This window comes from Streptomyces sp. NPDC002870, from assembly GCF_042888505.1.
GTDB lineage: Bacteria > Actinomycetota > Actinomycetes > Streptomycetales > Streptomycetaceae > Streptomyces.
On the sequence record NZ_JBIAPW010000014.1, the window covers coordinates 1 to 88973 of the forward strand.

Annotated in this window: 82 protein-coding genes, 1 tRNA gene and 1 pseudogene; 27 read left to right on the forward strand and 57 right to left on the reverse strand. The window is 69.3% G+C overall.

Going from position 1 to position 88973, the window contains the following annotated elements:
- Positions 1-173: 173 nt before the first annotated feature.
- From ACFYWY_RS18915 to ACFYWY_RS18940, 6 genes are all read right to left on the reverse strand, one after another.
- On the reverse strand, positions 174-1058 hold the full coding sequence (locus ACFYWY_RS18915; RefSeq protein ID WP_389187503.1) for a prohibitin family protein: 885 nt from the start codon (positions 1056-1058) through the stop codon (positions 174-176).
- 146 nt (positions 1059-1204) lie between these two features.
- The gene (locus ACFYWY_RS18920; RefSeq protein WP_389187506.1) at positions 1205-2035 is read right to left on the reverse strand and encodes an MBL fold metallo-hydrolase; all 831 of its coding nucleotides are present in this window, start codon (positions 2033-2035) and stop codon (positions 1205-1207) included.
- Between the two features lie 40 nt (positions 2036-2075).
- A complete protein-coding gene (locus tag ACFYWY_RS18925; RefSeq protein ID WP_389187509.1) occupies positions 2076-3044 on the reverse strand; it encodes an NUDIX hydrolase in 969 nt (322 codons plus the stop codon).
- Between the two features lie 70 nt (positions 3045-3114).
- A complete protein-coding gene (locus ACFYWY_RS18930) occupies positions 3115-6054 on the reverse strand; it encodes a PQQ-dependent sugar dehydrogenase (RefSeq protein WP_389187512.1) in 2940 nt (979 codons plus the stop codon).
- 366 nt (positions 6055-6420) lie between these two features.
- Positions 6421-6891 (reverse strand): RidA family protein, encoded by a 471-nt coding sequence (locus tag ACFYWY_RS18935; protein WP_389187515.1) that lies wholly within the window; start codon positions 6889-6891, stop codon positions 6421-6423.
- Between the two features lie 91 nt (positions 6892-6982).
- Entirely contained in the window at positions 6983-7144 is a 162-nt protein-coding gene (locus tag ACFYWY_RS18940; RefSeq protein WP_307661985.1) for a DUF4177 domain-containing protein, read from the reverse strand.
- Between the two features lie 96 nt (positions 7145-7240).
- On the opposite strand from ACFYWY_RS18940, the gene ACFYWY_RS18945 reads away from it, so the two are divergent.
- Both ACFYWY_RS18945 and ACFYWY_RS18950 read left to right on the forward strand, forming a co-directional pair.
- Complete coding sequence (locus tag ACFYWY_RS18945) at positions 7241-8200, forward strand: ArsA family ATPase (protein ID WP_389187519.1); 960 nt, start codon at positions 7241-7243, stop codon at positions 8198-8200.
- The gene (locus tag ACFYWY_RS18950; RefSeq protein WP_389187522.1) at positions 8197-9519 is read left to right on the forward strand and encodes an ArsA family ATPase; all 1323 of its coding nucleotides are present in this window, start codon (positions 8197-8199) and stop codon (positions 9517-9519) included. The genes ACFYWY_RS18945 and ACFYWY_RS18950 overlap by 4 nt, the downstream gene beginning before the upstream one ends.
- A 14-nt stretch (positions 9520-9533) precedes the next feature.
- Here ACFYWY_RS18950 and ACFYWY_RS18955 read toward each other — a convergent pair whose 3' ends face one another.
- The gene (locus ACFYWY_RS18955) at positions 9534-9878 is read right to left on the reverse strand and encodes a WhiB family transcriptional regulator (RefSeq protein ID WP_177149633.1); all 345 of its coding nucleotides are present in this window, start codon (positions 9876-9878) and stop codon (positions 9534-9536) included.
- A 394-nt stretch (positions 9879-10272) separates the two neighbouring features.
- Here ACFYWY_RS18955 and ACFYWY_RS18960 point away from each other — a divergent pair, with 394 nt between their 5' ends.
- The gene (locus ACFYWY_RS18960) at positions 10273-12510 is read left to right on the forward strand and encodes a transglycosylase domain-containing protein (RefSeq protein ID WP_389187525.1); all 2238 of its coding nucleotides are present in this window, start codon (positions 10273-10275) and stop codon (positions 12508-12510) included.
- Between the two features lie 122 nt (positions 12511-12632).
- On the opposite strand, the gene ACFYWY_RS18965 is transcribed toward ACFYWY_RS18960, so the two are convergent.
- Complete coding sequence (locus tag ACFYWY_RS18965; protein WP_389187528.1) at positions 12633-13097, reverse strand: GatB/YqeY domain-containing protein; 465 nt, start codon at positions 13095-13097, stop codon at positions 12633-12635.
- 22 nt (positions 13098-13119) lie between these two features.
- On the opposite strand from ACFYWY_RS18965, the gene ACFYWY_RS18970 reads away from it, so the two are divergent.
- Complete coding sequence (locus ACFYWY_RS18970) at positions 13120-14622, forward strand: recombinase family protein (protein WP_389187532.1); 1503 nt, start codon at positions 13120-13122, stop codon at positions 14620-14622.
- Positions 14623-14818: 196 nt separating this feature from the next.
- On the opposite strand, the gene ACFYWY_RS18975 is transcribed toward ACFYWY_RS18970, so the two are convergent.
- The 4 genes from ACFYWY_RS18975 to ACFYWY_RS18990 all read right to left on the reverse strand — a co-directional run bounded on the left by ACFYWY_RS18975 (position 14819) and on the right by ACFYWY_RS18990 (position 18368).
- Positions 14819-16240 carry a replication initiator gene (locus tag ACFYWY_RS18975; protein ID WP_389187535.1) on the reverse strand — a complete coding sequence of 474 codons (1422 nt, stop codon included), beginning with the start codon at positions 16238-16240 and terminating at the stop codon, positions 14819-14821.
- A 270-nt stretch (positions 16241-16510) separates the two neighbouring features.
- On the reverse strand, positions 16511-16705 hold the full coding sequence (locus ACFYWY_RS18980) for a hypothetical protein (protein WP_389187538.1): 195 nt from the start codon (positions 16703-16705) through the stop codon (positions 16511-16513).
- Positions 16705-18006 carry an FtsK/SpoIIIE domain-containing protein gene (locus ACFYWY_RS18985; protein WP_389188012.1) on the reverse strand — a complete coding sequence of 434 codons (1302 nt, stop codon included), beginning with the start codon at positions 18004-18006 and terminating at the stop codon, positions 16705-16707. Before ACFYWY_RS18985 ends, ACFYWY_RS18980 begins: the two co-directional genes overlap by 1 nt.
- Positions 18006-18368, reverse strand: coding sequence for a hypothetical protein (locus ACFYWY_RS18990; RefSeq protein WP_389187541.1), 363 nt, complete (start codon positions 18366-18368; stop codon positions 18006-18008). Before ACFYWY_RS18990 ends, ACFYWY_RS18985 begins: the two co-directional genes overlap by 1 nt.
- 184 nt (positions 18369-18552) lie before the next feature.
- Between ACFYWY_RS18990 and ACFYWY_RS18995 the strand changes: the two genes are divergently transcribed.
- Positions 18553-19329 carry a GntR family transcriptional regulator gene (locus ACFYWY_RS18995; RefSeq protein WP_389187544.1) on the forward strand — a complete coding sequence of 259 codons (777 nt, stop codon included), beginning with the start codon at positions 18553-18555 and terminating at the stop codon, positions 19327-19329.
- A 371-nt stretch (positions 19330-19700) separates the two neighbouring features.
- Here the strand turns inward: ACFYWY_RS18995 and ACFYWY_RS19000 are convergent, their stop codons facing one another.
- The 5 genes from ACFYWY_RS19000 to ACFYWY_RS19020 form a co-directional block, all read right to left on the reverse strand.
- Entirely contained in the window at positions 19701-20696 is a 996-nt protein-coding gene (locus ACFYWY_RS19000; protein WP_389187547.1) for a hypothetical protein, read from the reverse strand.
- 2076 nt (positions 20697-22772) lie between these two features.
- Entirely contained in the window at positions 22773-23195 is a 423-nt protein-coding gene (locus ACFYWY_RS19005) for a hypothetical protein (protein WP_389187550.1), read from the reverse strand.
- Positions 23196-23696: 501 nt separating this feature from the next.
- A complete protein-coding gene (locus ACFYWY_RS19010; protein WP_389187553.1) occupies positions 23697-23984 on the reverse strand; it encodes a hypothetical protein in 288 nt (95 codons plus the stop codon).
- 283 nt (positions 23985-24267) lie between these two features.
- Positions 24268-24570, reverse strand: coding sequence for a hypothetical protein (locus ACFYWY_RS19015; protein ID WP_389187555.1), 303 nt, complete (start codon positions 24568-24570; stop codon positions 24268-24270).
- A complete protein-coding gene (locus ACFYWY_RS19020) occupies positions 24570-25001 on the reverse strand; it encodes an ATP-binding protein (protein ID WP_389187558.1) in 432 nt (143 codons plus the stop codon). The genes ACFYWY_RS19015 and ACFYWY_RS19020 overlap by 1 nt, the downstream gene beginning before the upstream one ends.
- Before the next feature lie 122 nt (positions 25002-25123).
- Here ACFYWY_RS19020 and ACFYWY_RS19025 point away from each other — a divergent pair, with 122 nt between their 5' ends.
- Positions 25124-26506, forward strand: a complete 1383-nt coding sequence (locus ACFYWY_RS19025) for an XRE family transcriptional regulator (RefSeq protein ID WP_389187561.1) — start codon at positions 25124-25126, stop codon at positions 26504-26506.
- Here the strand turns inward: ACFYWY_RS19025 and cutA are convergent, their stop codons facing one another.
- Positions 26507-26827, reverse strand: a complete 321-nt coding sequence (cutA, locus tag ACFYWY_RS19030) for a divalent-cation tolerance protein CutA (protein ID WP_389187564.1) — start codon at positions 26825-26827, stop codon at positions 26507-26509.
- Between the two features lie 297 nt (positions 26828-27124).
- On the opposite strand from cutA, the gene mptB reads away from it, so the two are divergent.
- From mptB to ACFYWY_RS19050, 4 genes are all read left to right on the forward strand, one after another.
- Entirely contained in the window at positions 27125-28573 is a 1449-nt protein-coding gene (mptB, locus tag ACFYWY_RS19035; RefSeq protein ID WP_389187567.1) for a polyprenol phosphomannose-dependent alpha 1,6 mannosyltransferase MptB, read from the forward strand.
- A gap of 212 nt (positions 28574-28785) precedes the next feature.
- Complete coding sequence (locus tag ACFYWY_RS19040; RefSeq protein ID WP_389187570.1) at positions 28786-30108, forward strand: glycosyltransferase 87 family protein; 1323 nt, start codon at positions 28786-28788, stop codon at positions 30106-30108.
- Positions 30003-30929, forward strand: coding sequence for a metallophosphoesterase (locus ACFYWY_RS19045; protein ID WP_389187573.1), 927 nt, complete (start codon positions 30003-30005; stop codon positions 30927-30929). The genes ACFYWY_RS19040 and ACFYWY_RS19045 overlap by 106 nt, the downstream gene beginning before the upstream one ends.
- Before the next feature lie 134 nt (positions 30930-31063).
- Positions 31064-31137, forward strand: a tRNA-Pro gene (locus tag ACFYWY_RS19050).
- A gap of 239 nt (positions 31138-31376) precedes the next feature.
- Here the strand turns inward: ACFYWY_RS19050 and ACFYWY_RS19055 are convergent.
- Together ACFYWY_RS19055 and ACFYWY_RS19060 are read right to left on the reverse strand one after the other, a co-directional pair.
- Positions 31377-32537: a glycoside hydrolase family 64 protein gene (locus ACFYWY_RS19055; protein WP_389188015.1), complete on the reverse strand. Its 1161-nt coding sequence runs from the start codon at positions 32535-32537 to the stop codon at positions 31377-31379.
- A gap of 103 nt (positions 32538-32640) precedes the next feature.
- Positions 32641-33588: a glycoside hydrolase family 16 protein gene (locus tag ACFYWY_RS19060; protein ID WP_389187576.1), complete on the reverse strand. Its 948-nt coding sequence runs from the start codon at positions 33586-33588 to the stop codon at positions 32641-32643.
- A 467-nt stretch (positions 33589-34055) separates the two neighbouring features.
- Between ACFYWY_RS19060 and ACFYWY_RS19065 the strand changes: the two genes are divergently transcribed.
- Positions 34056-34334, forward strand: coding sequence for a DUF6355 family natural product biosynthesis protein (locus ACFYWY_RS19065; RefSeq protein ID WP_389187579.1), 279 nt, complete (start codon positions 34056-34058; stop codon positions 34332-34334).
- Positions 34335-34458: 124 nt separating this feature from the next.
- On the opposite strand, the gene sigJ is transcribed toward ACFYWY_RS19065, so the two are convergent.
- A complete protein-coding gene (gene sigJ, locus ACFYWY_RS19070) occupies positions 34459-35343 on the reverse strand; it encodes an RNA polymerase sigma factor SigJ (protein WP_389187582.1) in 885 nt (294 codons plus the stop codon).
- A 229-nt stretch (positions 35344-35572) separates the two neighbouring features.
- Here sigJ and ACFYWY_RS19075 point away from each other — a divergent pair, with 229 nt between their 5' ends.
- Positions 35573-36148: a TerD family protein gene (locus ACFYWY_RS19075; RefSeq protein ID WP_307662034.1), complete on the forward strand. Its 576-nt coding sequence runs from the start codon at positions 35573-35575 to the stop codon at positions 36146-36148.
- 210 nt (positions 36149-36358) lie between these two features.
- The gene (locus tag ACFYWY_RS19080; RefSeq protein ID WP_389187587.1) at positions 36359-37111 is read left to right on the forward strand and encodes a 4'-phosphopantetheinyl transferase family protein; all 753 of its coding nucleotides are present in this window, start codon (positions 36359-36361) and stop codon (positions 37109-37111) included.
- 56 nt (positions 37112-37167) lie between these two features.
- Here the strand turns inward: ACFYWY_RS19080 and ACFYWY_RS19085 are convergent, their stop codons facing one another.
- On the reverse strand, positions 37168-37542 hold the full coding sequence (locus tag ACFYWY_RS19085; protein WP_389187590.1) for a nuclear transport factor 2 family protein: 375 nt from the start codon (positions 37540-37542) through the stop codon (positions 37168-37170).
- Between the two features lie 97 nt (positions 37543-37639).
- A complete protein-coding gene (locus ACFYWY_RS19090) occupies positions 37640-38467 on the reverse strand; it encodes a class I SAM-dependent methyltransferase (RefSeq protein WP_389187593.1) in 828 nt (275 codons plus the stop codon).
- Positions 38468-38537: 70 nt separating this feature from the next.
- Between ACFYWY_RS19090 and ACFYWY_RS19095 the strand changes: the two genes are divergently transcribed.
- Positions 38538-40409, forward strand: coding sequence for a prolyl oligopeptidase family serine peptidase (locus ACFYWY_RS19095; protein ID WP_389187596.1), 1872 nt, complete (start codon positions 38538-38540; stop codon positions 40407-40409).
- A 347-nt stretch (positions 40410-40756) separates the two neighbouring features.
- Positions 40757-41512 carry an SURF1 family protein gene (locus tag ACFYWY_RS19100; RefSeq protein ID WP_389187599.1) on the forward strand — a complete coding sequence of 252 codons (756 nt, stop codon included), beginning with the start codon at positions 40757-40759 and terminating at the stop codon, positions 41510-41512.
- 238 nt (positions 41513-41750) lie between these two features.
- Here the strand turns inward: ACFYWY_RS19100 and ACFYWY_RS19105 are convergent.
- The 10 genes and pseudogenes from ACFYWY_RS19105 to ACFYWY_RS19150 form a co-directional block, all read right to left on the reverse strand.
- Positions 41751-42734, reverse strand: a pseudogene (locus tag ACFYWY_RS19105) (hypothetical protein); the annotation flags it as partial.
- A 182-nt stretch (positions 42735-42916) separates the two neighbouring features.
- A complete protein-coding gene (locus ACFYWY_RS19110) occupies positions 42917-43492 on the reverse strand; it encodes a SigE family RNA polymerase sigma factor (RefSeq protein ID WP_389188018.1) in 576 nt (191 codons plus the stop codon).
- A gap of 338 nt (positions 43493-43830) precedes the next feature.
- Positions 43831-44934 (reverse strand): aspartate-semialdehyde dehydrogenase, encoded by a 1104-nt coding sequence (locus tag ACFYWY_RS19115; RefSeq protein ID WP_389187602.1) that lies wholly within the window; start codon positions 44932-44934, stop codon positions 43831-43833.
- Positions 44931-46202 carry an aspartate kinase gene (locus ACFYWY_RS19120; protein ID WP_389187604.1) on the reverse strand — a complete coding sequence of 424 codons (1272 nt, stop codon included), beginning with the start codon at positions 46200-46202 and terminating at the stop codon, positions 44931-44933. Before ACFYWY_RS19120 ends, ACFYWY_RS19115 begins: the two co-directional genes overlap by 4 nt.
- A gap of 323 nt (positions 46203-46525) precedes the next feature.
- Complete coding sequence (locus tag ACFYWY_RS19125; RefSeq protein WP_389187607.1) at positions 46526-48736, reverse strand: ABC transporter permease; 2211 nt, start codon at positions 48734-48736, stop codon at positions 46526-46528.
- Entirely contained in the window at positions 48733-49398 is a 666-nt protein-coding gene (locus ACFYWY_RS19130; RefSeq protein ID WP_389187610.1) for an ABC transporter ATP-binding protein, read from the reverse strand. The genes ACFYWY_RS19125 and ACFYWY_RS19130 overlap by 4 nt, the downstream gene beginning before the upstream one ends.
- A gap of 112 nt (positions 49399-49510) precedes the next feature.
- A complete protein-coding gene (locus tag ACFYWY_RS19135) occupies positions 49511-49858 on the reverse strand; it encodes a hypothetical protein (RefSeq protein WP_389187613.1) in 348 nt (115 codons plus the stop codon).
- A 157-nt stretch (positions 49859-50015) separates the two neighbouring features.
- Positions 50016-50675 (reverse strand): DUF5063 domain-containing protein, encoded by a 660-nt coding sequence (locus ACFYWY_RS19140; protein ID WP_389187616.1) that lies wholly within the window; start codon positions 50673-50675, stop codon positions 50016-50018.
- Positions 50668-51267 carry a recombination mediator RecR gene (gene recR / locus ACFYWY_RS19145; RefSeq protein ID WP_389187619.1) on the reverse strand — a complete coding sequence of 200 codons (600 nt, stop codon included), beginning with the start codon at positions 51265-51267 and terminating at the stop codon, positions 50668-50670. The genes ACFYWY_RS19140 and recR overlap by 8 nt, the downstream gene beginning before the upstream one ends.
- A gap of 54 nt (positions 51268-51321) precedes the next feature.
- Positions 51322-51657 carry a YbaB/EbfC family nucleoid-associated protein gene (locus ACFYWY_RS19150; RefSeq protein ID WP_389188022.1) on the reverse strand — a complete coding sequence of 112 codons (336 nt, stop codon included), beginning with the start codon at positions 51655-51657 and terminating at the stop codon, positions 51322-51324.
- 273 nt (positions 51658-51930) lie between these two features.
- Between ACFYWY_RS19150 and ACFYWY_RS19155 the strand changes: the two genes are divergently transcribed.
- Positions 51931-52683 (forward strand): SLATT domain-containing protein, encoded by a 753-nt coding sequence (locus tag ACFYWY_RS19155; RefSeq protein ID WP_389187623.1) that lies wholly within the window; start codon positions 51931-51933, stop codon positions 52681-52683.
- Between the two features lie 129 nt (positions 52684-52812).
- Here ACFYWY_RS19155 and ACFYWY_RS19160 read toward each other — a convergent pair whose 3' ends face one another.
- The 4 genes from ACFYWY_RS19160 to ACFYWY_RS19175 form a co-directional block, all read right to left on the reverse strand.
- The gene (locus ACFYWY_RS19160) at positions 52813-53817 is read right to left on the reverse strand and encodes a class I SAM-dependent methyltransferase (protein ID WP_389187626.1); all 1005 of its coding nucleotides are present in this window, start codon (positions 53815-53817) and stop codon (positions 52813-52815) included.
- A gap of 128 nt (positions 53818-53945) precedes the next feature.
- Entirely contained in the window at positions 53946-54596 is a 651-nt protein-coding gene (locus ACFYWY_RS19165; RefSeq protein WP_215097229.1) for a hypothetical protein, read from the reverse strand.
- A gap of 90 nt (positions 54597-54686) precedes the next feature.
- Entirely contained in the window at positions 54687-57113 is a 2427-nt protein-coding gene (locus tag ACFYWY_RS19170; protein WP_389187629.1) for a dolichyl-phosphate beta-glucosyltransferase, read from the reverse strand.
- On the reverse strand, positions 57110-57799 hold the full coding sequence (locus tag ACFYWY_RS19175; protein WP_389187632.1) for a GntR family transcriptional regulator: 690 nt from the start codon (positions 57797-57799) through the stop codon (positions 57110-57112). The genes ACFYWY_RS19170 and ACFYWY_RS19175 overlap by 4 nt, the downstream gene beginning before the upstream one ends.
- Positions 57800-57954: 155 nt before the next feature.
- Between ACFYWY_RS19175 and ACFYWY_RS19180 the strand changes: the two genes are divergently transcribed.
- The gene (locus ACFYWY_RS19180; protein WP_389187634.1) at positions 57955-58401 is read left to right on the forward strand and encodes a hypothetical protein; all 447 of its coding nucleotides are present in this window, start codon (positions 57955-57957) and stop codon (positions 58399-58401) included.
- On the opposite strand, the gene ACFYWY_RS19185 is transcribed toward ACFYWY_RS19180, so the two are convergent.
- On the reverse strand, positions 58381-59448 hold the full coding sequence (locus ACFYWY_RS19185; RefSeq protein ID WP_389187637.1) for a GlxA family transcriptional regulator: 1068 nt from the start codon (positions 59446-59448) through the stop codon (positions 58381-58383). The genes ACFYWY_RS19180 and ACFYWY_RS19185 overlap by 21 nt on opposite strands.
- Before the next feature lie 104 nt (positions 59449-59552).
- Here ACFYWY_RS19185 and ACFYWY_RS19190 point away from each other — a divergent pair, with 104 nt between their 5' ends.
- On the forward strand, positions 59553-60488 hold the full coding sequence (locus ACFYWY_RS19190; RefSeq protein ID WP_389187640.1) for an NADP-dependent oxidoreductase: 936 nt from the start codon (positions 59553-59555) through the stop codon (positions 60486-60488).
- A 74-nt stretch (positions 60489-60562) separates the two neighbouring features.
- Here the strand turns inward: ACFYWY_RS19190 and ACFYWY_RS19195 are convergent, their stop codons facing one another.
- Positions 60563-61918 (reverse strand): aspartate aminotransferase family protein, encoded by a 1356-nt coding sequence (locus tag ACFYWY_RS19195; protein WP_389187643.1) that lies wholly within the window; start codon positions 61916-61918, stop codon positions 60563-60565.
- 200 nt (positions 61919-62118) lie between these two features.
- Here ACFYWY_RS19195 and ACFYWY_RS19200 point away from each other — a divergent pair, with 200 nt between their 5' ends.
- The gene (locus tag ACFYWY_RS19200) at positions 62119-62715 is read left to right on the forward strand and encodes a type 1 glutamine amidotransferase family protein (RefSeq protein ID WP_389187646.1); all 597 of its coding nucleotides are present in this window, start codon (positions 62119-62121) and stop codon (positions 62713-62715) included.
- A 44-nt stretch (positions 62716-62759) separates the two neighbouring features.
- Positions 62760-63233: a MarR family winged helix-turn-helix transcriptional regulator gene (locus tag ACFYWY_RS19205; RefSeq protein ID WP_389188025.1), complete on the forward strand. Its 474-nt coding sequence runs from the start codon at positions 62760-62762 to the stop codon at positions 63231-63233.
- On the opposite strand, the gene ACFYWY_RS19210 is transcribed toward ACFYWY_RS19205, so the two are convergent.
- Positions 63193-63687, reverse strand: a complete 495-nt coding sequence (locus ACFYWY_RS19210; RefSeq protein ID WP_389187649.1) for a VOC family protein — start codon at positions 63685-63687, stop codon at positions 63193-63195. The two genes, ACFYWY_RS19205 and ACFYWY_RS19210, sit on opposite strands and share 41 nt — an antisense overlap.
- A gap of 145 nt (positions 63688-63832) precedes the next feature.
- Here ACFYWY_RS19210 and ACFYWY_RS19215 point away from each other — a divergent pair, with 145 nt between their 5' ends.
- The gene (locus ACFYWY_RS19215; RefSeq protein WP_389187651.1) at positions 63833-65503 is read left to right on the forward strand and encodes a serine/threonine-protein kinase; all 1671 of its coding nucleotides are present in this window, start codon (positions 63833-63835) and stop codon (positions 65501-65503) included.
- 4 nt (positions 65504-65507) lie between these two features.
- Here the strand turns inward: ACFYWY_RS19215 and ACFYWY_RS19220 are convergent, their stop codons facing one another.
- Together ACFYWY_RS19220 and ACFYWY_RS19225 are read right to left on the reverse strand one after the other, a co-directional pair.
- Complete coding sequence (locus tag ACFYWY_RS19220; protein ID WP_389187654.1) at positions 65508-66830, reverse strand: S1 family peptidase; 1323 nt, start codon at positions 66828-66830, stop codon at positions 65508-65510.
- Positions 66831-66928: 98 nt separating this feature from the next.
- Positions 66929-67264, reverse strand: coding sequence for a hypothetical protein (locus tag ACFYWY_RS19225; protein WP_389187657.1), 336 nt, complete (start codon positions 67262-67264; stop codon positions 66929-66931).
- A gap of 228 nt (positions 67265-67492) precedes the next feature.
- Between ACFYWY_RS19225 and ACFYWY_RS19230 the strand changes: the two genes are divergently transcribed.
- The 3 genes from ACFYWY_RS19230 to ACFYWY_RS19240 are packed head-to-tail and all read left to right on the forward strand — an operon-like array spanning position 67493 to position 69956.
- A complete protein-coding gene (locus ACFYWY_RS19230; protein WP_389187659.1) occupies positions 67493-68329 on the forward strand; it encodes a Scr1 family TA system antitoxin-like transcriptional regulator in 837 nt (278 codons plus the stop codon).
- Complete coding sequence (locus tag ACFYWY_RS19235; RefSeq protein ID WP_389187662.1) at positions 68326-68562, forward strand: DUF397 domain-containing protein; 237 nt, start codon at positions 68326-68328, stop codon at positions 68560-68562. The genes ACFYWY_RS19230 and ACFYWY_RS19235 overlap by 4 nt, the downstream gene beginning before the upstream one ends.
- A gap of 20 nt (positions 68563-68582) precedes the next feature.
- On the forward strand, positions 68583-69956 hold the full coding sequence (locus ACFYWY_RS19240) for a cytochrome P450 (RefSeq protein ID WP_389187664.1): 1374 nt from the start codon (positions 68583-68585) through the stop codon (positions 69954-69956).
- A 55-nt stretch (positions 69957-70011) separates the two neighbouring features.
- Here the strand turns inward: ACFYWY_RS19240 and ACFYWY_RS19245 are convergent, their stop codons facing one another.
- Positions 70012-70413 (reverse strand): hypothetical protein, encoded by a 402-nt coding sequence (locus ACFYWY_RS19245; RefSeq protein WP_389187667.1) that lies wholly within the window; start codon positions 70411-70413, stop codon positions 70012-70014.
- The gene (locus tag ACFYWY_RS19250; RefSeq protein WP_389187670.1) at positions 70410-70673 is read right to left on the reverse strand and encodes a hypothetical protein; all 264 of its coding nucleotides are present in this window, start codon (positions 70671-70673) and stop codon (positions 70410-70412) included. The genes ACFYWY_RS19245 and ACFYWY_RS19250 overlap by 4 nt, the downstream gene beginning before the upstream one ends.
- Before the next feature lie 361 nt (positions 70674-71034).
- Between ACFYWY_RS19250 and ACFYWY_RS19255 the strand changes: the two genes are divergently transcribed.
- Entirely contained in the window at positions 71035-72561 is a 1527-nt protein-coding gene (locus ACFYWY_RS19255) for a substrate-binding domain-containing protein (protein ID WP_389187673.1), read from the forward strand.
- A 73-nt stretch (positions 72562-72634) separates the two neighbouring features.
- On the opposite strand, the gene ACFYWY_RS19260 is transcribed toward ACFYWY_RS19255, so the two are convergent.
- Entirely contained in the window at positions 72635-73579 is a 945-nt protein-coding gene (locus ACFYWY_RS19260) for a LysR substrate-binding domain-containing protein (protein WP_389187676.1), read from the reverse strand.
- 90 nt (positions 73580-73669) lie between these two features.
- Between ACFYWY_RS19260 and ACFYWY_RS19265 the strand changes: the two genes are divergently transcribed.
- Positions 73670-74503: an oxidoreductase gene (locus ACFYWY_RS19265; RefSeq protein WP_389187678.1), complete on the forward strand. Its 834-nt coding sequence runs from the start codon at positions 73670-73672 to the stop codon at positions 74501-74503.
- Between the two features lie 52 nt (positions 74504-74555).
- Here ACFYWY_RS19265 and ACFYWY_RS19270 read toward each other — a convergent pair whose 3' ends face one another.
- The gene (locus ACFYWY_RS19270) at positions 74556-75839 is read right to left on the reverse strand and encodes an adenylosuccinate synthase (protein ID WP_389187681.1); all 1284 of its coding nucleotides are present in this window, start codon (positions 75837-75839) and stop codon (positions 74556-74558) included.
- 153 nt (positions 75840-75992) lie between these two features.
- On the opposite strand from ACFYWY_RS19270, the gene ACFYWY_RS19275 reads away from it, so the two are divergent.
- Complete coding sequence (locus tag ACFYWY_RS19275) at positions 75993-76811, forward strand: diacylglycerol kinase (protein ID WP_389187684.1); 819 nt, start codon at positions 75993-75995, stop codon at positions 76809-76811.
- Between the two features lie 64 nt (positions 76812-76875).
- On the opposite strand, the gene ACFYWY_RS19280 is transcribed toward ACFYWY_RS19275, so the two are convergent.
- From ACFYWY_RS19280 to fbaA, 11 genes are all read right to left on the reverse strand, one after another.
- Positions 76876-78081, reverse strand: a complete 1206-nt coding sequence (locus ACFYWY_RS19280; RefSeq protein WP_389187686.1) for a cytochrome P450 — start codon at positions 78079-78081, stop codon at positions 76876-76878.
- A gap of 167 nt (positions 78082-78248) precedes the next feature.
- Complete coding sequence (locus ACFYWY_RS19285) at positions 78249-78908, reverse strand: response regulator (RefSeq protein ID WP_389187689.1); 660 nt, start codon at positions 78906-78908, stop codon at positions 78249-78251.
- Positions 78905-80278, reverse strand: a complete 1374-nt coding sequence (locus ACFYWY_RS19290) for a sensor histidine kinase (RefSeq protein WP_389187692.1) — start codon at positions 80276-80278, stop codon at positions 78905-78907. Before ACFYWY_RS19290 ends, ACFYWY_RS19285 begins: the two co-directional genes overlap by 4 nt.
- A gap of 122 nt (positions 80279-80400) precedes the next feature.
- The gene (locus tag ACFYWY_RS19295) at positions 80401-81246 is read right to left on the reverse strand and encodes an NAD(P)H-binding protein (protein ID WP_389187695.1); all 846 of its coding nucleotides are present in this window, start codon (positions 81244-81246) and stop codon (positions 80401-80403) included.
- 51 nt (positions 81247-81297) lie between these two features.
- Positions 81298-82167 (reverse strand): alpha/beta hydrolase family protein, encoded by an 870-nt coding sequence (locus ACFYWY_RS19300; protein WP_389187698.1) that lies wholly within the window; start codon positions 82165-82167, stop codon positions 81298-81300.
- A 177-nt stretch (positions 82168-82344) separates the two neighbouring features.
- On the reverse strand, positions 82345-83538 hold the full coding sequence (kynU, locus tag ACFYWY_RS19305) for a kynureninase (RefSeq protein ID WP_389187700.1): 1194 nt from the start codon (positions 83536-83538) through the stop codon (positions 82345-82347).
- Complete coding sequence (locus ACFYWY_RS19310; RefSeq protein ID WP_389187703.1) at positions 83531-84352, reverse strand: tryptophan 2,3-dioxygenase family protein; 822 nt, start codon at positions 84350-84352, stop codon at positions 83531-83533. The genes kynU and ACFYWY_RS19310 overlap by 8 nt, the downstream gene beginning before the upstream one ends.
- A 100-nt stretch (positions 84353-84452) precedes the next feature.
- A complete protein-coding gene (locus ACFYWY_RS19315) occupies positions 84453-85376 on the reverse strand; it encodes a DUF3152 domain-containing protein (RefSeq protein ID WP_389187706.1) in 924 nt (307 codons plus the stop codon).
- 150 nt (positions 85377-85526) lie between these two features.
- Positions 85527-85940, reverse strand: a complete 414-nt coding sequence (locus tag ACFYWY_RS19320; RefSeq protein ID WP_389187709.1) for a DUF3151 domain-containing protein — start codon at positions 85938-85940, stop codon at positions 85527-85529.
- Between the two features lie 148 nt (positions 85941-86088).
- Positions 86089-87549, reverse strand: a complete 1461-nt coding sequence (locus ACFYWY_RS19325) for an MFS transporter (protein WP_389187712.1) — start codon at positions 87547-87549, stop codon at positions 86089-86091.
- Positions 87550-87705: 156 nt separating this feature from the next.
- Positions 87706-88728 (reverse strand): class II fructose-bisphosphate aldolase, encoded by a 1023-nt coding sequence (gene fbaA, locus ACFYWY_RS19330; RefSeq protein ID WP_389187715.1) that lies wholly within the window; start codon positions 88726-88728, stop codon positions 87706-87708.
- Between the last annotated feature and the right edge of the window lie 245 nt (positions 88729-88973).

The following is an 88973-nucleotide window of genomic DNA, read 5'->3' on the forward strand; positions in this document are numbered from 1 at the left end:
ACGCTCGGCTGGGAGACCCCAGCCGAGCGCCTGCACAAACTGCTCGCGGCCTGATCAAACCGACCACGTGTTGCGACAATCCCTAGAAACCGCCCGACCGGGGCGACCCTTTCGCGTGCGTACAGGCACGTACGCAGTACGTCAGTCCTTCGAGCCGTCAGTTCTTCAAGCCGTCAGTTCTTCGAGCCGTCGACGATCAGCGGGTTCCCGCTGCCGCCGCCGCACGGCACCGCGTACACCGGGTGCTTCGCCGCGGCCTCCTTGAAGGCGTCGATGCACTGGTTGGTGAGCACCTTGTCGGTGAGCGACTCGTTGAGGATCTTGTTGGCCTTGGCGATGCCCTCGGCCTCGATCCTGCGGCGCTCGGCCTCGGCCTTCGCGGTGCGCGCCGCCTCCGTTGCCCGCTCCGTCGCCTGCTGCTGCTGGATCTTGCGGTCGATCTGGTCCTGCAGCCGGTCGGACGGCTTCACATTGCGCAGGTTGACGGTGGTGACGTCGATGCCGCGCGGGGCCAGCCGCTCCTTGATCAGGTCGGCTATCTCGGTGTTGATCTTCTCGCGGGCCGAGGTGTAGCCCTCTTCGCTGGTGTGGCGGGCGAAGACGTTACGGATGATCTCGCGGCTGTCCGGGAAGACCAGCCGCTGCTGGATTGCGCCTTCGCTGCCGGCGAGCTTGTAGAGCTCGATGGCCTTGGCCGGGGTCACCGCCCACTTCACGGTGAGCTCCACGTACATCACGCCGCCCTGCGAGGAGCGCACCTCGACCACGTCCTTGTCGGAGAGGTTGAGGTCCACCGGGCGGGTGGAGAACGTGGTGACGGTCGTGAACGGTGAGGTGAGGTTCACCCCGGGGTTCATGGGCGCGCCGACCTTGCCGAAGGTGACCGGGACGCCGACCTCGTAGGCGCTGACGATGTGCACACAGCTGGAGATCCCGGCAAACAGGCCGGCGATCAGCGCGCCGAGGGCGCCGAGCTTGAGGCCCCGGCGCTCGCTGCCGCGAGCGGCGAAAAACATCACGGCTGCGGCGATGACGAGCAGGATGAACAGGACAAACACGTGGTTCCCCCCAGGAACGGATGCCAGAAGTAAGCGGAGCGTAAAACATTGGGCAAGCCATCCGACGCTGGGGACCCGGCGGCGGTTTCAAATCACGGCCCGGCGGTTTCAGATCAGGCGCGGCGGTCAGATCAGGCGCGGCGATTTCAGATCAGGCCGTGCTCGCGCAGGTACTCCAGCTGCGCCCGCACCGACAGCTCGGCCGCAGGCCACAGCGACCTGTCCACGTCCGAGTACACATGGGCCACCACGTCCGCCGGCGTGACATGACCCGCCTCGACCGCGGTCTCCACCTGGGCGAGCCGACTGGCCCGGTGCGCCAGATAGAACTCGACCGCGCCCTGTGCGTCGTCGAGTACGGGCCCGTGGCCCGGCAGCACCGTGCACACCCCGTCGTCGACGGTCAGCGAGCGCAGTCTGCGCAGCGAGTCGAGGTAGTCGCCGAGCCGCCCGTCCGGGTGCGCGACCATCGTCGTGCCGCGCCCCAGGATCGTGTCGCCGGTCAGCACCGCCCGGTCGGCAGGGAGATGGAAGCAGAGCGAGTCGGCAGTGTGGCCGGGGGTGGGGACCACGCGCATCTCCAGCCCGCCGACACGGATCGCCTCACCAGCCGCGAGCCCCTCGTCGCCCAGCCGCAGCGCCGGATCGAGGGCGCGGACCGGCGTACGCGTCAGCTCGGCGAAACGCCCGGCGCCCTCGGCGTGGTCGGAGTGTCCGTGGGTGAGAAGGGTCAGGGCGACCCGCTTGCCCGCCTTCTCGGCGGTGGCGATGACGGCCTGGAGGTGTATGTCGTCGAGGGGCCCGGGGTCGATGACGACGGCGAGCTCGGAATCCGGCTCGGAGACGATCCAGGTGTTGGTGCCGTCGAGGGTCATCGCGGAGGCGTTGGGCGCGAGGACGTTGACGGCGCGTGGGGTGGCGGGCCCGGAGAGCACGCCACCACGGGGCTGCCCGGGCAGGGCTCCGGCGTCGGTCATCGCACACCTCCGAGGTGGCGGCGGGGCGCGGCGGCTTGCGTCATCGCTCGCCCTCCGCCGTGATGCCGCCCGTCGTACCTGTCGCGCCCGTCGTACCTGTCGCGCCCGCCGAGCCTGTCGCGTCCGCCGAGCCTGTCGCGCCCGTCGCCGTCGCCCCCGTCGGCACGTGCTTGGTGAATTCGTCGTGGCCCGGCCAGCTCAGCACCAGCTCCTCGCCCTCCAGCCGCGCCTTCGCCAGTACGGGAGTGAGATCCTGCTCCCCCGCCGCCGCCAGCGCCTGGGCCGCCGTTCCGTACGGCTGCAGCGCCCTCAGCGTCGAGACCGTCGGCGGCATCATCAGCAGATCGCCCTTGTCGTAGCCGGCCGCCGCGTCCGCCGGGCGGATCCAGACCGTGCGGTCCGCCTCCGTCGAGGCGTTCCGCGTCCGCTGTCCCTCCGGCAGCGCGGCCACGAAGAACCACGTGTCGTAGCGGCGCGGCTCGAACTCCGGGGTGATCCAGCGCGCCCACGCGCCCAGCAGGTCCGATCGCAGCACCAGGCCGCGCCGGTCCAGGAAGTCCGCGAAGGAGAGGTCCCGGTCGACCAGCGCCTTGCGGTCGGCCTCCCAGTCGTCGCCCGTCGTGTCGCCGACGACCGTGCCGGGCGTGAGGCCCGCGAGCAGGACGCCCGCTTCCTCGTACGTCTCCCTGACCGCAGCGCACACAATGGCCTGGGCCTCGGCCGGAGCGGTTCCCAGCAGGGCCGCCCAGTCGTCCAGTGAGGGGCCCGCCCACCGCACCAGATGGTCGTCGTCGCGCGGGTCGACGCCGCCGCCCGGATATGCGTACGCGCCTCCGGCGAAAGCCATGGAGGCGCGTCGGCGCAGCATGTGGACGGCCGGGCCCTCCGGCGTGTCGCGCAGCAGCATCACGGTCGCGGCCCGCTTCGGCGGCACGGCGGTGAGCTCACCGCTCGCGAGTGCGCGAATCCGGTCCGGCCACTCCGGTGGGTACCACTGACCATTGGACATGGACGGATGCTATGCGCATCTGTCGGGATGTTCGAGGGGCGGCCGGGTACGCCGCCCCTCGAACCGTCCGTCACGTACCGGCGTTGGAGTTGCCGCGCAGCTTCACGTTCGCGGTGCTCGCGTTCTTGATCGCCGTTTCGATCTGGGCCATGGACGAGCCCGAGGTGAGCCCCGGCACGGTCGCCGCGTTCACTGCGTACAGCGTGAAGGTGTACGGGTGCGTGGAGCCGCCCGGGCAGGGTCCGAAGAACTTCTGCGAGTTGGCCCCGCTGCCCATGGCCTTCTGTTTCGCGCCGTCCTGGCCCGGGACGTTGAAGCCCGACCCGAGACCCTCCGGCAGGGAGAGGTTCGCCGCCGGGATGTCCCAGATCGCCCAGTGCAGCTTGTTGCCGCCGCTCGCGACGTCGGCGAAGACGACCGCATAGCTCCTCGCCCCGGCACTTCCCGCGCCCCAGGCCAGCGGCGGCGACGGATCCTGACCCGCCGTGCCGTCACCGGCGCAGGTGTACCTGGCCGGGATGGTGGCGTTGTCGTTGAAGGCGCTGCTGGTCAGCTTGAAGTCGCCGGGCTGCGGATTGCCGCCCGAGTAGACGATGTCGATCAAGAGGATCCGGTCGTTGCCGTTCGTGCCGTCCTTGTCGGTCGACGTGGTGAGCCAGATGTCGCCGTCGTGGTCGACCTCGACCGTGCGCAGCCGGTCGTACGTCCCCTGGAAGTACGTCTTCTGCTCGACCAGGTTGCTGCTGGAGTCGATGCGCAGCCGGTAGACGCGCTCGCCCCTCGTCGTCGCGACGAAGACATGGTCGTTGATGATCGTCAGGCCGCTGGGTGAGGCCGAGGCGGTCGACCAGGTCTTCTTCGGCGCGATGTAGCCGGAGCAGTCACCGGCCGTGCCCTCGCAGTTGGGCCAGCCGTAGTTGCCGCCCTTCTGGATGAGGTTGACCTCGTCCATGTTGCTGTTGCCGAACTCCGCCTGCCACAGCCTGCCCTTGGAGTCGAAGTCGAGCCCCTGCGGGTTGCGGTGACCGAGCGACCAGACAGCGTTGCCGAACGGGTTGTCCGACGGGATGGAGCCGTCCTGGTTGATGCGGAGGATCTTGCCGTTGAGGGAGTTCTTGTCCTGCGCCTGGCTGCTGCTCTGGGCGTCACCCATGGATGCGTACAGCTTGCCGTCGGGGCCGAAGCGCAGCCGCCCGCCATTGTGGAAGCGGCTCTTCTCCATGCCGTCGAGCAGGACCGTGTACCCGCTCAGAGCGTTGTTCTCCAGTTTCATCCGCGCGAGGCGGTTGCCGTCCGAGGAGGTGTGCAGGAAGTACAGATAGTGGTCGGTGTTGAAGTTCGGGCTGATCTCGATGCCCATCAGGCCGCCCTCGCCGCCCGTGGTCTGGGAGTTGGGCACCTTGCCGAGGAGGGTCTTCTGGCCCGCCTTGGTGAGCTTGTAGACGTTGAAGGTGTTCCGCTCGGTGTAGACGCCGGTGCCGTCGGGCAGGAAGCCGAGTCCCCAGCCGACGTCCACGCCGCTCGCGAGGGTCGAGACATTGCCGGGGTCCGGGACACCGCCCGGCTGGCTGCCGCCGGTGGTGACAGTGATCTCCGGGCTGAAGTCGGACTTGTTGCCCTTCAGATCGAAGGCCCTGATCTTGAACTTGTACGCGGTGCCGGCCTTCAGGCCCGCGATGGTCGTCGAGGTGGAATCGGCTGTTCCGGCGGCCGCGCCGTCGCGGTGGATCTCGTAACCGGTGACCTTCACATTGTCCGTGGAGGCGTTCCAGGCGAGGTCGACACTGGTCGCGGTCTTGCCGGTGGAGCGCAGGCTGCCCGGTACGCTCGGCGGCTCGTTGTCCGGCGGGGCGGGCAGCGTGGCGATGGTGACGGCGTTGCTCGCGGCCGAGACATTGGCCGCCGCGTCACGGGCGAAGACGGTCCAGTCGTACGAGGTCTCCGGGCTCAGGTTGTCCACCGTCGCTGCGAGCGTGTTCCCGTCGACCTGCTTCATCAGCTGGCCGTGCTGGTAGATGTCGTAGCCGGTGACCTTGACGTTGTCGGTGGACGCGTCCCAGGCCAGCGAAACGGTGGACGCCGTCGGCTCCTTGTCCTTGCGCAGGTTCCCGGGCGGCGTCGGCTTCTCGGTGTCGGCCGGGCCGCTCGCCGTCACCGTGAGTTTGTCCAGGTTCGGGCCGTCGCCCGCTGCCGTGGTGGCGCGGATCTTGTTGGCGCCCGCCTTGAGGGTCGCGTTGGCGGTCGCCGTCTTCCAGGTGGTCCAGGCACCGGTGCCGGGGAAGGCGAGATCGTCGGCGACCGAAGTGCCGTTCACGGTGATGTCCAGCGGGCGGTTGGCGGTGGTGCCGTTGGCGTAGCGGAAGTCCAGCTTGGCGGCCGCGGCCTGCGCGGAGTCGACGCTGAACTCCACATACGCACCCGTCACGGCCTGGAAGTTGACGAAGCCGCTGCCGGAGTGGCCGGCGTGGTTGGACTCGACGGCGCCCTGGGAGACCGTCCCGGACTCGGCCTCGTAGTCCGTGCCTGCCTGGCCGTCGGCGGGTGTGACGTCGATGAAGTCGAGGTTGGGGCCGCCCTCGGCGGCCGTGGCGGTGGCCCGGACGGTGTTGGCGCCGGCCTTGAGCGTGACCGTGGTGGTGACCGAGGACCAGGTGGTCCAGGCGCCTGTGGGCTGGAATGCCACGTTTCCGGCGGCGGCTCCGTTGACGGCGATGTCCAGCGGGCGGTTCCCCGTGGTGCCGTTGGCGAAGCCGAGCGCCAGGGTGGCGCTGCCCGCCGCCGGGGCGTTGACGGTGAACTCCACATAGCCGCCGGCGACATTGGTGTAGTTGACGAAACCGGTGCCGGAGAAGCCGGTGTGGTTGGACTCGGCGGCGCCCTGCGAGATGGTCGCCGCTTCGGCTTCGTAGCGGACGGGTGCGGCCTCGACGGCGCCTGCCTTTGCGGAGGCCTTCGAGGATGCTTTTGCGGGGGCGGCGGGCTGGGCGTTGCTCAGGGTCGGTAAGGCCACGGATAACGCTGCGGTGGCCGCAGCCACGAGAACGCCGATCGCTCTGGGCGACCGACGGGGGATTGATGCCACGGATCCCTCCCACTTTCGTTGGGGGACGAGGGAGATGGAGACGTACGGCGTTCAGGCATTCTGGATTCGTTCTGGCGTTCAGATGGTTAGGAAACGTTCCTAACCATGGACAGATCACACCAGCCGACGCGTCCACGTCAAGAGAGATGCAGGGGATTGCCGCAGACGAAAAAGCCCCGCGCCCGCCGGAGAATCGGCAGGCACGGGGCCATCTGCAGGCTGACCGGCGGTTCAGTCCGGGTTCAGCCCTGGGGTTCAGTCCCGAGGCTCAGCCCTGGGGTTCAGTACCCAGCTTCAGTCCTGGACGAGCTCCACCTGGATCTCGATCTCGATCGGAGAGTCCAGCGGCAGCACCGCGACGCCCACCGCACTGCGCGCGTGCACACCCTTGTCGCCGAACACCGCACCCAGCAGCTCGCTCGCGCCGTTGATCACGGCGGGTTGGCCGGTGAAGTCCGCGGCAGAGGCGACGAAGCCGACGACCTTCACGACCCGCGCGACCCGGTCGAGATCGCCGACGACCGACTTCACGGCGGCCAGCGCGTTCAGCGCACAGGTGCGGGCGAGCTCCTTGGCCTCCTCCGGGGTGACCTCACCGCCCACCTTGCCGGTGACCGGAAGCTTGCCCTCCACCATCGGGAGCTGGCCCGCGGTGTAGACGTACACACCCGAGATCACAGCCGGCTGGTACGCGGCCAGCGGCGGCACGACCTCCGGCAGCGTCAGCCCGAGCTCGGCGAGCTTCGCGTCGACAACGCCGCTCATGCCCCTACCCTTTCGATCGCGTCTCCGCCCACGCGGCGCAGAGATACAGGCATCGTGTTCGACGGCGGCCCGGCAGCCGCGCGCGCGTCGCTCACGGGGTCTTCTCCCGCTTCAAGTACGCCACGAGCTGCTCGGGGTTGTTCGGCCCGGGGACGACCTGGACGAGCTCCCAGCCGTCCTCGCCCCAGGTGTCCAGAATCTGCTTGGTCGCGTGCACGAGAAGGGGCACGGTCGCGTATTCCCACTTGGTCATGGATCCGACTGTAGCCGCACCGAAGGGCAGCCTCGTGACGCAGCCCGCAGGCAGCCTCGTGCGTAGGCGGCGGCCCGACTGGTTAGGCTCGAATACGTGAGCAGGTTCCAGGTCGTCAGCGGCAAGGGCGGTACCGGTAAAACGACGGTCGCCGCCGCCCTCGCGCTCGCCCTCGCAACCGAGGGGAAGCGGACTCTCCTCGTCGAGGTCGAGGGCAGACAGGGCATCGCGCAGCTCTTCGAGACAGAGGCGCTTCCGTACGAGGAGCGGAAAATCGCCGTCTCGTCCGGCGGCGGCGAGGTGTTCGCGCTGGCCATCGACGCCGAGCGCGCGCTCCTCGACTATCTCCAGATGTTCTACAAGCTGGGCAGTGCCGGCCGTGCCCTCAAGAAGCTCGGCGCGATCGACTTCGCGACGACCGTCGCGCCCGGCGTCCGCGACGTGCTGCTGACCGGCAAGGCCTGCGAAGCCGTACGCCGCAAGACCAAGCAGGGGACATTCGCGTACGACTACGTGGTGATGGACGCGCCGCCCACCGGCCGCATCACCCGCTTCCTGAACGTGAACGACGAGGTGGCGGGCCTGGCCAAGTTCGGCCCGATACACAATCAGGCCCAGGCCGTGATGCGCGTCCTCAAGTCCCCCCAGACGGCCGTCCATCTGGTGACGCTGCTCGAGGAGATGCCGGTCCAGGAGACCGCGGACGGCGTCGCCGAGCTGCGCGCCGCCGACCTTCCCGTCGGCAAGGTGATCGTGAACATGGTGCGTCCGCACATCCTCGACGAGGGGGCGGTGCGCAGTGCGGCGAGCGACCGGCGCGACATCGCCAAGGCGCTCACGACGGCGGGCGTCAGCGGCTCGGCGAAGCTCGTCACACCGCTCCTGGAGCAGGCCGCCGACCACGCCCAGCGTGTCGAGCTGGAGCGCGAGCAGCGCGCGGCACTGTCCGGACTCGACCTGCCTGCGTACGAACTCCCCCTGATGAGCGAGGGAGTCGACCTGGCCGGGCTCTACCAACTGGCGAAGGAACTGCGAAAGCAAGGGACCGGCACATGACCCTGGACGCGTCGGCCGCTCTCGAGGTCGATCCGCTGATCGACGACCCCGCCACCCGCATCATCGTGTGCTGCGGCGCGGGCGGCGTCGGCAAGACGACAACCGCCGCGGCTCTCGGCGTACGGGCGGCTGAACGCGGACGCAAGGTCGTCGTCCTCACCATCGACCCGGCCCGCAGGCTCGCCCAGTCCATGGGCATCGACTCCCTCGACAACACCCCGCGCCGGGTCAAGGGCATCGAGGGCGACGGCGAACTGCACGCCATGATGCTCGACATGAAGCGGACCTTCGACGAGATCGTCGAGGCGCACGCGGACGGCGAGCGGGCCCGCGCGATACTGGAGAACCCCTTCTACCAGTCCCTGTCGGCCGGTTTCGCGGGCACGCAGGAGTACATGGCGATGGAGAAGCTGGGCCAGCTGCGCGCCCGCGACGAGTGGGACCTGATCGTCGTCGACACCCCGCCGTCGCGCTCCGCGCTGGACTTCCTGGACGCGCCCAAGCGCCTGGGGTCGTTCCTCGACGGGAAGTTCATCAAGCTGCTGATGGCCCCGGCGAAGATGGGCGGCCGGGCGGGGATGAAGTTTCTCAATGTCGGCATGTCGATGATGACCGGCACCCTCGGCAAGCTGCTCGGCGGTCAACTCCTGCGCGACGTACAGACCTTCGTGGCCGCGATGGACACCATGTTCGGCGGCTTCCGCACCCGGGCCGACGCCACCTACCGGCTGCTGCAGGCACCCGGCACGGCGTTCCTGGTGGTCGCGGCGCCGGAGCGGGACGCGCTGCGGGAGGCGGCGTACTTCGTGGAACGGCTGGCGGCGGAGGAGATGCCGCTGGCCGGCCTGGTCCTCAACCGGGTCCATGGCAGCGGCGCCACCCGGCTGTCGGCCGAGCGGGCGCTTGCCGCCGCGGAAAATCTTGACGAAGGCGGCATTGTGGATCAGAGGCCCGGGAAGGCTGGTGTGCGTGACGCCACGGCCGCCTCTCCCGAATCCCCGTCCGTGACCCACACCGAGGCCGTGGCTCGCACCGAGGCCGTGGCTCGCACCGAGGCCGTGGATCAGACATCCGTGGATCACACCGCCATGGATCCCACCACAGAACAGCTGACGGCGGGTCTGCTGCGCCTGCACGCCGAACGGATGCAGGTGCTCGCGCGTGAACAGCGAACGCGCGACCGCTTCACCGCGCTCCACCCCGAAGTGGCGGTGGCCCAAGTGCCCGCGCTGCCCGGCGACGTACACGACCTCGCCGGCCTGCGGGCCATCGGTGATCGACTCGCGACCGGTGGTCAGACCCCGGCCGGAGCTGCGTAGAACAACAGCAGGGGCTAGCCCACCGCTGCGTACGTCTCGTATGTCTCGTCGTCGTCGAGGCCCACGGGCAGGATGCCCGCGCTGCGCTCGTACTCCGTGCGCGCGGTCTCAAGCAGTCTGCGCCACGAGGTGACCGTGGGACGCCTGCGCAGCAGTGCGCGCCGCTCCCGCTCAGTCATACCCCCCCACACGCCGAACTCGACGCGGTTGTCGAGCGCATCGGCAAGGCACTCGGTCCGCACCGGGCAACCGGTGCACACCGCCTTTGCCCTGTTCTGCGCTGCCCCTTGTACGAACAGTTCATCCGGATCGGTAGTGCGGCAGGCTGCCTGCGCACTCCAGTCGGTTACCCAGCCCATGCCGGCGCCGTCCTCTCCCGAATCGAGGCTCCCCCACGGCGGCAGCGGCATATTCACCGCTGCCAGTTGAGGACGTTACGGAAGGTGGGCACAGCGCAACACCCCCTTCGGGCCCAATCTTGAATGGCCCGAACGGACTATGCGTACGCGGCAGATCACCCAGGGGAGTGAGCTGGGGGCATACACGACTATCCCGACAAAGCGGGGCAATTCAGTTGGGTCACAACGGACGTCGAACGACGCATGAGGCGGATTCGGACAAGGGTCCGCCAGATTCAGGTACAGCGGGAGTGGTGGGGGGCCTTGATGCGAAACCGCACAGCTGTGACAGTTGAGAGCAGCTTAGGCCAAGGCCTATACGCGTGTCCGGCGAATGAGAACGTAGGCTGCCCTCATGCCAAAGAAGCGCTCGGGCGGAGGTCTGACAGGGACCCAGCAGGCCGCCAAGTTCCTCGGTGTCAGTGTGCTCTCCGGAGCGGTGCTGGCAGGCATCGCCCTGCCCGCCGCCGGTGCGCTGGGACTCGCGGCCAAGGGAACGGTCGAGGGATTCGACGAGATCCCCGCCAACCTCAAGACGCCCCCGCTGAGCCAGCGCACCACCATCCTGGACTCGAAGGGCGGCCAGATCGCCACGGTCTACTCCCGCGACCGCACGGTGGTGCCGCTCAAGGACGTCTCCCCGTACATGCAGAAGGCGATCGTCGCGATCGAGGACTCGCGCTTCTACGAGCACGGCGCGATCGACCTCAAGGGCGTCCTGCGCGCGCTGAACCGCAACGCCCAGACGGGCGGCGTCTCCCAGGGCGCCTCCACCCTCACCCAGCAGTATGTGAAGAACGTCTTCGTCGAGGAAGCCGGCGACAACCCGGACAAGGTCGCCCAGGCCATCCAGCAGACGCTCGGCCGCAAGATCCAGGAACTCAAGTTCGCGATCCAGGTCGAGGAAGAGCTGGGCAAGAAGAAGATCCTCGAGAACTACCTCAACATCACCTTCTTCGGGCAGCAGGCGTACGGCATCGAGGCGGCGTCCCAGCGCTACTTCTCCAAGTCGGCCAAGGACCTGAAGCTGGAGGAGGCGGCGATGCTCGCGGGCATCGTCCAGTCCCCCAGCCGCTACGACCCGGTCAATGACACCCAGGAAGCCACCAAGCGTCGCAACATCGTGCTGCAGCGAATGGCCGAGGTCCGCGACATCACGCAGGAGGAAGCCGACCGGGCGATGGCGACCCCGATCGGGCTGAAGGTCAGCAAGCCGAAGAACGGCTGCATCACGGCGGTCAACGGCGCGGGCTTCTTCTGCGACTACGTACGCGAGGTGTTCCTCTCCGACCCGGTCTTCGGGAAGACCCAGGAGGCCCGGGCCAAGGTCTGGAACCGGGGCGGTCTCACGATCAAGACGACGCTGGACCCGCAGGCACAGCGGTCGGCGCAGAAGTCGATCAGCAAGCACGTCTACCAGACGGACAATGTCGCCACCGCCATAACGATGGTCCAGCCCGGCACCGGCAAGATCCTGGCGATGGGCCAGTCCAGGCCGTACGGCTTCGGCAAGACCGAGACCCAGATAAACTATTCGGTCAACCAGGGCATGGGCGGCTCGAACTACGGCTTCCCGGTCGGCTCGACCTTCAAGCCGTTCGTCGCGTCGGCAGCCCTGGAACAGGGCAAGCCGCCGACGCAGGTGTATCCGGCGCCGTACCAGATGCCGTATCCGTCGTCGATCGGGACCTGCAGCGGAAAGCCGTGGGTCAACATCGGCGACAAGCAGCGCCTGGAGAACGAGAACAAGGCCGAGGTGGGTCCGTACGCTCTCAAGGAAGCGATGGAGAAGTCGGTCAACACCTACTTCGTGCAGATGATCGCCGAAATCGGTCTGTGCCCGGTCATGGAGATGACCCAGAAGCTCGGCGTGGTGCAGGGCAACGGCAAGAAGCTCCCCGAGGAGCCCTCCCCCCTGACCCTGGGCTCCACCGGCATCTCGCCACTGACCATGGCCAACGCGTACGCGACCTTCGCCAACCGCGGAATGTACTGCACCCCGACCGCCATCGAGTCCATCAGTACGGCCGACGGCAAGAGCCTCGAGGTGCCGGCTTCCACCTGCGGCAAGGCCATGAGCGATCGGACGGCCGACACCATCAACACGCTGCTGCGTGGAGTGATCGACTCCGGTACGGGCCAGCAGGCCGGTCTCCAGAGCCGTGACAACGCGGGCAAGACCGGTACGACGGACGGCCGGAGGAACGCCTGGTTCGTCGGCTACACCCCGAACCTGTCCGGGGCCGTCTGGGTCGGCAGCCCCAGCCAGCAGGTGAAGATGGAGAACATCACCATCGGCGGTCAGTACCACGCCAAGGTGTTCGGCGGTCAGGTCCCCGGACCGATCTGGAAGGACGCGATGACCGGTGCCCTGGACGGGCAGCCCGCTCCCGCGTTCAACAGCGTCGTGATCCCGGACCCGCCGAAGAAGGACGACAAGGGAAAGCCTGGCAGCAAGCCCGGCGACAACCGCGGCCAGACCAACGGCGGGCAGCAGCCGTGGCCCGGGATCTCGATCCCGCCGGACCTGATCGGCGGCGGGAACAACCGCGGCCAGGGGAACGGCGGCGGGAGCGGCGGCAACTGGCCGTAGGGCGGTTGCCGCGCGAAGGATCACGCGCGGACCACGAGAGAACCACGAGAGGGCCACGATGAGGGGGACCCGGCCGGTGGCCGGGTCCCCCTCATCTCGTAACTTCTGTCTCGCAACCTCCGTCAGCCGGCGAGGAGCTGCTTCACCACGGCGGCCACCCGACCGCCCTCGGCGCGCCCCGCCACCTTCGGGTTCACGATCTTCATGACGGCGCCCATGGCGCGCGGCCCCTCGGCGCCCGCGGCCTTCGCCTCCTCGACGGCCTGCGCGACGATCGCGCCGAGCTCGTCGTCGGTCAGCTGCTGCGGCAGGTACGCGTCGAGCAGCGCGCCCTCCGCCTGCTCCCGCTCGGCCTGCTCGGGACGGCCGCCCTGGGCGAAGGCCTCCGCGGCCTCGCGGCGCTTCTTCGCCTCCTTGGCGATCACCTTCTGCACCTCGTCGTCGGAGAGCTCGCGGGCCGTCTTGCCCGAGACCTCTTCCTTGGTGATCGCGGCGAGGGTCAACCGGAGCGTGGAGGAGCGCAGTTCGTCGCGCGCCCTGATCGCCGCGGTGAGGTCTTCATGCAGCTTGGACTTGAGCGTAGTCATAACTTCTTCATAGCCTTTTCTCATGGACCCGGTCAACGAGGATTCGCAGGTCAACAATGACTCGGAACGGCTCCGCAGGCTCGCCCGAATAGCCGGGGCACAGCGGGACAAGCGCAGTCGTACCGACTGGACAGGGGAACCGGCGGCGATCTACTGCCGGATATCGCACGTCAACGACGACGATCAAACCGGTGTCGACCGACAAGAGCGTATCTGCCGTGACATCGCGCAGCGTCTCGGTGTGACGGTCGATCAGCACATGGTCTTCGTGGACAACAACCGATCGGCGTGGCAGCGCAACCGGCAGCGGAAGGGGTGGGATGCCCTACTCGATGCCGCACGGTCCGGAGGCATCCGGCACATCCTGACTTACCACCCGGACCGGCTGATGAGGCAGCCGCGCGATCTTGAGGAGCTTCTCCAGATCGCGGACGACAACAGCATCAACCTGCACGGTCAGGCGAACCAACGGGATCTTGCCGACCCCGACGACCGGTTCTTTCTGCGCATCGAGGTGGCGCACGCTTGCAGGTCCAGCGACGACACCTCCCGACGACTCAAAGACGCACTGATCGACCGCGCCCAGGACGGCAAGCCGCACACCGGCAAGCGGCGATACGGCTACGACAAGAGCGGCACGGCCATCATTCCCGCAGAGGCCGAGATCGTGCGCGAGATTTTCTCGCGGTACCTCGACGGGGAGACGACCACAGGCATCGCTGTGGACCTCAACCAGCGAGGCGAGTCGACTGCCCTTGGCGGGGAGTGGAACACCTGGAACGTGCGGGCGATCTTGGACAGCCGCCATGTAGCGGGTATCCGCGTCTTTCGAGGTGAGGAGCTGGGTCAGGGGGAATGGCCGGCGATCATCCCTCGGGGCACATGGGACGAGGTGCAGGAGCGTCGGAGCTACCGCACCGCAGCGAACGCGGGCAAGTACGCCCCCAAGCATCCGTACATCCTCCGCGGGCTGGTGGTCTGCAAGGGGTGCGGGAACCGCATGGGCGGAAGCGGCGGCAAGTACATGTGCAACCGCGCTGCTCGTTCCGACTCACTGCGGTGCTACCGAACTGCCAGTAGCGCACCGCTGGAGAAGTTCGTGACCGACGCCGCGATCGACCTGCTGGAGCACCTTGACGTGACCGGCCAGGAAGAAGGCGCCGCACTTTCACCCGCGGATCAGGCAGCGATCGTCGCCGACCGGGAAGAGCTGGCCGAGCTCAAGGACATGTGGAACAGCCGCGAGCTGAAGACCCAGGAATACCGCGCCATGAAGAAGACGGTCGAGGAGCGCATCGCGAAAATCGAGCGCAAGCTGGTCGTCCGCCCGGCGGTCGAGGTTCTTCGGGGGCTGGTCGGGCCGAACGCCGAGAAGGGGTGGGCGGAGCTGGTGAAGGCCAAGGAGTACGACCGTATGAATGCCGTTCTGCGGTTCCTGTTCAACGCGGTGATCATCGCCGAGCCGAGCACGAAGGGGCGCTACTTCGACTTCGGTCGGGTGGAAATAGATCCGAACCCGCTCTGACGGTCTGTGAGGGGATGGACGATGGGGCCCGCGGTCAGGCGGGCCCCATAGTGCTATCTGGTCTGCTCGTCGCCGGGAGGTCTGAGTAAATGAGCCAGCCTGCGGGCGTTTTCCGGGCTGATCGTTCTCGGGAAGCGGGAGCAGACGCGTTCCAGATGTCGTGCTCGCTCCGCCGCTCTGTCACGTCGCTGTGCGCTCAGTTCCCCCGCCTCCTGCGCCGCTCCGCCTTGTGCTCTGCGGATGCGATCTCCCGGTTTCGGGCGAGGTCTTCGGCGATTCCGGCGGCGATGAGAGCCGCGCCGGGCGTGTGGCCGGAGCCGATGTAGCGCCAGTGCGCGTCGGTGGCCGTGCCGGGGTCGTGGGGCACATCGATGCCGACGGCGGTCCGCTCGTGCTCGGCGCGTTCGGCGCGCAGGCTGGCGTACGTGGTCGAGTAGGCGCGGGATTTGGTGAGGATGTGGCCCCGGAAGCCGAGGGCGTGAGCCCAGGCTCGAAGGCGCAGGGACTCGAACTCCTGGAGGCCGCCAAGACGCCAGCACGCGCGCATGAGAGATCGCACGTGCGAGGAGACGACCGCGGTCTCTATGTCGCCCGCGGAGGTCAATCGGTAGTCGGTGCCGGCGGCTGTGTCGGCCGCTCCCTTGGTGACGTACTTGGCTACATAGGCGGCGACCGCGGCATCTTCGGGTCCTTCCACGTCGCCGGAGGCACGCAGCGGCCGGGCGTCGAGTTGAACGCCCCACCGCAGGGCACGTTCCCCGATCGCCGGACTGTGGGAGCTGTGGACGGTGACAGCCTCCGCGGCAGCTCGCACGGCATCTGTGAGGGCGCCAACGGTTGCCCACGGCGGAGGCGGGTCGTTGGGACCGCTCGGGCCATCCAGGCGCACGACTGCGTGCACGTGGATGGCCGCCCGCCTTTGGTACTCGGCGACCTTGGCGAAGGACAGCCGGGCGTGCTCAGGGAATCGCGTCTGTACCAGCCCGGCGGACGAGGCCAGGACGCGGCGGACACCACGGGTGAACCGCGCCCATAGCTCCCCGGTATGGGCATGCCACAGGACGTGGCCCGCGTAGTCGTAGCAGTCGCGGCAGAGCGGCTGGCCGACGAGGGGATCTGCGGCCGTGTGACGGCCAGGGCAGCGAGTAGCGCGGCCGTGCTCGCAGCGCGCAGCCTCCCGACGCGGACGGCAGCGTTCTGTCTCGGCGGTGACGCGGTGCACTGGCCCGAAGCCGGGGGCAGTAAGCGTGATGAAGAGCCGGGGATGCTGCCGTACATCGGCCGGGACAGCCTTGCCACCTACGAGGCCGGCCCGCACCAAGTGGAAGGTGTCCCCCGCGTGGAGGCGGGAGCAGGGCGCACACACGGTGGCGCGCCGGTTGCGGCAGCGGACGAGCAGTCGTTCGCCAGGCTCTGCACTCGTGCCGTAGTGGTGCAAGATCTCGCCGCTGTACGTGTCCCGGACGGTCGTTGCGCCCGTGAGGTGGATGGGGTGAGCACAGCCGCCGGTCGCGGTGATCTGCTCCAACCAGCGGGCGAACTGGGAATCTTGCGCAAGGCGGATGACGTCTCGGTCGACTTCGGTGAGCTGACGCAGACGCGCCGCGCGGTCGAGCACGGCGCGCCTGTCAGCCGAGGTGATCTCGGCGGTGATGGTGGGGACCTCCCTTGTTGAGCCGCCGAGGCGGCACGGACGGATGCTGGGTGGGCTGTGTCCATGTCGATCTCTCCTGTCGGTCGGTGTCTTGGCTGTTCAGTTCAGGTCAGCGGATGGTTCCGGTGCCCCGGCAGCAGCGGCAGCGCCGCCGGTGTCCGGTCCGGGTTCTGCGGTAGCGCTCGCCCTTGCAGACAGGGCAGCGCACACGACGCATCGGCATAGGGCTCCCTGTCAGGTGCGGGTGAATCCGGAGAAGACCCAGGTCACGAGCGCATCCACGGTGAAGATCACCGGGGTCTGGCCGAGGTAGAGCCCAAACAGGCCGATCATGACCGCTTCCCACGCCTTCACGTCACGGGAGCGGACCAGGAGGACCGCGATGATCCCGAAGACCAGCGCGAAGGGAATCGCTGCTTCCTCAGCCATCAGCTCTCACCTCCGTTCAGCACTTCCAGGGAGCGGCTCAGGACCGACAGTTCGGGAGTCCGGTCCTTGTAGGCAGTGGCGGCCTTCTTGGCCTCTGCTGTGGTCGTGAGGTGAGAGCGGGCCCGCCCCCAGCCACCGTCGATGCCCGTGCAGACGGCCACACCACGCTCCTCAGTCGTGATCGACTGCGCCACGTCAACGGCGTCCGGGTTGAGGTCCCCCAGCGTCATCTCTGCCGTGCCCGCGTCGTTGACCCGGTGGCAGATCCGTCCAGCCAGTTGAGCCCGCAGAGCGGTGACCCCGGGGCCGAGATCAGAACCCACCCGCTGCCCGGCCACCACGAGATGGATGCCGAGTGCCGCGCCGAGTTGGGCCAGGCGCAGCAGGTAGGTGGAGCACTGTTCTGCTTCCGCCTTGCTCTGACGAGAGGCGTCCGCCAGATACAGCTCAGCAATCTCGTCGACGATCACGACCACAGGCACCGGTCGCTCGCCCTCGGACAGGTCCCAGATGGACCGGGCACCAGCCGCGCGGCAGACAGCCATCCGTGCCTGTGTCTCGACCACCAGCGCGCCCAGGATGGCCACCGCTTCAGTTCGACTGGTCGCCAGCGCGGACAGCCGACTGCCGAACAGCCCGAGTTCCATGCCCCCCTTGCAGTCGACGCCCACCAACGCCACGGGCTGCGGGGCGAGCTGGGTCACCAGCCGGGCGAGGAGAGTGGACTTGCCCGAGCGAGTCGCGCCAGTGATCAGCCAGTGCGGAACCTCGCGCAGGTTCATCACCCAGGCCCCGCCGGACTCCAGCGCTCCCAGCAGCGCGCAGAGCAGTTCAGCCGGCGCGGAGACAAGGCCAGGCCGCTCCAGCGGGTCCCGGGCGGTGGCAGTGATCAGCACGGTTCCTCGCTCGGGCGAGGTCACGCGCACCTCGTGGACACGCCAGGCGTGAAGCAGGGCGTCGGCCGCAGCGATGAACGGCCCCGGAGTCTGCCCCGGACGTAACCGCACCACCAGACTCAGGCCGGTGGGTGTGGCGCGGGGAAAGGAGATGCGAGGGGTGATCGGTCGCAGCGGCTCACCGCGCACCTCCAGGTCCCCGAAGACCCGACGTGCGGGCTTGCGTGCGACCGTGAGGCCATTGATCTCAGCAACCCTGCGCCAGGTGAAAAGCACGCGCACCGCAGTGGCCGGGTAGCCGGTGAGGTACCAGAACCACACCGGGTGCCGTTGTTTGAGCGCCGACCCGGCGACCAGCAGCCACGCCAGTGCGGCGAGTGCGAACGCGAGCAGGATGGGTCCCATCACACGCCACCCGCCTTACCGGCAGCGGCAGTTCCCGTCGCTCCTGCCGCCGGCACTGGCGTGATGGCAGCAGCGCGGAAGCTGATCCCGTGCCTGTCGCCCATCGCCCAGGCGAACGCCTCAAGTCCGGTTACGCGTACTTCCGTCCCCTCGGTGACGCCCTTCGGTTCGCTGGACACCGAGATTTCGATCACCGATACCCGGCGCCCTTCCTGCCGGACCATGACGGCCACGGTGTAGATCGTGTTGCCGTCACGGTCCTTCTTCACCTCCTTTGTCTCGAAGTTGCTGACCTTCGCCTCCGGGCCGACAGCGCACCGCAGTACGCCGAGCCGGGACGTGTCCACAGGTATGGACTGCATGGGTAGTTGGCCTCCTTGGCCACTCAGACGCCAGGGGTTTGACTGACGTCACTCGTACTGACGAGTGACAACCATGCATTGACTTGACGGCAGAACACAAGCACTTATGCTGACGAGTGACGTAACACGACGGGCGTCATCCGCCCGCAGCGACCCCGCGTCCACGAGCGGAAGGCCCACAGACATGGCAGGCATCGAGCGCCCCGGACCGCTGTACCAGCAGGTCGCCGCCGCCATCAGGCAAGGCATCGCGGACGGGGACTTCCCGCCGGGCGCTCCGCTCCCCTCGGAGTCTCAGCTGATTGAGCGCTACGAGGTCAGCCGCCCAACCGTGCGCAATGCCATCGCGGCGCTACGGTCCGAAGGGCTCATCGAAGTGCGGCACGGGAAAGGGAGTTTCGTGAAGGGCGCGCCGACGCCGCCGCTCACGATCGACCGGTCAATCACTCGCACCGGCAAGACCTACGCCCCCGATGCCACCCCGTGGGAACAGGCACAGGAACCGACCGTCTACCGGACCACGACCACCGACACCACTGGCCCGCTACTCGAACTCAGCGAAGGGGAAGCGCTCTTCGGCGTCGACCGTGTGCTGGTCCACCAGGTCACCCAGACCCGGGCCCTCCACCGCGTGCTGATCCCGTTCGCCACCGCAGAGAACGTGCCTGCCCTCGCCGAGGCCCCGGACACCGCGTTGGAGGATATCTACGCCGCCCTCGCGACCGCCGGCCACAAGCTCACCTGGTCCGAGACCGTACGCGCGCGCATGCCCCAGGCTGACGAGCGCAGCGCCCTGGAGCTCCCCGACGCCACTCCGGTCATTCACACGACGCGCATTACTCACGGCACCGACAACCAGCCCCTGCTCCTCGAAGAGTTGCGCACCAGCGGCAGTCAGGCCCAACTCTCCTACCGCATCACGGCCGACAGCCCCCGCACGCTCCGCGCCGTCCGCAGCTAACAGCCCCGGATCGGTCCAAACCTTCTGCACTTACTCAAGGCGGCTCGCTCCGCTCGCCGCGCGCTCCCCGGCTCACCGCCGGGGACGCCGCTCCTGTCTCCGCCCCGCTCCGTCCCCGGCTCCGCCGGTCGCGCGACTAGAGCGAGCCAACTTGGCTGAGGAGGAGAGGCCGGCTGTGGCTGGGGGTCGGCTCCACGGCTCTAGCCACCTCCCCGGTTCGGGTCCCGTGTCGAGCAAGACCAGGGGGCCACTCGGTCACATTGCGGGCAGGGGTGAAGCCTGCCCGAGTAGCTGGCAAGCGTACGGCCCCCTGATCATGCCCGACCCCAAACCGGGCAGGACACCGGCCAAACCCGCTCCGCCGACCGCGGTTACGTGGATGCGACGAGAGCCCCCGGGAACCGAGGAATCGATCGGTAAACCGCAAACGGGATCATGGAGAGTCCCGGATACTTAGGCATGTCCAGAAAGCCTAGACCGCCTACATGGCGGAGTGTGGCATTGATGTAGCTCGAGAATGCTCCACGAGATACAACGCCATTCCGGTCCACGAAATCCGGGTCCGGCAGCGTTGTGTCCTGCGAGCCATAGTGGCCCACGCTGCCCACCAAGGTCCACTCCTGGACGTCCGTGCCGTACCGCGCGAATAGGATATCCGCCTCGGTGTCTAGATATTGCCGCCCCTCTTGGAGGCGACAGCTAATCAGAGGGTCGGCGGACTCCACGGGGGAGAGGTTCATATGCAGGCCCGGGGTGTACATTCCGCGCGCAACCCGGACCATGGCTCGCATCGAGAAACCATCAAGCGTTCCGCCCTCGTCATCCGACATGACGAAGTCGGGGATCATGTCCTCAAGCTGAGGCTGCAGCGGAGTCGCGTCGCTACCGCGAGGTCGGGGCGACTGTTGCTTCTTCTTCCCCGGGGGAACCACACGCTGTGCGGGAGGGCCGCTAATGCCTTGCAGCCCAAGGTTGGCGGCAGCGAACCCCGCGAAGACGGAAGCCATGTAGCGGGAGTCGAAGAGCGATCCTGGTGCTGAAATTCTGACCAGAGATCCGGGAGGCGTGGTGCGCCTCAGTTCGCCACTATTCCATTGAGTGATATCTGCGGCCTCTTCAGAGATGTCTTTGAGCAGGGATTCTGACTCTAGTGCCGCTTCAAGCATGGGGAAGGTCGAATCCCCCATGGATTTATGTGTGGATCTTTCATTTCCCGTACCTTGGAAATGCTGCGCAAGGGTTCTCGGACCAACGGTACTCCTCTTCTCCGTTCGATCTGTCTCGTGTTCCTCCTCGGCTACGCCTCCATCAAGCTGCGCGAGCATCGCCCGAACTTTGTCAGTGTCCACATACAGGAACTCGCGCAAGATCATAATTCTCCCTCTCTCTCCTTGGTGAGAGTAAAGTCCGAGCGGCGTCACGGACGGTTCTTTCCGGGAAATGAGGGCAGCGGAGTGGTGTTAATGGTATAAAGGTGATCTTTGCTTGAAAGTGTTGGCTGCGGTGAGCGGGGTTCGTGACTTCAGGTGAAGGGTTGGCACCTAGAAGGCCGCCTGAAACACCGCGTGGCTGACATCCACGGCTGACTGTGAGGATGTCGGTGGTGCCGCCTTGGGGGCCTGACTCTCCGTCTGACCGACGCCGTCCGGCTGTCCTGTTGATGATCTGTCGGCCGTCCTGGGCGGTGCCGCCCCGTGCGCGGCCGGTCGGGCGTCTGTGACCTCATAGGAGCCCGGCCAAAGGTCCCATCACAGTCTTGTCCTGCCGCCCGACCGGCGCGCGCCGTCCCTCACGCGTCGCACGGAAGGACAGCAGCAACAGCATTGAGCGGCTGTAGGCGGCACCGTTGCCCATGGCGCGTCCAGGTGCAACGGCGGCCCGGGCGAACTTACAAGGCAGGTGTCGGCGACGTCGCCGTGCCAGATCCGTGCGAGATCGAGTGGTCAGCCACGGTCAATTGGGGTGTGAGGCGGTGCAGGCAAGCGCCGACAGGTCAGCGCTGTTGTCCGCCTGTTGACCAGCCAAGACCGGCCTGTGATCGGCGCCAGGCTTACAAAGCAGCCATCAACTATGGTCGTTCATCGCGTCCAAGCACTCCAGCACAGAAGTGCCAGGGCTACCAACAGCAACGCGACAGTGAGGCACAAAGCGTAGTACCTCCGACGCAAACGCTCCTGGCTGCGCTTATATAGGAAAATTCGGGTGTCAAGAATTTGGAGGCGGGCGTGCTCGCCTTCGGTGGCCATGTACTCGCGCAACCGCATAGGGTCCAGAGACGATTTTGTCGGTAGGTGCAGAGCTCCCACTGCTGCTGCGGCCGCAGCAGTGGCTGCGAAAACCAGGGCCCACTTCTCCAAATCCGTGGGCTGTTCCTTCTGACGAACGATGAGAGCAGCAATTACCCCCGCAAAGCCGATAAGGGTACCACTTCTTGCGCTAAGACTCTCAGCCAATTCTTGCTGTCTATCGGCATCTCGGTGGAATTCTTCAGCGACGGCTGGCAGTGAAGGGAACTGGGGGCCTCGCTTACGAAGCTTGGACAGCCACTTAATCATGGAGAAATTGTGCGGCATCCCAAGCCGCTCTGCCTTGAGGTCATATGCGTGTCGTAGTCGGCCAAGCCTATCTACGCTGCCAGGCCACATCGACGATCAGCGTGACGTCACCCGGCCCCGTTCGGCGGGTGGACCGAACGAACGCTCGGGATCGACTTCGTCGCCAGCCCTCAGAACCATCCCGCCGGTAGTTCGCATCGAAGGGAGCAGGTCGGCAGGCACGTGACTCGGCCATCATGGGCGCGAGCGCCAGAAGCGCAACCGTTCACGAACGACCTTCTCCAAGAAGGGCGTCATACGGATCACGTTCCATCCGGGCGGGGCCGTGCGTGGGTCGTCCGAGGATGCACACGGGTGTCGAACAACGACCAATAACGACAGGAGCCCATCGAACTAGTTCCAGAACTGGCGGGCGGTGAACCAGGGTCAATACAGGTCACAGCGCAGCGGCCGGTAGCCAGTCCGTAGACCAGTGGTTCTGCAGCTCAACGCTGGAACCGTGCATCAGCGATCAGTGATTCCCAGGCTGAGTGGCCAGCAGGCAGCCTGCTGCCCTAGACAGGTGCGGAAGCCTGTCCCTTGTTTGCTGCGCCAACTCCGGTCCCGTGACCTGTGATGCGCTGCACTATGCGAGGCTCGGCCGACACCGATCATGGGCGGCAGAATTACTGGTCAGCTTTTTTGCTTCGCCATTTAGCGATGGCAGTGGCTGCTCCTGCCACAGCAGCCCCCGCAGCCAAAGTGATACCGCCCGCACTCAGACCAATAGACGTGACCACTGACGCAATAGATGCGACACCCGTTGCGCCAGCTCCTACAATGGCACCGATGTCCTTCGACCGCTCATGCGAGCCACCAGGCGCTACATCAGGCCCCGCCTCACCGTTCTCATGATCCATTGACGTTCGCCCCTGCTGCCGCGGATGAGAGAAGGATACCCATGCCGATGAGATTCAACACTGCGACATGCTTCCAACTCTTGATCTTCCCATTCCCGTCGTAACAGATCTGACGAACGAACACCGGAATTACGCTGTAGCCAAGGAATAGGACTGCAAAACCAATGCCGACTTGGATCGTGGCAGTAGGTTTCTCATTATGACTGGCGGTCAAGACAAGGACAACCAGTGCAATCGACGCGGTTACTACCCAATCGATCCACCAGACTGCGTCTTCAATCTTGAATGCGTGTCTTTTTCGGCCTGACGGCCTACTTGGATCGGGTGGCGGCTCACGCGAAACAAATTTGAGCCAAGCCTGCAGAATCACGACCGCTAGCGCAAGGCTCAACGCGCCGACGAGCACCTTCAAGCCATCTCCCGGATAGGAACAATGGTGCGATTACCGCCCTCATGGGCCTACATCGGGCAGGATAACGACTCAGCATCCCAGAGGAAGCCCGAACCTGAAATCCGGCGCCAAGTAAGCTGCCAGCCTAGGAAGTTGCGAACTCGACCTACTCCCTGCTTGCCACCACGGCGTAGGCCACGCCTTAGTCCTACCGAACGAAGGATGGCGCGTGCCACAGCCGTGCCAGGTGCAAGGGTCCGCCTCGGTCAATCAGGGGAGCAAGCGGGCGGAGCCGTGATCGCCGCGCCAGGCCGAGCTCAGTCAGGCGCGTTCATCGTCGTTCACTAAGGAGCGGCGCTGAGCTTCCATCGAGCGCTCGCACCGCCGTGAACCCTGATGACCGGCCCCGGACAGGTCGCGTAGCGACACCAACAGACCTGGAAAGCGTGCGCGCCGGCATGGCGCGCCCCGTTGATACAGCCATCGAGACTCCACTGGCCTTTAGGAGAAATCACTGCTGGCTCAACTCGCCTTGCCAAGCCGAGCAACAGCACGCACCAGTGCCGCCACGTCGTGAGCTGCTGCCGCCGACAGCACCAGCCGCACCATCCCGGCCCCGTCCACGTTCGTCCCGGCCCGCCATTTGAGTCCCGCCGTGTCGAACCCCGCGCTCTCCAACGCCGCCGCCAACTCTGCGCCGACATCCGCCGCATCACGCCAGCCGGCCACGTAGTCGACCCCACGCACCCACATCACGTCGTCAGGATCGAACGGCTCGCCCTCGAAATCCGCGTCCTCTGGGTCGTGCATCCGCTTGCAGTCCCTTCCCCGTCGCTGGCTCAACTCCGACCATGAAAGGGCTCATCGATCATGGACACGACGATGCCCCCGGTACCATCGGCACCGGGGTTGCATCTGCGCCCCAACCCGGACCGCCCCCGAATGCTTCCAGGCCAAGGGGGCGGTCCGGCCTGCATCCGGCCTACGTAGACCAGACGCTAAAAGGCTGACGAGTAGGGATCACTGATCACCGCCAACGGCACATAGACCGCGATCCAGAAGACGACGATTCCGAAGGCGCATAATCGCTGCCTCATGAGTCCGCACCACCACTTCGCGCGTTGACCAGAGCGGCACGGTAGAACGCGGTCGTGATTCCGCGGAAGCCTGTGTGCCCGAGAGCGCCCGCGTGCCGCAAGCACCAAAGCTCGGGCTCGTCCTTTGTTTCCGCCGCGTCGGAGGACTCGCCGCATGTCGTGCATTCGGCCTCGTAGACAGGGCCGCTGCCTTGCTTGTCCGTGCTCAACGTCCAGTCGGCGAACCGCATCACCGGGCGAGTTCTCGCCGACTGGCTCTCCAACGCGCCAGCGTCCACAGGCTTCTGGGTGCCGTCCATCAACGGTCTCCCTCCTGAGGCGGGACGGTCATCAGAGCCCATACGGCCTTGCCGACTCCCCCGCGTTCGCTTACGCCCCACCGGTCCGCTAGCACGCCGACCAGAACGAGCCCTCGGCCGCATTCCGAGTCACCGGCAACGACATGCTTGTGAGGCCACTCATCAGCGGCGTCGTGCACCTCGATGCGGAGGTCCTCGCCAGCCAGTTGAAAGCGGGTTTCGATCTCACGTCCCGGCGAAACGTGCGCATGCCGGACCGCGTTCGTCACCAGTTCCGAGAGCACGACCAGAGCCGTGTCCTCAATCTCTGCCAGGCCCCAGGCTGCGAGCGCCTTGCGCAGCTCGACGCGGGCCAGGCCGACACACCGCGGATGGCGAGCCCATCGGCACACCATCTCCGGGCCGTTCAGCGCATCCTGTCGCTCCTGCATGCCTCAGAGGATGGGCGTCTCAACGCCTCTTCGATTCCCGGCGATAGGGGTACCCATGATGGGTAAACTCCGCGCGGAGAATCACTGATATTCCTTGTGCCCAGGCAGATTCGGGGAAGCGCGTGTCAGGAGCCCTCTCACCAACGGCGTTACCGGCCCATGTTCTTGGCCGCACCGATGTGCAGGCCGCGCTGAAGCGGCACGACTTCGGGCAGGTCTTCAAGCTGGCCCGGCAATGGGGCGGGATCAGCTTCCTGAAAATCGCCGACGCGTGCGACATCAAGCCGGAACGAGTGGGGAAGCTGGCGCGAGGCGACGGCGCGATCACCACCTACGAGAAGATCGCGTACATCGCGGACGCCCTGGGCATCCCCGGACACATGATTGGGATGGCACCGCGCCCATGGGAGCAGGCATCAACGCCCGCACCCGCAAGCCGCCCGGAGCTGATCTCTCCCCTCGCGACTGTCGCCCCAAGAATTGCGGATGTTCCGGAGACCGATGATCTGGGAACCGTCGATCTCGAAGGAGACGAAGTGCAGCGCAGGAGGTTCCTCGCAGCGTCCCTAGGCATCGCCACCAGTGCGGCCATGACGCCAGGAGCCACAGCCGGCCGCCGCATCGGGCAGCGGCAGGTGCAGCACCTACAGCGGCGCACTATCCGTCTCCGCAGCCTCGATGACGTACTCGGCGGAGCCGACACCCGGCACATCTACCGCGCCGAGCTCGGCACCACGATGAACCTGTTGCGCAACGCCTCGTACACGGAGACCACCGGCCGACAGCTCCTCAGTCTGGTGGCCGAGCAGGCGCAGCAGGCAGGCTGGGCAGCGTTCGACGCGGGCCGTCAGACCGAGGCATCAGCCCTCTACGAGAAGGCCTTTCAGGCAGCGACAGAAGCCCGAGACGCGGCGCTGGCAGGCAACTCTCTCGCGTTCCTCGCATACCAGCAGGTCAGCACCGGAACGTCTGGAGTGGCAACCGCTGCCGCATCCTGCGAGACAGCCAGCGCGGACGCACCCCCGACTGTCCGGGCCCTTCTCTTTGAGCGTCGCGCTTGGGCCCATGCCAAAGCGGGCCAGGCCAAGGAGACCGAGCAGGCGCTCGGCCAGGCCGAAGAGGCGTTGACAGGCAACGGCAGCGACCGTCCTGGGCCCGACTGGTCGTCGTGGGTCGACACCCGCGAACTCCAGATCATGAAGGGCCGCTGCTGGACCGAGCTGCACCGGCCGCTCCGAGCTGTTCCCGCTCTCGAAGCAGCTCTGGCCGACTTCTCCGATGCCCACGCCCGCGACAAGTCGCTGTACCTCACCTGGCTGGCACACGCGTACCTGGACGCCGGTGAAGTCGAGCAGTCAGCAACAGTGATCACCAAGGCCATGGATCTCTCCACCGGAATCGGCTCCGTCCGGCCCCAACAGCGCGCGAACGAGTTCCTGCTCAGGCTTCAGCCGCACCGGACGATCGCGCCCGTCGCCGAACTCCTGGACCGCGCGGCCATGTGATCACTCGGCAACGCTACGGGCGATCCAGTCCAGGCCGGCCGCAGAGCCCGCCACGATGGGCACCGCGTTGATCTCGGGGTTCTTCCACGGGTGGTGCTCCAGCAGGTGCGCTTCAAGTTCGGGGTACCGAGCCGCCGTTGTCTTGAAGATCACCTGCCACTCCTCGCCCTCTCCGAACTCGCCCAGGTGCCAGAACACCGAGGTGACAGGGCCGACCACCTGTGCACCCGCAGCCAGACGTGTCTCTGTCGCACCCTTGGCCAGTGCCACCGCTGCCTCACGGCTCTCCGTCGCTGTGTACACCTGCACGCACTCAGTCATGAGCGAGAGCCTAGGGCGGACCACGACCCGCCAACCAGGGGCCGCAATGCGTGCAGCTCAGAGCCACCGCGTGACAGCAGCCCGACCAAAGAGGCTATGAAGAAGGCTTGACTGTGGTCATGGGCCAAGTGTGTCAGGTGCCGCGACGTCCCTGCCCGCGCATTTTCCTGGCGGCGCCGTGGAAGGGCGCGCCGTATGTGGCCGTCCGTACGTTCGTAATATGGCCGACATACGGCAGCCGCTCGATGGCGATGCCTGCGTCGCCTTTAGGACACCGCCCGTTGACAGTCTGCCCAGATGCCAGCCGTCCCCGTCCCCCTCGACACCCGCCGCTGCCAGCTGCTGGGGCTTCTGGGCTCTGCCACGCTCGCCGCGGGTGGCGTGACCGCGGGCGCGGTACCCGTACGGGATGTGCTCGCCCCCGAGTCCGGCCGGGCCGCGATCGGCCTGGTCGCCGCGTACTTCGGACTCGTACTGCTGGTCGCTGCCTGGGCGCTGCTCGGTCGAAGGGTGCGCGGTCCCGAGCCGCCGGGCCGTCGCACTCTGCTGCTCACACTCGGGCTGTGGGCCGCGCCCTTGCTGCTGGCGCCGCCGCTTTTCAGCCGAGACGTGTACAGCTATCTCGCGCAGGGCGCGATGGTCGACGCGCAGATCGATGTGTACGCGAACGGGCCCTCCCGGCTCGGCGGGCCGCTGAACGCCGAGGTGGCGCCGCTGTGGCAGCACACCCCGACTCCGTACGGACCGCTGTTCCTCGCTTTCGCGTCCGCTATAGCCGACTTCTCCCGTACCGAGGTGTTCACCGGGGTCCTCGGCATGCGGCTGGTAGCGCTGCTCGGGGTCGCCGTGATGGTCCTCTGTCTGCCCACGCTGGCCCGGCACTGCGGCGCTGACCCCGCCACCGCGCTCTGGCTCGGGGCGCTCAACCCGCTGGTGCTGCTGCATCTCGTCGGTGGGGCGCACAATGACGCGATCATGCTCGGGCTGCTGGGCGCGGGGCTGGTGGCGGCGCTGGGCCGGTGGCCGATCCTGGCCGTCGTACTGGTCACCCTCGCCGCGCTGGTGAAGGCCCCGGCCGCGCTGGGGCTACTGGCCATCGCCCTGCTCTGGGGCCGCCATCTCGCGGGCCGTACCCCTCCTTTGAAGGCCCCGCGCCTGAAGGCCGCGCTGGCCGTGCTCGGAGTCTGCGCAGCGACGACGGCGGCGACAACGGCCGTTGCGGGCACGGGATACGGGTGGATAGCCGCCCTCGACACCCCGGTCTCGCCGCAGAACTGGTCGATCACCTCGTCACTCGGCCGGATGACGGGCGCGCTGCTGGAGAGCGCGGGCAGCGGCCTGGCTCAATTCGCCGCCCCTGCCTGGCACTTGGCGGGGCTGGCCGCCACCACCGTAGCCATACTGATCGCCTGGCGGCGTCATCTGCTGCGCCCGGTGTACGCACTCGGGCTGAGCCTGACCGCGGTGGCCGTCCTGGGACCCGCGATACGGCCCTGGTACGTGCTGTGGGGCCTGTTCCTGATCGCCGCAGCCGGGCCCGACAGGCCGGTGCGCCGAGCGGTCGCCGTGGCGAGCGCCGTACTGGCCCTGGCCGTGCTGCCCAATGGCTTCGCACCGGAGGGGCCGCAGGTGGCGCTGGCGACCTTCGGCGGGATCCTCGCGGTGCTCGCGCTGTGGTGCATGCACCGTCTCGCGGGACGGGCCTCGTCCCGCGCCGGGTCCGGACCGCTGGGGACCGCCGCATGAACCGGCCGGTCTCGCACGAACCAGCGAGCACCACGTGAATCGGCGAGCGCCGCGTGAACCAGCGAGCGCCACGTGAACCGGGAAGCGCCGCATGAATCGGGGAGCGCCGCATGAATCGGGGAGCGCCGCATGAATCGGGGAGCGCCGCATGAATCGGGGAGCGCCGCATGAAAGAGAGTCCGCATGAAGGGGTGCCCCGCATGAGGGGGAGCATGACCTTGCCGACGAGCACGCACGGACGGCTGCTCCTGGTCACGGGGCTCGCGGCTGCCGTCGGGCTCTTCCTGGCGACGGTCCCGCTCCACCGGGACTGGTTCGACCTCGGCGTCTACTACGGAACCGTCGACAGCTGGAAGCACGGCGGGAGCATCTACGAGTATCTGGTGCCCGGGACGCACTACGGCTTCACCTATCCGCCGTTCGCAGCCCTGTGCATGCTGCCGATGACCCTGGTCGACTGGCCGAGCGCCGTCGCGATCAGCACGCTGCTCAATCTCGCGGCGGCGGGCGCCATCCTGTACTGGACGGTCGGCGCCGCCGTCCGCCGGCAGGGCTGGTCCCGGTGGTTCGCCTTCGCCGTTGCGGGCTGTCTGTTCGTCCTGCTGGAGCCGGTCCGCGACACGTTCAGCTTCGGCCAGGTCAATCTGCTGCTGCTGGCGCTCGTACTCACCGACGCGTGGCTGCTGTCCACGGGCCGCGAGCGGTTCGCGGGCCTGGGAATCGGCCTCGCCGCCGCGATCAAGCTCACCCCCGCCATCTTCATCGGCTATCTGCTGGTCACCCGGCGCTGGCGTGCCGCCGCCACGGCCTCGGGCGTCGCGGTCACCGCGACGCTGCTGGCCCTGTGGGCCGCCCCCGAAGCGTCCCGCGTGTACTGGACCGAGGCGATGTGGGACACGGACCGCGTCGGTTCGCTCGCGTACGTCTCCAACCAGTCCTGGCAGGGAGTCCTGGCCCGGCTCTCGGAACCGGGCGCCCCCAGCCGCCTGGTGTGGGCGGTCGGCGTGATCGTGCTCCTGTGCGTCTGGGCGTGGCGCGCACGCCGCGCGGTCGCCGCGGGCGACGAGATGGCGGGCTTCGCCCTGACCGGCCTCACTGCCTGTCTCATCAGCCCGGTCACCTGGGTGCACCATCTGGTCTGGCTGTTCCCGGCTCTCGCCGTACTCATGGACGCCGGCCTGCGCCACGGGAAGGACGACCCGAGGCGACGGCGGCTGCTGACGTGGGCCGTAGCGATCTACCTGATTCTGTGCAGCAGCGTCGTATGGCTGTGGAGCTGGGACGCCACGGGTGTCGACGGCTTCCTCGGCAGCAATACGTACGTCTGGATCTCGCTCGGCCTGCTGCTCGCGCTCCCCCTGCGGGAAGGTGTGCCCGCGGCGGCCGCCCACCCCCTCCCCCGGCCTGCGGGGTCTGCAACGATGGGCGCATGCGCGCACGCTACGGAGTACCACTGGGAATCACGGCAGTCGGCGCGGCCGGCCTCGCCTACGCCGCCGGCTTCGAGGCCCGCTCCTTCCGCCTCCGACGGCTGACGGTTCCGGTGCTGCCGCAGGGGATGCGGCCGCTGCGCGTACTCCAGGTCTCCGACATCCACATGGTCAGCGGCCAGCGCAAGAAGCGCGCCTGGATCCAGTCGCTCGCGGGCCTGCGCCCCGACTTCGTGGTCAACACCGGCGACAACCTGTCCGACCCGGAGGCCGTTCCGGAGGTCCTGGACGCGCTCGGCCCGCTGCTCGGATACCCCGGCGTGTACGTCTTCGGCTCCAACGACTACTACGGCCCCCAGCTCCGTAATCCTGCCCGCTATCTCTTCGAGAAGGCCCAGGGCCAGCACGGCCTGAACGGCAACGCCCCGGCCGTCGGCGTGGTCCACAACCCGTGGGAGGGGCTGCGCGACGCCTTCGACGCGGCGGGCTGGGTGGGCCTCAACAACACCCGCGGCCACCTGAAGCTGGACGGCTACGAACTCGCCTTCACCGGCCTGGACGACCCCCACATCAAGCGCGACCGCTACGACCTCGTCGCGGGCGGCCCGGAAGCGGGCGCCGACCTGTCACTGGCCGTCGTACACGCGCCGTATCTGCGCACGCTCGACGCCTTCACTGCGGACGGCTACCCGCTGATCCTGGCGGGCCACACCCACGGCGGGCAGCTGTGCCTCCCCTTCTACGGGGCGCTGGTCACCAACTGCGACCTGGACACGGCCCGCGCGAAGGGCCTGTCCACCCACCGGTCCGGCGAGAACGTCTCATACCTCCACGTCTCGGCGGGCTGCGGCACGAACCGCTACACCCCGGTGCGGTTCGCGTGCCCGCCGGAGGCGACGCTGCTGACGCTGACGGCGCGGGACTGAGATGCGGGGCCGAGACGGGGACGGGGCACCGAAGTGGGCACCGGATGGGGCCCTGGCGGGGGCGCGAAAACCGGATTTCGCCTGCGGGCGCGGGTGGGCTAAAGTAATCGATGTCGCCGCGACGTCGGTGACATCGGGGTGTAGCGCAGCTTGGCAGCGCGCTTCGTTCGGGACGAAGAGGTCGTGGGTTCAAATCCCGCCACCCCGACAGAGAAAACACCAGGTCAGGCACCTACTGAAAAGAGTAGGCGCCTGGCCTGTTTCGCGTGCGGGGCCGCGCTGGGAGACATCTGGGAGAAGATCTTGGAATTTCTCCCAACAGGCCGCGGCACGGCCGTGGAGTTCGTCTGCACGCCGACGGCCGCGGACTTCGAGGAGGTGCTCCGCGCCGGGCACCCGCTGTGCCGTGTGGCCCACCGTCACCCAGCTGGACCGTCAGCCGCGTGATCAGCTGAACGGGTCGAGCGTGATGTACGCCTGCTGCGGGTTACCGTCGTGCACCAGCGACTCATGGGCGCCGACATCGTCGAAGGCGAAGGCGTACGCCTTGCCGTCCACCATCTGCGCGTGGATCTTCCGCGCGAAATGGTTGGTCACCACGTCCTTGTAGAAGCCCGCTGAACTCGCGTCCGGCTGGTTGGGGTTGCTCAGAAGCGTGGAGCGGTTGTAGCCCGCGCACAGCGTGCGGGAGATCGGGCCGCGCACCTGGTCGTTCGGGGCGTCGAGCAGCTTGTAGCAACCGAAGATGCTGTCCGAGTCCGGCTTCTGGAAGGAGGTGACGACCGCCCCGGAGCTGTTGGTGAAGTTCATGGTGTTGCCGGAGACCCTGCCGTAGTACTTGACGTTCGGCTGGTCGGCGAACGGAGTGACCGTCAGCGTCGAGGTTGAGTACTTGCTCCACACACGGTTCACGTAGTCGTTCATGACGCTCGCGGGCAGAGCGCCCGACGCGATCCCGTGGCCGGGCGCCAGCGCGCGCAGCACTGTGCCGTCGGAGCGGGTCTGGATCAGATCGGCCCAGCCGCCCGGCTGGCCCCGGAGCGCGTTGAAGAAGCCGTTGTACCCGCCCGGCTTAAGACGCCCTGTGCTCTTGGTGGTTCCGTCGGGGCGTTTGACGCCAACGGCGTAGGGAGCCGAGAACATATCGACCTGTGTGCTGTTGATCCACAGGCCGGAGTCATTGAGTGTGTACTCGGACCAGTTGAACAGGATGTTCCTGTTCGGGTCGCTGGGATTTTGGACCGCGGGCTGTACGAGGCCACCCGTCGTCAGCTTGAAGATAAGCTTTTGTCCGTACGAGAAGTAGATCCGGCCCGAGAACTTCGGTATCCGGATGGTCTTCGACTGGCCCCTTGCCGGGCCGGCGATCGAGGCGTCGGGCGCCGGGGTGGGCGGATTGCCCCCGGCAGGCCAGGGGTGGAAGGTGCCGTTCGCGTCGGCCCAGCCCTGCTGACCCGTCGAGAGCCGGGTCCCGATGTTGTAGACGTAAATCTGTTCACTGCGGCCGGAGTTGTTCGTGAAGGTGAGCGGGATGGTCGCGGGGACAGCGGCTTCGGTGGTTTCTTCGGCCTCGGAGGCTCCGGCGGGTGCCGTGGGGCCCACCGTCATCAGTCCCGCGGCGCCCAGCATCGCCGCGATGAGCGGCACCAGCAGCTTTCGTCTCAGCTTGACGGGCACGTGGCGCTCCTTGTTCAGAGGGATAGGGGCACGATCACCGGGGCAGGGTCGTGGAGTCGATGTACGCGTTGACCGCGGCCTGCGGCTGGTCGCGTGCGGGTCCGTCCAGCGGATCCCAGGTGTTGGTGTGCCAGACGTTCTGCATGAAAGCGGACGGCTTGCCGGGGATACGGGAGGCCGGGCCCCGGTAGTCCCACAGGATGTTCTTGGTGCCGTCGTTGTTGTACGTCCAGAACGTCACTGAACCGGGCTGCCAGTCGAACATGTAGGTGTGGAACTGCGTCGCGGAGTTGAATCCGGCGATCGGTTTGACGCTCGCGGGGCTGTTCTCGCCGGGCTGCGGGCTCTGGCAGGACCCACCGAGCGTGGTGACGTAACAGTTGTACAGAACCGTTCCCGTACGCATGTCAATGGCGCGGGAGATCTTCCTTACCGCGCCGGTGCTGTCGCTGTAGTCGGTCCACAGGGTGAGCCAGATGACATGCGGCTGGGCGCAGAGCACCTCGACGTCGATCTCGTCGTTGTCGGGAAGTCCGTTGCCATTGGCGTCGGAATGGTCGGACGCATAGGTGAAGGTGCCGGTGACGACGCCCAGGCGCCCTTGTCCGGAGCAGTCGGCGGTGCGAAGACGCGAGCCGTAGGTGCCATAGCGATACGTCTTGTCGTCGCTGGTGATCTCCACCCCGTTGCCGGGACCGACGCCGGGGCGGGCGGCCAGCTGCATCCGCAGGGCCTTGCTGTCGTTGGCACCGGACATCGTGACCACGCCGACGGTGCCGCCGGACGCGGAAGTTTTCGAGAAGTAGGGGGAGTTGCCCGTCCAGTTCTCGACGCGTGGCGCGGCGGAAGCGGGGGTGATCGCGAGCATTAACGCCGCGGCGGCCGCGGCGACCACCCCGAGTCGGCGCGAACGCAGCCGGGTTTGACGGGCGAGCCGGCAGTTGTTGGGGGACGCGTGGGGTGGCTGGGGATAACGGTCCATGACCTCTGCCTCGTGGGGGGCGTGGATGCTGACGAAGTCGTGAGAGCGCTCTCAGAATGAGAGGACACGGGCAACCTGTCAATGGTCCAGACAAAGCCGCAGCCTGACGCGTCCGCGCCGCACAGTGCCGGGCGGGGGGGGGCGGATGAGACCGGATAAGTCTTCCCCATAAGTCTTCCCCGCCGGTCCGGTCCGCGCCGCTGACCGCCGCCGTGACACAAGGGCACGCGCTTGCCCGAGCATCTTCGAGCGGGGTCGTGCGTGCTGGCCGAGCAGGGCACTTGGTCGTTCTCGCCCCTGCCCAGACGAGGGTTTGTCGCAGTTCAGGTGCATTCGAACCCGATCTGGTGAAGTCCTTCATTCGTACGAGCTAGATCAACTACTACCGAGAGTGAGAACTGGAACGCTCTACGTGTGCACAACTCATCCTGTGCTCGGGCATCGCGCCCTCAAGAAGGAGTTGACCCATGAGCGTTCGCCGTTCCCTGCCGGCCGTCCTCGGTGCCGTGACCCTCATCCTCGGACTGTCCACAGCCGCCGCGCCGTCAGCGGCCGCCGACCCCTGCGGCTTCTACTCGACCTCCAGTGACGCGTACTACAACCACTGCACGAGCGACGGCTCGCGCGTGGTCATCGAAGTGGAGGTATGGGGCCCCAACTACGAGCGATGCGTGGGCCCTGGCATCACCTGGCTGGGATCGGCTGACACGATCGACGGCGCATGGTACGTCGGGCGCACTTGCTGACCACTGGTTACAGGCGTCCCAACTGGCTATTTCGGTCACAGACGGCTGCAACACTCTCCTGTTGTCGCAGCCGTCTGTGAAGCCTGGGTGTCCCAGGTGTCCAGCTGCCGGGTCCGCCCGCCCGTCAGTCGTCGAGGAACGCCAGGTCGAGTCGGCGCAGGCGTTCGGGGTCGGCGAGGATGTCGATTTCTACGATCCTTCCGTCCGTGACCGTGAAAGCCATGACCGCCAGCGGTTTTCCGTCGGGAGCCGTGACGAGACCCGCGGCGCCGTTCACCAGGGCCGGCTTCGCGAAACGGGCGAACTTGGAGAAGAGCAGGGCCTGCGAGGCCACCGCCTGCGCACCGCGCACCCGCTTGGACACGCCCAGCGGCACAGTGCCGTAGTCCGCGCGGAGCAGGACGTCCGGGTCGAGGACGGCGACCAGGGCGTCGAAGTCGCCGCCGCGCGAAGCAGCGAGGAAGGCGTCGACGACCTCGCGCTGGCGGGAGAGGTCGGCCTCGGGGACCGTGGCCGATCCCTGGACCCGGCGGCGGGCACGGCTCGCGAGTTGCCTGGCCGCCGTCGGGGTCCGGCCCACGATCGCGGCGATGTCGTCGAAGGGCACGGCGAACATGTCGTGGAGTACGAAGGCGAGCCGTTCGGCTGGGGCGAGCGTGTCGAGTACGACGAGCAGTGCGAGGCCGACCGAGTCCGCCAGCAGCGCTTCCTGCTCGGGCTCGATCCCGTCGGCGCGGCTCACGACAGGGTCGGGCACGTACACGTCAAGGGGATCCTCGCGCCGTGACCTGCGGGAACGGAGCATGTCCAGGCACACCCGCCCGACGACCGTCGTCAACCATGCGCTCAGGTTGTTCACGTCGCTGGTGTCGGAACGGCTCAGCCGCAGCCACGCCTCCTGGACGGCGTCGTCCGCCTCGCTCAGCGAGCCGAGCATCCGGTACGCCACCGCCCGGAGGTCGGCGCGGTTGGCCTCGAATCGCTCCGCCAGCCAGTCGTTCTCGTCCATCGGCCACGATCTCCTCGTTTTGGTCCGTCATAAGCAATGACGAACGAAGCCGAGCCGATGTGACGAGAAGACGCAATGAGGTGCTGATGAGACGAGAAGGAGCAGGTGGGGAGGGTGAGGGCGGCATACGAGGGATCGCGGGAACCAGGGCTTGCGGCCGCTCGTTGCCCCCATGGGCAAAGGAATCGTCAAGAGGCGCGGCCCGCGCCGGATTGCGCAGGGGATTTCCATGGGTGTCAGCCTTTCCAAGGGCGGCAATGTCTCGCTCACCAAGGAGGCCCCGGGCCTGACCGCGGTCGTGGTGGGCCTGGGCTGGGATGTACGGAGCACCACCGGGACCGACTTCGACCTCGACGCCAGCGCCCTGCTGGTCGACGCCAACGGCAAGGTCGTGTCCGACCAGCACTTCGTGTTCTTCAACAACCTCAAGAGCCCGGACGGCTCCGTCGAGCACACCGGTGACAACCTCACGGGTGAGGGCGAGGGCGACGACGAGCAGATCAAGGTCAACCTCGCCGGCGTGCTGCCCGAGGTCGACAAGATCGTGTTCCCGGTCTCGATCCACGAGGGCGAGAGCCGTCAGCAGTCCTTCGGCCAGGTGCGCAACGCGTTCATCCGCGTGATCAACCAGGCCGGCGGCGCCGAGCTCGCGCGCTACGACCTGAGCGAGGACGCCTCGACCGAGACCGCGATGGTCTTCGGCGAGCTCTACCGCAACGGCGCGGAGTGGAAGTTCCGCGCGGTCGGCCAGGGTTACGCCTCGGGGCTGCGCGGCATCGCGCAGGACTTCGGCGTCAACATCTGATCCGCCGATAGCCGTTCCGTCCGGCTCGTACGCGCTCGTGCGGCTCGTACGCGCTCGTCCGGCTGTTCAAGGGTCTGATCCTCGGCGAGGGTCAGACCCTTGGCGCGCCTCAGGGCCGCTCGGGGTCCGTTTCAGCGGGCGTACCGCGCCTGGGGTGCCCGGGTCCGCATTCTCCTCCATAGCTGAGCGCGATCACCGATCATGGACAGCATGCCGACCGACACACCCACCGACCGCACACCGCATGACGACGGCGAGACACCCCGCGACCGCGAGGCGCCCACCGACCGTGACACCGCGGCGGCCCTGCCGGGCGTGGAGCTGCTCTGGTCGGGGCGGGTCGCCGACCACGCCGCGGACGCCGCGGCCCACCGGCACCTTCTCGACGCGGAGGAGTCCGCGCGGCTGGACGCTTTCCTCCGGGACGCCGACCGAGACGCCTACGCTGTGGCGCATGTGGCGCTGCGCCGGCTGCTCGGCGAGCGGCTCGGGCAGGCCCCGGAAGCGGTCACGCTGTCGCGCGAACCCTGCGCCCACTGCGGCGGCCCGCACGGGCGGCCCGTCGTACCCGGCAACGCCGTGCACTTCTCGCTGTCGCACACCAGCGGCCTGGTGATGATCGCCCTGGCCGGGGCACCGGTCGGCGTCGACGTCGAGCGTGTCCCCGACCCCGACACGGTCGCCGACGTCGCGTCCCAGCTGCACCCGCGGGAGCGTACGGAACTGGCGGCGCTGCCGGCGGCACAGCTGCCCGCCGCGTTCTCCCGCTGCTGGACCCGTAAGGAAGCCCTGTTGAAGGCGACCGGCGTCGGGCTGAACGAGGATCTGTCGCTCACCTATGTGGGGGCCGGGTCCCAACCGGCCGCGAACGACGACTGGTTGCTGGCCGACCTGCCCACGGACCCCGGCTACACGGCAGCCATCGCCGTACACATCACCGGGGCCGGCGCGGCGTTTTCGTAGGCCGCGACTGTGGACCTCAGGAGTGGCACCGCGGTGATCCGGCTGCCGTCGGCCTCTCAGTAGCGCGCGACCAAGTGCTCGCGGCCGGGGGGTGGTTCGTACGCCTCGGGCCAGAAGTCCGTGATCGCAGTGATCCGGCCCTCCTCGTCGCCGGTGAAGAAGGTGATCGCATACATCTCCTCCAGCCCCACGACGACGTGCACCCAGGTCACGACCTGGTCGCCGTCGGCGACGATGCGCTGGACGCGTATGTGCCAGTCGCCCGGGTACTCCCGGTTGAACTGGACGTACTTCTCCTTGCCGTGAATCCGCTCGCGGGTCTGCGGCAGGTCGTAGAGCACGTCCTCGCCGAGCGTGGACGCGAACGCGGCCCAGTCGCGTGCCTCCGCAGCCGACCAGTAGCTCTCAACTGTCTTGCGCAGTTCGGTCATACGGGAAGTGTGCACGGTGGCACTGACAATCGGCCCTGCGCCGGCACTGATCAGGCCTTTCGATGCTCAGGCTCTTCGATCTCAGGCCCCTCGGCGCTCAAGCCTTCGAGACGCGCAGCGAGTACATCAGCGGGATCCGCGGGCGGTCGGCCGGGAAGCGGTAGTAGCCGTCGTCGTGGCGCATGAGCGTGCCGAAGCGTCCGAAAAGCGAGATGTCGTGCTCGTGCAGGAAGTCCAGGCGCAGGCCCGCGGCGATCAGCGCGGAGACGACCTCGCCGATCGGGTGCTGCCATTCGACGCTGCGGTTGTGGACGGTCGCCGCGTCGAAGTCGGCGTACGTGCCCGGCGTCTGGTCGATCCAGGCGTCGCGTGCGAAGTAGTCGTTGACGATCCGCGAGCCGGTCGCATCGTCCAGGACGTCGGTGAGCGGATGGAACTCGGCGAGATAGAGGAAACCGCCGGGCGCGACGAGGGACGCGGCGGTCTCGGCCCAGCGGGTTATGTCCGGCAGCCAGTTCAGCGCGCCGACGCCGGTGTAGGCGATGTCGTACGAGGAGTCGGGGACGGCTTCGGCGGCGTCGCAGACGTCGGCGGCGACGAACGCGGCGCGGTCCGGGCCGAGTCCGAGCTCCGCGGCCAGACCGCGGGCCGTCTCGACGGCCGGCTCCGAGAAGTCCAGGCCCACGACGTGCGCGGCGCCGCGACGGGCCCAGCACAGGGTGTCCAGGCCGATGTGGCACTGGAGGTGGAGGAGCGTACGGCCGGTGACGTCACCGACCTCGGCGACCTCGAAATCACGCAGGACGTCCTTGCCCGAACGGAAGGCGTCCAGGTCGTAGTAGTCGCTCGCCACATGTATCGGAACGCGTTCGTCCCAGCGGGAGCGGTTGGCCTCGCGCCAGTCCCCGGGGGTCGGAGAGTACATGCAGACGAAGTTATCCACAGGCTGAGGACGGCGCGAACGGATTGTCGGGGGCCCGGCGCAGAATGGGGTCATGACTGAGATCACTGACTCCACGCCGGAGCTGCCCGGCACGACCGAGCTGCCCGGCATGGCTGACTGGGAGAAGCGCTTCCGTGCGCCACGCGTCTCCCTGCCCGACTGGGCGGAGGACGCGCCGCACCGCTCGCTCTTCGTGTCGAATGCCACGGGGACGTATGAGCTGTATGCCTGGGACCGGGCGACCGGCGAGCAGCGGCAGGTGACGGACCGGCCGAACGGCACGACAGACGGGGTGCTCTCCCCCGACGGCTCGTCGATCTGGTGGTTCTCGGACAGCGACGGGGACGAGTTCGGGGTGTGGATGCGGCAGCCCTTCGGCGGCGGGGAGGACGAGCCCGCGGCGCCGGGGCTCGAGCCTTCGTACCCGGCGGGGCTGGCGATCGGCCGGGACGGCACCTCGGTGGTCGGCCGGTCGACCGACGAGGGCGGCACGACGATCCATGTCGTACGGACCGGTGCGGAGCCGGTCGAGATATACCGGCACCGGCAATCGGCCGGGGTCGGCGACCTGTCGCGCGACGGGACGCTGATCGCGATCGAGCACACCGAGCACGGGGACGCGATGCACTCGGCGCTCCGGGTGTTGCGCATTGGGGGCACCTCCCACGCCGAAGGCGGTGGGGGAGGCTCCCCGGTGGCCGAGCTGGACGACACGAAGGGGGGCACGGAGGAACTCGGTCTGGAGGTTCTCGGCTTCGCTCCGGTGGACGGCGACACCCGGCTGCTGATCGGGCATCAGCGGCGCGGTCGCTGGGAGCCGATGATCTGGGACGTTGCGTCGGGCGAGGAGACCGATCTCGCGATCGACCTGCCGGGCGATGTGAACGCCGAGTGGTATCCGGACGGCACCGGGCTGCTGGTCGCGCACAGCTTCGAGGCGCGGGGCGAGCTGTGGCGGTACGACCTGGCGACGCGTGCGCTGGTGCGGATACAGACGCCGGCCGGTTCAGTCTCGGGCGCGACGGCCCGGCCGGACGGGGAGGTGGAGTACCTGTGGTCCTCGGCCGCGCTGCCGCCGCAGGTGCGCTCGACCGCGGGCGGGGTGGTGCTCGATCCGCCCGGGATGAAGGCGCCGGAGTCGGTGCCGGTGGAGGACGCCTGGGTGGAGGGACCGGGGGGTCGTATTCATGCGCTGGTGCAGAGGCCTGCGGGTGCGACGGGTCCGCTGCCGACCGTCTTCGAGATCCACGGCGGCCCCACCTGGCACGACAGCGACGCCTTCGCGGCTGGGCCGGCAGCCTGGATCGACCACGGGTACGCGGTGGTGCGGGTCAACTACCGCGGTTCGACGGGGTACGGACGGGAGTGGACGGACGCGCTCAAGCACCGGGTCGGGCTGATCGAGCTGGAGGACGTCGCGGCGGTCCGGGAGTGGGCGGTGGACTCCGGGCTCGCGGACCCGGAGAAGCTGATCCTGGCGGGTGGCTCCTGGGGCGGCTATCTGACGCTCCTCGGCCTCGGCACCCAGCCGGAGGCGTGGGCGCTGGGGCTGGCGGCGGTTCCGGTCGCCGACTACGTCACGGCGTACCACGACGAGATGGAAGCCCTGAAAGCGATGGACCGCACGCTGCTGGGCGGCACCCCGGAGGAGGTGCCTGACCGGTTCGAGGCCTCGTCGCCGCTGACGTATGTGGACGCGGTGCGGGCGCCGGTCTACATCTCTGCGGGGGTCAACGACCCGCGCTGCCCGATCCGCCAGGTCGAGAACTATGTGGACCGGCTGGCGGCGCGCGGCACGGTGCACGAGGTGTACCGGTACGACGCGGGGCACGGCTCGCTGGTGGTGGAGGAGCGGATCAAGCAGGTGCGGCTGGAGATCGCCTTCGCGGCGGAGCACCTGGGGCAGGGGGCGGACCTGGGCTAGGGATACAGCGCGGAGGAGCCGGCGCCGGGGCGGGGGCGCGCCCGGGACGGGGGCGGTGCCGGGCGGGGACGCGGAGGTGCCGGGACGTAGAGGTGGCGGGACGGAGACGTGGCGCCGGGACCTGGGAGGGCGCCAGGGCCGGGTGGACGCGCCGGGACTGGAGGGGCACCGGGCAGGGACGCGAAGGCTGGGACGGGAGGTGGAAGCCGGGACCGGGAGGTGGTGCCGGGACCAACAGTGCCGGGACGGTGGTGTCGGGACCTGGCCGGGACGGTGCTGCCGGGACCGGCGGGGTCGGGCAGGGGGGTGGGCCGAGAGGCTGCGGGCACATTCCGTACCGTGGGGGTGTGTACCGGTTCCTGCTGACGCCCCGCTGGTGGGGGATCAATATCTTCGTCGTGCTGGCGATCCCCTTCTGCGTCTTCATGGGCTCCTGGCAGCTCGGCAAGTTCGAGGACCGCGTCGACACGCACGAGGAGGCCAAGCAGCAGCCGGCGCCGGGTGAGCAGAAGGCCGCGCCCCTCGACGCGCTGCTGCCCGTCGACAAGGAGACGTCGGGGCGGCAGGCGATGGCCACCGGGCGGTACGGGAAGCAATTCCTCGCCCCGGACCGGGAGTTGGACGGCGAGCGCGGCTCGTATGTGCTGACGCTGCTCAAGACCGACGGCGGCCGGACCCTCCCGGTGGTCCGCGGCTGGCTGCCCAAGGGCGAGTCGGTCCCGGCCGCGCCGGTCGGCCAGGTCACCGTGACCGGGGCGCTGCAGGCCTCCGAGACCCCGGGCACGGACGGGGTGCACACGGCGGGCGGGCTGCCGGGCGGGCAGCTGGGGATGATCAGCGCGGCCTCGCTGGTGAACCTGGTGCCGGACGATGTGTACGACGCGTGGGTCACGCTGGCCGATGCGGACAGCGGGCTGAAGGCTGTGCCCGCAGCCGCGCCCGAGGGCAGTGGGCTGGACCTCAAGGCGTTCCAGAACCTGGGTTACACCGGGGAGTGGTTCGTCTTCGCCGGCTTCGTGCTGTTCATGTGGTTCCGGCTGATGCGACGCGAGGCGGAGGCGGCGCGGGACCGGCAGCTGGGCTTGGAGCCCGAGCCGGTGTAGTTGGACTCGCCCCGGCGTCCCAAGCTCAGCCCGGTGCCATCTCGCCCGGCCCAGCGCCGTCCGGCGCCATCCCGCCCGGCCCAGCGCCGGCCCAGGGGCTCGCCCGGGCCCGGCGCCCCAATCCCAGCCCGGCCCAGCGTCGGCCCGGCGGCTCGCCCGGCCCAGCGCCAGCCCCGGCACCAAGCCCGGCCAAGGCCCCACACCCACACCCACACCCGCGGCCCCCGCGCCGCGTCCCTCACTCTGCGTTCAGGACACCCGTGCGGTAGATCGTGCCCGAGCACGCGTTGGGGATCGTCGTCTCCGCGCTCGGCGCGCCCGGCTCAGCCGTGTGGGTCACCGTGACGCTGCCGTCCGCCGTGCCGCCGTCCTCGCTGCCGAGCTGGGTCTGGTTGTTCTCCGCGGCCGTGCCCGTGCCGGCGCTCGCGCCCGACGAGCCGCCGTCCGAGGGGGTCGGGTCGGGTGAGGCGCCGGTGGTCGGACAGCCGTCCGCCGGGACCCAGGCGAACCTCACCTCGTACGCCGTGTCGGGCTTCAACGTCAGCGTGGCCGCCTCCTGGGAGGGGTCGGGCAGGCCGGTCGCCGCGTCGCCCGCGGTGTGATCGAGCACACTGATCTTGGCGGAGTCGGCCGCGCCCAGCGCCTGGAAACCGACCGCGCCGTCGCCGCTGACCGCGCAGTCGGTCTCGGAGACATTGGCAATGCGGAAGGTGCCGTACACCTTGCCGTCGGCGTCGGGCTTGGCTGCCTGCGCCGAGGTGACGCCGAGCTGGCCGGCGGCGCAGGGCGAGGTCACTGCCACGGTGCCCCGCGGGTTGACCACGCCGCCTGTCGTGCCGTCCGTGGCGCCGGAGGGCTTCTCCCCCGGCGTCTGGGTCGCGCCGCCCTGGTTCTGCCGGCTGCCCTGGCTGCCGGCGGAGAATTCGTCGGAGCCCGACTCGCCGCCCGCGTCACCCGTCTCGGACCCGGTGCCGCCCTGCGCCTGTTCGCCGTGTCCGGCGTTGACGGGGCGGGCGTCGTCGCCGCCGCTGGAGTTCGCCACATGGACGAAGGCGGGGACCGCGGTGCCCATCAGCAGCGCCGCGGCAGCCATGCCTACGAGCGCCTGCCTCTTACGGGCGCGCCTTGCGGGGACCGCCCTTCGCAGATGGTCGAGGGCGCCGTCGGAAGGCTTGAGGTCCTCCACGGCACCTTGCAGCATCCGGCGCAAGGCCACTTCGTCCCCGCCAAGCCCCTCACCGGGCACCTGCCCGAGGCCGCTCAGCTCATCTTCCGGCCCGTTGTTCACAATTCCGTTCCCAGTCCGGTCGTCAAACGGCCCGTCCGGCCCATACCGCTCAAACCTGTCCAACCTGCGCAATCCGTGCATTCCGTGCAACCTGTGCCACTTCCGACCGTGCCCGCTCATGCCGTGGCCTCCATTGCGACGCGCAGCGCCGCGATGCCCCGAGAGCCGTACGCCTTCACCGAGCCCAGGGAAATGCCCAGCGTCTCGGCGACCTGGGCCTCTGTCATATCGGCGAAGTACCGCAGCACCAGCACCTCGCGCTGGCGGCGCTGCAGTCCGCGCATGGCCTTGATCAGCGCGTCCCGCTCCAGTTGGTCGTACGCCCCCTCCTCCGCGCTCGCCATGTCCGGCATCGGCTTGGAGAGGAGCTTCAGCCCCAGGATGCGGCGGCGCAGCGCGGACCTCGACAGATTGACCACGGTCTGGCGCAGATACGCCAGGGTCTTCTCCGGGTCCCGTACGCGGTTGCGCGCGGAGTGGACGCGTATGAACGCCTCCTGGACGACGTCCTCGCAGGAGGCCGTGTCGTCCAGCAGGAGGGCCGCAAGACCGAGCAGCGACCGGTAGTGGGCTCTGTAGGTCTCAGTGAGGTGATCGACGGTGGTGCCCGCAGCCATCGTTTCGTCAGCGCCCTCGCGCTGGGACGGTATGCGGGTGGTGCGGGACGTGGGCATCGGAGCGATCACCGGCATGCCGCCGGGCGGGCGGGGCCTGCGGAGCGGGCGCACCGATGCGCCGCGAACCGGGACCACCCCTGTGATGTCGAGAACCTCTGCCACGCCTGTTGGACACGCTTCCCCCCGTCAGGGTTGTACGCGTACGCCACCGTTTTTGACGGTGATCCATATACCCTCATGCGTACCCGCTCTTCCCCAATGCCCCATTTTCGCGGCACCGCGATGGGGCGACCGCAAAGACGCTTCCCGCCCAACTACCGGTTGCAGTAAGGGGGAAGCGAATCTTCGAACATCCTTGCACCCCAGTTCAAGCGGTACGGACCTTCGACTTGCTCACAGGGCGTTCACAGATCCTACAAAGCCCTCCGGTTCCCCGGTCGCAGAATAGCCTCGGCGCCCGACCCCGGCCCGATTTCGGCCGCGACCGCCTCCGCGATCTGGGCGGAGTTCAGCGCCGCCCCCTTGCGGAGATTGTCGCCGCATACGAACAGGTCCAGCGCACAGGGGTCGTCCGGCGACCGCCGCACCCGCCCCACCCACGTCGGATCCGTCCCCACCACGTCCGCGGGCGTGGGAAAGTCGCCCGCCGCCGGGTTGTCGTAGAGCACCACCCCGGGCGAGGTCGCCAGGATCTCGTGCGCCCGCTCCACCGTGACCTCGCCCTCGAAGCGCGCGTGCACCGCGAGGGAGTGTGTGGTGATCACCGGTACGCGTACGAACGTCGCCGCCACCCGCAGCCCCGGCAGACCCAGGATCTTGCGCGTCTCTGCCCGCAGCCCCAGCTCCTCCGAAGACCAGCCGCCGTCCTCCAACACGCCGGACCAGGGCACCACATTGAGTGCCAGCGGCGCGTGGAAGGGCCCGAGATCGTCACCCACGGCACGGCGTACGTCTCCGGGCCCGGCGCCAAGTTCCGTACCGGCGACCAGCGACAGCTGCGCCCGCAGCGCGGCGACGGCGTCCCGCCCGGCGCCGCTGACGGCCTGGTAGGAGGAGACGACCAGTTCGCGCAGTCCGAACTCGGCGTGCAGCGCCCCCACCGCCGGAATCATCGCCAGCGTCGTGCAGTGCGGACTCGCCACGATCCCGCGCGGACGGGCCCGTACGGCATGGGGATTGGCCTCGGGGACGACCAGCGGCACATCCGGGTCCATCCGGAAAGCGGCCGAATTGTCCACGACGACCGCGCCCTTGGCCGCGGCGATCGGAGCCCACTTCGCGGACACCTCGTCCGGTACGAGGAAGATCGCGACGTCGACGCCCGTCAGGGCCTCTTCGCTCAGCGCCACGACCTCGCTCTCCTCGCCGCGCACGGCCAGCTTGCGGCCGGCCGAGCGCGGCGAGGCGAGGAGTCGTATGTCGCCCCAGATGTCCGCGTGCTGCGAAAGGATCTGGAGCATCACCGCTCCGACGGCTCCGGTCGCTCCGACGACCGCGAGCGCCGGCTTACGGATCATCGCCCGGTGCCCCCGTAGACGACCGCCTCGTCGGAGTCGCTGTCCAGGCCGAAGGCGGTGTGCACGGCGCGGACCGCCTCGTTGACGTCGTCGGCGCGGGTGACCACCGAGATGCGGATCTCCGAGGTGGAGATCAGCTCGATGTTCACGCCCGCGTCGGAGAGCGCCTCGAAGAAGGAAGCGGTGACGCCGGGGTTGGTCTTCATGCCCGCGCCGACGAGCGAGATCTTGCCGATCTGGTCGTCATAGCGCAGCGACTCGAAGCCGATCGCGGTCTTCGCCTTCTCCAGGGCGTCGATGGCCTTGCGGCCGTCGGTCTTGGGGAGGGTGAAGGAGATGTCGGTCAGGGCGGTGGTGGCCGCCGAGACGTTCTGCACGACCATGTCGATGTTGATCTCGGCGTCCGCGATCGTGCGGAAGATGGCCGCGGCCTCGCCCGGCTTGTCCGGCACCCCGACGACCGTGACCTTCGCCTCGGAGACGTCGTGGGCGACTCCGGAGATGATCGCGTGCTCCATCTGCTGGTCCCCTTGCGGCTCGTTGCTGACCCAGGTGCCGCGCAGCCCGGAGAAGGACGAGCGGACGTGGATCGGAATGTTGTATCGGCGTGCGTACTCGACGCAGCGGTGCAGCAGCACCTTGGAGCCGGAGGCGGCGAGCTCCAGCATGTCCTCGAAGGCGATCCAGTCGATCTTCTTCGCCTTCTTCACGACCCGGGGGTCGGCGGTGAAGACGCCGTCGACGTCGGTGTAGATCTCACAGACCTCCGCGTCCAGCGCGGCGGCAAGGGCGACCGCGGTGGTGTCGGAGCCGCCGCGGCCGAGGGTGGTGATGTCCTTCTTGTCCTGGGACACACCCTGGAAGCCTGCGACGATGGCGATGTTGCCCTCGTCGAGCGCCGTACGGATCCGGCCCGGCGTCACATCAATGATGCGCGCTTTGTTGTGGACCGAGTCGGTGATGACGCCTGCCTGGCTGCCGGTGAACGACTGGGCCTCGTGGCCCAGGTTTTTGATCGCCATCGCCAGCAGGGCCATGGAGATCCGCTCTCCCGCGGTCAGCAGCATGTCGAATTCGCGTCCGGCAGGGATCGGGGATACCTGCTCGGCGAGATCGATCAGCTCGTCCGTCGTGTCGCCCATCGCGGATACCACGACGACCACCTGGTGGCCGTTCTTCTTGGCATCGACGATTCTCTTGGCGACGCGCTTGATGCCTTCGGCATCGGCAACGGAGGAGCCTCCGTACTTCTGCACGACAAGGCCCACGTGCGCTCCTCGCTCGGTTCTTTCGGCAGTAGTCATTACTGCGGTCGGCTCAGTCTAACGAGCGGCCGCACTCCGGCCCGGTGCTATCACATCGTGAGATGTCCCGCTCACTCTGTGATCACCGGGTGAGGGGCACGGCCGCTCGGTGGACATGCCTGCCCCGGTGGATGCGGGGTACGCCGAGTGTGGGGCGGGTCACAGGGCCCGAGCGGGTGTCCGTCGGCGGTGACCGCTCGGTCCGGCCATCCGTCGGCGGTGACGGCTCGGTCCGGCTCTCCGCCGGCCGTGACCGCACAGTCCGGCCACCCGCCGGCCGTGACCGCTCAGTCCGCCTTCGGGCGCCACGACGCACTCTGCCGGACAGCCGCCAGCGAACCCCAGACCCACACCACCAGCGCCAGCACTCCGGCTCCCGCCGTGGCCGCGTACAGGATGGACCAGGACAGCTCGAAACTGAGGCTGTCGGCGGCGCTGGTCAACGGAGTGGCCAGCCAGACATGTGTGCCCAGGCCGACCACGCCGGCCAGTGCCAGCGGCAGCAGCAGCGTGAAGGCCGCCACACTGAAGAAGATCGTTCGGCGTCCGGTGAGGACGCTGAGCGCGGACATACGGCGGGCGAAGCGCAGGAACTCGGCGAGGTTTCCGACGGCGATCGACGCCGCGATCACCAATACGCCCGCCGCTCCGAAGAACAGCACCCACCTGCTCTGCAGGGCAAGGAGGTTGGCCCCGCTCAGCCAGCTGCTGCCGATCGCCCCGACGGCCGGTGAGGTACCGAGGTGGGCATTGGCGATCGTTTTGACGCCAGGTACGGAGAGCTGCTTCCCGCCCGCTCCGACCAGCAGCAGTGTCCGGCCGGACGGGTCCTTCGGCAGCCCTTCGTCGATGCGCGCCGTGAGGCCGTTTCCGGCGCCCATCGGGGTGTGCCAGTAGCCGAGCTCACTCACCCGCGGGTCCAGGTGCGCGGGAGAGAGCGCCGCGCTCTTGGGCGAGCAGGGGAGCCCCAGTTCGGTCAGGCCCCGGCACGAGCCCACGATCTCGGCGGTGCCCTTGCTGTGGTCGACCGCCAGCCACAGTGCGTTCGCGTCGGCGGGAAGCGCGCGGAGGAACGCCTCGGTCCTGGCCCGGTCCTCGGGCGTTTCCACGACCACGACGCTGCTGCCGATACGGGCCTGCGTGGCGCGGGCCTCTGCGGCCGGTCCGCTGTTGCGGCTCTGCCACAGCTGGACCTGGCCGATCAGGACGAAGGCGATGATGACGCCGGAGGTCAGCCGGGCCGTGGTGCCGGGCCAGGCCGCTGTCCAGCGGCCCGCGACCAGGGCGCCCGAGCGGCCGTACCTATGTCCGGCGGCGGCGATCCCCCGCCCGGCGGCCGCGCACAGCAGGGCCAGGAGTGAGGGGATCGTGGCGACGGTTCCGAGGACGCCGACGGCGTAGACGAGCAGTCGGAGACCACCTCCGGGCGCGAGTTCGGGGCCGCGGACCGCGAGCAGCAGCATGAGCGGGCAGAGGTAGGGCCACCAGCGGGGCAGCCGTGAGGAGGAAAGCCTCGGACGCGTCGACCTGCCGCGCTTCTGCTGGGCGGGATGCATCAGCACGACTACGAGGAGTACGAGCAGGAACGCCGGGACCGCCGAGCCGACGACGGCCCAGGACCAGCGGCGGACATCGGCCGCGGACAGCTCGTACGCCACACCGGGCAGGGTGATGTCGCTCAGCAGCGCGGGAACGGTCAGCAGCGCACCCAGCAACGCGCCGCAGGCGGCGGGCAGCAGAGCCTCACCGACGTTCAGCGCGCTGCGCACCCGCCATCCCCCGCCGAGCACACCCAGCAGGGCGGTCCGCTGGTCGCGGGCGTCCGAGCCGGCGCGGGCCGCTGCGACCGCCAGCGCGCCCACCGGCAGGATCAGCATGAAGAGCATCAGGACCAGCAGCATGTAAGGCGGCTTGACCGCCAGCATGTCGCCCAGCGCCGCCGGACTCGCGGCCCCGTAGCCGGAGATCGGGTTCATCGCCGCACGGTCCAGCACAGCGGCCGACGGTCGTACGTACGCCAGTCGCTCCCCCGGCGTCGCCAGCCCGGACTCGTCGATGGACCCGACGGCCTTGCCGTAACGGCCGGCTATGCCCTCACGGGCGCCCGCTTCGAGGAGGGCGTCGGACAGCACGGCCTCACCGGGCGCGGGCCAGCGGGAGAGACCGGGCGGCAGGGGCGCGTCGTCCGTCAGCGGCTCGATGTGGACGACGGAGAACTGACGGTTCTCGACATCGTCGAACTTGTCCGACCAAAGGGCGCGCGCATCGGGGCCCTTGGCCGATTCGGTGAACTGCGGGGAACGGGCCGCGGCGCGGGCGTCGCGGCCGTCGTAGGTGGCGAGTACCGCCGCCACCGCCGACAGTGCGAGCGTCATCGCCAGCGCTGCGCAGCCGAGCGCCACATTGCGGACCCGGCTTGCGGTCCCCGAGCGTCCGGCGGCCCATCCGATGCGGATCAACTGCCACCACAGCGAGTGGCCTTCGGAGCGCGCGCTCACAGCAGCTTCCCGTCCGACAGCGCGAGGGTGCGGTCCGCCCGTCCGGCCACCTCCGCGTCATGGGTGACCACGAGCAGCGCGCAGTCCCACCGACTCGGCACGCTGAAGAGCAGATCGGCCACGCTGTCGCGGTTCGCCGCGTCCAGCGCGCCGGTGGGCTCGTCCGCGAGAAGCAGTCTGGGTTTGTTCACCAACGCCCTGGCTACAGCCGTACGCTGACGTTCACCGCCGGACAGGGTCGCGGTGGCCGCGTTCGACTCGGGCACTCCCAGCTCGCGGAGCAGACCGGCGGCCTCCTCATAGGCGGTACGCCGACCGGCTCCGGAGAGCAGCGCGGCGAGCGCCACATTCTCCACCGGCGTCAACTCCGGGAGCAGTTCGCCGAATTGGAACACCACGCCGATGTGCGAGCGCCGGTGCTCGGCGAGCTGCCGCCTGCTCAGCGCGGAGAGCTCCGCCCCCGCGACCCTGACGCTGCCGGCATCGGGCTTCAACAGCCCCAGCGCGCAGGAGATGAGCGTGCTCTTCCCGCTTCCGCTGGGTCCCATGACGGACACCGACTCCCCTGCGTTCAGGCGCAGTTCGAGACCGGACATGAGAGTACGGCCGCCGATCGAGTAGTCCAGGGCTGTCATCTCGAGCGCGGTGGGGTGATCAGTCATGTTCGTCCTCGCCATGGTTACTCACTGGGAAAGGGGTGTGGGACCACCGCCGCGGACAGTGGTCCCACACCTAAGACGTGCTACGCGCTGAGAACGCTAAGAACGCTGAGAACTACGAGCGCCACGAGTCGCAGCTGTCCGACTCCCAGTCGAGGGAGAGGCAGGCCTGGATCTTCTTGACCGCCGAACCGGTCGGGCTGTACGCCTTCGTGCCGTTGCCGCTCTTGTTGTGCAGCGTCTTCATGTCGCTCGAGCTGGACGAACGGAAGTAGTTCACGTAGACGGAGTCTCCGTCCGCCTTGGTGTCCTGGACCGCGACCTGAGTGTTCGAGCCGTGGCTCCACGCGTGGGCGCCGGTGGCGTACGAGTCGAGGTCCTTCGCCATGGCCGGCGAGCTGCCGAGCACTGCGGCGGCGCCGATGAGAATCGCGGCGGTCCTGATGGCAATCTTGCGCTGCATGCGCAAATCCCTTCCCCTGTTTGAACCCCGGTGCCGAATACGGCACAGGGCATGGGTAAGGGTGGCGCCCCCCTCGCCCGAACGGAGAGAGAGTGGTCACGCACTCCCCGTTGCTGTTGATCTTAGACTCAAGATCGTTTTCGGGCAAGTGTTCTCGTCAGGTGACCGTACGCAGGCCCAGCGGGCCCGCGATCTCCTCCGACATGACCTTTCCGGCCTCCTCCGCCAGCGCGTCCTCGGCCAGATCCTCGTCCGTGTCCAGGCCGTCCAGCTCCTCCAGCGGCTGGTCCAGGCGGACATGGGAGACCAGCGACTGCAGGGCGCGCAGCGTCGCGGAGGCGGTCGGGCCCCAGTTGGAGAAGTACGAGAACTGCCACCACCACAGCGCCTCGCTGGTGCGGCCCGCGCGGTAGTGGGCCAGACCGTGGCGCAGGTCGGTGACGATGTCCGCGAGGTTGTCGGAGATCCGGGAGGCGACCGGGGCCTTGCGCGGCTCGTACGGGTCGAAGACCTCGGAGAAGACGTCGACCGGGTCGAGCAGCACGGCGAAGCGCTCGCGCAGGTCGTCGACGTCCACGTCGGGGCCGGTGTCCGGTTCGTACCGCTCGTCCGGAATGATGTCCTCGTGCGCGCCCAGTCGGCCGCCCGTCAGCAGGAGTTGGGAGACCTCCAGCAGCAGGAAGGGCACCGCGCTGTCCGGCTCGTCGCCCTTCGCGACTTCCGTGGTCGCGACGATGAAGGACTCGATCGAGTCGGCGATCTGGACCGCGAAACTGTCCGGGTCCTGATCGACGGCGTGCAGGTTGGCGTCAGACATCGAGAAGTCGTCTCCCCTCGAAGGCACGCCCCAGCGTGACCTCGTCGGCGTATTCCAAGTCTCCCCCCACGGGCAGACCGCTGGCCAGTCTTGTGACCTTCAGGCCCATCGGCTTGATCATGCGCGCCAGGTACGTGGCGGTGGCTTCGCCCTCGAGATTGGGATCCGTGGCGATGATCAGCTCCGTGATCGTGCCGTCCGCGAGGCGGGCCAGCAGCTCACGGATCCGTAGGTCGTCGGGGCCGACGCCCTCGATGGGGCTGATGGCCCCGCCGAGTACGTGGTAGCGGCCCCGGAACTCCCGGGTCCGCTCGATCGCCACGACATCCTTGGGCTCCTCCACCACGCAGATGACCGACTGGTCGCGGCGCGGGTCACGGCAGATGTTGCACAGCTCCTGCTGCGCGACGTTGCCGCACACCGCGCAGAAGCGGACCTTGTCCTTCACCTCGAGGAGGGCGTGAGCGAGGCGGCGGACGTCGGTCGGCTCGGCCTGAAGGATGTGGAAGGCGATCCGCTGCGCGCTCTTGGGACCGACGCCGGGCAGCCTGCCCAATTCGTCGATGAGGTCCTGGACCACGCCTTCGTACAACGGAATGCCTTCCTGTTCTCTGCTGATACGTACGGTAGTTGGTACGCCTCGACCCTAGAAGGGCAGGCCCGGCATGCCGCCCAGGCCCTGCGCGAGCGGGCCGAGCTTCTGCTGCTGCAACTGCTGTGCGTTCTCGTTCGCGGCCTGGACGGCGGCGACGACGAGGTCGGCGAGGGTCTCGGTGTCCTCGGGGTCGACGGCCTTGGGGTCGATGACGAGGGCCCGCAGATCGCCGGAGCCGGTGACGACGGCCTTCACCAGGCCGCCGCCGGCCTGGCCCTCGACCTCGGTCTGCGCAAGTTCTTCCTGGGCACGCGCGAGATCCTGCTGCATCTTCTGGGCCTGCTGGAGGAGCTCCTGCATATTGGGCTGGCCACCACCGGGAATCACGGTCACTCCTGGCATTTCGACGACGAATGTTCGGTAAGCCGAGCCTACGTGCTTGCCGGGCACCATGCCCCACCCTGCGGGGACCAACTCTTTCGAGTGAGTGGGCCGGGAAACCTCTACCTGATCAAGACCCTCATGTGGGCGGAAATACCGGGATTTCCGGCGCGCAGCCCACCATTCGGCGGTAGGAAGAACGTTGCGCACCAGGACGCACGCGCGCACCGTACGTCACGCAGTGTCACGTCAGTCGTCACGTCGTAGAGGAGTGCACCGGTGAGCCAGCCGGAGAGGCAGCCCGGGGGGCCGGCCCGGGAGGAACGTGGCGAAGCGCCGCGCGGTGACCTGGCCGGGAGGCCGTTTCCGCTCGGCGACTGGGGTGAGCCGGCGGAGCGCCTCTACGAGCTGTACAGGTGGGTCGAACAGGACGCGCTGCGTACGGCGCGCTGGTATCTCGCGGACCGCGTGTGGAAACGGCGTACGGCACGGGTTCTGCGGCTCGGCACGGCCCTGGGGGTGATCGCCGGGGCGGCGCTCCCACTGCTCGACCTGGCGGGCGTGCTGGAGGGGGCAATGGGGTGGGGGTATCTGTCGCTACTGCTGGGGGCGGCGTGCCTGGCCTGCGATCGGTACTTCGGGCTCACATCGGGCTGGATAAGGGACGTCGCGACGGCGCAGGCGGTGCAGCGCAGACTGCTGGCGCTGCAGTTCGACTGGGCGTCGGAGAGCGTACGGGAGGTGCTGGGCCCGACGGAGGGCACGGCGAGCGAGGCGGCGGAGCGGTGTCTGGGGGTACTGCGGCGGTTCTCGGAGGACGTCGCGGAGCTGGTGCGATCGGAGACGTCGGACTGGATCGGGGAGTTCCGGTCGGGTCAGGCACCGCTGGTGACGCAGCCGACGAGGATGGGGATCGGCGGCGCGGGGGGCGCGGGGCGGGCGGACGGGACGGCTGGGCCGGGGCGGATGCCGTTGCCGCCGGGGACGCGGCCGAACATGCCGAGGCAGCGGCCACCGGAGGCGCCGCGCTGAGGGTGGCCGGGGTGATTGCTCCCGCGCCCCGGACGCCCTTCTGGGGGGAATGTCCTCAATCGCCGGACGGGCTGAAACTCAGCCCGTCCGGCGCGAGCCGTGGGGTCCGGGGCGGAGCCCCGGGGCTGGTCAGGCGCTTCGGCGGGACCTGAGCGCTCGGGTCACGATCGGCGGGAGCAGGTCCTTCGCCAGGCGGCGGGCGCGGGAAGGCCGCGGGCGAGCCGCCGCAGCGGGCGCCGGGGCGGGGGCCGGGGCGGGCCGCACGGTCGCCGACGCTGTCCCCACGCGCGGCTCCGCCTCCGGCTCCGACTCGTGGCGGGACTTCGGGTGCGCCGGAGACTCCGCCTTGTTGCCCTTGATGCGGATCAGCGGGAGGCCAGCCACCTCCTCCACCCCGTGCCACATGTCCGTACGCGTCTCCAGCCAGGTCAGCAGCGCCTCGCGCACCGGCTCCGGGTCGCCCCACGTGCCGTACAGCTTCGTGCCCGTGATCACGATCGGCTTCAGGCCCGTCGTGGCCACCGCGCCCCACACCGCCGCCGAGACGCCCGGGCAGTGCTCCGCGCGGAAGTCGTCGAAGGACACGATGCCCTCCGGCTGCAGCAGTGCCTTCGCCGCCTCGATGTCGCCGTGCACATGCTCGTACAGATGCGACGCGTCGACATGTACGAAGCGGCAGCTCCCCGCGCGGACCCGGGAGGTGATCACGGAGGTGGGGGCCTGCACCAGCGTGGGCAGCTCGTCGTGGAACGACAGATAGTTCGCCTCGAACGCGCGCCGCGTCAGCGTCGAGTACGACCGGTCCATCTCCGCGCTGTTGGGGTCGTCCGGCGCCTCGGAGTCCCACAGGTCGCAGACCGTGAACTCCTCACCGTCCCGCAGATACTGCCCCGTGAAGATCGCGCTCTTGCCCAGGTACGCGCCGAGCTCCAGCAGGTCCCCCCGGCCGTCCGGGTCCGTGTCCCGCTGATAACTCAGGAACCAATCGAAGAGCAGCTGGTCAGCGGGCCAGAACCAGCCCTTCACGTCCGCGAAACGCGCCGGCCTGGGAAGCGCTTCGTCCGCGGTCTCGTCCGCGCTTTCCCCCGCGATCGTCGCCGCGGGGGACTGTGCCGAGGTACTCGTCTGTGACATGCACCGGTCCTACCGGACCGAGGTGTCACGCAGTTTAAGACCGCGCGTTCAGCAGATGTGAGCCGGATGTGCGTCGGATGTGCCTCGAATGTGCGGTGGCTTTGCGGTGGCTTTGCGGCGCCCGTGCGTCAGCTGAAAATGATCATTGAGCCCTGGCCGAGGCTTCGCGTCGCGGCCGCATGCAGTCCCAGCCACACATGCCGTTCCCGCGCGAACGGACTCTCGTCGTACGGAATCGGCCCCGCCGGCTCCTCCAGCGAAGTCGGCCGGTCAGGCGGCTGCGGCGCCTCCGGTGGGTTCGCCGGGTCGATGCCGATGGACGGCGCGACGTACTCCAGCTCCCGCAGCAGCCCCTGCGTGGAGCCCAACGGACCGCCGCCCGCCAGAAGTTCGTCGTTGAACAGCGGCGAGGTGAAGTCCACCGGGACATACGCCCCGGCGTGGTCGTAGTGCCACACGAGATGCGACTGCTGCGCCGTCGACTCGAACATCTCCAGCAACTGCTCGTAGTCGCCGCCCAGTTCGTCCACCGGCGTCACCGCGAGCCCGCACAACTGCAGCAGATACGCGCGCCGCAGGAAGTGCAGCGCGTCGTAGTCGAAGCCCGCGACCGGGGCCACATCGCCCGACAGGCCCGGCATATAGGCGAAGACGGGAACGGTCGGCAGACCCGCGTCGGTGAGGGCCTTGTCGTAGGACGCGATCTCTTCGGCGAAGGGGTTGTCGGGGCTGTGGCACAGCACATCGACGAGGGGGACCAACCACAGGTCACAGGCCAAGGGAAGGCTCGCTCTCCAAGGGGTACGAACGCTTTCGTGCGATGGTCGGGACAGCGTAGTGCCCCAGGTAGTTTCAGCGAAGGGTGCCGGTCAGCCGCGCATGCGCTCCGCCCCCACATCCCATACCCACACGCCGCCCACACGCTTCCCCGGCTGCCCGAGGAGTTTCTCCACGGTCGCATACAGCGCCGCGTCGTTGTACTGCGGCGCCAGCACCACCACGCCCGCTCGCCACGCCGCCAGGTCGCCGTGCGCCTGCGCCTGCCAGTTGGGGCCGATCACCGGGACCCGCCCGCTGCCCCGCACATCGTTGAAGAGGTTGGAGGTGTGCCGGGGCGTCGCGCCGTAGATGCCCATGCGCTCAGGGCCCCACGGCCCGTTGAAGTAGCCTCCGGCGACCGGGAAGCCGAGCCCGGTGGCCGACTGCCAGTACAGGACCTCCGCGTTGCCGGGGGACGGCAGAGGCACCGTGACCACCGATTCGCCCTCGGAGAGATATGCGCTGTACATCCCCTCCGTGACGAACGCCGGGATCTCCGCCCGCTCCCGCACCGGATACGGCGTCGGCAGCACAGGTACCAGCGCCGCGACCACCGCCGCCAGACCCACCGCCCGGATCACCCGCTCCCGGGTGGCCAGCAGCTTGTCGGCCGCCAGCGCGATCAGAATGCCCAGCACCGGCGCGCAGATCATGGCCACCCGCGACTCGATGACCGATTCGAACAGCGGCTGGTGGGCCAGCGCCCGCCACGGGCCGGTGAGCACGATGTCGGTGTACGGGATGCGGAACTTCGGGCCGAGCGACAGCAGCGCCGCCACCGCCCCCGTAAAGGCGAGCGCCTTGACCAGCGCGAGCCGCCACAGCCGCACCACGATCGCCGCCGCCAGCGCGACCAGCGGCCAGCCGTAGAAGGCGTTCTGCTCGGTGCGGTTGAACGCGAGCGGGTCCGCGCCCTCGTCCGATCCCATCAGCGAGCGGCCCGCGAACTCCAGGAAGGCGAGCGGGCTGTTGCCCATGTTGTCGCCGTGCAGCACGCTCGTATAGCTCTGCGGGCCGAAGAACTGCCAGCCCAACGGGAAGGCGACCAGCGGCAGACAGACGCCCGCGGCGACGCCGAGCCCGCGCAGCAGCGGCCGCCAGGCCGTCCGCGCCACATCGCGGCGCGCGAGCGCGTACGAGAACGCGAAGAGCAGCATGCCCATCGACGCGAGCAGCAGCGCCTCCTCGCCGAGGAAGATCTGATACGTCGCGAACAGGCCGAGGAGCACTCCGTCGCGCACGACATTGCGCCCCTCACACAGCCGCAGCGCCCGGTCGACGATCACCGGGATCATGAACAGCACAAGGAAGTTGGGGTGCGCGTTGCCGTGCGAGATCATCGGCGGCGCGAAGGCGGCGAAGGCGCCGCCGAGCGCGGCCGCCCACCGGTTCGCCGTCAGCCGCCGGGCGATCAGCCAGTACCAGGCCGTCGCCGTCGCCGTCAGTCCCAGCGTGAGCACCAGCGCCCAGGTGACGGTCGGGCCGAGCAGCAGAGTGACGGGCGTGAGCGGGACGGAGAGCCCGAGCATGACGGTGTTCGCCATCAGGTTCACGCCGTCGGGATACCCCTGCAAGGTCGTGAACAGGGGGTTTCGCAGATGCGCGACATTGTCGGCGGTGACCGCGAAGAACCACTCCCACTGGTTCTGGTCCGAGCCCGCGTCGGCGAGATAGCCGCGGTCCAGGTCCGCCCACAGCCCCTTGTAGAGCAGTACGGAAGCGAGCAGGAACAGGCCGGTGACGGCGAGGTCGACGGGGCGTACGGCACGCGCCCGCAGCCTGACGAGTTCCAGCAGCACCCTGCCGTAGTCCAGCGGCCGGACCTTGGAGCCCGCCTGGTGCGACCAGCGCACCGGGACCTCCGTGACCGGCCAGCCCGCACGCCGGAAGAACCGCAGTATCTCGACGTCGATCCCCCACCCGTCGAGCCGCGAGTCGGCGAAGGCCGCCCGCGCCTTCTCGCCGTCGAAGAGCTTGAAGCCGCACTGGGTGTCGTGGATGCCGGGCACCGCGACGGCGCGTATGAGGCGGTTGCCCATCCGGCCCAGCCATTCGCGCGAACGCCGCTGGTGCACCTCGATACGGGAGTCGGGGTGCGCGCGCGAGCCGATCGCCGCCGCGCTGTCCTCCGCCGCGAGCTGCTTGTCGAGGAGGTCGAGCTCCTCGATGGGCGTCGCGAGGTCTGCGTCGGTGATCAGGACGCGCCGGCCGTACGAGGCGAGCACGCCCCGCCGCAGGGCGCTGCCCTTGCCGTGGTTGCCGCCGCCGGAGAGGACATGGATGCGCGGCTCCTCGGCCGCGAACTCCTTGGCGATCTCGGCGGTGCCGTCGGTGGAGCCGTCGTCGACGACGATCAGCTCCCATTCGCCCCAGCGCCCCGGTTCCCCGCGCAGATGCGCGCAGATGGCGTCGAGGGTGGGACCCAGCCGGTCTTCCTCGTTGTACGCCGGGACGACGACGCTCAGGTCCACGCTCACCGCTCCAGTCGATCCGCCCAGGCAAGCCCATGATCATGATACGAGTCGATGACCGCGCGCGCCTTTTCTGCGTCGCCGAGCGCGACGGCGTCCACCAGGTCCTCGTGGCCGCGCCACAGCCAGTCCCGCAGCTCGGCGTCGGCGCGCAGATAGGGCACGGCGAACACCCAGGCCTGGACCCGCAGCCGGTGCATGAAGTCGGATATGTAGCGGTTGGCGACAACCTCGCCGATCTCGCGCCAGAAGCGCAGATCGTAGCCGATGAGAATGTCGAGGTCCCCGCAGCGGGCCGCGCGGGCGGCCTCCTCGGCCCGGCGGCGTACGGACACGAGTGCCTTGCCGTGGAGGCCGGGGCCGCGCTTGGAACCGGGCTTGGAGATGTGGCGGAAGACACCGTCCACGATCAGGGAGCGGGCCTGGATCATGCCGCGGTAGTCCTCGACCGAGAACTGGTGCACCTTGAAGCCCCGGTGCTCGTCGGAGTCGAGCAGCCCCTGGGCGGAGAGGTCGACGAGGGCTTCCCGGACGGGCGTCGCGGAAACGCCGTACTGCTCGGCGATCTGCTTGACGGTGAATTCCTGTCCGGGCTGCAGACGCCCGGCCAGAACCTCGTCACGCAGCGCGTCCGCGATCTGTCGCCGCAGGGTGTTGCGGGTGACAGCGGTACTGCTGTCTGTACCGCGCATCGTGGCCTTCTCCTTCGCCGGGGGTCCCGGACACGATAGGCCAGAGGTTACGAACCGGGTGCGGGGCATACGGATTGGACGGCGCGGTCGCGGCCCGGGCCCCGGGCCCGGCGACGGCCGCGGCGACCTCGTCCGCGGGCGCTACTGTGACGGGCATGGCTCATGTCTTCGAGCCGGCCACCGGCGACGGCGAGGACGTACGCGGCCGCGACCGGGTCGCGGAGGTGCGGACCGCGTTCGACGGCCTGCTCCAGATCCGCCGCGTCACCGGCACCGCCCCCGCCGCCTGGGAGCTCAACCAGATGGTGCGCGCGGTCGCGCTGACCCTGGAGGCCGCGGGCATCCCGCCTTCCGCCACGGACGCCTCGGGCGCCCGGACGGCGACGGGCTACCGCGTACGCGCCGCGGACAGCCCGCGCATGGTCTGCGTGGACTGGCTGGGTCCACCGGGCAGCGGTGCGCCCCAGGAGGAGGAGACGAAGCTCACTGAGTGCGCCACCAGGCTGACGGGCCTGGGCTGGGAGGCACTGCTGTACCGCGGCCCCCGCCACCGCCGCTTCCTGGAGGTGGAACCGGCGGCATCAAGCCCGCCCGGCCGCTGAGGACAGAGTCGCGGACGAAGCTGCCGACGAAGCGGACAAAGTTGAGGACGAAAAGTCCGCCGGACGCCCCCGGCCATCCGTGCTGGGCGAAGCCTGCGCTCGGAATGTCTGGCGGTACGCCATCGGCGACACCCCGGTCGTCGCCGCCATGTGCTGCCGCAGCGACGCCGCCGTCCCGAACCCCGCCTCCCCCGCCACCCGGTCCACCGGCCAGTCCGTCGTCTCCAGCAGCCTGCGCGCATGCTCGACGCGCTGCTGCGCCAGCCACTGCCCCGGCGTCATCCCCACCTCGTCCCGGAACCGCCGCGAGAACGTCCGCACGCTCATCCGCGCATGCGCGGCCAACTCCCCGAGCGTGAGCGGCCGTCCGAGCTCCCCGAGCGCCCAGGCGCGGGTCGCCGCCGTGGTCGCCGCCGACGGCTCCGGCACCGGGCGTTCGATGAACTGCGCCTGGCCGCCCTCCCGCCACGGCGGTACGACACACAGCCGCGCCACCCGGTTGGCGACCTCGCTGCCGTGGTCGCGGCGTACGAGATGCAGGCACAGGTCGACCCCGGCGGCGACGCCCGCCGCGGTGAGCACATCGCCGTCGTCGACGAACAGCACGCCCGGATCGACCTTGACCTGCGGAAACACCCGCTGGAAGCGCGCGGCCTCGTTCCAGTGCGTGGTGGCTGGGCGGCCGTCGAGGAACCCGGCGGCGGCGAGGACGTACGAGGCGGTGCAGATCGAGACCGTCCGGGTGCCCGGCCGCAGCCGGGCGAACGCCTCGGCGAGCGGTTCGGGCAGCCAGTCCCGCTGCTCGTCAGGGCCACAGGCGAAGGGCGGGATCACCAGGGTGTCCGCGGTCGCCAGCACGTCGGCCGCGTGGGCGACGGTGACGGAGAAGTCGGCGCTGGTGCGGACCGGGCCGCCGTCGAGGCTGCAGGTGATCACCTCGTAGAGCCGCTCGCCGTCCGCTCCCTCCGCGGTGTCGAAGATCCGGACGGGGATGGTCATTTCGAAGGGATAGACGCCGTCGAGCGCGAGTACAACGACACGATGCATGGCCAGATCCTTGCACACCATGGCCATCTGGCCACTCGAAGGGCGTGGCCGTCTCCCACAGGGTTGTCCGTACACACCGACGGACAACCCAAGGAGCTGGGACTATGCGCGCCATCGGCCAGGACACCCTCGGCGGACCCGAAGTCCTCAGAATCGTCGAGACCGACAGACCCGAGCCCGAGCCCGCCGAGGTTCTCGTCCGGGTGCACGCGGCCGGCGTCAACCCGACCGACTGGTGGCACCGTGCGACGGGCGGCCTGCTGGGCGACGGGCGGCCGGTCCCCCTCGGCTGGGACGTCTCCGGCGTGGTGGAAGAGGTCGGCCTGGGCGTGACGATGTACCGGCCCGGCGACGAGGTCTTCGGCATGCCGCGGCTGCCCCAACCGGCAGGCGCGTACGCGGAGTTCATGACCTCGCCCGCGCGTCATCTGGCCCGCAAGCCCGCCGGGATCTCCCACGTGGAGGCCGCCGCGCTCCCCGTCGCCGCGCTCACCGCCTGGCAGTGCCTGGTGGACACCGCCGACGTACGCCCCGGCCAGCGGGTCCTGGTCCACGCGGCGGCGGGCGGTGTCGGCCATCTCGCCGTCCAGGTGGCCAAGGCCCGCGGCGCGTACGTCATCGGCACGGCGCGCTCGCCCAAGCACGACTTCGTGCGCGGCCTCGGCGCGGACGAGGTCATCGACTACACGCAGACCGACTTCGTCACGGCCGCCCGGGACGTCGACGTCGTGCTCGACACCATCGGCGGCGACTACGGCCCGCGTTCGCTGCGGACGCTGCGCCCGGGCGGCATCGTCGTCTCGCTCGCCTCCCCGGCGGAGGCGCAACTGGCGGCCGTGGCCGAACAGCAGGGCCTGCGCGCCGGGTTCACCATTGTGGAGCCCGACAACGGCGGCCTGAAGGAGATCGCGGCGCTGATCGAGGCGCGGAAGCTACGCGTCCATGTCGACACGGTGCTGCCGCTGGAACAGGCGGGGAAGGCGCACGAGATCGGCGAGGCGGGCCGTACGACCGGCAAGATCGTCCTCACGGTGGCGTAGCTGTTCCCACCCCGCCCTCCCCTACGCCCTGCGGGCGTGGGGGGGGGAGCGTCCAGGGCGGAGCCCCGGGCTGCCTACGCCGTGTGCTCGTCCGCCGCCGACAGCGCCGCGTCCAGCGCCGCCAGGCCCTCCTTCGCCTCCGCCTCGGTGACGTTGCAGGGCGGGACCGCGTGCGTACGGTTCATGTTGACGAAGGGCCACAGGCCGTTCTTCTTGCACGCGGCGGCGAACGCGGCCATCGGCGCGTTTGCCTCGCCCGTCGCGTTGTACGGCACCAGCGGCTCGCGCGTCTCCCGGTCCTTGACCAGGTCCAGCGCCCAGAACACGCCCGTGCCGCGTACCTCGCCCACGCTCGGGTGCCGCTCGGCGAGCTCCCGCAGCCCCGGGCCGAGGACCGTCTCACCGATGTGGGCCGCGTGCTCGACGACCTTCTCCTCAGCCATCACGTTGATCGTGGCGACGGCGGCGGCGCAGGCGAGGGGGTGGCCGGAGTAGGTGAGTCCGCCCGGGTAGGGGCGGGTGTCGAAGGTCGCGGCGATCTTCTGACTGATCGCGACGCCGCCGAGGGGCACGTAACCGGAGTTGACGCCCTTGGCGAAGGTCAGCAGGTCGGGGACGACGCCGAAGTGCTCGGCGGCGAACCACTTGCCGGTGCGCCCGAAGCCCGCCATGACCTCGTCGAGTACGAAGACGATCCCGTAGCGGTCGCAGATCTCGCGTACGCCCGCGAGGTAGCCGGGCGGCGGGGTCATGATCCCGGCGGTCCCGGGAATCGTCTCCAGGATGATCGCGGCGATGGTCGCCGGACCCTCGAAGGCGATCGTGTCCTCCAGGTGCTGGAGCGCGCGGGCGCACTCCTCGGCCTCGGTCGTCGCGTAGAACGGCGAGCGGTAGAGGAACGGCCCCCAGAAGTGCACGACGCCGGAGGTGCCGTTGTCGGAGGCCCAGCGGCGCGGGTCGCCGGTGACGTTGACCGCGGTGGCGGTGCCGCCGTGGTACGAGCGGTAGGTGCTCAGGACCTTCGGACGGCCCGTGTGCAGGCGGGCCATCCGGATGGCGTGCTCGATGGCCTCGGCGCCGCCGTTGGTGAAGAAGATCTTGTCGAGGTCGCCGGGGGTGCGCTCTGCGATGAGGCGTGCGGCCTCGGAACGCGCCTCGACGGCGAACGCGGGCGCGAAGGTGGTGAGCTTGCCGGCCTGCTCCTGGATCGCGGCGACGACCTTGGGGTGCTGGTAGCCGATGTTGGTGTAGACGAGGCCGCTGGTGAAGTCGAGGTAGCGGTTCCCGTCGTAGTCCCAGAAGTACGAGCCCTCGGCACCGGCGACGGCGAGCGGGTCGATCAGGCCCTGGGCGGACCAGGAATGAAACACATGCGCGCGGTCTGCGGCCTTCACGGCAGCGCCGGCCTGGGGGTCGGGATGAGGGGTCATGGGCCTCAGCGTAGAGACACGCCGGTGGGGTGGGACATGGCCACGGTGTATGGCCTGAGCCACGTTCCTGGGCACTGTGTCGCCCTCGCGGCGGCCGAGACCTCCCGAGACCGCCCGGGCGCGGGGACCGGGCGTCCGGAAGATGGTTGACAGCATCCTGTCGAGATGACAGACTACTGTCATCCAACCGGGAGGCCACCATGAACCGCACCGTTCATCTCGCCGTCTACAACACCTACGCCGACTGGGAGACCGGCCACACCACCGCGCACCTCACCCAGAACGGCTTCGCCGTCAAGACCGTCGGCCCCACCACCGAGCCCGTCACCACCATGGGCGGCGTCCGCATCCAGCCCGACCTCGCGCTCACCGACCTCCGCCCCGAGGACAGCGCCCTCCTCATCCTCACCGGCGCGCACCTCTGGGACAGCGGCGACGACCTCGCCCCCTTCGCCGGCAAGGCGCGCGAGTTCCTCGACGCCGGGGTGCCCGTCGCCGCCATCTGCGGGGCCACCGCAGGGCTTGCCCGCGAGGGGCTGCTCGACGAACGCGAGCACACCAGCGCCGTCTCCTTCTACCTCGACGCCACCGGCTACAAGGGCGCAGGGCACTACCGCGACGCGGACGCCGTCACCGACGGCGACCTGATCACCGCCGGCCCCACCGAGCCCGTCGCCTTCGCCCGCGAGGTCTTCGCGCGGCTGGGTGTGTACGAGGGCGAGAAGCTGGACGCCTGGTACCGGCTCTTCCACGACTCGGACCCCACCGCCTTCGAGATCCTCAACTCGGACTCATGAGCGGCGAAGTGAGCCACGAAGTGGGCCGCGCGAGGAGCCGCGAAGTGGGCCGCGAACACCAGGACCTGCTCAGCCGCACAGCCCTCGGCGTCTTCCGGCTGAACGGCCAGTTCCTCGCCGTCTCCGACGAGTTGGCCAGACCGGCCGGGCTGACCGCCGCCTGGTGGCAGGTCCTCGGCGCCGTACTGCGCGAGCCCCAGCCCGTCGCCGGGATCGCCCGCGAGATGGGCATCACCCGCCAGAGCGTCCAGCGCATCGCCGATCTCCTCGTCGAGCGGGGCCTCGCCGCGTACGAACCCAACCCCGCCCACCGCCGCGCCAAGCTGCTGCGCCCCACCGACGAAGGCCGCGCCGCGATCGCGAAGATCGACCCCGGTCACGCGGACCTGGCGGCCCGCCTCGCCGAAGCCCTCGGCGAAGACCGGTTCGCCGAGACGGCAAAAGCCCTGGAGCGGCTGTCCAAGGCCCTCGACAGCATCAGCGGCCAGGAGCCCCCGGAAAGAAGTCCGCGCTCGTGACGTAGTCCATCGCTTTGCTGAACACCGGGTCCCCGAGGCGCCGTTCCATCTCCTCCTCGCTCACATCCTCGATGTGCGTCTGGATCCAGTACAGGTTGCCGAACGGATCCCGCACCCGCCCCACCCGGTCCCCGAAGAACAGATGCGTCACCTCCGTGACCGACTGGCCACCCGCCTCCACCGCCCGCCGGTGGACCGCGTCCGCGTCCTCGACGTACAGCCGCAGGAACGCCGGCGTCGGTGGCCAGTCGGCGCTCGGCGCGTCGAAGAGCATGACGACGGCGTCCCCGATCCGTACCTCCGCATGCCCGATCCGGCCGTCCTCGCCGGTCATCCGCGCCAACTCGACCGCCCCGAAAGCCGCTTTCAGATAGTCGATGACACCGGCCGCGTCCTGCGAAATGATCCACGGCGTGACGCTCGTGTAGCCCTCGGGAACCGGCTTTACCGCCATGACAGTCTCCTCGCGTACGGGGTCGGGCTCGCAGGACCGACGGTAGGCGGTGACTAGGTCAGATTCTGGCCTACAAGGCCCGGCTGATCGCGCACTATCCTCAAGTCCGACCAACACAAGCGGTACCGGGGGAAGGCGCGCGGCGATGGAGCAGCTGGCACCAGGGGATCCACAGCGCATCGGCGAGTACCGTCTGCTGGCCCGGCTCGGCGCGGGCGGCATGGGCCAGGTCTTCCTCGCCCGTTCCGACCGCGGCCGCACGGTCGCCGTCAAGCTCGTACGCCAGGAGCTCGCCGAGCAGGAGGAGTTCCGCAGCCGCTTCCGCCAGGAGGTTCGCGCCGCGCTGCGGGTCGGCGGTGAGTGGACCGCCCCCGTCCTCGACGCCGACACCGAGGCCCCGATCCCCTGGGTCGCCACCGGCTACATCGCCGGTCCCGCCCTGCACACCGTCGTCTCCGGCGACCACGGCCCGCTCCCCGAGCGCTCGGTCCGCCTCCTCGCCTCCGGCCTCGCGCACGCCCTGCGGAACATCCACGGGGCCGACCTCATCCACCGCGACCTCAAGCCGTCCAACATCCTGATCACCATCGACGGCCCCCGCGTCATCGACTTCGGCATCGCACGCGCCCTGGAAACGGTCACCGACGGCGGCCTGACCCGCACCGGCGCGCTCGTCGGCTCCCCCGGCTTCATGGCCCCCGAGCAGGTACGCGGCGACCGCGTGACCGCGGCGTGCGACATCTTCTGCCTCGGCTCGGTCCTCGCGTACGCGGCGACCGGCCGGCTCCCCTTCGGTTCGGCCGACAGCGGCGTGCACGCGTTGATGTTCCGCATCGCGCAGGAGGAGCCGGACCTGGCGGATCTCCCAGAGGGCCTGCTGGATCTCGTACGGGACTGCCTCCACAAGGACCCCGAGGCCCGCCCGACGATCGAGCAGATCCTGGAACGCACGACCTCCGACGCGGACCCCGAACCCTGGCTGCCGAGCGCGCTGATCGCCCAACTCGGCCGCCACGCGGTCCAGTTGCTGGAGGTGGAACAGCCCGCCGCGGCACCGGTGCAGCAGCAACAGCAACAGCCGCCGACGATGACGGCGGTGAGCGCGGAAGCCCCGAAGCCGCCCGTGCGGATGCCCACGCCTCCGCCGCCCCCGCCGCCCCACGCGTACGCCCACAACAGCTATGGCTACGGCCCCCAGCAGCCCGCTCCCCCCACACCCCACGGGACCGGCCCCACCAGCCCCTACTTCCCGGCCGCTCCCGCGCCCCCACGCCGCCGCGGCACCGTCGCTCTCGTCGCAGTCGCCCTGCTCGTCGCGGTCGCGGCAGGCACCTCGGTCTACGCGTTCATGGGCGACGCCGGCAAGAAGAAGGACACCGGCGCCATCGACGATCCCAAGCCGGGACCGACGACCTCGTCACCGGCCAACTCGCCCACACCCGGCCCGAGTACGTCCTCCTCCGCGCCCCCGAGCCAGGACGACGGCGTCCCACAGGAGTACGTCGGCACCTGGCAGGGCTCCTTCGACACCGCCGACGGCACCAACACCCGCGTCATGACGATCACCGAGGGCGCGACGGGCGAGACGGTCATGACCCTGTCGGGCACCGGCCCGAACTACGACTGCCGCTGGTCGGCCACCCTCCGCGCCCCGGGTCCGCCCCTCGAACTCGGCCCGACCCAGGTCACGTTCGGCGACCCGAAGCAGTGCTCACCGGGTCAGTGGAGCCGACTGGACATGCCCGACGACACCACGATCGTCCGCGAGCTGATGGGCTCCGGCGGCGAGCCCATCACGTACACGAAGCAGGGCTGAGACCTCAGCCCCAGCTCGCGCTGTAGAAGCTACGGAAGTTCCTGCGCTCCTGGGCCGACAGAATCCAGCGGGCGGCCACGAGTCCGACCAGACTCGCGCCGATGACGACCAGCCCCGGGCCGAGACTTCCGAATTCCGTGATCCCGGTGACCCTTCTCGTTCCGTCCGCCAGCCCGGAAGACCCGGGCGACGCCGGCGGGACTGCTCCGGCGGTGGCCGATGGGGCGGGGGCGGTCCCGTCATCACCGCCGCCGGAAGCCGGAGGGGCGGCCACCAGGCTCACCCCGAGGGCTTCCAGGGCCTTGGTCGCGGGCTGGAAGAACGTCGTGCCCCCGCTGTCGCAGTCCCCGCTGCCACCCGAGGTCATGCCCAGCGCCAGCCCCTCCGAGAACAGCGGGCCCCCGCTGTCCCCGGACTCGGCGCAGACCGTGGTCTCGATCAGGCCGGTGACGGTGCCCTCGGGGTAATTCACCGTCGCGTTCAACGCGGTCACCTGTCCGGAGCGGAACCCCGTGGTGCTGCCGCTGCGGAAGACGCGCTGACCGACGACGGGATCGGCAGCGCCGATGATCCGCACCCCCCGGCCGTCGCCGATGCCCACGACGTTGGTCACGTCGACCGGCTCGCCACTCTCGTACCGCACGAGGGAGTAATCGGCGCCCGGGAAGGAGGAGTCCGTCGTGGTGCCGACCAGCTCGGCGCGCCGACCGTCCTGGAACCAGGTGGTGCCGACGGGGCCGCAGTGCCCGGCCGTGAGTATGAAGTTGTTCTGGCCGTCGGTCACATTGAAGCCCACGGAGCAGCGGCCGTCGCCGGAGAAGACCGGGAGGCCATCGCTCACCCTGGTGGTGAAGGCGCCCTCGGTCCGTTCCATGTGGACGGAGCCGCCGATCCCCTCGGCGACGTCGGACATGCGCGACCAGTCGTCGGCGGAGACGGTGCTGTCGGCGCGCACCATGACCCTGTTGGACGCGTAGTCCACCGCCCAAGCGGTACCGGCCACCCGGGGCGCCGAGCTCAGGGCCTCGGTGGCCGAGCGGAGTTCCCCCATGCTGTAGCGCACGACTTCGGCGCGCGCCCCCGCCTCCCGCACCTCGTCCGCCGCGTCCGCGTCGGTGACCGCGACGACCGGGCGCCCGTCGGCCCCCATCCAGCTCCCCGCGGTACGGGACGCACCGAGCTGGGAGACCAGACTCGCGACCGGATCGGCGGACGGGGCGGGCGGTTCGCTCGCCACGGCGTTCGAGACCATCAGCCCGCCGCAGACCAACCCGCCGACGGCCGCCAGCCGCGCGATCCGCTGGAGTTTGCGTCGTGCGTGCCTCATACGCGGCCCCAAGGTCGTACCGACATAGCGTCACAAGCCCGTGGGCCCCTGAAACCAGGGGCCCCCACACCTCAGTACGTGCCGCTCCGCCGGACTGTTCAACTCAGGAGCGCGGACGCGGCGCTGAGGAGAAGGAGCGGGTGTACGAACCGGTCCGCCTCGACTGGCGGGAAACGCCAGGACAGCGGCCAGGTGCGGCCGCGCAGGGCGGGCACGGGGACGTAGCTGACGTGCGCAGGGCCCGAGTTGAGCCGGGTAACCCCGCGCGGCCAGGCGCGGTACGACGTACTGCCCGCCGGTACGAGGAAGTACAAGGACCGTCTCCCGTGCGCCTCGATGACGACCGGCCCGGGGTCGCCGCCGGTCATCGCCTCCAGGAGATCGGCGAGTCGGCGACCGTCTTCGTCGTCGACCCGGACGGCGTCGAATTGCACGCCGGCCTTACGGAGCTGGAATCCGGAAGCCGGAATCCAATCGAGGTTTAGTTGGCGACTTTGCGTATCCACACGGACAGTCTGGGTGACCTTGGCTAGCGTTTTCCATGACTCGCAGGGGGCGTCGGGCAGGGGTTGACCTGCGCGAACTTCCTTTGGGGCGGGTTGAATTCGGCGGGGACTGGTTGAGACCGGTTGAGTCCGGTTGAGTCGAAACGGTGATCGCAAATGGCACGTGCGGAAAACAAGGAAACGGCGGGCCCGGCGACGCGTCTGGTGGCGGGCATCGCCCGCAATATGCGCATCAAGAAGGGGTGGACGCAGGAGCAGGCGGGCAGCGAACTCGGATTCTCGGGAGCGGCGGTGAGCGCGATGGAGACATGCGCGCAGCCCGCGAGCGACGAGATGCTCGTCGCGCTGGAGCGGGTGTTCGGGGACGGGATGGGGATCTTCGAGCAGGCGCGGGAGTATGTACGGCTGGACAAGTACCCGGCGCAGTTCAAGGACTACGCGCTGCTGGAGCAGAGGGCTCTGGGGCTGTCCCTGTACGCAACGTTCGTAGTTCACGGCCTGTTCCAGACGGAGGAGTACGCGCGGGCGCTCATCGGCGGGGGTTATCCGCCGCTCTCCGAGGAGCGGGTGGAGGAGCTGGTCGAGGCGAGGATGGCGCGGAAGGCGCTGTTCGAGCGGGAGCCGGTGGCGCTGATCGAGCTGGTGCTGGAGGAGTCCGTGGTGAGGCGGACGATCGGCGGCGAAGAGGTGATGCGCGGCCAGCTGCTGCACCTGGCGGAGTGTGCGCGAAGGCGCAACGTGACGCTCCAGGTGCTGCCGCTGGACTGCGGCTTAAGTGGCGAGCACGCAGGCGCCCACAGCGAGTTGACTCTGGTGGAAACCCCGGAACACGACCACCTGGTGTACCTGGAGGCGCAGGACGAAAGCCTGCTGATCAAGGACCCTGCAAAGGTGAGCACATGTGCCCAGCGGTATGCGAAGATCCGGGCACAGGCCCTGGGTCCTCGTGAATCGCTGGGCCTCATCGAGCGGTTGGCAGGAGAGCATCCATGAGCAGCACCCTGCGGTGGTTCAAGTCCAGCTACAGCAGCGCCAGCGGCGGCGAGTGCGTCGAGATCGCCTTCGACTGGCGCAAGTCCTCGTACAGCGATGACAGCGGTGGCAGCTGCGTAGAGGTCGCCGCCTGCCCCCACACCGTCCACATCCGCGACTCCAAGGTCACCGACGGCCCCACCTTCGCCGTCGCCCCCACCGCCTGGACGAACTTCCTCGACTGGGCGAGCTGAACCCGTACGCAGGAGGAGCCATGACGACAACGGACACACCGGTACCGGGTCCGGCGGGGCTGCCGTTACTGGGCTCGATGTTCGAGCTCAAGCGGGACTCGCTCGGCACCTTCCTCAACGCACAGCGCGAGCACGGCGACGTCGTCAGGATCACCGCGGGCCCGCCCGGGCTGCGGGCCGAGCTGTACGCGGTGTTCTCCGCGGAGGGCGCACAGCAGGTGCTGGCGACGGAATCGGCCAACTTCCGTAAGGACAACGCCTTTTACCAGGAAGTCCGGGAGTCGTTCGGCAATGGCCTGCTGACCAGCCAGGACGACGACTACCTCCGGCAGCGGCGGCTCGTGCAGCCGCTGTTCACCCGCCGCCGGGTCGACGGCTACGCCGACGCCGTCACCGCCGAGACCTCGGCTCTGCTCTCCACCTGGCGCACCGCCCCGGACGCCACGGTGGACGTCGTCGCCGAGACGACCCGGCTCACGCTGCGGGCGGTCGCCCGCATCCTGTTCGGCACGGACGTCGACGCGGCGGTCGACGTCGTGCAGCGCTGTTTCCCGATCATCGGGGAGTACACGCTCACCCGCGGCTACTCCCCCGCCAACTTCCCGCGCAGCTGGCCGACTCCCGCCAACCGGCGGGCCGCCGCCGCGATGGAGGAGCTGTACGCGGTGTGCGACGGGATCGTCGAGAAGCGGCGCGCGGAGGGGGATGCGGCACAGGGCGAGGATCTGCTGACTCTCCTCTCCCAGGCCGAGAGCGCGGAGGACGGGTCCCTCGACGCGTCCGAGATCCGCGACCAGGTACTGGTGTTCCTGCTCGCGGGGCATGAGACGACGGCCACGTCGCTCGCGTTCGCGCTGCATCTGCTGGCCCGCCACCCCGAGCAGCAGGCACGGGCGCGGGACGAGGTCGTACGCGTACTGAACGGACGGACACCAGGAGCCGCGGATCTCGACGCACTCCCGTATCTGACGCAGGTGCTGAAGGAGGCGATGCGCCTCTATCCGGCGGGTCCGGTCATCGGCCGCCGGGCGGTCGCAGCGGCGGAGGTCGGGGGGCACACGATCCCGGCCGGCGCGGATGTGATCGTCGCGCCCTGGGTGACGCACCGGCATCCGGGGTACTGGGACGATCCGGAGCGCTTCGACCCGGAACGGTTCACGCCGGAGCGGGAGAAGGAGCGGCCGCGGTACGCGTGGTTCCCGTTCGGCGGCGGACCGCGTGCGTGCATCGGCCAGCACTTCTCGATGCTGGAGTCGGTGCTGGCGCTGGCGATGATCCTTCGGGAGTACGAGCTGGACGCCGTCGACGTCGATGTCCCGGTCGACACGGGGATCACCCTGCGCGCGGCGGGCCCGGCGCGGTGCGCGCTGCGCCGCGTGGACGGGTCTCAGTGACCTGACGCGAAGGCGCGGGGCTCGGACGGTTCCGGGCCCCGCGCCTGGTAAGCGGTCAGCGCTGTTCGGGCAGCCTGATCGTCCGTACCAGCGGCATGTCCGCGTACAGTTCTGGCTCGGCCGTCACCACAGGTCGGCCGTCCGGCCAGTCGATCGACGGGCGGGACAGGTGGATCGCGTGGCCCAGCCGCCACTCCACCCCGTCACGAATCAGTGCGCCCACTGCGCATACACCCGAGAAGTCCAGCTCCACGATCTCGGCAGCGGGCAACGCGCCCACGTGCTCGGCCAGCCCCTTCCGCATGCCGTCGGCTGCCATCAGGGAGAGAGCGGGTACGTACACGTGCCGAGTGGGGCCGTGCTCGGTGTTGGACATGAACTGCGAGGCCAGCCGGTTGCCGGAGCCCAGCGCGAGGAGTGCGGTCTCGTCGTAGACGACTGCGGTGGATCGGTTCACAGGCTGTCCACGGGCCGACCGGCCTCGAGCTCCTGCCAGACCTTTTCGGCCCTGTCGTGGTCCTCGTCCGTGAGCGTCACTCCGAAGTGGGTCTCGCAGTAGGCCTTGGTCTCCTCGTACCGCTTCCTGAGCTCTTCCTTGGTGGGTGTGGCTCCGGCCAGCTCTGCGATGAGATCGCGCATGGTCATGCCGCGCTCCCGGGCAAGCACCAGGAGGCGGTCGCGGACAGCGGGGTCAACCTTGACGGTGGTGTCAGCCATGACGACAGTATACCGGTGGTATACCGTCTCGGGCCGGTCTAACTGGATGGTCACGACGACCTTCCTTCTGTCGGGTCCGGTGACCGTATCGCCACGCACCGTGATCACCGCAAGTGCCAACTGACTATGCCAAACCCGCAGTTCGAATTACCCGATGCCGGAAATCGGTCCTGCCGACCCCTCATTTGCCGAAAATGGGGTCGAATCCACGGGCGGCCGAGCCCGCTCCCCCGTCAGGAGTTCACCCTCCAGGGCGAACTGAACGCTCGGCGAACATCCGGAGTCCGGACGCCAACTCCCCATCCCCGCCGCCCCACTTCCCATACGGTTGCCGCCGCCGAGAGTGCGAGGAGAAGAATCCGTGGAGTGGCTCAGCGCCGAGAACGTCGTCGCCGTCGGCACCGCCGTGCTCGGCATCTTCGCCTCCGCCGCCGTGCTCTGGTACGAACGCCGGGTGCCGCGGCGCAAGCGCATCGGGTATCGCGTCCAGCTGGACACCCCCATCGGCAGCGACGTACGCGCCGGGCGGCCCAACTTCCGGCTCGGGCTGTTCAATGAGGCCCCGGAGATGTCCGACGCCACGCTCGTTCTCCTGCGCATCGAGAACGACGGCTCGCAGAGCATCGCCAACGACGACTACACCGGACGTGAAGTCCACGGCCTGACCGCCGAGTTCACCGACCGGACCGTACGGGCCATCGCCGTCACCCAGCCCCCGGGCGCCGAGTATCTGATGGACCACTTCACCCCGGCCGCGGGCATGCGCCACACCGGCAGCACGATCCATCTGCCGCGGGTCCCGCTCAACCGGGGCCAGCACTTCAAGCTGCTGGTGCTTCTCACCGGCGGCCCGATCGGCTGCGAGGTCAAGGTCACCGGCGGTATCCGCGACGGGGACGTGATGCCCAACCGCAGCACGACGCCCGACGACAAGGCTCCGCTGTTCAGCCGGGCGGCGCGCTGGATCACCGTGCTGCTGACCGTCTGTGTGGTCACGCTCTCCACGATCATCGTCGTACAGGACGACACCCGGCCCCCGATCGGCTGCGCCAAGGGCACGCTGACGCTGACCGGTTCGACCGCCTTCGCGCCCGTCGTGAAGGAGCTGGCGAAGAAGTACGAGAAGGACTGCGAAGGTTCCACCGTCGTTGTCGACGCGCACGGCAGCACCGCCGGGATAAGGGCGCTCGCAGAGGCGGGCGCACAGGCCAAGAGCGGCGCTCCCGCACTGATCGCCCTCGCCGACGGGCACAAGCCGGGTGGCTATCCGCAGCTGCGGGAGGAGCGCGTCGCCGTCTCCGTCTTCGCTCTCGTCGTCAACGACAAGGTGCCGGTGCGGAATCTGTCGACCGACGACATTCGCAGGCTCTACCGCGGCGAGATCAACAACTGGAACGAGCTGGGCGGGCCCGATATGCCCATCCTGCTGGTGAGCAGGGACGCCAACTCCGGTACCCGCGAGGTCTTCCAGCGCCGGGTGCTGCTGCGGAACGAGCCCGCGAACTCCTCGCGGGACTGCGAGAGCAAGGACGACGGCGAGGCCGAGGTCGTACGCTGCGAGCTCGACAGCACGGAACAGGTGCTGAGCACCGTGGCCCGGCTGCCGGGAGCGATCGGCTACAGCGAACTGCGCGCCGGGACCGGGCTCAAGGGGCTGCACCGGTTGAACATCGACGGAGAACCGCCGTCGGTGGACGACATCGGCGAGAGCGCGTACCCGTACCGGGAGATCGAGTACGCGTACACCTACGGCCAGCCGCCCGCCGACTCGCTCGCCTCCAGTTTCCTCGGCTATATGAGCCGGGGGAACGGGCAGGACGTCATCCGCACGCACGGCCATCTGCCGTGCGCGACGCCGAAGGGGCTGCGGATCTGCGGCGAGGGCTGAGCGGGGGGCTCTCCGGGGCTCCGCCCCGGACCCTCCCCCTACGCCCTGGCGGGCTTGGGGGGACCCCCGCGCCTCATTCGCCGGCCGGGCCGGATTTGCCGGCCGCGACCTGTTCCGCGGACTTTTCCGCGACCTGTCGGGCCGCCAGGACATAGTGGCGCACCAGATCGCGCCGGTCATCAGCCCGCCAGGCGACGGCGAGCCGGCTCGGCGAGACGCCGGTCACGGGGCGGGTGACGACACCGCCCAGGGTGAGCAGCGGCGCGTTGCCCGTGGCCACCAGACATACACCGCGGCCGTCGACGAGCGCCTCGTACGTCTCCTCCGTACCGGCGATCTCCGCGCCGATTCGGGCCGGGCGACCGCCGCGGGCGTCCAGCGCGAGCCAGTAGTCGCGCAGCTCACCGGTGCTCTCCGGCAGCGCCAGGAACGGCTCGTCCAGCAGATCCGCGAAGTCGACCGTCTCCCGCACGGCCAGCGGATGCGTCTCAGGCAGGGCGACGAGGCGCGGCTCTGCGGCCACCACAAGCCACCGGTAGCGGTCCGGGTCCGGGAGCGGCAGCCACACGTACGCCACATCGCTCGTGCCGTCCGCCAGCCCCGCCGTCGCGTCCTCCCAGCCGACCTGGCGCAGCCTGACCTGGGCGTGTGCGCAGGCGGCGGTGAAGCGGGAACGGATCGCGGGCAGCAACCCGCCGCGGCCGGGGCTGGTGCTCATGCCCACCACGAGGGTGGCCTGCTGCTCGGCCTTGGCGCGCTCGACGGCCTCCTCTGCGGCGGCCCAGGCGGCGAGGGTCCGGCGGGCGTGGGGCAGCAGCGCCGTACCGACCGGGGTCAGCCGCACCCCACGACTGTCCCGCTCGAACAGCGGCGCGCCGAGCTGCCGCTCCAGCATCCTGATCTGCTTGCTCAGCGCGGGCTGTGACAGGAACAGCCGCTCGGCCGCGCGGGTGAAGTGAAGCTCCTCGGCCACGCCGACGAAGTACCGGAGATCCCGTCCGTGCACGTCCATAACCATTGGCTATCACGCCAGGTCTTGGACGGCCACTCGCGTCGCGAGGCACGGTGGTTGAGGACTTGGAGAGATCGACGATCGAGGGAGTGACCGATGAACAAGGTCTGGCTGATCACGGGAGCGAACAGCGGCTTCGGCCGGGCGATCGCCGAGGCGGCGGTCGCCGCCGGCGATGTCGTCGTCGCCACCGCCCGCCGCATCGCCACGCTGGACGACGTAGTCGCCGCCCACCCCGGCCAGGTGGAGGCGCTCGCGCTGGACGTCACCGACACCGCCGCGGCCGAGGACGTCGTACGGGATGTGACCGACCGGCACGGCCGGATCGACGTACTGGTCAACAATGCGGGCCGCACCCACGTCGGCGCGGTCGAGGAGACCACAGACGCCGAGCTGCGCTCGCTGTTCGACGTCCATGTCTTCGGCCCCGCCGCGCTGACCCGGGCCGTACTGCCGCATATGCGCGCCCGCCGCTCCGGCGCGATCGTGCAGCTGAGCAGCGTGGGCGGGCAGATGTCCTTCGCCGGTTTCTCCGCGTACAGCGCCACGAAGTTCGCGCTGGAGGGCCTGTCCGAGGCGCTGGCCGACGAGGTGGGGCGGCTGGGCATCAAGGTGCTGATCGTGGAACCGGGGTCCTTCCGCACCAGCCTGTTCGGCAAGAACAGCGCCAGCGCGGAGATCGCCGGTTCGGCGGACTACGAGGAGTCGGTGGGCGCGACCCGGCGGATGGTGGAGACCGGGGACGGCGCGCAGCCGGGCGATCCGGCCAAGGCGGCGACCGCGATCCTCGCGGCACTGGACGCCGAAGAGACGCCGCTGCGGCTGGCGCTCGGGGAGGACTCGATCGACGCGGTGCTCGGCCACCTCGACCAGGTGCGCGCGGACATCACGGCGTGGGAGAAGGTCGGCCGCGACACGCGTTTCGCGTGAGCCCCGCGCCCCGGCGCCCACCAGGGCACCGGGGCGCGTTTCAACTGCCGCCCTACAGGAACGAGTTGATCTGGATCGTCTCGGTACGGCCGGGGCCCACACCGATCGCCGAGATCGGCGCGCCCGACATCTCCTCCAGCGCCTTCACATAGTCCTGCGCGTTCTTCGGCAGGTCCGCGAAGGTCTTGGCCTCTGTGATGTCCTCGGACCAGCCCGGCAGGTACTCGTACACCGGCTTCGCGTGGTGGAAGTCGGTCTGGGAGTACGGGAGTTCCTCGACACGCTTGCCGTCGATCTCGTACGCGACGCAGACCGGGATCTGCTCCCAGCCGGTCAGTACGTCCAGCTTGGTGAGGAAGAAGTCGGTCAGGCCGTTGACCCGGGTCGCGTACCGCGCGATGACCGCGTCGAACCAGCCGCAGCGGCGGTCACGGCCGGTGGTCACCCCCCGCTCGTGCCCGATGCGGCGCAGCGCCTCGCCGTCCTCGTCGAAGAGCTCCGTCGGGAACGGGCCGGCTCCGACACGGGTCGTGTACGCCTTGAGGATGCCGATGACCCGGCTGATCTTCGTCGGGCCGACGCCGGCGCCGGTGCAGGCGCCGCCCGCGGTCGGGTTCGACGAGGTGACGAAGGGATACGTGCCGTGGTCGACGTCGAGCAGCGTGCCCTGGCCGCCCTCGAAGAGGACGACCTTGCCCTCGTCGATCGCGTTGTTCAGGATCAGCGTGGTGTCGGCGACGAACGGCTTGATCTGCTCCGCGTACTGGAGCATCTCTTCGACGATCTTGCCGGCCTCGATGGCGCGTCGGTTGTAGACCTTGGCGAGGAGCTGATTCTTGGACTCCAGCGCCGCCTCGACCTTCTGCTCCAGGATCGACTCGTCGTAGAGGTCCTGGACGCGGATGCCGGTGCGGTTGATCTTGTCGGCGTAGGTCGGGCCGATGCCGCGGCCGGTCGTGCCGATCTTCCGCTTGCCGAGGAACCGTTCCGTCACCTTGTCGATGGTGACGTTGTACGGAGTGATCAAGTGCGCGTTACCGCTGATCAGGAGCTTGGACGTGTCGACACCGCGGTCGTTCAGCCCGCTCAGCTCGGAGAGCAGAACCGCCGGATCCACGACGACGCCGTTGCCGATGACCGGAGTACATCCCGGCGAGAGGATTCCGGAAGGGAGGAGATGCAGCGCATACTTCTGGTCGCCGACGACAACCGTGTGGCCGGCGTTGTTGCCGCCCTGGTAACGCACTACATAATCCACGGATCCACCGAGCAGGTCGGTGGCCTTTCCCTTGCCTTCGTCACCCCACTGAGCACCGAGCAGCACAAGTGCGGGCACAGGCGTACACCCCTTCCGGGCGGGGCAAGACCAAGGTCAGGGGGCCTGAGCCGTGCCTGAGTCTTCGGACCGGTTGCCCCGGAATAGACGAAGCCCCTGGCGCAATAGCGCAAGGGGCTCTTGCACAAAGATGCTACCCGAGGAAGGACCGAGGTGTCGGCTCACGACCAGCTACTGGTGGTCATCGACCCGGTCGCCCGCCGAAGTGACGGCGAGTCCGTGCGAATTGCGAAAGATGTGCTGTGTGGCGGGTCGGAGGCGAAGATCTGCCTCCCCGAGGGGCCGGAGGAATTCGCGCGGGCACTGGCCCGCAGGGGGTCGAGGCGGCCGGTGGTGATCGGTGACGACCGGGCGCTGCTGCGTGCGGTGGCACTGCTGCACCGGGATCGCTGGCTGGGTGACGGGGCGCTGGCGCTGGTGCCGGTGGGGCCGTCGGCCTCCGTGGAACTGGCGCATTCGCTGGGCGTGCCACGGGGGGCGGTGGCGGCGGCACGGGCGGTGCTCGACGGGGCCGTACGCCGTCTCGACCTGCTGGTCGACGAGAGCGACGGGGTGGTGCTGGGGGATCTGTCGATCCCGGCGGCGTCGGCGCGGACGGCTTCCGCGGCGAACGGCGTGTCGGTGTGGGACACCTGCCGCTCGCTGGTCCGCACGCTGGTCCGCACGCCGCCGGCTCCGGTGGTGCGGACGCACCGGCTGCGGGTGGAGGCGGACGGAGTGCTGCTGACGGACCTGGACCAGGTGGTGGAGGCGGTGACGGTGCGGGCGGGAGACGGCCGCGCGGAGGTGGTCGTCCGGCACGGCGCGCATGCGGACCCGGTCATGGCGCGCGCCCTGACGGTGACGGTGTCGGGCGCGGACTTCCGCTACCGGGCGGACGCGCTGGTGACGGGGCCGGTGAGGACGCGGACGTGGACGCTGCGGGCGGGGGCGTGGGGGTTGACGTTGCCGGCGGCGGCGGTGGCGGGGTAGCCGGGGGCGTCGGGCGGCAGGTTGTCCTCAACCGGGGCTCCGCCCCGGACCGGGTGGGGGAGGGTCACAGCTCGACCAGCAGCTCCCTCACGCCCCGGATCACAAACCCCGCCTTCCACTCCGGCTCCCCCGCCAGCCGCATCCCCGGCGCCTCCCGCAGCAACTCGCCGAATGACGCCGCCAGTTCGATACGCGCGAGCGGCGCCCCGAGGCAGTAGTGGATGCCCGCGCCGAAGCTGACGTGCGGGTTGTCGGCGCGGGCGAGGTCGAGGGTGTCCGGGTTCTCGAACTTCTCCGGGTCCCGGTTCGCGGAGCCGAAGAGCAGGGCGAGTTCGGAGCCGCGCGGGACGCGGGTCCCGTCGATCTCGATGTCGTCGAGTACCCAGCGTTCGAACAGCTGGAGCGGGGTGTCGTACCGCATCAGCTCCTCCACAGCTGTGGACAGAAGTGTGTGGTCGGCGCGGAGCGCGGCGAGCTGGGCAGGGTTGCGGAAGAGAGTCCACCAGCCGTTCGCGGTGGCGTTGACCGTCGCCTCGTGGCCCGCGTTCAGCAGCAGCACACAGGTGGAGATCATCTCCTGCTCGCTCAGCCGGTCTCCCTCGTCGTGCGCGGCGATGAGCGCGGAGATCAGGTCGCCGCCGGGCGAGGTGCGCCGCTCGGCGATCAACTCCCGTAGATATGCGCTGAATTCGACCGAGGCGCGGACCGCGCGGGCGGCGGTCTCCTCGGACGGATTCAGCTCGTACATCCCGCAGATGTCCGCCGACCAGGGCCGCAGCAGCGCGCGGTCGGACGGCGGAATCCCGAGCATCTCCGCGATGACGGCGACCGGCAGCGGCTCGGCGACCTCGGCGAGCAGATCACCTCCGCCGTTGTCCTTGAGCCGGCCGACAAGCTCGGCCGCGAGCCTGCGCACGGTGGGCACGAGCGCCTCGACGGTGCGCGGCGTGAAGGCCTTCGACACGAGTCGCCGGATGCGAGTGTGGTCGGGAGCCTCGAGGTCGAGCATCCCGTAGTCGTTGAGCGTGTGGAACGGCTCGTGCGCGGCGGGCGGGGGCGTACGCCCGAACTCATCGTGCGTGAAACGGTGCAGGTACGTCCGCCCTAGCCGCCGGTCTCGCAGCAGCGCGGAGACGTCGGCGTGGTGCGGGATCAGCCACTGGCGGGTGGGCTCGTAGTAGTGCACGCGTCCGCGGGCGCGGAGCTCGGCGTAGGCGGGGTAGGGGTCAGCGACGAATGCGGGTGACCAGGGTTCGAAGGCGTCTGCCATACGGGGACGCTAGCCGACGGTGAGCCCGTCCGTCAGGGCCCGGCGTCCCCGGTGCGGGCCCCGCCCGCGGGGTCCGGGGAGACCCCCAGGTCGGACGGGGCCGAGCCCCGAAACCAGCCCCGCCGACCTTTGAGGCGCGGGCCCGGGGGCCGAGCCCCGGGGAGTGCTCAGCCCGGCGTGACCAGCCTCGCCTCGTACGCGAACACCGCCGCCTGCGTACGGTCCCGCAACCCCAGCTTCACCAGCACCCTGCTCACATGCGTCTTGATCGTCGACTCCGCGACCACCAGGTGCGAGGCGATCTCCGCGTTCGACAGACCCTGCGCGATCAGCACCAGCACCTCCGTCTCGCGCTCCGTCAGATCGCCCACCTGGGCCAGCGCCGGCGGGCGCGGGTTCTGGGAGAGCTTCGAGAACTCCGTGATCAGGCGGCGCGTGACCGTCGGCGCCAGCAGCGCCTCGCCCGCCGCCACCACCCGTACACCGTCCGCGAGCTGACGCGCGGACGCGTCCTTCAGCAGGAAGCCGGACGCCCCCGCGCGCAGCGCCTGGTACACGTACTCGTCGAGGTCGAACGTCGTCAGCACCAGCACCTTGGACCCGGGGTGCGCCGCGGCGATCTCGCGGGTCGCCTCGATGCCGTTCAGCTCCGGCATACGGATGTCCATCAGCACCACGTCCGGTGCGAGTTCGGCGACCTTGGCGATCGCCTCGCGGCCGTTCACGGCCTCGCCCACGACCTCGATGTCGGGCATCGCGTTCAGCAGGACCGAGAAGCCCTCGCGGACCATCATCTGGTCGTCGACGACGAGCACGCGGATCGTCATGACGGCTCCTCGTCGGCGGGGACGGCGGCGGTGGCGGCGGGGACGGCCGCGACGGGGATGAAGGCGGTCACCTGGTAGCCGCCGTCCTCCGTCGGCTCCGCGGTCATCTCGCCGTTCAGCATCGTCACCCGCTCCCGCATGCCCGTGATGCCGTGGCCCGCGCCCGGCGACGGTTTCACCAGTCCCCGCGGCGCGGTGTTCACGATGCGCAGGCCGAGGCCGCCGAGTACGTAGGAGATCTCGACCTTCGCCGAGGACCCGGGCGCGTGGCGCAGCGCGTTGCTGAGCGCCTCCTGGACGATCCGGTACGCCGACAGCTCGACGCCCTGCGGCAGATCGCGGACCGCGCCCGTCACCGTCTTCTCCACCTCCAGCCCCGCCTCGCGGACGTTGGAGAGCAGGTTCTCTATGTCGGCGAGCACCGGCTGCGGGGCGTCGGGGGCCTGGTAGTCCTCCGCCCTTACGACACCGAGGACCCGGCGCAGCTCGGTCAGCGCCGCCACCGCGTTCTCGCGGATCGTGGCGAAGGCCTTCTCCAGCTCGGGCGGTGGGTTCTCCACCCGGTAGGGCGCGGCCTCCGCCTGGATCGCGACCACCGACATGTGGTGGGCCACCACGTCGTGCAGCTCGCGGGCGATGGTCGTGCGCTCCTCGAGGAGTGTGCGCCTGTCGCGCTCGACGGCCGTGACGGTCTGCTGCGCCGCGACCTCCTGCTTCGCCTCTCGGCGGACGTGCCGCACGGTCGTCACCAGCAGCACCATCGCCGAGATGAAGAGCATCTGCGGCGTGGTCGACACTCCACCGCGGGAGAGCAGGACCTCGGCGAAGAATCCGAACGCCGCGGTCAGCAGCCACATCCAGGCGGCGGCCCGCGGCCGCGTCCGCACCGCCACCACCGTCATCACCGTCAGGTGCGAGATGAACGAGCTGGGCGTCCACGGCCAGCCCTGCCAGTAGCCGGCCAGCACGCCGACGACGGGTGTGCTGAGCAGGGAGAGCCAGTACGCGCCGACCGGCCTGAGCAGCGTCATCACCATCGCGGCGGCGGGAACGAACCCGGTCACGACGAATTCCGGTCCGGCGCCTCCACTGTCGCCGTCGACATACGCCATGACGAGCACCAAGAACGCCCCGAACACGAGCACGGCGTGCGGGGTCCACCCCGCAAGGTCGCGTATCCGGCCCGGGAGTCGACGGGTGATCGGCCCGTCCGTCCGCCTGCGCGGCAGGGGGCGGTAGGCGAAGGCATCGTGGAAGAGGTCCTGGCGGAGGCCGCTCAGGGCCTCCATGGCCAGGCGGAATTCGGGGGTGCGGGTCTTCTCGGTCACGTACAGAACGGTAAGCGGAAGGACGGACGCGGTCGTCAGCATCGCTACGGATCCTGCCGCGTCCGTCCTGAGTACTACGAGGCGCTACGAGTCGCTACGAAGCGAGACGAAGCGGTACGGGATGTATGTGTCGGTACGGGACGGTATTTGGCGTGGGGCGCTCATTACGCGCGGAACGCGTCCGCGTGCTCCGCCGCCCACTCGGCGAAGGTCCGCGCCGGGCGGCCCGTGACCTTCTCGACGGTGTCGGCGACCGTACGTCCGACGAGCGGCGTGTTCCCGTACGCCTCCAGCAGGAAGCCGATCACATCGTCCGGCTGGCCGGCCGCCTTCCACTGCTCGACAGCCTGCTCCTCGGTCAGCTCGACGAGCCGGATCTCCCGGCCGCGGGTCGCCGCGAGGACCTCCGTCTTGTCCTTCAGGGTCAGTACCTCCGGGCCGGTGACCACGTAGGCCTTGCCGTCGTGGCCGTCCTCGGTGAGCGCCACCGCGGCGACCGCGCCGATGTCGCCCTCGTGGACCATCGCGCTCAGCCTGCCGGTGAACGGCTCCCGCACCTCGTCGTCGCCGCGAATGCCGTCCGCCCACTCCAGCGCGTTCGACATGAATTCCACCGGCATGACCACGGTCCACGCGAAACTGCTCGCGCGCACGGCGTCCTCCAACGGGCTGGGGCCGCCGCCGTGCAGCACGGTGACCCGGCGAACACCCGCCTTGCGGGCCAGTTCGAGAATCTGCGGGCCGGTCTCCAGCGGGGCGAAGTACGGCCCGCCGAAGGTGATCAGATGGAGGCCGGTCACGTTCTCCAGAGCGGGCGTGAGGGATTCGGGGTCGGTGAGATCGCCCTGCGCAACCTCGACGCCGGCGGGGAAATCCGCCTTGGCGGGGTCACGGGTCAGGGCACGGACGGAGTGTCCACGGCGGAGGAGTTCGGCGACGACCTGGCGGCCAACGGTTCCGGTCGCTCCGGTGACCAGGACGATTCCTTCGGTGCTCTCTCGATTCGTCATGTGACGACCGTAGAAAGGCTTGCGGTCATCTTCTGTCCGCAACCGAATGCCTCACCAGGCGAGCTGGTCGATCTCCTCCGCGACGACCGCGCACGCGTCCGCCGCCGGGTCGATGAGCGGGAAGTGCCCGACTTCTTCAAGCAGCGTGAGCCCGACGGTCTCCCCGGCCTTCGCCGCGGCGTCGACGTACGACTCGGAGACGGAGTACGGCACGACGATGTCGACGCGCCCCTGCACGACGGCGGTGGCGATGCCGGTGGGCAGCAGCGCCGCCGGATCGGCGTGCGCACTCCTCGACGCGAACTCCGCCTCCCCGCCGAGGAGCTGGACCACCGCGCCGCCGCACACATCGAGCTCGACGGCCTGCGCGAAGTCCGCAATCGGCGCGAGCGCGACGACCCCGCGCAGCGGGGGCGGCGCGGCCAGCCGCCACGGCGACCCGACGGGCAGCACATGCCGCGCGGCGGCCCACAGCGCGAGCTGTCCGCCCGCGGAATGCCCCGTGACCACCGTGCGCAGGGCATCCGCCTGCGGCAGCGCGCGCCGCGCAAGCCCGGGCAGCGCGTCCATCGCGGCGGCGACATCGTCGAACGTCTCCGGCCACCGCCCGGCCACCGGCTCGCTCCCCCGCTGCTGCGGAATCTCGCTCCCGCGCCGGTATTCGACATTCGCGACGGCGAACCCACGCCGGGCAAGAAAGTCCGCGAAGGGGGTGACATGCTGCCGGTCGTACGCTGCCCGCCACGCCCCACCGTGCAGCACGACGACGAGCGGCGCACTGGCCTGCTCGCCTCGCGGCGCATAGAAGTCGATGACCTGGTCGGGGTGATCCCCGTACGCGACGGAGGCGTCCGGCGCGACGGCAGGATGCGAGAGGAGCGACTCGGCCTCGGCGGCGTCACGGGCGACAGGGTCCGGCATTGCTGCTGCTCCAACCTTCCGACGGAGTGGCGGGATTGACCGCGGAGTCGGCCGCGGAGTCGGCCGAGCAACCGACCGCGAACCGACCGCGGAGTCGACCGCGGACCGACCGCGAAATTGACCTGACCAGCGGGAAGGTACCAGTCTCCCCGCTGGTCGGTTCAGCTCGGCGCAGCGTCAGGCGGCAAGTACCTCCGCCAGGACCGACGCCGCCCGCTCCGTGTCGCCGAAGCCCACGTACAGCGGCGTGAACCCGAACCGCAGCACATCCGGCCTGCGCAGGTCCCCCACCACTCCGCGGGCGATCAGCTTCTCCATCACCGACGGGGCGTCCGCGCAGCGCAGTGCGATCTGGCTGCCGCGCGACGCGTGGGCCGACGGGGTCATGGAAGCGACCCGGCCTTCCGGGACGTACGACTCGACGCACTCCAGGAAGAAGTCCGTCAGGGCCAGGCTCTTCGCCCGTACCGAGTCGATCGAGATGCCGTCCCAGACGTCGAGCGCCGCCTCCAGGGCCAGCATCGACAGGATGTCGGGCGTCCCGACCCGGCCGCGGGTCGCGCCCGGCGCCGGCCTGAAGTCGGTCGTCATCGCGAACGGGTCCGAGTGCGAGTTCCAGCCCGGCAGCGGGGAGTCGAACGCGGCCTGGTGGCGCTGGGCGACGTACAGATACGCCGGTGAACCCGGGCCGCCGTTCAGATACTTGTAGGTGCAGCCGACCGCCAGGTCCACGCCGTGGGCGTCCAGGCCGACCGGGAGGGCGCCCGCCGTGTGGCAGAGGTCCCAGACCGCGAGGGCGCCCGCCTCATGGATCGCCGCGGTGAGGGACGGCAGGTCGTGGAGGCGGCCCGTGCGGTAGTCGACGTGGTTGAGCAGCGCGGCCGCCGTACGCGGGCCGAGCGCGGCGGGCAGATCGGCAGGCGCGACCGGGACCAGGCGCTTGCCCGTGAGCCGGGCCGCCGACTCGGCGATGTAGCCGTCCGTGGGGAAGGTCGTCGCGTCGACCAGGATGTCCGTACGGGAGTCGTCCCCGCACAGCCGTACCGCTCCCACAACCGCCTTGAAAACGTTGACACTTGTGGAGTCACCCACCACCACCTGGCCCGGGCCCGCGCCCACCAGCGGTGCGATCCGGTCACCGATCCGCTCCGGCGCCGTCCACCAGCCGCTCTCGTCCCACGAGCGGATCCGCAGCTCGCCCCACTGCCGGGTCACTGCATCCGCGACCCGCTCGGGCACATGTGCCGGCAGCGCGCCGAGGGAGTTCCCGTCGAGATAGACCGTCTCATCGAGCGCGAACAGCTTGCGCACGCCGGCCAGTTCGTCTGCGGCGTCCAGCGCCGCGGCCTTCACGGCCAGTGACTCAGACATGGCTGCGCGCCGTCCACAGCTCCGGGAAGACGTTCTTGCGGGCCCGCTTCTCCAGCCAGGCAACCCCCGCCGAACCGCCCGTACCCGCCTTGGAGCCCATCGCCCGCCGCGTCGCCACCAGATGGTCGTTGCGCCAGCGCCACACCAGCTCGCCGACATCCGTCAACGCCTCGCCGAGCCGCACCAGTTCGGTGTCCTGGTCCGCGCCGCCGTACACCGCGGCCCAGATCTCCTCGATCTCCTCCGACGGCTCGTACTTCTGCGAGAGATCCCGGTCGAGGACCGCGGACGGCACCGGCAGCCCGCGCCGCGCGAGCAGCCTCAGCACCTCGTCGTACAGGCTCGGCTCCTGCAGCGCCTTCTCCAGCTCCGCGTGGACGCGCGGCGCGCCCCGGTGCGGCACCAGCATGGACGCGGACTTCTCGCCGAGCAGGAACTCCATGCGCCGGTACATCGCGGACTGGAAGCCGGAGCCCTCGCCCAAGGCACTGCGGTACGCGTTGAACTGGGCGGGCGTCAGGTGCGCGAGCGGCTTCCAGGAGGCGTTGAGCGACTCCAGTTCGTACGTGCTGCGCTTCAGCGCGGCGAGGGCGACCGGCAGATCATCCTCGCGCAGTGCGCGCGCCGCCGTCTCCCACTCGTGGACGATCACGGTGAACCACAGCTCCATCACCTGCGTGGTGACGAGGAAGACCATCTCTCCCGGGTCGTCAGAGAGGGGCTTCTGGAGGTGGGTGAGAACGTCCGCCTGGACATAGTCCTCGTACGGAGTGGTGCCCGCGAAATCAAGGTTCGGGGCCGCGTCATGTGACATCGCTGTCTCCTCGACGTGTCCGGGTAGCGGTCCGCCCCTTCCTGTTGGCTCGGGAGCCCCGGTCCCCACCGGCATCATAGGCCGGTGGCCATCTGGCAGGTCAGAGCGTCGGGCCTGTGATGTACGTCCCGTCCTCTTCGTACGGCCAGGCGTTCGAACGGCAGCCGTCCAGCCCCTTGATCTGCTGCATCATCACCGGCGCGAGCCTGCCCGGGCCCGGGCAGCCCAGGTGGTCGCGGTTGCCGATTTCGTGCCCGACCTCGTGGTTGATGATCAGATGCCGGTACTCCGCGGGCGGGCCGTCGAACTTCGGCGAGCCCAGCATCCAGCGGCGCAGATTCACCACGACGCCGTCGGCGGTCTCGCAGTTCAGCTCGCCGCCGGTGTCGAGGCCCTGCGCGAGGCAGAGCTGGTCCGCCGTGTCCGGCGTGGCGATCCTGATCAGGAAGTCGGCGTCGTCGTCGCCGGAGACCAGCTGGAAGGAGCCACGGCCGTGCGCGGCCCAGCCGCGGGGGTGGGCGAGGATCTGCTGGATCTCGGCGGCGGCGTCCTTCGCCGAGATGTCAATGCCGTTCTCGACCTGGACGCGGTAGCGGCGCAGCGGCCCCGAACCCGTGGCGCTGCCGAATGCCTGCGCGGTGCTGAAGGTGCCCGCGCCGGATGCGGGGACCTTGACCGGCGGCTTCTTCAGCTTCGGCTTCGGCTTCGGCGGCCGGGAGGACGGGGTTGCACGGCCTTGCTCCGGCACCGAGCGGTCGGCGCGGGCCGGGTCGGACGCCTCGGGAGTCACGGTCGGGGACGCGAGCGGGCGGAGGGGGTCGTCGGCCGCCTCGGGCACGGATTCCGCCCGGCCGTGGCAGTGCGCGATGGCCGCGCCGCCGCCGAGCGAGAGGACGACGAGGGCCGCGCCGAGCGGGAGTATCCGGGCGAGCGGGCGGCGGCTGGGTCTCTTGCCGGTGCTGGGTCTCTTGCCGCTGCTACGGCTCCCGCTGCGCCCTCCACGTGCGGCGGCACGCTTGCCCACGACAGACCCCCTCGCTTGCCATCCGACAGGCCGAAGGCCCGTACCCCATGATCAAGACAGGGGATACGGGCCTTCGGTTCCATGCTTCGGCTCAGCGTGCCTGCCTTCAGCTCACCGTTTCCGCCGCTTCAGCCCAGCGTTTCCGCCGCTTCAGCCGAGCGTGTCCGCGGCCGTCTGGGACGAGTCGCGCAGGAACGTCGTGCAGCGCTCGTACTCCTCCTGCTCACCGATCGACTGAGCCGCGCGGGCCAGCGCGTGCAGCGCGCGCAGGAAGCCGCGGTTCGGCTCGTGCTCCCACGGCACCGGGCCGTGGCCCTTCCAGCCGCTGCGCCGCAGCGAGTCGAGGCCGCGGTGGTAGCCCGTGCGGGCGTAGGCGTACGACTCCACGACACGGCCGCCCTCGAAGGCATCGTCGGCGAGCCGGGCCCAGGCCAGCGAGGAAGTCGGGTACTTGGCGGCTACGTCCGCCGGGGCCGTGCCGGCCGCGAGAAGCTCGCGCGGCTCGGGTTCGTCGGGCAGGTGGGTCGGGGGAGGTCCCCCCAGCAGATTTTCATGGTTGACCATGGGTTCCAGTGTCACAGGTCCAGGAGGATCCGTGGAAGCGGTGCGGGGGGGCCGAGCTCCCAATCCAGCCCCGTGGGGGTCCCCCCGGACGAAGTCTGGGGGAGTTTGAGGCGCGGGTCCGGGGCGGAGCCCCGGAGCAAGCCCCCGGTCAGCGCTCGGGCGCCGGCGCCTGCTCCAGCGGCGGCGCCACCACCCCGCAGTTGACCCTGCACTCCGGCCGCACCCCCGCCACCTCCCGCGCAGGCCTCCGCACCGTCGACCACGCGATGAGCGCCCCCACCACCAGCACCCCCGCACACATCGGCATCGCCCGCCGGAACGTCTCCCCGAACTGCTCCGCCGAGCGGTACGCCTCCGGCCCCATCCCGGCCAGCAGCGGCAGAGCCGCCACCGCGAGCAGACCGGCCGCGCGGGCCGCCGCGTTGTTGATGCCGCTCGCGAGCCCCGCCCGCCCCGTTTCCACGGACGCCAGGACGGTCGCGGTCAGCGGCGCGACCAGGGTCACCATGCCCATGCCCATCACCAGCAGCGCGGGCAGCACATCGGCCACGTACGACGCGTTCTCACCCACGCGGAGCATCAGCAGCATCCCGCCCGCGCAGAGCAGCGGCCCCACGGTGAGCGGAATGCGCGGGCCGATCCGCTCCCCCAACTCGCCCGATTTCGCTGACATGAGCAGCATCAGCACCGTGGTGGGCAGCAGCGCGGTCCCGGCGCCGAGTGCCGAGTAGCCCGACACCACCTGGAGTTGCAGGGCGGTCAGGAAGAAGAACCCGGCGAAGGCCGCGTACACGCACACCGTCACCAGATTGACCGCGGTGAACTGCCGTGAGTGGAAAATCGACGGAGGCATCATCGGGTCCGGCCGCCGACGCTCGACCACCACGAAGGCCGCCCCGACGACCACGCCCGCGACGCCCGCCCACACCAACGGCGCGATGAGCCCGTACGTCACCAGCGCCAGCGCCGCCGCGCCGAGCACCGCCCCCAGCACGTCGAACCGGCCGTGGTGCTGCGGGTCGCGCGACTCCGGCACATGCTTCAGCGCGACCGGTACGCACACCGCGGCCAGCGGCACATTGATCAGGAAGATCCAGCGCCAGCCGGGCCCGTCGACGAGCCAGCCGCCGAGGAACGGCCCGACCGCCGCGCCGACGCCGCCGAGCCCCGACCAGAGCCCCACCGCGCGGGCCCGGTCCTCCGGGTGGAAGCTCGCCTGGATCAGGGCGAGCGACCCCGGCGTGAGCAGCGCCGCGCCGATGCCCTGCAAGGCGCGGGCGGCCACCAGGAGAATGTCGTTCGGTGCGAGGCCGCAGAGCAGCGAGCCAAGGGCGAACCAGATCGTGCCGAAGACGAAGACCCTCCGCCGCCCGTAGCGGTCGCCGAGCGCCCCGCCGAGCAGGATCAGCCCGGCCAGGGTGAGCGTGTAGGCGTTGACGGTCCACTGGAGGACCGCCATGTCGGCGTCGAGGTCCTCTCCGATGCGGGGTAGTGCGACATTGACGACGGTCGAGTCGAGCAGCGCCATGCTCGACCCGAGCACGGTCGTGAGAATCACCCAGCGGCCGGTGGCCGTGGAAAGCCGGATACCACCCGGACTGTTGTCCATAGCCGGATCATCCCAGCCGCCCCCGGCTGGGACGCGTCGGCGGAGGGCACGGATCCGGGCGTCCACCGCGACCCCTTCCGGGACATGCAGCCGGGCCCGGCACCCCGTGAAGGGGGTGCCGGGCCCGGCTGCGTTCAGGCTGCGTACTGAGCGCTCTTACTTGAGCTTGGTGCCCGTGGAGCGCAGGGCCGCACAGGCCTCGGTGACACGCTTGGCCATGCCGGCCTCGGCCGCCTTGCCCCAGGTGCGCGGGTCGTAGGTCTTCTTCGAGCCGACCTCGCCGTCGACCTTCAGGACGCCGTCGTAGTTCTTGAACATGTGGTCCGCTACGGGGCGGGTGAAGGCGTACTGGGTGTCGGTGTCGAGGTTCATCTTCACGACGCCGTTCTCCAGCGCGGTGGCGATCTCCTCGGCCGTGGAGCCGGAGCCGCCGTGGAAGACGAAGTCGAACGGCGCGGTCTTGCCGTACTTCTCGCCCACGCCCTGCTGCAGGTCCTTCAGCAGCTCGGGGCGGAGGACGACATTGCCCGGCTTGTAGACGCCGTGGACGTTGCCGAATGAGGCGGCCAGCAGGTAGCGGCCCTTATCGCCCAGACCGAGCGCCTCGGCGGTGCGCAGCGCGTCGTCGACCGTGGTGTACAGCTCATCGTTGATCTCGTGGGTGACGCCGTCCTCCTCGCCGCCGGTCGGGGTGATCTCGACCTCGAGGATGATCTTGGCGGCGGCGGCCTGCGCCAGCAGCTCCTGGCCGATGGCCAGGTTGTCGGCGAGGGTTTCGGCCGAACCGTCCCACATGTGGGACTGGAACAGCGGGTTCTGGCCGCCTGCGACGCGCTCGGCGGAGATGGCGAGCAGCGGGCGGACGTAGCCGTCCAGCTTGTCCTTGGGGCAGTGGTCGGTGTGCAGCGCGACGGTGACGTCGTACTTGGCGGCGACAATGTGCGCGAACTCGGCGAGGGCGACCGCGCCGGTGACCATGTCCTTGTTGTACTGGCCGCCCAGGAACTCGGCACCGCCGGTGGAAATCTGGATGATGCCGTCGCTCTCGGCCTCCGCAAAGCCGCGCAGCGCAGCGTGCAGAGTCTGGGACGAGGTCACGTTGATCGCCGGGTAGGCGAACTTGCCGGCCTTCGCCCGGTCGAGCATCTCGTTGTAGACCTCGGGAGTCGCGATGGGCATATGTCCGCTCCTTGTGATGTGCGGGTGTGTGGTGCTGGCCCTGACCTGGGGGCGACGTCATCGTCGGCGCCTATCTTTCCAGACTCTCGGCTCGACTCCACCAGGCGTGCGGCACGGACATGCGTGAGGGGTGTGGGGGTTGACGGGTAAACCCCCACCCCCCCCCCACACCCCCCGGGCGGGGCGGCTGGGCCGGGCGTACGCGCGGCTGGAGCGGGTAAGCGGTGTCGGTTTTTAAACCCGGC

What these genes read in the sequence shown, in the direction of transcription:
- ACFYWY_RS18925 (WP_389187509.1), bottom strand. Translation starts at nt 3,044, where the DNA reads ATGTCCAATGGTCAGTGGTACCCACCGGAGTGGCCGGACCGGATTCGC.
- ACFYWY_RS19065 (WP_389187579.1), top strand. Translation starts at nt 34,056, where the DNA reads ATGAGCGTTCGCCGTTCCCTGCCGGCCGTCCTCGGTGCCGTGACCCTC.
- ACFYWY_RS19220 (WP_389187654.1), bottom strand. Translation starts at nt 66,830, where the DNA reads ATGAGGCACGCACGACGCAAACTCCAGCGGATCGCGCGGCTGGCGGCC.
- ACFYWY_RS19160 (WP_389187626.1), bottom strand. Translation starts at nt 53,817, where the DNA reads ATGTCACAGACGAGTACCTCGGCACAGTCCCCCGCGGCGACGATCGCG.
- ACFYWY_RS19175 (WP_389187632.1), bottom strand. Translation starts at nt 57,799, where the DNA reads ATGCGCGGTACAGACAGCAGTACCGCTGTCACCCGCAACACCCTGCGG.
- ACFYWY_RS18920 (WP_389187506.1), bottom strand. Translation starts at nt 2,035, where the DNA reads ATGACCGACGCCGGAGCCCTGCCCGGGCAGCCCCGTGGTGGCGTGCTC.
- ACFYWY_RS19285 (WP_389187689.1), bottom strand. Translation starts at nt 78,908, where the DNA reads ATGACGATCCGCGTGCTCGTCGTCGACGACCAGATGATGGTCCGCGAG.
- ACFYWY_RS18955 (WP_177149633.1), bottom strand. Translation starts at nt 9,878, where the DNA reads ATGGGCTGGGTAACCGACTGGAGTGCGCAGGCAGCCTGCCGCACTACC.
- ACFYWY_RS19040 (WP_389187570.1), top strand. Translation starts at nt 28,786, where the DNA reads ATGACCTTGCCGACGAGCACGCACGGACGGCTGCTCCTGGTCACGGGG.
- ACFYWY_RS19240 (WP_389187664.1), top strand. Translation starts at nt 68,583, where the DNA reads ATGACGACAACGGACACACCGGTACCGGGTCCGGCGGGGCTGCCGTTA.
- ACFYWY_RS19260 (WP_389187676.1), bottom strand. Translation starts at nt 73,579, where the DNA reads ATGGTTATGGACGTGCACGGACGGGATCTCCGGTACTTCGTCGGCGTG.
- ACFYWY_RS19280 (WP_389187686.1), bottom strand. Translation starts at nt 78,081, where the DNA reads ATGGCAGACGCCTTCGAACCCTGGTCACCCGCATTCGTCGCTGACCCC.
- ACFYWY_RS19075 (WP_307662034.1), top strand. Translation starts at nt 35,573, where the DNA reads ATGGGTGTCAGCCTTTCCAAGGGCGGCAATGTCTCGCTCACCAAGGAG.
- ACFYWY_RS18935 (WP_389187515.1), bottom strand. Translation starts at nt 6,891, where the DNA reads ATGAGCGGCGTTGTCGACGCGAAGCTCGCCGAGCTCGGGCTGACGCTG.
- ACFYWY_RS18950 (WP_389187522.1), top strand. Translation starts at nt 8,197, where the DNA reads ATGACCCTGGACGCGTCGGCCGCTCTCGAGGTCGATCCGCTGATCGAC.
- ACFYWY_RS18995 (WP_389187544.1), top strand. Translation starts at nt 18,553, where the DNA reads ATGGCAGGCATCGAGCGCCCCGGACCGCTGTACCAGCAGGTCGCCGCC.
- ACFYWY_RS19185 (WP_389187637.1), bottom strand. Translation starts at nt 59,448, where the DNA reads ATGCATCGTGTCGTTGTACTCGCGCTCGACGGCGTCTATCCCTTCGAA.
- ACFYWY_RS19045 (WP_389187573.1), top strand. Translation starts at nt 30,003, where the DNA reads ATGCGCGCACGCTACGGAGTACCACTGGGAATCACGGCAGTCGGCGCG.
- ACFYWY_RS19115 (WP_389187602.1), bottom strand. Translation starts at nt 44,934, where the DNA reads ATGATCCGTAAGCCGGCGCTCGCGGTCGTCGGAGCGACCGGAGCCGTC.
- ACFYWY_RS18970 (WP_389187532.1), top strand. Translation starts at nt 13,120, where the DNA reads ATGGACCCGGTCAACGAGGATTCGCAGGTCAACAATGACTCGGAACGG.
- ACFYWY_RS19180 (WP_389187634.1), top strand. Translation starts at nt 57,955, where the DNA reads ATGGCTCATGTCTTCGAGCCGGCCACCGGCGACGGCGAGGACGTACGC.
- ACFYWY_RS19135 (WP_389187613.1), bottom strand. Translation starts at nt 49,858, where the DNA reads ATGCAGCGCAAGATTGCCATCAGGACCGCCGCGATTCTCATCGGCGCC.
- ACFYWY_RS19250 (WP_389187670.1), bottom strand. Translation starts at nt 70,673, where the DNA reads ATGGCTGACACCACCGTCAAGGTTGACCCCGCTGTCCGCGACCGCCTC.
- ACFYWY_RS18965 (WP_389187528.1), bottom strand. Translation starts at nt 13,097, where the DNA reads ATGACTACGCTCAAGTCCAAGCTGCATGAAGACCTCACCGCGGCGATC.
- mptB (WP_389187567.1), top strand. Translation starts at nt 27,125, where the DNA reads ATGCCAGCCGTCCCCGTCCCCCTCGACACCCGCCGCTGCCAGCTGCTG.
- ACFYWY_RS19130 (WP_389187610.1), bottom strand. Translation starts at nt 49,398, where the DNA reads ATGACTGATCACCCCACCGCGCTCGAGATGACAGCCCTGGACTACTCG.
- ACFYWY_RS19015 (WP_389187555.1), bottom strand. Translation starts at nt 24,570, where the DNA reads ATGGACGGCACCCAGAAGCCTGTGGACGCTGGCGCGTTGGAGAGCCAG.
- ACFYWY_RS19055 (WP_389188015.1), bottom strand. Translation starts at nt 32,537, where the DNA reads ATGACGGTGGGCCCCACGGCACCCGCCGGAGCCTCCGAGGCCGAAGAA.
- fbaA (WP_389187715.1), bottom strand. Translation starts at nt 88,728, where the DNA reads ATGCCCATCGCGACTCCCGAGGTCTACAACGAGATGCTCGACCGGGCG.
- ACFYWY_RS18980 (WP_389187538.1), bottom strand. Translation starts at nt 16,705, where the DNA reads ATGGCTGAGGAAGCAGCGATTCCCTTCGCGCTGGTCTTCGGGATCATC.
- ACFYWY_RS19235 (WP_389187662.1), top strand. Translation starts at nt 68,326, where the DNA reads ATGAGCAGCACCCTGCGGTGGTTCAAGTCCAGCTACAGCAGCGCCAGC.
- ACFYWY_RS18940 (WP_307661985.1), bottom strand. Translation starts at nt 7,144, where the DNA reads ATGACCAAGTGGGAATACGCGACCGTGCCCCTTCTCGTGCACGCGACC.
- ACFYWY_RS19080 (WP_389187587.1), top strand. Translation starts at nt 36,359, where the DNA reads ATGCCGACCGACACACCCACCGACCGCACACCGCATGACGACGGCGAG.
- ACFYWY_RS19215 (WP_389187651.1), top strand. Translation starts at nt 63,833, where the DNA reads ATGGAGCAGCTGGCACCAGGGGATCCACAGCGCATCGGCGAGTACCGT.
- ACFYWY_RS19085 (WP_389187590.1), bottom strand. Translation starts at nt 37,542, where the DNA reads ATGACCGAACTGCGCAAGACAGTTGAGAGCTACTGGTCGGCTGCGGAG.
- ACFYWY_RS19325 (WP_389187712.1), bottom strand. Translation starts at nt 87,549, where the DNA reads ATGGACAACAGTCCGGGTGGTATCCGGCTTTCCACGGCCACCGGCCGC.
- ACFYWY_RS19020 (WP_389187558.1), bottom strand. Translation starts at nt 25,001, where the DNA reads ATGCAGGAGCGACAGGATGCGCTGAACGGCCCGGAGATGGTGTGCCGA.
- ACFYWY_RS19300 (WP_389187698.1), bottom strand. Translation starts at nt 82,167, where the DNA reads ATGCCGGACCCTGTCGCCCGTGACGCCGCCGAGGCCGAGTCGCTCCTC.
- ACFYWY_RS19295 (WP_389187695.1), bottom strand. Translation starts at nt 81,246, where the DNA reads ATGACGAATCGAGAGAGCACCGAAGGAATCGTCCTGGTCACCGGAGCG.
- sigJ (WP_389187582.1), bottom strand. Translation starts at nt 35,343, where the DNA reads ATGGACGAGAACGACTGGCTGGCGGAGCGATTCGAGGCCAACCGCGCC.
- ACFYWY_RS19210 (WP_389187649.1), bottom strand. Translation starts at nt 63,687, where the DNA reads ATGGCGGTAAAGCCGGTTCCCGAGGGCTACACGAGCGTCACGCCGTGG.
- ACFYWY_RS19310 (WP_389187703.1), bottom strand. Translation starts at nt 84,352, where the DNA reads ATGTCACATGACGCGGCCCCGAACCTTGATTTCGCGGGCACCACTCCG.
- ACFYWY_RS19110 (WP_389188018.1), bottom strand. Translation starts at nt 43,492, where the DNA reads ATGCCGGTGATCGCTCCGATGCCCACGTCCCGCACCACCCGCATACCG.
- ACFYWY_RS18990 (WP_389187541.1), bottom strand. Translation starts at nt 18,368, where the DNA reads ATGCAGTCCATACCTGTGGACACGTCCCGGCTCGGCGTACTGCGGTGC.
- ACFYWY_RS19060 (WP_389187576.1), bottom strand. Translation starts at nt 33,588, where the DNA reads ATGGACCGTTATCCCCAGCCACCCCACGCGTCCCCCAACAACTGCCGG.
- ACFYWY_RS19095 (WP_389187596.1), top strand. Translation starts at nt 38,538, where the DNA reads ATGACTGAGATCACTGACTCCACGCCGGAGCTGCCCGGCACGACCGAG.
- ACFYWY_RS19290 (WP_389187692.1), bottom strand. Translation starts at nt 80,278, where the DNA reads ATGCTGACGACCGCGTCCGTCCTTCCGCTTACCGTTCTGTACGTGACC.
- ACFYWY_RS19190 (WP_389187640.1), top strand. Translation starts at nt 59,553, where the DNA reads ATGCGCGCCATCGGCCAGGACACCCTCGGCGGACCCGAAGTCCTCAGA.
- ACFYWY_RS19230 (WP_389187659.1), top strand. Translation starts at nt 67,493, where the DNA reads ATGGCACGTGCGGAAAACAAGGAAACGGCGGGCCCGGCGACGCGTCTG.
- ACFYWY_RS19195 (WP_389187643.1), bottom strand. Translation starts at nt 61,918, where the DNA reads ATGACCCCTCATCCCGACCCCCAGGCCGGCGCTGCCGTGAAGGCCGCA.
- cutA (WP_389187564.1), bottom strand. Translation starts at nt 26,827, where the DNA reads ATGACTGAGTGCGTGCAGGTGTACACAGCGACGGAGAGCCGTGAGGCA.
- ACFYWY_RS19265 (WP_389187678.1), top strand. Translation starts at nt 73,670, where the DNA reads ATGAACAAGGTCTGGCTGATCACGGGAGCGAACAGCGGCTTCGGCCGG.
- ACFYWY_RS19090 (WP_389187593.1), bottom strand. Translation starts at nt 38,467, where the DNA reads ATGTACTCTCCGACCCCCGGGGACTGGCGCGAGGCCAACCGCTCCCGC.
- ACFYWY_RS19140 (WP_389187616.1), bottom strand. Translation starts at nt 50,675, where the DNA reads ATGTCTGACGCCAACCTGCACGCCGTCGATCAGGACCCGGACAGTTTC.
- ACFYWY_RS19320 (WP_389187709.1), bottom strand. Translation starts at nt 85,940, where the DNA reads ATGGTCAACCATGAAAATCTGCTGGGGGGACCTCCCCCGACCCACCTG.
- ACFYWY_RS19010 (WP_389187553.1), bottom strand. Translation starts at nt 23,984, where the DNA reads ATGCACGACCCAGAGGACGCGGATTTCGAGGGCGAGCCGTTCGATCCT.
- kynU (WP_389187700.1), bottom strand. Translation starts at nt 83,538, where the DNA reads ATGTCTGAGTCACTGGCCGTGAAGGCCGCGGCGCTGGACGCCGCAGAC.
- ACFYWY_RS18985 (WP_389188012.1), bottom strand. Translation starts at nt 18,006, where the DNA reads ATGGGACCCATCCTGCTCGCGTTCGCACTCGCCGCACTGGCGTGGCTG.
- ACFYWY_RS19200 (WP_389187646.1), top strand. Translation starts at nt 62,119, where the DNA reads ATGAACCGCACCGTTCATCTCGCCGTCTACAACACCTACGCCGACTGG.
- ACFYWY_RS18960 (WP_389187525.1), top strand. Translation starts at nt 10,273, where the DNA reads ATGCCAAAGAAGCGCTCGGGCGGAGGTCTGACAGGGACCCAGCAGGCC.